At 73.6% G+C, this 101,726-nt stretch carries 110 protein-coding genes, 1 tRNA gene and 1 pseudogene; 53 read left to right on the forward strand and 59 right to left on the reverse strand.

Annotation, left to right across the window (positions count from 1 at the left end; genetic code table 11):
- Positions 1 to 70: 70 nt before the first annotated feature.
- The 3 genes from gtfA to KZX45_RS12905 all read left to right on the forward strand — a co-directional run bounded on the left by gtfA (position 71) and on the right by KZX45_RS12905 (position 2,913).
- Positions 71 to 1,537 carry a sucrose phosphorylase gene (gene gtfA, locus KZX45_RS12895; protein ID WP_248258152.1) on the forward strand — a complete coding sequence of 489 codons (1,467 nt, stop codon included), beginning with the start codon at positions 71 to 73 and terminating at the stop codon, positions 1,535 to 1,537.
- A gap of 240 nt (positions 1,538 to 1,777) precedes the next feature.
- On the forward strand, positions 1,778 to 2,194 hold the full coding sequence (locus KZX45_RS12900) for a VOC family protein (RefSeq protein WP_248258153.1): 417 nt from the start codon (positions 1,778 to 1,780) through the stop codon (positions 2,192 to 2,194).
- Positions 2,195 to 2,208: 14 nt separating this feature from the next.
- Positions 2,209 to 2,913, forward strand: a complete 705-nt coding sequence (locus tag KZX45_RS12905) for a DNA alkylation repair protein (protein ID WP_248258154.1) — start codon at positions 2,209 to 2,211, stop codon at positions 2,911 to 2,913.
- 67 nt (positions 2,914 to 2,980) lie between these two features.
- Here KZX45_RS12905 and KZX45_RS12910 read toward each other — a convergent pair whose 3' ends face one another.
- Positions 2,981 to 3,430, reverse strand: a complete 450-nt coding sequence (locus KZX45_RS12910) for a nitroreductase family deazaflavin-dependent oxidoreductase (RefSeq protein ID WP_248258155.1) — start codon at positions 3,428 to 3,430, stop codon at positions 2,981 to 2,983.
- 145 nt (positions 3,431 to 3,575) lie between these two features.
- On the opposite strand from KZX45_RS12910, the gene KZX45_RS12915 reads away from it, so the two are divergent.
- Positions 3,576 to 5,498: a penicillin-binding transpeptidase domain-containing protein gene (locus KZX45_RS12915; RefSeq protein ID WP_248258156.1), complete on the forward strand. Its 1,923-nt coding sequence runs from the start codon at positions 3,576 to 3,578 to the stop codon at positions 5,496 to 5,498.
- 88 nt (positions 5,499 to 5,586) lie between these two features.
- Here the strand turns inward: KZX45_RS12915 and KZX45_RS12920 are convergent, their stop codons facing one another.
- Positions 5,587 to 6,222 (reverse strand): maleylpyruvate isomerase family mycothiol-dependent enzyme, encoded by a 636-nt coding sequence (locus KZX45_RS12920; protein ID WP_248258157.1) that lies wholly within the window; start codon positions 6,220 to 6,222, stop codon positions 5,587 to 5,589.
- Between the two features lie 101 nt (positions 6,223 to 6,323).
- Here KZX45_RS12920 and KZX45_RS12925 point away from each other — a divergent pair, with 101 nt between their 5' ends.
- Positions 6,324 to 6,773 (forward strand): PPOX class F420-dependent oxidoreductase, encoded by a 450-nt coding sequence (locus KZX45_RS12925; protein ID WP_248258158.1) that lies wholly within the window; start codon positions 6,324 to 6,326, stop codon positions 6,771 to 6,773.
- On the opposite strand, the gene KZX45_RS12930 is transcribed toward KZX45_RS12925, so the two are convergent.
- From KZX45_RS12930 to KZX45_RS12945, 4 genes are all read right to left on the reverse strand, one after another.
- Complete coding sequence (locus KZX45_RS12930) at positions 6,755 to 7,231, reverse strand: hypothetical protein (RefSeq protein WP_248258159.1); 477 nt, start codon at positions 7,229 to 7,231, stop codon at positions 6,755 to 6,757. The two genes, KZX45_RS12925 and KZX45_RS12930, sit on opposite strands and share 19 nt — an antisense overlap.
- Before the next feature lie 148 nt (positions 7,232 to 7,379).
- Positions 7,380 to 8,174, reverse strand: a complete 795-nt coding sequence (locus KZX45_RS12935) for an NAD(P)H-binding protein (protein ID WP_248258160.1) — start codon at positions 8,172 to 8,174, stop codon at positions 7,380 to 7,382.
- On the reverse strand, positions 8,171 to 8,623 hold the full coding sequence (locus KZX45_RS12940) for a hypothetical protein (RefSeq protein WP_248258161.1): 453 nt from the start codon (positions 8,621 to 8,623) through the stop codon (positions 8,171 to 8,173). Before KZX45_RS12940 ends, KZX45_RS12935 begins: the two co-directional genes overlap by 4 nt.
- 83 nt (positions 8,624 to 8,706) lie before the next feature.
- Positions 8,707 to 9,465 carry a hypothetical protein gene (locus tag KZX45_RS12945; RefSeq protein ID WP_248258162.1) on the reverse strand — a complete coding sequence of 253 codons (759 nt, stop codon included), beginning with the start codon at positions 9,463 to 9,465 and terminating at the stop codon, positions 8,707 to 8,709.
- Between the two features lie 143 nt (positions 9,466 to 9,608).
- Here KZX45_RS12945 and KZX45_RS12950 point away from each other — a divergent pair, with 143 nt between their 5' ends.
- Positions 9,609 to 10,064 (forward strand): SgcJ/EcaC family oxidoreductase, encoded by a 456-nt coding sequence (locus KZX45_RS12950; RefSeq protein WP_248258163.1) that lies wholly within the window; start codon positions 9,609 to 9,611, stop codon positions 10,062 to 10,064.
- Between the two features lie 50 nt (positions 10,065 to 10,114).
- Here the strand turns inward: KZX45_RS12950 and KZX45_RS12955 are convergent, their stop codons facing one another.
- On the reverse strand, positions 10,115 to 10,447 hold the full coding sequence (locus KZX45_RS12955) for a TfoX/Sxy family protein (protein WP_248258164.1): 333 nt from the start codon (positions 10,445 to 10,447) through the stop codon (positions 10,115 to 10,117).
- Positions 10,448 to 10,553: 106 nt separating this feature from the next.
- Between KZX45_RS12955 and KZX45_RS12960 the strand changes: the two genes are divergently transcribed.
- The 3 genes and pseudogenes from KZX45_RS12960 (at position 10,554) to KZX45_RS12970 (ending at position 13,588) form a co-directional block, all read left to right on the forward strand.
- Positions 10,554 to 11,630 (forward strand): hypothetical protein, encoded by a 1,077-nt coding sequence (locus KZX45_RS12960; RefSeq protein ID WP_248258165.1) that lies wholly within the window; start codon positions 10,554 to 10,556, stop codon positions 11,628 to 11,630.
- Positions 11,627 to 12,669, forward strand: a pseudogene (locus tag KZX45_RS12965) (ABC transporter ATP-binding protein). Before KZX45_RS12960 ends, KZX45_RS12965 begins: the two are co-directional and overlap by 4 nt.
- 115 nt (positions 12,670 to 12,784) lie before the next feature.
- Positions 12,785 to 13,588, forward strand: coding sequence for an ABC transporter permease (locus KZX45_RS12970; RefSeq protein WP_282453670.1), 804 nt, complete (start codon positions 12,785 to 12,787; stop codon positions 13,586 to 13,588).
- A 112-nt stretch (positions 13,589 to 13,700) separates the two neighbouring features.
- Here KZX45_RS12970 and KZX45_RS12975 read toward each other — a convergent pair whose 3' ends face one another.
- Positions 13,701 to 14,222, reverse strand: a complete 522-nt coding sequence (locus KZX45_RS12975; RefSeq protein ID WP_248258167.1) for a CarD family transcriptional regulator — start codon at positions 14,220 to 14,222, stop codon at positions 13,701 to 13,703.
- A gap of 843 nt (positions 14,223 to 15,065) precedes the next feature.
- Here KZX45_RS12975 and KZX45_RS12980 point away from each other — a divergent pair.
- The 3 genes from KZX45_RS12980 (at position 15,066) to KZX45_RS12990 (ending at position 16,603) form a co-directional block, all read left to right on the forward strand.
- Complete coding sequence (locus KZX45_RS12980; protein ID WP_248258168.1) at positions 15,066 to 15,401, forward strand: helix-turn-helix transcriptional regulator; 336 nt, start codon at positions 15,066 to 15,068, stop codon at positions 15,399 to 15,401.
- Between the two features lie 45 nt (positions 15,402 to 15,446).
- Positions 15,447 to 15,929, forward strand: a complete 483-nt coding sequence (locus tag KZX45_RS12985) for an SRPBCC family protein (RefSeq protein WP_248258256.1) — start codon at positions 15,447 to 15,449, stop codon at positions 15,927 to 15,929.
- 74 nt (positions 15,930 to 16,003) lie between these two features.
- Complete coding sequence (locus tag KZX45_RS12990) at positions 16,004 to 16,603, forward strand: dihydrofolate reductase family protein (protein ID WP_248258169.1); 600 nt, start codon at positions 16,004 to 16,006, stop codon at positions 16,601 to 16,603.
- Between the two features lie 22 nt (positions 16,604 to 16,625).
- Here KZX45_RS12990 and KZX45_RS20320 read toward each other — a convergent pair whose 3' ends face one another.
- Positions 16,626 to 17,132 carry a DUF1918 domain-containing protein gene (locus KZX45_RS20320; protein ID WP_308221741.1) on the reverse strand — a complete coding sequence of 169 codons (507 nt, stop codon included), beginning with the start codon at positions 17,130 to 17,132 and terminating at the stop codon, positions 16,626 to 16,628.
- A 219-nt stretch (positions 17,133 to 17,351) separates the two neighbouring features.
- On the opposite strand from KZX45_RS20320, the gene KZX45_RS13005 reads away from it, so the two are divergent.
- A complete protein-coding gene (locus KZX45_RS13005; RefSeq protein ID WP_248258170.1) occupies positions 17,352 to 17,768 on the forward strand; it encodes a ChaB family protein in 417 nt (138 codons plus the stop codon).
- 39 nt (positions 17,769 to 17,807) lie between these two features.
- Here the strand turns inward: KZX45_RS13005 and KZX45_RS13010 are convergent, their stop codons facing one another.
- The gene (locus tag KZX45_RS13010; RefSeq protein WP_248258171.1) at positions 17,808 to 18,518 is read right to left on the reverse strand and encodes a hypothetical protein; all 711 of its coding nucleotides are present in this window, start codon (positions 18,516 to 18,518) and stop codon (positions 17,808 to 17,810) included.
- A gap of 93 nt (positions 18,519 to 18,611) precedes the next feature.
- Entirely contained in the window at positions 18,612 to 19,280 is a 669-nt protein-coding gene (locus KZX45_RS13015; protein WP_248258172.1) for an SPFH domain-containing protein, read from the reverse strand.
- A 391-nt stretch (positions 19,281 to 19,671) separates the two neighbouring features.
- Here KZX45_RS13015 and KZX45_RS13020 point away from each other — a divergent pair, with 391 nt between their 5' ends.
- A complete protein-coding gene (locus tag KZX45_RS13020; RefSeq protein ID WP_248258173.1) occupies positions 19,672 to 20,229 on the forward strand; it encodes a dihydrofolate reductase family protein in 558 nt (185 codons plus the stop codon).
- A 151-nt stretch (positions 20,230 to 20,380) separates the two neighbouring features.
- Here KZX45_RS13020 and KZX45_RS20000 read toward each other — a convergent pair whose 3' ends face one another.
- The 3 genes from KZX45_RS20000 to KZX45_RS13040 form a co-directional block, all read right to left on the reverse strand.
- Positions 20,381 to 23,248 carry an AAA family ATPase gene (locus KZX45_RS20000; RefSeq protein ID WP_308221742.1) on the reverse strand — a complete coding sequence of 956 codons (2,868 nt, stop codon included), beginning with the start codon at positions 23,246 to 23,248 and terminating at the stop codon, positions 20,381 to 20,383.
- A 5-nt stretch (positions 23,249 to 23,253) separates the two neighbouring features.
- Complete coding sequence (locus KZX45_RS13035; RefSeq protein ID WP_248258174.1) at positions 23,254 to 23,457, reverse strand: hypothetical protein; 204 nt, start codon at positions 23,455 to 23,457, stop codon at positions 23,254 to 23,256.
- 211 nt (positions 23,458 to 23,668) lie between these two features.
- Positions 23,669 to 24,097 carry a hypothetical protein gene (locus KZX45_RS13040; protein ID WP_248258175.1) on the reverse strand — a complete coding sequence of 143 codons (429 nt, stop codon included), beginning with the start codon at positions 24,095 to 24,097 and terminating at the stop codon, positions 23,669 to 23,671.
- 201 nt (positions 24,098 to 24,298) lie between these two features.
- On the opposite strand from KZX45_RS13040, the gene KZX45_RS13045 reads away from it, so the two are divergent.
- The 3 genes from KZX45_RS13045 (at position 24,299) to KZX45_RS13055 (ending at position 27,596) form a co-directional block, all read left to right on the forward strand.
- The gene (locus tag KZX45_RS13045) at positions 24,299 to 25,393 is read left to right on the forward strand and encodes an LOG family protein (RefSeq protein ID WP_248258176.1); all 1,095 of its coding nucleotides are present in this window, start codon (positions 24,299 to 24,301) and stop codon (positions 25,391 to 25,393) included.
- Between the two features lie 73 nt (positions 25,394 to 25,466).
- Entirely contained in the window at positions 25,467 to 26,177 is a 711-nt protein-coding gene (locus KZX45_RS13050) for a hypothetical protein (protein WP_248258177.1), read from the forward strand.
- Positions 26,178 to 26,246: 69 nt separating this feature from the next.
- Positions 26,247 to 27,596: an MFS transporter gene (locus KZX45_RS13055; protein WP_248258178.1), complete on the forward strand. Its 1,350-nt coding sequence runs from the start codon at positions 26,247 to 26,249 to the stop codon at positions 27,594 to 27,596.
- Here KZX45_RS13055 and KZX45_RS13060 read toward each other — a convergent pair.
- On the reverse strand, positions 27,590 to 28,510 hold the full coding sequence (locus KZX45_RS13060) for a pentapeptide repeat-containing protein (RefSeq protein WP_308221743.1): 921 nt from the start codon (positions 28,508 to 28,510) through the stop codon (positions 27,590 to 27,592). The genes KZX45_RS13055 and KZX45_RS13060 overlap by 7 nt on opposite strands.
- A gap of 100 nt (positions 28,511 to 28,610) precedes the next feature.
- Here KZX45_RS13060 and KZX45_RS13065 point away from each other — a divergent pair, with 100 nt between their 5' ends.
- Positions 28,611 to 28,997: a nucleotide pyrophosphohydrolase gene (locus tag KZX45_RS13065; protein ID WP_248258179.1), complete on the forward strand. Its 387-nt coding sequence runs from the start codon at positions 28,611 to 28,613 to the stop codon at positions 28,995 to 28,997.
- 135 nt (positions 28,998 to 29,132) lie between these two features.
- Here the strand turns inward: KZX45_RS13065 and KZX45_RS13070 are convergent, their stop codons facing one another.
- From KZX45_RS13070 to KZX45_RS13120, 11 genes are all read right to left on the reverse strand, one after another.
- A complete protein-coding gene (locus KZX45_RS13070; protein ID WP_248258180.1) occupies positions 29,133 to 29,564 on the reverse strand; it encodes a transposase in 432 nt (143 codons plus the stop codon).
- Positions 29,480 to 29,815, reverse strand: a complete 336-nt coding sequence (locus KZX45_RS13075; protein WP_248258181.1) for a helix-turn-helix domain-containing protein — start codon at positions 29,813 to 29,815, stop codon at positions 29,480 to 29,482. The genes KZX45_RS13070 and KZX45_RS13075 overlap by 85 nt, the downstream gene beginning before the upstream one ends.
- Before the next feature lie 399 nt (positions 29,816 to 30,214).
- Positions 30,215 to 30,799, reverse strand: coding sequence for a MarR family winged helix-turn-helix transcriptional regulator (locus KZX45_RS13080; RefSeq protein ID WP_248258182.1), 585 nt, complete (start codon positions 30,797 to 30,799; stop codon positions 30,215 to 30,217).
- Between the two features lie 48 nt (positions 30,800 to 30,847).
- Positions 30,848 to 32,002 carry a Xaa-Pro peptidase family protein gene (locus KZX45_RS13085; protein ID WP_248258183.1) on the reverse strand — a complete coding sequence of 385 codons (1,155 nt, stop codon included), beginning with the start codon at positions 32,000 to 32,002 and terminating at the stop codon, positions 30,848 to 30,850.
- 56 nt (positions 32,003 to 32,058) lie between these two features.
- Positions 32,059 to 33,996 carry a TRAP transporter large permease subunit gene (locus KZX45_RS13090; protein ID WP_248258184.1) on the reverse strand — a complete coding sequence of 646 codons (1,938 nt, stop codon included), beginning with the start codon at positions 33,994 to 33,996 and terminating at the stop codon, positions 32,059 to 32,061.
- 10 nt (positions 33,997 to 34,006) lie between these two features.
- The gene (locus tag KZX45_RS13095; RefSeq protein WP_248258185.1) at positions 34,007 to 34,909 is read right to left on the reverse strand and encodes a TRAP transporter substrate-binding protein; all 903 of its coding nucleotides are present in this window, start codon (positions 34,907 to 34,909) and stop codon (positions 34,007 to 34,009) included.
- Positions 34,910 to 35,397: 488 nt separating this feature from the next.
- A complete protein-coding gene (thiD, locus tag KZX45_RS13100; RefSeq protein ID WP_248258186.1) occupies positions 35,398 to 36,201 on the reverse strand; it encodes a bifunctional hydroxymethylpyrimidine kinase/phosphomethylpyrimidine kinase in 804 nt (267 codons plus the stop codon).
- A 57-nt stretch (positions 36,202 to 36,258) separates the two neighbouring features.
- On the reverse strand, positions 36,259 to 36,777 hold the full coding sequence (locus tag KZX45_RS13105) for an AAA family ATPase (protein ID WP_248258187.1): 519 nt from the start codon (positions 36,775 to 36,777) through the stop codon (positions 36,259 to 36,261).
- Positions 36,777 to 37,154 (reverse strand): VOC family protein, encoded by a 378-nt coding sequence (locus KZX45_RS13110; protein ID WP_248258188.1) that lies wholly within the window; start codon positions 37,152 to 37,154, stop codon positions 36,777 to 36,779. The genes KZX45_RS13105 and KZX45_RS13110 overlap by 1 nt, the downstream gene beginning before the upstream one ends.
- Positions 37,155 to 37,215: 61 nt before the next feature.
- Positions 37,216 to 38,184 carry an SDR family oxidoreductase gene (locus KZX45_RS13115; protein WP_248258189.1) on the reverse strand — a complete coding sequence of 323 codons (969 nt, stop codon included), beginning with the start codon at positions 38,182 to 38,184 and terminating at the stop codon, positions 37,216 to 37,218.
- A 163-nt stretch (positions 38,185 to 38,347) separates the two neighbouring features.
- Positions 38,348 to 38,420, reverse strand: a tRNA-Ala gene (locus KZX45_RS13120).
- Between the two features lie 113 nt (positions 38,421 to 38,533).
- Between KZX45_RS13120 and KZX45_RS13125 the strand changes: the two genes are divergently transcribed.
- The gene (locus KZX45_RS13125) at positions 38,534 to 39,247 is read left to right on the forward strand and encodes an SOS response-associated peptidase (RefSeq protein WP_248258190.1); all 714 of its coding nucleotides are present in this window, start codon (positions 38,534 to 38,536) and stop codon (positions 39,245 to 39,247) included.
- An 81-nt stretch (positions 39,248 to 39,328) separates the two neighbouring features.
- Here KZX45_RS13125 and KZX45_RS13130 read toward each other — a convergent pair whose 3' ends face one another.
- From KZX45_RS13130 to KZX45_RS13150, 5 genes are all read right to left on the reverse strand, one after another.
- Complete coding sequence (locus KZX45_RS13130; RefSeq protein WP_248258191.1) at positions 39,329 to 39,577, reverse strand: acyl carrier protein; 249 nt, start codon at positions 39,575 to 39,577, stop codon at positions 39,329 to 39,331.
- Positions 39,578 to 39,815: 238 nt separating this feature from the next.
- On the reverse strand, positions 39,816 to 40,820 hold the full coding sequence (locus KZX45_RS13135; RefSeq protein ID WP_248258192.1) for a cation transporter: 1,005 nt from the start codon (positions 40,818 to 40,820) through the stop codon (positions 39,816 to 39,818).
- Positions 40,817 to 41,299, reverse strand: coding sequence for a transporter substrate-binding domain-containing protein (locus tag KZX45_RS13140; protein ID WP_248258193.1), 483 nt, complete (start codon positions 41,297 to 41,299; stop codon positions 40,817 to 40,819). The genes KZX45_RS13135 and KZX45_RS13140 overlap by 4 nt, the downstream gene beginning before the upstream one ends.
- A gap of 79 nt (positions 41,300 to 41,378) precedes the next feature.
- The gene (locus KZX45_RS13145) at positions 41,379 to 42,836 is read right to left on the reverse strand and encodes a PP2C family protein-serine/threonine phosphatase (protein ID WP_248258194.1); all 1,458 of its coding nucleotides are present in this window, start codon (positions 42,834 to 42,836) and stop codon (positions 41,379 to 41,381) included.
- Positions 42,833 to 43,552 carry a GAF and ANTAR domain-containing protein gene (locus KZX45_RS13150; protein WP_248258195.1) on the reverse strand — a complete coding sequence of 240 codons (720 nt, stop codon included), beginning with the start codon at positions 43,550 to 43,552 and terminating at the stop codon, positions 42,833 to 42,835. Before KZX45_RS13150 ends, KZX45_RS13145 begins: the two co-directional genes overlap by 4 nt.
- 149 nt (positions 43,553 to 43,701) lie before the next feature.
- On the opposite strand from KZX45_RS13150, the gene KZX45_RS13155 reads away from it, so the two are divergent.
- Complete coding sequence (locus tag KZX45_RS13155; protein WP_248258196.1) at positions 43,702 to 44,091, forward strand: ankyrin repeat domain-containing protein; 390 nt, start codon at positions 43,702 to 43,704, stop codon at positions 44,089 to 44,091.
- A gap of 9 nt (positions 44,092 to 44,100) precedes the next feature.
- On the opposite strand, the gene KZX45_RS13160 is transcribed toward KZX45_RS13155, so the two are convergent.
- Genes KZX45_RS13160 through KZX45_RS13180 form a run of 5 tightly spaced genes read right to left on the reverse strand, consistent with a single transcriptional unit; the run spans position 44,101 to position 47,462 of the window.
- Complete coding sequence (locus tag KZX45_RS13160) at positions 44,101 to 44,718, reverse strand: histidine phosphatase family protein (RefSeq protein ID WP_248258197.1); 618 nt, start codon at positions 44,716 to 44,718, stop codon at positions 44,101 to 44,103.
- The gene (rsfS, locus tag KZX45_RS13165) at positions 44,715 to 45,107 is read right to left on the reverse strand and encodes a ribosome silencing factor (RefSeq protein WP_248258198.1); all 393 of its coding nucleotides are present in this window, start codon (positions 45,105 to 45,107) and stop codon (positions 44,715 to 44,717) included. Before rsfS ends, KZX45_RS13160 begins: the two co-directional genes overlap by 4 nt.
- Positions 45,108 to 45,143: 36 nt before the next feature.
- Positions 45,144 to 46,577, reverse strand: coding sequence for a hypothetical protein (locus KZX45_RS13170; protein ID WP_248258199.1), 1,434 nt, complete (start codon positions 46,575 to 46,577; stop codon positions 45,144 to 45,146).
- Positions 46,574 to 47,284 (reverse strand): nicotinate-nucleotide adenylyltransferase, encoded by a 711-nt coding sequence (gene nadD, locus KZX45_RS13175; protein WP_282453649.1) that lies wholly within the window; start codon positions 47,282 to 47,284, stop codon positions 46,574 to 46,576. The genes KZX45_RS13170 and nadD overlap by 4 nt, the downstream gene beginning before the upstream one ends.
- Before the next feature lie 16 nt (positions 47,285 to 47,300).
- The gene (locus KZX45_RS13180) at positions 47,301 to 47,462 is read right to left on the reverse strand and encodes a hypothetical protein (protein WP_248258200.1); all 162 of its coding nucleotides are present in this window, start codon (positions 47,460 to 47,462) and stop codon (positions 47,301 to 47,303) included.
- Between the two features lie 217 nt (positions 47,463 to 47,679).
- On the opposite strand from KZX45_RS13180, the gene KZX45_RS13185 reads away from it, so the two are divergent.
- A complete protein-coding gene (locus KZX45_RS13185; RefSeq protein WP_248258201.1) occupies positions 47,680 to 48,498 on the forward strand; it encodes an alpha/beta fold hydrolase in 819 nt (272 codons plus the stop codon).
- Positions 48,499 to 48,515: 17 nt separating this feature from the next.
- On the opposite strand, the gene KZX45_RS13190 is transcribed toward KZX45_RS13185, so the two are convergent.
- From KZX45_RS13190 to KZX45_RS13210, 5 genes are all read right to left on the reverse strand, one after another.
- Complete coding sequence (locus KZX45_RS13190; RefSeq protein ID WP_248258261.1) at positions 48,516 to 49,523, reverse strand: CNNM domain-containing protein; 1,008 nt, start codon at positions 49,521 to 49,523, stop codon at positions 48,516 to 48,518.
- Entirely contained in the window at positions 49,523 to 50,893 is a 1,371-nt protein-coding gene (locus tag KZX45_RS13195) for a hemolysin family protein (RefSeq protein WP_248258202.1), read from the reverse strand. The genes KZX45_RS13190 and KZX45_RS13195 overlap by 1 nt, the downstream gene beginning before the upstream one ends.
- Positions 50,894 to 51,085: 192 nt before the next feature.
- Positions 51,086 to 52,390 (reverse strand): alpha-amylase family glycosyl hydrolase, encoded by a 1,305-nt coding sequence (locus tag KZX45_RS13200; RefSeq protein ID WP_248258203.1) that lies wholly within the window; start codon positions 52,388 to 52,390, stop codon positions 51,086 to 51,088.
- A gap of 94 nt (positions 52,391 to 52,484) precedes the next feature.
- The gene (locus KZX45_RS13205; RefSeq protein WP_248258204.1) at positions 52,485 to 52,919 is read right to left on the reverse strand and encodes an SRPBCC domain-containing protein; all 435 of its coding nucleotides are present in this window, start codon (positions 52,917 to 52,919) and stop codon (positions 52,485 to 52,487) included.
- 149 nt (positions 52,920 to 53,068) lie between these two features.
- The gene (locus KZX45_RS13210; protein WP_248258262.1) at positions 53,069 to 53,272 is read right to left on the reverse strand and encodes an SDR family oxidoreductase; all 204 of its coding nucleotides are present in this window, start codon (positions 53,270 to 53,272) and stop codon (positions 53,069 to 53,071) included.
- Between the two features lie 352 nt (positions 53,273 to 53,624).
- On the opposite strand from KZX45_RS13210, the gene KZX45_RS13215 reads away from it, so the two are divergent.
- The gene (locus tag KZX45_RS13215) at positions 53,625 to 54,044 is read left to right on the forward strand and encodes a pyridoxamine 5'-phosphate oxidase family protein (RefSeq protein ID WP_248258205.1); all 420 of its coding nucleotides are present in this window, start codon (positions 53,625 to 53,627) and stop codon (positions 54,042 to 54,044) included.
- 89 nt (positions 54,045 to 54,133) lie between these two features.
- Here the strand turns inward: KZX45_RS13215 and KZX45_RS13220 are convergent, their stop codons facing one another.
- Together KZX45_RS13220 and KZX45_RS13225 are read right to left on the reverse strand one after the other, a co-directional pair.
- Positions 54,134 to 54,973, reverse strand: a complete 840-nt coding sequence (locus KZX45_RS13220; protein WP_248258206.1) for an SDR family oxidoreductase — start codon at positions 54,971 to 54,973, stop codon at positions 54,134 to 54,136.
- Positions 54,974 to 55,108: 135 nt separating this feature from the next.
- Positions 55,109 to 55,543 carry a VOC family protein gene (locus tag KZX45_RS13225; RefSeq protein WP_248258207.1) on the reverse strand — a complete coding sequence of 145 codons (435 nt, stop codon included), beginning with the start codon at positions 55,541 to 55,543 and terminating at the stop codon, positions 55,109 to 55,111.
- Positions 55,544 to 55,657: 114 nt separating this feature from the next.
- Between KZX45_RS13225 and KZX45_RS13230 the strand changes: the two genes are divergently transcribed.
- On the forward strand, positions 55,658 to 56,059 hold the full coding sequence (locus tag KZX45_RS13230; protein ID WP_248258208.1) for a VOC family protein: 402 nt from the start codon (positions 55,658 to 55,660) through the stop codon (positions 56,057 to 56,059).
- A gap of 104 nt (positions 56,060 to 56,163) precedes the next feature.
- Here the strand turns inward: KZX45_RS13230 and KZX45_RS13235 are convergent, their stop codons facing one another.
- Positions 56,164 to 57,336, reverse strand: coding sequence for an LCP family protein (locus KZX45_RS13235; protein ID WP_248258209.1), 1,173 nt, complete (start codon positions 57,334 to 57,336; stop codon positions 56,164 to 56,166).
- Between the two features lie 377 nt (positions 57,337 to 57,713).
- Positions 57,714 to 58,949 (reverse strand): AGE family epimerase/isomerase, encoded by a 1,236-nt coding sequence (locus tag KZX45_RS13240; RefSeq protein ID WP_248258210.1) that lies wholly within the window; start codon positions 58,947 to 58,949, stop codon positions 57,714 to 57,716.
- Between the two features lie 148 nt (positions 58,950 to 59,097).
- Between KZX45_RS13240 and KZX45_RS13245 the strand changes: the two genes are divergently transcribed.
- Positions 59,098 to 59,766 carry a DsbA family protein gene (locus KZX45_RS13245; protein WP_248258211.1) on the forward strand — a complete coding sequence of 223 codons (669 nt, stop codon included), beginning with the start codon at positions 59,098 to 59,100 and terminating at the stop codon, positions 59,764 to 59,766.
- Complete coding sequence (locus KZX45_RS13250; protein WP_248258212.1) at positions 59,763 to 59,987, forward strand: hypothetical protein; 225 nt, start codon at positions 59,763 to 59,765, stop codon at positions 59,985 to 59,987. The genes KZX45_RS13245 and KZX45_RS13250 overlap by 4 nt, the downstream gene beginning before the upstream one ends.
- Before the next feature lie 87 nt (positions 59,988 to 60,074).
- On the opposite strand, the gene KZX45_RS13255 is transcribed toward KZX45_RS13250, so the two are convergent.
- A complete protein-coding gene (locus KZX45_RS13255; RefSeq protein ID WP_248258213.1) occupies positions 60,075 to 60,371 on the reverse strand; it encodes a UBP-type zinc finger domain-containing protein in 297 nt (98 codons plus the stop codon).
- 211 nt (positions 60,372 to 60,582) lie between these two features.
- Here KZX45_RS13255 and KZX45_RS13260 point away from each other — a divergent pair, with 211 nt between their 5' ends.
- A complete protein-coding gene (locus tag KZX45_RS13260) occupies positions 60,583 to 61,239 on the forward strand; it encodes a pyridoxal 5'-phosphate synthase (RefSeq protein ID WP_248258214.1) in 657 nt (218 codons plus the stop codon).
- Between the two features lie 88 nt (positions 61,240 to 61,327).
- On the forward strand, positions 61,328 to 62,443 hold the full coding sequence (locus KZX45_RS13265; protein ID WP_248258215.1) for an aromatic acid exporter family protein: 1,116 nt from the start codon (positions 61,328 to 61,330) through the stop codon (positions 62,441 to 62,443).
- Between the two features lie 16 nt (positions 62,444 to 62,459).
- On the opposite strand, the gene KZX45_RS13270 is transcribed toward KZX45_RS13265, so the two are convergent.
- Positions 62,460 to 63,809, reverse strand: a complete 1,350-nt coding sequence (locus KZX45_RS13270) for a glutamate-5-semialdehyde dehydrogenase (RefSeq protein WP_248258216.1) — start codon at positions 63,807 to 63,809, stop codon at positions 62,460 to 62,462.
- Between the two features lie 257 nt (positions 63,810 to 64,066).
- Here KZX45_RS13270 and KZX45_RS13275 point away from each other — a divergent pair, with 257 nt between their 5' ends.
- Complete coding sequence (locus KZX45_RS13275; protein WP_248258217.1) at positions 64,067 to 64,207, forward strand: hypothetical protein; 141 nt, start codon at positions 64,067 to 64,069, stop codon at positions 64,205 to 64,207.
- Between the two features lie 174 nt (positions 64,208 to 64,381).
- Complete coding sequence (gene trxA, locus KZX45_RS13280; RefSeq protein WP_248258218.1) at positions 64,382 to 64,756, forward strand: thioredoxin; 375 nt, start codon at positions 64,382 to 64,384, stop codon at positions 64,754 to 64,756.
- Between the two features lie 114 nt (positions 64,757 to 64,870).
- Here trxA and KZX45_RS13285 read toward each other — a convergent pair whose 3' ends face one another.
- Positions 64,871 to 65,230 (reverse strand): cupin domain-containing protein, encoded by a 360-nt coding sequence (locus KZX45_RS13285; protein WP_248258219.1) that lies wholly within the window; start codon positions 65,228 to 65,230, stop codon positions 64,871 to 64,873.
- Between the two features lie 64 nt (positions 65,231 to 65,294).
- Positions 65,295 to 65,828 carry a CGNR zinc finger domain-containing protein gene (locus KZX45_RS13290; protein WP_248258220.1) on the reverse strand — a complete coding sequence of 178 codons (534 nt, stop codon included), beginning with the start codon at positions 65,826 to 65,828 and terminating at the stop codon, positions 65,295 to 65,297.
- A 152-nt stretch (positions 65,829 to 65,980) separates the two neighbouring features.
- On the opposite strand from KZX45_RS13290, the gene KZX45_RS13295 reads away from it, so the two are divergent.
- From KZX45_RS13295 to KZX45_RS13340, 10 genes are all read left to right on the forward strand, one after another.
- Entirely contained in the window at positions 65,981 to 68,752 is a 2,772-nt protein-coding gene (locus KZX45_RS13295; RefSeq protein WP_248258221.1) for a PEP/pyruvate-binding domain-containing protein, read from the forward strand.
- An 11-nt stretch (positions 68,753 to 68,763) separates the two neighbouring features.
- Positions 68,764 to 70,002 (forward strand): MFS transporter, encoded by a 1,239-nt coding sequence (locus tag KZX45_RS13300; RefSeq protein WP_248258222.1) that lies wholly within the window; start codon positions 68,764 to 68,766, stop codon positions 70,000 to 70,002.
- Between the two features lie 302 nt (positions 70,003 to 70,304).
- Positions 70,305 to 70,520, forward strand: a complete 216-nt coding sequence (locus KZX45_RS13305; RefSeq protein ID WP_248258223.1) for a hypothetical protein — start codon at positions 70,305 to 70,307, stop codon at positions 70,518 to 70,520.
- 162 nt (positions 70,521 to 70,682) lie between these two features.
- A complete protein-coding gene (locus KZX45_RS13310) occupies positions 70,683 to 71,405 on the forward strand; it encodes a GIN domain-containing protein (RefSeq protein ID WP_248258224.1) in 723 nt (240 codons plus the stop codon).
- A gap of 39 nt (positions 71,406 to 71,444) precedes the next feature.
- Positions 71,445 to 71,915: an SRPBCC domain-containing protein gene (locus KZX45_RS13315; RefSeq protein ID WP_248258225.1), complete on the forward strand. Its 471-nt coding sequence runs from the start codon at positions 71,445 to 71,447 to the stop codon at positions 71,913 to 71,915.
- 225 nt (positions 71,916 to 72,140) lie between these two features.
- Positions 72,141 to 72,437: a hypothetical protein gene (locus tag KZX45_RS13320; RefSeq protein WP_248258226.1), complete on the forward strand. Its 297-nt coding sequence runs from the start codon at positions 72,141 to 72,143 to the stop codon at positions 72,435 to 72,437.
- On the forward strand, positions 72,434 to 73,813 hold the full coding sequence (locus KZX45_RS13325) for a putative T7SS-secreted protein (protein WP_248258227.1): 1,380 nt from the start codon (positions 72,434 to 72,436) through the stop codon (positions 73,811 to 73,813). The genes KZX45_RS13320 and KZX45_RS13325 overlap by 4 nt, the downstream gene beginning before the upstream one ends.
- Positions 73,810 to 74,487, forward strand: a complete 678-nt coding sequence (locus tag KZX45_RS13330) for a hypothetical protein (protein WP_248258228.1) — start codon at positions 73,810 to 73,812, stop codon at positions 74,485 to 74,487. The genes KZX45_RS13325 and KZX45_RS13330 overlap by 4 nt, the downstream gene beginning before the upstream one ends.
- A complete protein-coding gene (locus KZX45_RS13335) occupies positions 74,484 to 75,161 on the forward strand; it encodes a hypothetical protein (RefSeq protein ID WP_248258229.1) in 678 nt (225 codons plus the stop codon). Before KZX45_RS13330 ends, KZX45_RS13335 begins: the two co-directional genes overlap by 4 nt.
- Positions 75,146 to 75,892, forward strand: coding sequence for a hypothetical protein (locus KZX45_RS13340; protein WP_248258230.1), 747 nt, complete (start codon positions 75,146 to 75,148; stop codon positions 75,890 to 75,892). Before KZX45_RS13335 ends, KZX45_RS13340 begins: the two co-directional genes overlap by 16 nt.
- A gap of 96 nt (positions 75,893 to 75,988) precedes the next feature.
- Here the strand turns inward: KZX45_RS13340 and KZX45_RS13345 are convergent, their stop codons facing one another.
- Positions 75,989 to 76,804: a bifunctional allantoicase/(S)-ureidoglycine aminohydrolase gene (locus KZX45_RS13345; protein WP_248258231.1), complete on the reverse strand. Its 816-nt coding sequence runs from the start codon at positions 76,802 to 76,804 to the stop codon at positions 75,989 to 75,991.
- A gap of 104 nt (positions 76,805 to 76,908) precedes the next feature.
- A complete protein-coding gene (locus KZX45_RS13350; RefSeq protein WP_248258232.1) occupies positions 76,909 to 77,448 on the reverse strand; it encodes a GNAT family N-acetyltransferase in 540 nt (179 codons plus the stop codon).
- A gap of 139 nt (positions 77,449 to 77,587) precedes the next feature.
- On the opposite strand from KZX45_RS13350, the gene KZX45_RS13355 reads away from it, so the two are divergent.
- Positions 77,588 to 77,797 carry a dodecin family protein gene (locus KZX45_RS13355; RefSeq protein ID WP_248258233.1) on the forward strand — a complete coding sequence of 70 codons (210 nt, stop codon included), beginning with the start codon at positions 77,588 to 77,590 and terminating at the stop codon, positions 77,795 to 77,797.
- A gap of 7 nt (positions 77,798 to 77,804) precedes the next feature.
- Here KZX45_RS13355 and ligD read toward each other — a convergent pair whose 3' ends face one another.
- Entirely contained in the window at positions 77,805 to 80,732 is a 2,928-nt protein-coding gene (gene ligD, locus KZX45_RS13360; RefSeq protein ID WP_248258234.1) for a non-homologous end-joining DNA ligase, read from the reverse strand.
- Positions 80,733 to 80,941: 209 nt separating this feature from the next.
- On the opposite strand from ligD, the gene KZX45_RS13365 reads away from it, so the two are divergent.
- From KZX45_RS13365 to KZX45_RS13380, 4 genes are all read left to right on the forward strand, one after another.
- Positions 80,942 to 82,588, forward strand: a complete 1,647-nt coding sequence (locus tag KZX45_RS13365; protein WP_248258235.1) for an ABC transporter substrate-binding protein — start codon at positions 80,942 to 80,944, stop codon at positions 82,586 to 82,588.
- Between the two features lie 118 nt (positions 82,589 to 82,706).
- A complete protein-coding gene (locus KZX45_RS13370) occupies positions 82,707 to 83,783 on the forward strand; it encodes an ABC transporter permease (RefSeq protein ID WP_374112591.1) in 1,077 nt (358 codons plus the stop codon).
- Position 83,784: 1 nt separating this feature from the next.
- Positions 83,785 to 84,765 (forward strand): ABC transporter permease, encoded by a 981-nt coding sequence (locus KZX45_RS13375; RefSeq protein ID WP_248258236.1) that lies wholly within the window; start codon positions 83,785 to 83,787, stop codon positions 84,763 to 84,765.
- Complete coding sequence (locus tag KZX45_RS13380; protein ID WP_248258237.1) at positions 84,762 to 86,486, forward strand: ABC transporter ATP-binding protein; 1,725 nt, start codon at positions 84,762 to 84,764, stop codon at positions 86,484 to 86,486. Before KZX45_RS13375 ends, KZX45_RS13380 begins: the two co-directional genes overlap by 4 nt.
- Before the next feature lie 110 nt (positions 86,487 to 86,596).
- On the opposite strand, the gene KZX45_RS13385 is transcribed toward KZX45_RS13380, so the two are convergent.
- A complete protein-coding gene (locus KZX45_RS13385) occupies positions 86,597 to 87,472 on the reverse strand; it encodes an NAD(P)H-binding protein (RefSeq protein ID WP_248258238.1) in 876 nt (291 codons plus the stop codon).
- A gap of 205 nt (positions 87,473 to 87,677) precedes the next feature.
- Positions 87,678 to 88,310, reverse strand: a complete 633-nt coding sequence (locus tag KZX45_RS13390) for an NADPH-dependent F420 reductase (RefSeq protein ID WP_248258239.1) — start codon at positions 88,308 to 88,310, stop codon at positions 87,678 to 87,680.
- Positions 88,311 to 88,549: 239 nt separating this feature from the next.
- On the opposite strand from KZX45_RS13390, the gene KZX45_RS13395 reads away from it, so the two are divergent.
- The 5 genes from KZX45_RS13395 to KZX45_RS13415 all read left to right on the forward strand — a co-directional run bounded on the left by KZX45_RS13395 (position 88,550) and on the right by KZX45_RS13415 (position 91,938).
- A complete protein-coding gene (locus tag KZX45_RS13395) occupies positions 88,550 to 89,050 on the forward strand; it encodes a MarR family winged helix-turn-helix transcriptional regulator (protein WP_248258240.1) in 501 nt (166 codons plus the stop codon).
- A gap of 220 nt (positions 89,051 to 89,270) precedes the next feature.
- Complete coding sequence (locus KZX45_RS13400) at positions 89,271 to 90,110, forward strand: alpha/beta fold hydrolase (protein ID WP_248258241.1); 840 nt, start codon at positions 89,271 to 89,273, stop codon at positions 90,108 to 90,110.
- A 117-nt stretch (positions 90,111 to 90,227) separates the two neighbouring features.
- A complete protein-coding gene (locus KZX45_RS13405; RefSeq protein ID WP_248258242.1) occupies positions 90,228 to 90,629 on the forward strand; it encodes a VOC family protein in 402 nt (133 codons plus the stop codon).
- Positions 90,626 to 91,156, forward strand: coding sequence for a pyridoxamine 5'-phosphate oxidase family protein (locus tag KZX45_RS13410; protein ID WP_248258243.1), 531 nt, complete (start codon positions 90,626 to 90,628; stop codon positions 91,154 to 91,156). Before KZX45_RS13405 ends, KZX45_RS13410 begins: the two co-directional genes overlap by 4 nt.
- Entirely contained in the window at positions 91,153 to 91,938 is a 786-nt protein-coding gene (locus KZX45_RS13415; RefSeq protein WP_248258244.1) for an alpha/beta fold hydrolase, read from the forward strand. Before KZX45_RS13410 ends, KZX45_RS13415 begins: the two co-directional genes overlap by 4 nt.
- On the opposite strand, the gene KZX45_RS13420 is transcribed toward KZX45_RS13415, so the two are convergent.
- The 4 genes from KZX45_RS13420 to folE are packed head-to-tail and all read right to left on the reverse strand — an operon-like array spanning position 91,911 to position 95,472.
- Positions 91,911 to 92,627 (reverse strand): pyrimidine reductase family protein, encoded by a 717-nt coding sequence (locus tag KZX45_RS13420; protein WP_248258245.1) that lies wholly within the window; start codon positions 92,625 to 92,627, stop codon positions 91,911 to 91,913. The two genes, KZX45_RS13415 and KZX45_RS13420, sit on opposite strands and share 28 nt — an antisense overlap.
- Before the next feature lie 43 nt (positions 92,628 to 92,670).
- Positions 92,671 to 93,477 carry a dihydropteroate synthase gene (gene folP / locus KZX45_RS13425; protein ID WP_248258264.1) on the reverse strand — a complete coding sequence of 269 codons (807 nt, stop codon included), beginning with the start codon at positions 93,475 to 93,477 and terminating at the stop codon, positions 92,671 to 92,673.
- Positions 93,478 to 93,533: 56 nt separating this feature from the next.
- Positions 93,534 to 94,784: an NAD(P)/FAD-dependent oxidoreductase gene (locus tag KZX45_RS13430; protein ID WP_248258246.1), complete on the reverse strand. Its 1,251-nt coding sequence runs from the start codon at positions 94,782 to 94,784 to the stop codon at positions 93,534 to 93,536.
- 40 nt (positions 94,785 to 94,824) lie between these two features.
- Positions 94,825 to 95,472 carry a GTP cyclohydrolase I FolE gene (gene folE, locus KZX45_RS13435; RefSeq protein WP_374112593.1) on the reverse strand — a complete coding sequence of 216 codons (648 nt, stop codon included), beginning with the start codon at positions 95,470 to 95,472 and terminating at the stop codon, positions 94,825 to 94,827.
- A 201-nt stretch (positions 95,473 to 95,673) separates the two neighbouring features.
- Here folE and KZX45_RS13440 point away from each other — a divergent pair, with 201 nt between their 5' ends.
- Complete coding sequence (locus KZX45_RS13440) at positions 95,674 to 96,480, forward strand: metalloregulator ArsR/SmtB family transcription factor (RefSeq protein ID WP_248258248.1); 807 nt, start codon at positions 95,674 to 95,676, stop codon at positions 96,478 to 96,480.
- Positions 96,481 to 96,706: 226 nt separating this feature from the next.
- Positions 96,707 to 97,945 carry a Ku protein gene (locus KZX45_RS13445; RefSeq protein WP_248258249.1) on the forward strand — a complete coding sequence of 413 codons (1,239 nt, stop codon included), beginning with the start codon at positions 96,707 to 96,709 and terminating at the stop codon, positions 97,943 to 97,945.
- Between the two features lie 5 nt (positions 97,946 to 97,950).
- On the opposite strand, the gene KZX45_RS13450 is transcribed toward KZX45_RS13445, so the two are convergent.
- Positions 97,951 to 98,934 carry a TIGR03557 family F420-dependent LLM class oxidoreductase gene (locus tag KZX45_RS13450; RefSeq protein WP_248258250.1) on the reverse strand — a complete coding sequence of 328 codons (984 nt, stop codon included), beginning with the start codon at positions 98,932 to 98,934 and terminating at the stop codon, positions 97,951 to 97,953.
- Between the two features lie 108 nt (positions 98,935 to 99,042).
- Between KZX45_RS13450 and KZX45_RS13455 the strand changes: the two genes are divergently transcribed.
- Both KZX45_RS13455 and KZX45_RS13460 read left to right on the forward strand, forming a co-directional pair.
- Positions 99,043 to 101,022 carry an AarF/ABC1/UbiB kinase family protein gene (locus KZX45_RS13455; RefSeq protein ID WP_248258251.1) on the forward strand — a complete coding sequence of 660 codons (1,980 nt, stop codon included), beginning with the start codon at positions 99,043 to 99,045 and terminating at the stop codon, positions 101,020 to 101,022.
- Between the two features lie 155 nt (positions 101,023 to 101,177).
- On the forward strand, positions 101,178 to 101,726 hold a 549-nt coding region (locus KZX45_RS13460; protein WP_248258252.1), incomplete at its 3' end, for a DUF222 domain-containing protein.

Raw genomic sequence — 101,726 nt, forward strand, 5'->3', positions numbered from 1 at the left:
CGCGACCGAGACGGCAGAGCCCAACCCGACCACCCCCCGACCCGAGGAGCACCGTGAGCCGAGGAGCACCGTGAGCCGACGACGTCACGGCGTGCAGCTCATCGCCTACGCCGACCGCTTCGGCGGCTCCGTCCGCGGGCTGCGCGAGCTGCTCGACGGGCCGCTCGCCGGGACCTTCGACGGCGTGCACCTGCTGCCGTTCTTCACGCCGTTCGACGGCGCCGACGCAGGCTTCGACCCCGTCGACCACACCGCCGTCGACCCCCGCCTGGGCACCTGGGCGGACGTGCGGGAGCTGGCCGGCCGCTACACGCTGATGGCCGACCTGATCGTCAACCACGTCTCCGCCGACTCGGCCGAGTTCCAGGACGTCGTCGCCCGCGGGGACGCCTCGGAGCACGCCGGGATGTTCCTGACCATGTCCGACGTCTACCCGGACGGCGCGGACGAGGCTGAGCTGGCCGGCATCTACCGGCCTCGGCCCGGGCTGCCGTTCACCCCCATGACCCTGGGCGGGCGCCGCCGGCTCGTGTGGACCACGTTCACGCCGCAGCAGATCGACCTCGACCTGGCCGACCCGGCCGGGCAGGCGTACCTCGACCGGGTGCTGACCGCACTGACCGCCGGCGGGGTGTCGATGGTGCGCCTCGACGCCGTCGGGTACGCGGTGAAGACGGCGGGGACATCCTCGTTCATGACGCCGCAGACGTTCGCCTTCATCGACGACCTCACCGCCCGCGCGCGGCACCGGGGCGCCGAGGTGCTGGTGGAGATCCACTCCCACTTCGAGCGTCAGGTGGCCATCGCGGGCCAGGTGGACCGGGTCTACGACTTCGCCCTCCCCCCGCTGCTCCTGCACACGCTCTACACCGGCGACGCCGCGGCGCTGCGGCACTGGCTCGACGTCCGGCCCGCCAACGCCGTCACGGTGCTGGACACCCACGACGGCATCGGCGTCGTCGACGTCGGACCGGACCAGATCGACGTGGGCCGCCCCGGGCTCCTGACCCCGGAGCAGGTCCACGACCTGGTCGAGGGGATCCACACCCGCTCCGGCGGGCAGTCCCGGCAGGCCACCGGGTGGGCCGCCTCGAACGTCGACATCTACCAGGTCAACTGCACGTACTACGACGCCCTCGGCGACGACGACGCCTACCTCCTCGCCCGCGCCGTGCAGCTCTTCGTGCCCGGCGTGCCGCAGATCTACTACGTGGGCCTGCTCGCCGGCCGCAACGACATGGAGCTGCTCGCCCGCACCGGGGTGGGGCGTGACATCAACAGGCACCACTACACCCGCGAGGAGATCGAGACCGATCTCGGGCGCCCGGTGGTGCGCCGGCTGCTGGAGCTGATCCGGCTGCGCAACACCCACCCGGCGTTCGACGGCAGCTTCCGGGTTGCGGGCGAGGGCTCCGCTGTCGAGCTGATCTGGGAGGCGGGCGAGCACCGGGTGAGCCTGGAGGCCGACGTCGCCGCGGTGCGTTTCCGCGTCCGGTCGACGCCGGAAGCGAACGCTCCGTCGCCGTCGAGCAGGTAGCGCACGCTCCTCCGTCGCCGTCGAGCAAGAAGTCTCGTGCCGAGAAAGAACTCCGAAACCTACTTTCTCGGCACAGAGCCTCTTGGTCGGCACGCTGTCGCCACGACGAGGGCCACGAACGAGTGCGGCAGACGGAGCGGCCCGCACTCGGCACCCCGTTCCCGGCCCTCAAAGACCTCGCGCCGGACGCCGCCCGAGCACCAGACTGGGCGCACCATCCGACTGAGCGAGGAGTTCACCGTGACCACCCGACTCAACCCGTACATCTCCTTCCGGGACAACGCCCGCGAGGCGCTCGAGTTCTACCACGGCGTCTTCGGCGGCAACCTCGACCTGAGCACCTTCGCCGAGTTCCACGCCAGCGAGGACCCGGCCGACGCCGACAAGATCATGCACGGGCAGGTCGAGGCCCCCAACGGGATGACGCTCATGGCGTCCGACACCCCGAGCTCCATGGACGTCGCCGACTCGAGCAACATCACCATCTCCCTGAGCGGGGACGACGAGTCCGAGCTGCGCGGGTACTGGGACAAGCTCTCCGACGGCGGCACCGTCACGATGCCGCTGGAGATGGCGCCGTGGGGCGACTACTTCGGCCAGCTCACCGACCGCTTCGGCATCTCCTGGCTGGTCAACATCGCGGGCCAGCGCTCCTGACGCCGGCCTCCCCGGTGCACCGCGACCTCGTCGCGGCGGTCCGCCGCACGCTGGCCGACGGCGGGGACCCCGTCCGCGCCGCCGGCCAGCGGCAGTACCTGCGCTCCGAGCTGCCCCTGCGCGGCTTCCGCCTCGCCGAGCTGCGCGCCGCGCTGCGGCCGGTCCTCGCCGCTCCGGGCCACGCCATCGACGACGCCCGAGCCTGGGACGCGACGGTCCGCGCCCTGTGGGACGGGGCCGGGTACCGCGACGAGCGCCACGCCGCGATCGCGCTCGCCCGCCACCGCCCGTACCGGACGTGGGCGACCGACCCCGCCGCCCTGCCGCTCTACCGGCACCTCGTGGTCACGGGGGCGTGGTGGGACCTCGTCGACGACGTCGCCACCCACCTGCTCGCCCCGCTCGTGCGCGCGCACCCGGACGAGGCCGCCACCGTCCGCGCCTGGTCGTCCGACGCGGACCTGTGGGTGCGACGCGCCGCGATCCTGGCCCAGATCGGTGCCCGCGAGCGCACCGACCCCCGGCTGCTGGCGGACTGCGTCGAGGCGAACCTGCTGGGCAGCCGGCACGGCGACGAGTTCTTCGTCCGCAAGGCCGTCGGGTGGGCGCTGCGCGACTACGCCCGCACCGACCCGGCCTGGGTCGCCCGGTACGTCGAGGCGCTCGGGGACCGGCTGGCCCCGCTGTCCCGGCGGGAGGCGCTCAAGCACCTCGGATGACGGCGCGGCGCGGCACCCGGGCGAGGAGAACGCTCCCACGCCACCGCCGTCGCCGCGCGACCGCGCGCTACTCCCCCGTCGGCTCGAGGAGGAACACCGGGATCTCCCGCTCGGTGCGGTTCTGGTAGTCCGCGTAGTTCGGGAAGGCCGCCACGGACCGCTCCCACCACTGCACGCGCTCGGGGCCCGTCACCACTCGCGCCCGGGCGGCCACGACCTCGGCGCCGTCCTGGACGAGGACCTCCGGGTGGGCGAGGAGGTTGTGGTACCACTGCGGGTGCCTGGGTGCCCCGCCCTGCGAGGCGACCGCCACGTACGTGCCGTCGTGCTCGACGCGCATCAGCGGCACCTTGCGGACCTTGCCGGACCTCGCCCCGCGCATGGTCACGACGACGATCGGAAGGCCCTTCATCGTGTTGGCCCGCGTCCCCCGCGAGGCCTCGTACTCCGCCACCTGGCGTCGCACGTGCTCCTGCGGGCTCGCCTCGTACTCGGTGCCCAGCTCCTGAATCCCCATGCTGCCCTCTTCCGAAATCGACCGTTCCCCACACCCTAGGGCGGCACACCGGTGCACGACGCACCCGGCGACCTCCGACCCCGCTCCGGCGCCGCCGCCTCGATAAGACGTCGACACCGCGCGGGACCGGCGCCATCCTTGTCCGGTGACAATTTCCGGACGACGCCGTCCCATCGTGCTCGCGGCCGTCCTCCTGGTCTCGACCGCGCTGACCTCGTGCAGCACCACCGGCGACCCCGCGACCGACGCGGAGGACCTCGCCGAGGCGCTCGAGACGGGCGAGACGAGCGACGCACGGGGCCTGGTGTCGGACGAGAACCTCGCCACCATGCTCGGGGAGATCTCCGAGCTGCCGCGGACCGTCGAGGTGGCCGGGGTCGGTGAGCCCCGTGAGATCACGGACAGCAGGATCAAGGTCGTCGACGTCGACCTGGACTGGGCGTGGGACCTCGACGCCGACGGCGAGCCCGACTGGAGCTACACGAGCACCGCCCGGCTGGTGGAGGACGACGAGGGCGCCTGGAACGCCGAGGTCCACCCCGACTCGCTCGTGCCGGGCGTCGGCCCACAGGCGGCGGTGGTCCTCGAGCGCGTGCGCGGCGTGCGCGGGGAGGTGCTCGCCGGCGACGGCTCCGCGATCGTCACCGACCGTCCCGTGCTGCGGGTCGGCTTGGACAAGACCCGCCTGGAGGGCGCGCCGGAGGCGGACCTGCGCGCGAGCGCCGAGGCCGTCGCGACGCTCGCGGGCTACGACGACCCGGGGGCGTTCGCGGACCGGGCGGTCGCCGCGGGCCCGCGCGCCTTCGTCGAGGCGATCGTCGTGCGCGACGGGACCTCCGACGTCGACCTCCAGGCCCTGGCCGAGGTGCCCGGCGGCGTGGCCCTGCCCGACGAGATGCCGCTCGCGCCGACGTCGGCGTTCGCCCGGGCGCTGCTCGGCCGGGTCGGCGAGGCCACGCAGGAGATCGTCGAGGCGTCGGAGGGCCGGGTGGCGGCCGGGGACACGGTCGGGCTGTCGGGACTGCAGGAGCAGTACGACGCCACGCTCGCCGGGAAGCCCGGGCTGCGGGTCAGCAAGCAGGTCGGGGCGGAGCTGACCCCCCTGTTCGAGCGGCCCGTCGCCGACGGCGCCGACCTTCACCTCTCCCTCGACACCGGGGTGCAGACCCCCGCCGAGGCGGCGCTGGCGGGCACCACCTCCCCCGCCGGCCTGGTCGCCCTGCGGCCGTCGACCGGCGAGGTGCTCGCCGCCGCGTCCGGCCCGGGCAGCGAGGGCCAGAGCACCGCCATGCTCGCCACGCTCGCGCCAGGCTCGACCTACAAGATCGTCACCGCCCTCGCGCTGCTGCGGGCCGGCGTGGGGCCGCACGACGTCGTCTCCTGCACGCCGGACGCCACGGTCGAGGGCTACACCGTGGGCAACTACCCCGGCTACCCCGCCGCGTACCTGGGCGAGATCACCATGTCCGACGCCGTCGCGCAGTCCTGCAACAGCGCCCTGATCAACGCCCGGGACGCCCTCACACCGGAGGCGATGGCCGACGCCGCAGCCGCCCTGGGACTCGGCCGAGACCTGGCGGGATCCTGGCCGGGCTTCCTCGGCTCGGTCCCGGCGGACGCGTCCGGCACCGGCTTCGCCGCCTCGCTCATCGGCCAGGGCGAGGTCCTCGCCTCCCCGCTGGCGATGGCGACCGTCGCCGCGTCCGTGCAGGCCGGGACCGCCGTCGCCCCGACGCTCGTGCTCGGGCCGGTCGACATCGCCGACGACCCGGCCGGGGTGGCCGCGCCGTCGGCGCCGCTGACCGCGGAGGAGGCGGAGGTGCTGCGCGGGTACATGCGCGGGGTCGTCACCGGTGGGACCGCAACCCTGCTGGCCGGCGTGCCCGGGGAGCCCGTGCACGCCAAGAGCGGCTCCGCCGAGGCCGGCGGGGGCGATGACGCGCGGGTGGACTCGTGGATGATGGCGTACCGCGGCGACCTCGCCGTCGCCGTCATGGTGCAGGGCGGCGGGCACGGCTCCGGCGTCGCGGGCGGCATCGTGCGGGACTTCCTCTCCGCCGTCGCCTAGCCCCTCCCGCGAGACGTCAAGTTCTCGAGGAGACGTCAAGTTCTCGGCGAGCGGTCAAGATCTCGACCAGACGTCAGATTCTCCCGAGCTACGACAGGTGGGCACGAGCCCTCAGGGTCGCGACCCCGTCACCCTCCAGCTCGTCGCAGTACGCCACCCTCCCGGTCATCGCCATGATCAGCGCCAGCGTGGTGCCCCGCACCAGCGGCCCGGCGCCGGTGGTGAAGGGGCCGTCCGTCGCACGCAGGCGGAGCCCGCGCACGCGCCCCTTCGCCAGCACGACCAGGTCCGACCGCCGGTAGTACTCCGCCACCTGGGTGAGCGTCTCGACCGGGTGGTCCCGCCGGATGCCGAGCGGACGCCGGATGTCCTCGGAGTGGACGACCACCTCGCCGAGCCACGCCACGACGGGGCCGGGCGGCGCCGTCGTGCTGTCGCGCACCCGGCGAAAGCGGGTCAGCGTCTCGGCCGGTGTGGCGCCGACGTGCTCGGCCAGGCGCATGGCCACCTGTTCGTCGAAGTCGAACCGGCACCGGACCACGCCCGCCAACCAGGTGATCGGGTTGAGCGTCGCGGCGGCCGTCATGTGGGCCAGCACCTCCCGGACGGACAGGCCGACGCAGAGGGACGGCGTCGCCCACGCCCGCTCGGGCAGGTCGGCAAGGTCCTCCGCCAGCGCGGCCCGCTCGGCGTGCACACGGCCCCAGGTCTCGCCTCGCCCCATGGCAGCAACCTATCGGCCCGGTCGGGTCTCACCGGCAGACAAATGATCCGGTTCGGCCGGCCCGGAGGCGACTAGCCTGGACGCGGCGAGAGGAGACGAGGATGTCCTTCACCGACGATGAGATCGCCTTTCTGAGATCGCAGTCGACCGCCCGGTTCGCGACCGTCGGGCCCGGCGAGCAACCCGACGTCGTCCCGGTCGCCCTCGAGTTCGACGGCACCTACTTCTGGGTCGGCGGCGTCGGCGGCCAGGTGCTCGAGACCCGCAAGTTCCGCAACGTCGAGGCCGGCTTCCACAAGGTGGCACTCGTCGTGGACGACATGCTGTCGTTCAACCCTTTCGTCGTCCGGGGCATCCGCGTGTACGGCCGGGCGGAGGGGCCGATCCAGCGAGTGGGTGTGGTGGGGCCGGGGTACTTCCTCCGGGTCACCCCGACGGTCTCGTGGAGCTGGAACATGGCGGGCCAGCCGGTCGGCGAGACGTGGTACGACACGCCGCGGACCGAGCACGCTCCGCCGTCGGGGAGCGCCGCTCAGGCGGCTGCGCGATAACGACGGGCAAGGCGTCGGTGCCGGTGCCGGAAGACGAGCCCGACCACCGATGCCATCAGCGGCCGCAGCGGCTCCCAACGCGGGGCGAACGAGACGCGGTCGGTCAGCCGAGTGCCGCCGTCGAGCGGCTCGACGGTGCGCTCGTGCTCCCACACCCGCGAGGTCAGCATGCTCGAGCGCTCGAGGAACCGGCGGCCGGGGACGATCTCGTCGAGCACGAGATCGTCGTACTCCACCGGCAGGACGCCGCCGAGCAGCAGCCAGGAGCGGAAGAGCGGACGTCCCGGCTCGATCGTGCCGGGATCCAGGGCGGTGACACCGGGCGGGGCGGTCATCCGCAGCCACGGGTAGAGCTCGCCGTTGATCCCCGCGAACCGCGTGGCGTGCCGCCAGACCAGGTCGGGCGCTGCCGGAAGGGTGGAGACGAAGGTCTGGGTCGTCAGGTGCTCGGTAGTCACCGCGCGAACCTAGCGGCGATCGTCCTGGCAGCGGGCACCGCGCGGATGGCGCCACGAAGTCGCTCGGAACGGGGTCCTCCAGGTGCAGATTAGGCTCCTCGAACGGACTTTGTGGCGCGTTCCTGACGCTCGAAGGGAATCGCCGTCCTCATTCCCGCGACGTCCGGTGGGCGTAGCGGCGCGCCAAGAAGTCCGACCAGGTGCGGGTGCCGACCGGGAGCGCGGGGGTCGTCGCGGCGCCGTCGCGGAACGCGGCCAGCATCCGGCCCGGCCCGCGGACGGGCAGGATGCGGCGACGCCGCCCGGTGGCGGCCATCCACGCGCGGAGCGCGGCGTCGCCGGTGAGCACCTCCGGCCCGCCCAGCTCGACCGTGTCCCGGGCCGGGCCGGCGGCGACCAGCTCGACGAGGAGGTCGGCGACGTCTGCCGTGTCCACCGGTTGCGCGCGGATGCCGCGGTCGACGGGCACGACGGGCAGGCGGGTCAGCGCCGCGAGCGCCGTGTCGAGGAGGTCGAAGAACTGCGTCGCGCGCAGCACCGTCCACGGCGTGCCCCCGCGCGCCACCTCCCGCTCGGCCTCGAGCTTGATCCGGAAGTACCCCCACGGCACCCGGTCGACCCCGACGATCGACATGAGCAGCAGGTGGTCCACGCCCGCCGCGCGCGCCGCGGCGACCAACCGGGCCGTCCCCGCGACGTCGACCTCGCGGGTGTAGGCCCGCTGGTACGGCGCCGACGCCAGGTGCACGACGGCCCCGACGCCCTCGACGGCGTCGGCCAGCCCCTCCCCCGTGGCCAGGTCGGCGCGCACCCAGGTCTCCGCGCCACCGGTGCGGCCGGGCTTGCGGCTCGTCGCGCGCACCTCGTGGCCGGCGGCGACCAGCGCCGGCACGGCGGCGCGCCCCAGCGTGCCGGTCGCTCCGGTGACGAGGACGGTGCTCACGCCGACCTGCCGTCGGGCGTCCTGGGCGAGGGGTCGAGGGCCGTGCGCCGGTGCTCGCGCACCGGCCCCTCCGTCGAGCCGCGGGCGACTCGCCGCAGGCGCAGCACCAAGCCTGCCGCGAGCGCGAGGGCCAGGAGCGAGAGCAGGTACGGGTCCGACGCCCGGCCGCCGAGGTCGCGGTCGATCACGTGGGACGCGGCGTGGACGACGGCGCCGGCCGTGGCACCCGCCAGCGCGACGGCGACGGCGTCCCGCCAGGCCAGCGCCGCCAGCAGCGCGACGCCGATGCCGATCTGGAACGCGCCCAGGTCGTGGAAGAGGTGGAGGTTGAACGGGTCGAACTGCGCCACGGTTTCGTGGAACGACCGCGGCCACCCGAACGACCACACCCCCGGGACCAGGAACGCCACGGCCCCGAGCACCACCAGCGCGCGCACCGATCGTGTCATCGTCCCTCCCCGTTCGACGACGCTACTCACGCCGCCCTGGCGGTCAACGGTTTTCTCGTCCTCGCGCTTCTTCGCCGGCGAGCTCACGTCGTCGTCCGGGCCTGGTCGAGGGCCCGGTGGACGGGCGGCTCAGGCCCGCCTGACGCGCCCGCGCCCGCGCCCGCGCCGTGCGCCGCGACGCGGTCCTGCGCCCGTGCGCTGACGACCGCGAGCCCGAGCGCGGCGAACGCCGCCGCGGTGATCGCCGCGACCAGGTCGGCGTCGTCGACCCCGGCCAGCGCCTGCAGGAGGACCGTGCCGGGCATCAGGGCCAGGTAGCCGAGCACCGCGGCCGCGAGGGCGCCACGCCACAGCGGGGCGAGCGCGCGTGCCACCGAGCCCGGCGGACGCCGTCCGACGCCGAGCGTCGCGAGCCCCAGAACCAGCCCGAGCAGCGGGGGCCCGAACCCGCCCCCGACGAGCAGCAGGACCACCGACAGGGCGATGAGGACCAGGCCGCCGCGGGGTCGTCGGAGGTACAGCGCCGACCACACGGCGACGGCGGCCCCCACCGCCACGCTGACCGTGCCGGAAAGCTGCATCGTGGGCAGGAGCGACATCGCCGGCTCGCCGTCGAGCGGGGCGAACGCCGCGACGCCGGGCCAGGACTCGAAGACGACCGACTGGACCGGGGCCGGTCCCTGCCCGAGCTCACCGACGCCGTGCTCGATCCCGACCAGCCCGGCGAGCACGCCGAGCACGGAGACGACGACGCCGGTCGCGCCGCCGAGCTCGCCCGGGGACGTCGCGGCCGCCGGCCGGTGCCGCCGGGCGGCGACGCGTGGGTCAAGGGTGGACCGCATGGTGGTTCCCTCCTCCGGGTACCTCCGCACTCGACCTCGCTCCCTACCGTCGCCGGGCAGAGACGGGAGCGCCACGGACGAACGTCCTCGCCGAGGAAATATGGGCTGTGCCCGCGCCCAAGATGCGGTTAACGTTCGGCGCCATGACCGTGGAGAGGAACGCAGAGAAGACCGCAGCGCGCACCGGCGAGGACCTCGGCCTCGATGCCGCGAGCCTGGCCGAGATCCACGAACTGGTCCGCCGGGCGCAGGACGCCCAGTTCGAGCCGGGGCCGTTCCTCGACCTGCACACCCCGGACGCCGTCGTCGTCAACATCGCGGGCCGCCGCGTGCTGGGCCGGGACGCCCTGGGTGAGGCCATGCGGGCAGCGCTCACCTCGCCCCTGAGGGATGTGGTGACGACGGCGGAGGTCCACGACGTCCGGCTGGTGGCCCCCGGCGTCGCGCTGGTCAGCTGCACCAAGCGCGTGGAGGACGCCCGGCCGGAGCCGGCGGCCGGGCTGCCCACCGTGGGCGTGCTGACGTACGTGGTGGTGCGCTCGCAGGGCCGCTGGCGCATCGCGTCGGCGCAGACGACGCCGGTCGTCCAGCCCGGCTGAACCGGCGCCTCCAAGCCCGCCAGCACCTCCCGAACGTGCACCGACCGCCGTCAGCGCTTCTTCCGCGCCGGCTTCGGCGGCAGCGTCGCCGTGTGCTCGGCTGCGCGGGCCACGAGCCGGGCCGCGTCGGCGCCGTCGGGCACCGTGACCCAGCCGCCCATCGGGCGCTCGGGTGGCCCGAAGTCGCCCCCGCCCGCCGCGCGGAGCTCCGCCGCCTCTGCCTCGGGCAACTTCACCCCGAGCTGGGAGCCGAACAGGCCGGCGAACATGTGGCCGCCGAGGAACGCGCCGACGTTGCCGAACATCGGCCTCACCTCAACGCGCGGGTCGTCGGGGACGGCGGCACGAAAGCGCGCCACGTCCTCCTCGGTGGGTCTGGGCATCTGCACGGTCGTCCTCCAGCCGCTCGACCATCATCCTCCGGGAGGATGGCGGCGGCCGCGCGCGCGACGTACCGTCGTAGCACGCATCGAGGGAGAGTGTGTGCTCATGTCCCGCTGGTACCGGTGGCTCCCCGCGGCGGCCGTCCCCGCCGTCGTCGCAGCCGCCTCGCTGACGTCCCAGGCCGGCGCGGCCGACCTCCCCGACAAGTCCCCCGAGGACGTCCTGGCCATGCTGGCCGACCACTCCGTGGAGGCGTTCTCCGGGTCCTTCGCGCAGGCCTCCGACCTCGGCCTGCCCGCGCTGCCCGGTGGCCTCGCCGGCCCCGGCGGCCAGGGCGGCGAGGAGATCGCCGAGGCGGTCGAGCTCCTCACCGGCGACCACACCGGCCGCGTCTACGTCGGCGGGGACGCCGCCCGCCTGCAGGTCATGGACTCGTTCTCCGAGCGCGACCTCGTACGCAACGGCGACGAGGTCTGGCTCTACGACTCCCGCGACAACTCCGCCGTGCACCTCACGCTGCCCGACCACGCCGGCTACCCCGGGCACCCGGGCGCCGGCGCTCCGGGCGCGGCCCCGATGCCGGAGGAGATGGCGGCGAAGTTCGTCGAGGTGGCCGGGCCCAGCACCGAGCTCACGGTCGCCGACGACGTGTCCGTGGCCGGCCGCGACGCCTACGAGCTCGTCATGACCCCGCGGACGGACGGCACGCTCGTCGGGTCCGTGGCGATCGCCGTCGACGGCGAGACGGGCTTCCCGCTGCGCGTCACCGTCGAGGCGCGCGGCCAGGAGGACCCCGCCTTCGAGCTCGCCTACACCTCCTTCACCCTCGGCGAGCCCGACGCCGCCCGCTTCGAGTTCACCCCGCCGGCCGGCGCCACCGTCGAGGAGAAGTCGCTTCCCGACGCCGAGGGCCACTGGGCCCCCTACCCCGACGCCACCGCCCCCTCGGCCCCGGCGGGTCCGATGCCGACGGTCGTCGGCGAGGACTGGGAGTCCGTCGTCGTCCTGCCGACCGGCGCGGCCGACCTGGCCGCCGACCCGATGCTCGCCCAGGTGACCCAGCCGGTCGACGGCGGCCGTCTCCTGTCCACCGCTCTCGTCAACGTCCTGATCGCCGACGACGGCCGCGTGCTCGTCGGGTCGGTCCCCGTCGAACGGCTCCAGGCCGTCGCCGGGTCGTGACCGCCGCGACGACGGCGGACCCCGCCGGTCCGGGGCCCGCGGTCGAGCTCGCCGTCGAGACCCACGGCCTGACCAAGCGGTTCGGGCGTCAGAAGGCCGTCGACGGCGTCGACCTGGCCGTCCCGGTGGGCTCCGTCTTCGGCTTTCTCGGGCCCAACGGGTCCGGGAAGACCACGACGATCCGGGTGCTGCTCGGGCTGGCGTCGGCGACCGCCGGGCAGGTCCGCGTGCTGGGTCGCGAGATGCCCCGCCACGGCCGGGAGGTCCTGCCCCGCGTGGGCGCCCTGGTCGAGGGGCCGGCGTTCTACCCGTACCTCTCCGGCGAGGCGAACCTCCACCGGCTGGACACCGCCAACCGCTACGCGCCGGCGGCGACCCGAGCGGCGCGGGTGGGGGCCGCGCTCGAGCGTGTCGGGCTGAGCCACGCCGCGCACAAGAAGGTGCGCGCGTACTCGCTGGGCATGAAGCAGCGCCTGGGCATCGCGAACGCGCTGCTCACCCCGCGCGAGCTCCTTGTGCTCGACGAACCCACCAACGGCCTCGACCCGCAGGGCACCCGCGAGGTGCGCTCGCTCGTGCGCTCGCTCGCCGCGGGCGGCACCACCGTCTTCGTCTCCAGTCATCTGCTCGCCGAGGTCGAGCAGATGTGACGCACGCGGCGGTGATGAGCGTCGGCCGGCTGGTCGCCCACGGCAGCCTGGCGGAGCTGCGCCGCGCCGGCCGCGCCCACGTCCGGGTGCTCACCCCGGACCCCGCGGCAGCCCGCCGCGAGCTCGTCCGCCTCGGCATGACCCCAGACGAGAGCTGGTCCGTGACGCCCGGCTCCGACGGCGGGCGGGACTCCGGCGGCGGACCGGACGTCGAGGGCGTGACGAGCGCCGTCGTCGCCCTCATGCCCGACGGCGCGCCCGCGCCCGAGGCGATCGCCGCGGCACTGGTGGGGGCGGGGGTGCGGCTGCGCGGGTTCGCCGTCGAGCAGGCCAGCCTGGAGGACCGTTTCGTCGCGCTCACCGGGGAGGGGTTCGACGTTGCCCAGTGACCAGGCTCCGCCGACGACGCACGAGCCCGCCCCGCCCGCCTCCGCCGCCGACGCCGGCACGCCCCCCTCCCCCGACCGCGGCGCGACAGCCGCCCGGCCGTCGGCGGGCTGGGCGCTGCTCGGCTCGGAGCTGGCCGTGCTCTTCCGGCGCCGCCGCACCTGGGCGATGCTCCTGGCGCTGGCGGCGATCCCGGTGATCATCGCGGTGGCCGTCCGGCTGTCCTCCAGCCCGCCCGGTCCGGGTGAGGGACCGCCGTTCCTGGACCGTGTCACCCAGAACGGGCTGTTCGTCTCCGTCACCGCCCTGGTGGTCACCGTGCCGCTGTTCCTGCCGCTGACCGTCGCCGTCGTCGCGGGCGACACCATCGCCGGCGAGGCCGGCCACGGGACGTTGCGGTACCTGCTCGTCGCGCCGGCCGGCCGGCTGCGGCTGCTGCTGGTGAAGTACGCGGGCGCCGCGGCCTTCTGCGTGGCAGCGACGCTGATCGTGGTGCTGACCGGCGCGGCGATCGGCGCCGCCCTCTTCCCCGTGGGGCCGGTCCCGCTGCTCTCCGGCGACACGATCGGCGTCGGGGAGTCCGTGGTGCGCTCCCTGCTGGTCGCCGGCTACGTGAGCGTCTCCCTGCTCGGCCTCTCCGCGCTCGGGCTGTTCGTCTCGACGCTCACCGACGTACCCGTGGGCGCCATGGCGACGACCGCGGTGCTCAGCATCGTGGCGCAGGTCCTCGGCTCCCTCGACCAGCTCGCGTGGCTGCACCCGTGGCTGTTCACGAACCACTGGCTCGGGTTCGCCGACCTCCTCCGCGAACCCGTGGTGTGGACGTCGTTCGCGGACAACGCCCTGCTGCAGGCCGGGTACATCGCGATGTTCGGAGCGCTGGCCTACGGCCGGTTCGCCACCAAGGACGTGCTCTCCTGAGCCCACGCCCGCCGCTGCGCGGCTCCTGAGCCTGCCGCACCACCGAGCGTCCTGTCGGAGCGCTGGACCAGATCGGCTCACCGCGGAGGCGATCGGCTGACCGTGGAGACGATCAGCTCGCCGCGGGGGCTGCTTCCAGACGCGGCGACACCCCGTGCAGGATCGCCTCCTCGAGCGCGCTCTCGGCCTCCTCCTCGGTGAGGTGGAGTGCCAGCGCGAGCTCGGTGACGACCGGCTGCCGGGCGTGCTTGAGCAGGTCCTTCTCGCCCCAGGACACGCCCTTCTCCGCCTGGCGGCGGGTGAGGTCCCGGACGACCTTGGCGGTGGAGAGGAGGTCACCGGTGCGCAGGTGGTCCACGTTGTCCTTGAAGCGACGCGACCAGCCGGTCTCCTCGTGCCCGGTGGGCGCGCGCAGGACGTCGAGCAGTCTCTGGAGCCCCTCGGCGTCGAGCACCTGGCGCAGCCCGACCTCCTCGGCGTTGGCGACCGGGACGCAGATGTTCATCTCCTTGGCGTGGACCGCGAGGTCGATGTACCGGGTCTCGACACCCCTGATCGTCCGTGTGGTCGTCCCAGCGACCGTGCACGGTCCGTGGTGAGGGTGGACGACGATCTGGCCTTCGGAGAAGTTCATGCTCTACGACCTTCGTGTGCGCGTGGTCGCCGCACCCGGTCACGAGCCGGGCAACCACCCGGGCAGGCGACCGTCCCACCACCTCGTGCCTCGACCGGGGGCGAGACACCGGGGCGCACGGTGGGAACGCAGGAGCAGACGCCCCAGGGATGGGAGACGCCCGACCCCCGCGAGCCGGCACAACCTATTTTCCCAGATACGCGCGCCATGTCTTGGGTATGAGTTCCGTCACAGCTCAAACTCGCTCCGCTCAGGACAACCTCTCTGCGGCGCCGTGTCCGCAGCCGGACCAACCGGTCGACCCGACCGACCGACCCGCCACCCGCACCGGCCGGCCCGCCGGCCGGCCCACCGGCCGGCCCGGCCGACCGCCACCCTGAACCGCCCCGGGCTGGCCGAGAAGTGTCTCTCTCGGGCGTTACCCGCGACGCCCGACCGGCGCGAGAGGGAGTCCCACCGATCCCGCCCTGCACGGACCCGCGCCACGACCGCGAGCTGCGCCAGCACAACGCGCACCGTTCCCGTCCCACGCGCACCCGCGCGTCGACCGCGAGCCGCGCCAGCACAACGCGCACCGTTCCCGTCCCACGCGCACCCGCGCGTCGACCGCGAGCCGCGCCAGCACAACGCGCACCGTTCCCGTCCCGCACGCAGCCGCGCGTCTGCCGCGAGCCGCGCGAACGCTGCACGCCCCTATCCCGCACGTCGAGATCCCGCCGAAAAAGACATGTCCGCGGCACGGTCCGTGCGCGGGACCGACGATGTGCCAGACACCTGTTGACAGGGCCGACCGGTCGGCGCATGCTTAATCAACCACTCAGTTGAACAACAAGGACGTTGACTATGGCGCCGGACGACGACGCGCTCCTCGACCGGGCCTTCATGGCCCTGGCCGATCCGGTGCGCCGTCGCATCGTCGCCCGGCTCAGCCGGGGGCCCGCCACCGTCAACGAGCTTGCCGAGCCCTTCGAGATCACCAAGCAGGCGATCTCGAGGCACATCCAGGTGCTCGAGCACGCCGGGCTCGTCACGCGCAGCCGCGACGCCCAGCGCCGTCCCGTGCACCTCAACCCCGCCCGGCTCGAGGCCCTCACCGCCTGGATCGACCGCTACCGGCTGGTCAAGGAGGCGCAGTTCCGCGGCCTCGACGCCGTGCTGGAGGAACGCCGCAGCACCTAACCCCAGGCAGCACCGACATCACAGGAGTCAGCCGTGAACAAGGCACTGGGCAACGCCCTGCACATCACCCTCCCCGAGGGGCTTCCGTTCATCGACTACGAGCGGGAGTTCGACTTCCCCGTCGCGGACGTCTTCCGCGCCCACGCCGAACCTGACCTCATCGTCCAGTGGCTCGGCCCGCGCGGCATGAAGATGGAGATCGACCACTACGACTTCCGTACCGGTGGCACCTACCGTTACCTCCACACCGGGCCCGACGGCGTGCCGTACGCCTTCTCCGGCGTGTTCCACACGGTGCGGGAGAACGAGTTCGCGATCCAGACCTTCGAGTTCGGCGGTTACCCCGACGTCGTGAGCATCGAGTTCATGACATTCACCGACCTCGGCGGCGGCCGGTGCAAGATCTCCGGCCACTCGGTCTACCCGAGCATGGAGGCGCGGGACGGCATGGCGTCCTCCGGCATGGAGCAGGGCATGGGCGAGGGGTACGAGCGGCTCGAGGAGCTGCTCGACAAGGAAAAGTCCTGACGACGAGCCACGCCTAACGCGGACGCCGTCGCACCGTGACGACGGCGTCCGCGTCATGAGCCCCAGGAGAAGTGATGAGCACAGTGGTCATGCACAACGTCGTCTCGGTGGACGGTTTCATCGCCGACGCGAACGACGACGTCGGTCCGCTCTTCGAGTGGTACTTCAACGGCGACGTCCCCCTGGTCGCGGGCGAGATGGAGGACCCGGCACCGGGCGGCATGCGGATCTCCCAGGTCTCCCACGACTACATCAGACCGACGTGGGACGCCATCGGGTCGATGGTGATCGGGCGTCACCTGTTCGACATGACCAACGGCTGGGAGGGCAGGCCGCCGACGGGCGAGCACGTGGTCGTCGTGTCCCACCGCCCCGCGCCGGACGGGTGGCACCCCGAGGCGTCCTACTTCTTCGTCGACGACGTGGCGCGGGCGATCGCGAAGGCGAAGGAGCTCGCCGGCGAGCGCACCGTCGCCGTCGCGGCGGGCGACGTCGGCGGGCAGGCGTTCGCGCTGGGGCTGATCGACGAGGTGGCGATGGACGTCGCGCCAGTGGTCCTCGGGTCGGGCAAACGCTACTTCGGGTCGGTCGACACCCAGCATCTGCTCGAGGACCCGCACGTCGTCGTCCAGGGTGACCGGGTGCTGCACCTGCGGTACCGGGTCCGCCGGTAGCGAACCAGGCGCCGCCGGGTGCTCAGCTCGGCCGGATCTCGACGTCGTGCTCCCCCGTCGCGTCCTCCACGTCGTGCCGGGCACGTTCGAGCAAGCGATCGGCGAGGTGCCGCAGCGCACGGGCGACGGCGATCTCGTCGCCGATGCGCGGCGAGGCGGGGTCACGCGGGCTGCGATGCGCCGTCCCGCTCGCGTCCGCCCGTTCCGCCGGCCCGCTGAGCAGCACGGCCTGCGCCGTCGTGTCGTCCTCCTGCTCGAGGAGCGTCACCCGGATCTGCCACTCCTGCACGGTCTTCGGCGTCTGGACGGCCCCGGAATCGGGTGCGCCCTCCGGCTGCCCGTCGGCCTCCTTGGGCTGCACCACGGCGTCCGGCCCCGGGAACAGCGTCGCCTCGTGCCCGTCGCTCCACCTGACGACGTACGGCGGCGCCCCGTCCGCGCCGCGCACCTCGATGATCTCCCCGTCCCGCACGGGGTGGCCGACCTGCTCACCGGCCAGGACGATGCGGTCTCCTCGTCGAGCCCTCATGACGCGCTCCTTTGTGCGTGCCTACCCGTAGGTCCACTGTCCCTCCCACCGCGCCCGAGCGGAAGAGGCCGTTCGGCCCGACTCCGCTCAAGACTCGGGAGGCCGCCCGCGGTGGTCCCGCTCCGGGACACGGTCCCGAGCCACGTTCCGGATGCGAGCACCGGCGCCCGGGTCCAACCTGACGTCGAGGCCCTGGTCCCGCACCCTGTGGAGGTCACGATGCCCAAGACGAACAAGGACGGCTCCGCGAAGAAGAGCGAGCTGCCCAGCACCCTGAGGAAGTCCCCGGCGAAGGCCCAGCGCACCTTCGCCAAGGCCCACGACTCGGCCGCCGAGTCCTACGGCGAGGGTGAGCGCGCCAACCGGACCGCTTATGCCGCGCTCAAGCACTCCTACGAGAGGGTGGGCGACCACTGGGAGGCCAAGGACGAGAAGGGACCGTCGGACAAGAAGGCCGAGGGCACCCGCGGCTCACCCGGGCAGACGGCCGGCGGCGTCGACGCGAACGCCTCGAAGGCGCACCTGTACGACGTCGCCAAGCGGCTCGACGTCCCGGGCCGGTCCAGGATGAGCAAGGACGAGCTGGTCGACGCGATCCAGAAGGCCAACGATCGCGAGACGCGCCGGAACCGCTGACGACCCGCGCACACCGGCCGACGGCGCACCTGGCGCGGGTCAGAGCACCCGCTCGACCAGGTCCATCAGCGTCCCGCCGACGAACGGCACGAGCGTGACGCTGAGCAGGAAGGCCCAGCCGCCGGTGAGGCGGCGAGGCCCGGCTGCTGCGGGCGCGCGGCGCCAGAGGGGCACGGGTTCGAGCACGACGAACGCGAGCCAGAGCAGGGGCGCAGCACCGGCGAGCCAGAACCAGGCCCACTTCGTGGCCAGGCGGGGCTGCGGCCCGAGGACGAGCCACCCGAGGGCTGCCACCAGGGCGAACCCGCCGAGGTGCCAGGTGGTGCCCGCCTGGATGAAGTCGAGGCGGACGCTGACGTCGACGGGCGCGGGCGACCGCTCGGCCGCGTCGAGGATCAACCGGCCCTCGTCGACCGACGCCGGGCCGCCGTCGTCGGAGATCTCGTAGCTGGCCCGGCCCGGCAGACCGTCACCGGTCCACTCCACCGGCCAGGTGCCGAACGCCTCCACCCCGGGCGCGGGCCGCGCGATGGTCACGGTCTCCACGTCCCCGGCCCGGAGCCCGTCGAGGAGGTCCTGCAGCGGGCGCTCGACCGGTTCCGCCAGCATCTGCGCGAGAGCGAGGACGAGCCCGACGGCGAGGATGACACGCAGCACCAGCGTCGGGCGGCCCGACGGCGGCACCAGCGGCTCGGGCAGCGCGACGGCCTCCCCCGGGCCGGTCGGCACCCCCGGAGACAGCTGCGTCATGGCCGGACCTTACCGATGGCGTGCCCTCCCCGGGAGACGAACTGGTGCCCCGGCCGGGAAACCCGGCCGGGGCACCCGGCCGGGGCACCCGCCTCAGCGTTCGGCCTCCGTCCCGCCGACCCGCAGGACCACCTGGGTGCCGGGCGGCGCGGACTGCACCAGACGCAGCTGCGCGAGCGCCGGGTGCGCGTCGAGCAGCCTGGCGCCGTTCGCCATCGACCGCAGGGCCGCCGTCTCGGCCCGCGCCTGCTCGAGGACGGCCTGGCCGCGCTGGCGCGCGGTGGCCAGCTCCGCCGCCGCGGCCCGCAGCTCGGCGGGCAGGATGACGTCCTTGACGACGACCTCCGCGACGGCCACGCCGACGGTCCGCGCGACGGCGTCCGTCGCGGCCGTCACGTCGGCACCCGGCAGGACCGCACGACGACGGACGATGTCGTCGACGGCGAGCCCACCGAGCACCTCGCGCAGCGCCACCTGAGCGGCGAGGTACGTGTGCCCGACGGGGTCGACGGCGTGCTCGACGAACATCACGGCGTCGGCGACCGACCAGCGCACGACGGCGCCCACCTTGACCGTGACGCCGTCCGCGGTGGGCACCTCCTGGGGCGCCAGGGCGAGGAGCTGGTCGCGGAGGTCGACGAGGACGTGCCGCGCGCCCCAGACGCGCGGGTGCCGGCCGCTCCCGAGCACGACGTCGAGACGGCCGTGGCGGTACCGCAGCGCGCAGTGGCGCGCGGGCACCGTGACGGTGAACAGCGACATGTCCTTCCCCTCCTTCTCCAGCTCGTTCCTGAACGGGTGCCGCGGGCGCGGACCCGGGCACGGCGACGCCGCCGGCCGGCACGGTCGGACGCGGGGACCGCGGCTCCGTCCAGGCAGCCGGGGACCGCTGGCGTACCGACCGCGGAACCCGGCAGGCGGCGCCTTCGGGGAGTTGAACCCCAGGTGTTGACAGCACCGTGCCAGATCTGCTCCGCAGGCAGACGACCCCGGTGGGCACACGCGCAGGACCGGGACCCGGCACGCCGGGCCGGCTGCTCGCTCACCGGGAGGGTGATCGTGGCACCGCCGGGGCGGGCGGGGCCACCGAATATCGCTCGCTCCCCGCCGGTACCGCCGCGTAGCGTGACCGGCGGAGGAGAGGAGCGCGACGATGCGCCAGATCTACGCCTTCCTGCTCACGAGTCTGGACGGCTACCACGCCGGCCCGGGCGACGAGCTCGACTGGTTCCGCACCGACGACGAGTTCGAGCGGTACTCCCAGAGCCAGGCGGACGTCATCGACACCATCGTCATGGGTCGCCGCACCTTCGAGATGATGGCCGCCTACTGGCCCACCGACGAGGCCTACCGGGATGACCCGGTGGTGGCGGGCTTCATGAACGACCTGCCCAAGATCGTCGCCTCCCGCACGCTGACGTCCCACCCGTGGGGGCCGACGACGTTCGTGGCCGACGACGTCGCCGGTCACCTCGCCGCGGTGAAGGACCGGCCGGGCAAGGACATCGCGATCTTCGGCAGCTCCACGCTGGTGGGCGAGCTGCTCCCCTCCGGGGTGATCGACGAGCTCCGGGTGATCGTCAACCCGGTGGTCCTCGGAGCCGGGCGGCCGGTCTTCGCGGGCGCCGTCGGACCGGTGGGACTGCACCGCTCGGCCGTCCGCGAGTTCGGCAACGGCAACGTGCTGCTGACCTACCGGGTGGTCAGCTGACGCAACGACCGCATCGGGGAAGATCACTGTCGCTGGGAGACAGTGATCCACCCCGATCCCGGGCTGCCGCATCTCGAACGCGGCCCCGCCCGGACCGGCTGGCCGCACCGCTCGGACGCCCTGCCCCAGCCCTCGGACCGGGCGGTCCCGCTCAGACGCCGCGAGCGCCGAGCAGCTGAGGCCGCGTGTGCGCCAGCGCCGCGGCCTCCCCGCGGCCGCTCACCCCGAGCTTGGCGAGGATGTTCGAGACGTGAACGCTCGCCGTCTTGGTGCTGATGAACAGGGCGGCGGCGATCTCGCCGTTCGTGCGCCCCTCGGCGACCAGGGCGAGCACCTCGCGCTCCCGGTCCGTCAGCTCGGTGGGAGTCGCGGTGCGCCGTCGCGGCCCGGCGATCCCCGCCCGCCGGCGCACGTCGTCGGCCGCCCGGACGAGGGCCTGCGCGCCGAGCTGACGCGCGCGGTCCCGTGCCTCGACCAGCACCGGCTCAGCGGCCGAGCGCTCTCCGTCGGCGACGAGGGCGCGCCCGAGGCCGAGACCGGCGTAGGGGCGCATCACCACCTGCCCGGCGGCCACGCCCGGGTCGGCCAGTGCCGCACGCCAGGTCGCGACGTCGTCCGCGAGCTCGGCGGTGACGAGCGGCTCCCAGGTCCGCCGGACACCGCAGTCCGGGATCCGCTCGAGCTGCCGGCGCAGCACGGCCAGGTCGGGATCGTCCTCGGCGAGGCGCGCGCCGCCGGCCTCGGCACGGGCGCGCAGCGCCGCCGCGGCCAGGAAGGCGAGCTGCCACAAGCGTGCGGGAGCCACCCCCTGGGGCGCGAGGAGGACGCGCTGGACCCGGCGCCAGGCGGACGCCGGGTCGGGCTCGGGGCCGAGGAGCTGCCGCCAGGCGTCGAGGAGGGTGAGGTCGTGGACGAACTGCGCCTGCCCGCGGCCCCCGAGGACGTCGGCGTAGTCGGCGAGCACCTGCTCGACCTCGTCCGTGCGGTCGCGCCACATCGCGATGCAGGCGGTGAGGATGCGCAGGTGCAGCACGTAGTTCGGCGGGGGCGCCTGCTCCAGGGCCCGGCGGACCATCTGTTCAGCCTCGTCGAGCTGGCCCAGCGCGATCATCGGCTCCGCGGCGTTGCCGATGAGCATCACGCCGCCGGAGCGCTCCAGCCCCTCGGCCCGGGTCCGTTCCATCCCCGCGAGCGCGGCGTCGCGCGCCTCCTGGAAGCGGCCGGCGAGGTTGAGCTGGTTGGACCAGTTGATCCAGTACCGCACCGTCGTGCGGGGTCGGGTCTCGGAGTCGGCCCGGGCCGCCTCCATCTCCGCCATGCCGCGCTCCTCCTCCCCCATCGCGCACAGCGCCATCGCGCGAGAGTTCCGCGCGCTGCCCCGGTAAGCGGCCGCCCCGACCGCGTCGGCCGCCGCGAGCGCCTCGTCGGCCACGGCGAGGCCCTCCTCGTGCCGTCCACCGAGGATGAGGTGGGTGCTCAGCAGCTCCAGCGCCATGGCCCGGACCGCCGTGGGACGGTCCGGTGACGTCAGAGCCACCGCCTCGCGCAGCACCTCCACGGTGCCCTCGCGCATGAGGTTCCCCATGGCGCGTGCCTTCAGCGCCAGGCGCTGGGCCCGCACCTCCTGGTCCAGCCCGGGAGGCGCCTCCTGCAGGGAGGCCTCCACGAGCGCGAGCGCCCGCTCGGGCTCCCCGGCCCGGACCGCGGCGCCTGCGGCCTCCTGCAGCACGTGGTCGCGTGGGCCGGCGACCGACGCCGGGGCGGAGACGCGGTCCCACACGTCCAGCGCCTGCTCGTAGAGGGCGAGGGCCTCGTGGTGGGCGAGGGTACGGTCGCTCGCCCGGCTCAGCCCCGCCCGGAAACCCTCCTCGGTCCGGTGCGCGGCGAAGAGGTGGTGGATGAGGTCGTGGCTGTGCGCGACGGAGAGGTCCGGGCGGCGGGCGAGGACGTCGGCGAAGCGGCTGTGCAGCCGGGCGTGCTCGCCGGGGAGCAGGTCGTCGTGGACCACCTGGGACAGCAGCGCGTGCCGGAACCGGTACCCGGTGCCCGCGGGCACGAGGACGACGGCGTCCACCGCCTCCCGCAGCGCAGCGTCGAGCCGCGGGGCGGGCAGGTCGGCCACCTCGGCGAGGAGCTCGTGCTCGACCTGCAGGCCGGCGGCCGAGGCGGCCCGCAGCACCTGGTGCGTCTCCTCCCCCACGGAGCGCACCCGCGCGAGCAGGGCGTCGCGCAGCGTGCCGGGCATGCTGACGCCCTCCGCCGCCGCGCGGGCGAGCTCGTCGACGAAGTACGGCACACCCTCGCTGCGCCGGACGATGGTGGCGGTGGTCGCCGGGGACAGGCCCGGCGCGAGGGCCGTGACCAGGTCGGCGACGGCGTCGGCGTCCAGCGGCCCGAGGTCGAGCCTGGTCGTGCCGCGCTGGCGCAGCAGCTCGGCGAGCACGGGGCGGAGCGGGTGCCGGCCCGGCAGCTCGTCGTCCCGGTACGTGGCCAGCACCAGCAGGGGCGCGTCACCCAGCGCGGCGGCGAGGAAACGCAGCAGGTGCCAGGTGGAGGGGTCGCCCCAGTGCAGGTCCTCCACGACGACGAGGAGCGGGCGCTGCCGGGCGGCGCCCTCGAGGACGCGCGCGACGGCCTCGTAGAGCCGCAGCCGCTCCATGTCCGACCCGGAGCTCGGGGCGGCCAGGCCCGGCAGCACCGCGCCGAGCGAGGCCCAGCCCGCCCCGGCCCACTCCAGGACGGTCTCCTGGCCGTGCCGCTCCACCATCGTCCGCAGGATCTGCACGACGGCCGCGTACGGCATCCCGTCACCGGCGAACGCGACGCACTGCCCGGAGACGACGTCGGCCTCGTCCGCGAGCAGGTCCGCGAACCGGGTGACGAGGGTGGTCTTGCCCATCCCGGCCTCGCCGGCGACGAGGACGGTGCGGGCGCCCTCCTCGCGTGCGGCGTCCCACGTGGCGCGGAGCTGGCCGAGCGGGCCGGCCCGGCCGACTACCAAGGGCGCCAGGGAAGTCACGGCGCTCATCGTGCCACGCGTGCCCCCCGGCGGGTCGAGGCAATTGCGGCCCAGCGGCGCGCGCGGGCGACGCGGGTACGGTCCCCGCGGCGGCTGCGGGCACGGACCCCAAGCGACTCGCGGAGGCGGGCCTCGGCGGCGCGCTCGGCGATCTCCTGCTCGCGGGCCGCGTGAAGGAAGAGGTGGGTGCTGGCGTCGTGGATGCTCATGCCTCGAGCCTGCTCCGGCGCCCGTCGGCGGACATCGGGCAGATGCCCAGTTCTCGCCGAGACCCGGAGCGTCCGGCACCTGGCTGAGGTACCTGAGAGCACTCAGGCTCCTCCGCCGGCCGGGGCGTCTCCCGAGCCGCCGCCGATCGGCCGGAGGCCCTGGCCGTGGAGGGCTGGACGGCTGCAGACCGCGCGCCCGTCGGTCAGGTCGTCAACTTGACGCGCGCAGCTGCCGCACGGCGCCCACGGCCCCGGTCGTGGTGAGCGCCCAGGCCACGAGCACCGGCTGGAAGACGAGCCTGACCGCTCGCTTCGCGTCGGAGTCGAGGCCGAAGGCGTCACGACGCTCGGTGAGCTGGGCGACGTTGCCCGGGAAGACGGCGACGAAGAACGCGGCGACCGCGGCGCCCACCAGCCCCCGCACGGGCTGTCGCCACACGGCGAGGAGCGTGGCGCCGAGTCCCAGCTCCACCACCCCCGAGGCGACCACCACGAGGTCCGGGTCCAGAGGGACCCAGGGCGGCACCTGGGCCTGGAACTCCTCACGCTGCGAGGTCAGGTGGCCCGCCCCCGCGGCGAGCAGGGCGCCTCCCAGCGCCACCTGGCCCAGGGCGCGCAGCGCCCGGCGTGACTGAGCCATCTTGTCCTCCCCTCACCCGCGTCGCAGCGGTCCGCGCACCGTCGGCGACGGCCCAGGTCCGGCGAGCATAGTCCGGGCGCCACTCACGGCGACCGGGCCACCGCGCCACCGGGCACCGGGCACCGGGCACCGAGCACCGGGTCGACGAGCGAGCCCGGAGCGGGCGGACGTCGGTCGTCGTGCGCCGGTAGGTTCGGCGGCGTGAAGCAGCAGCGCGGGAGCACGGTGGAGGTCGAGACCCTCGAGGAGTTCGACGCCCGGGTGGCCGCGGGCGCCCGCAGCCTGTCCGGCTGGCACCTGCAGGGGCTGGACCTGCGCGGGCGCGGGGAGGCGCTGCGGGCGCTGGACGCGGCCGGCGCGTTGTTCCTCGGCTGCGAGCTCGAGCCGGCCGACGAGCAGAGCCTGCGCGCCCGCGGTGCCCTCGTCTTCCCGATCGTGCCCGGCATCCCGTTCGACGCCTACCGCGCGTCGCTCTACACCGCCGAAGAGCTCTACGAGGGGCTGGACACCTCCTACGAGGAGACCCTGGACGCCCGCGTCTACGCCTGGTCCCGGCAGGAACCCACGCTCGACATGTCGCTCACCCAGGCCCTTCACGACCACGCGATCGACGACGCCCTGCACGACGTCGTCCGGGGCCACCGGCTCGTCGGCGTCATGGGCGGGCACGCCGTCACCCGGGGCAGCGCCCCCTACGCCGACGCGGCCAGGCTCGCGGGGGAGCTGACCCGCGCCGGGCTGCTCGTCGCCACGGGCGGCGGGCCCGGAGCCATGGAGGCGGCGAACCTCGGCGCGTACCTCGCCCACCAGCCGCCTGCCGCGCTCGACGAGGCGCTCGACCTGCTGGCGTCCGCGCCGTCGTTCGTCCCGTCCGTCCGGGCCTGGGCGACGGCGGCGCTCGACGTCCTGGAGCGCTGGCCGGACGGCGGCCCCTCGCTCGGCATGCCGACCTGGCACTACGGGCACGAGCCGCCCAACGCCTTCGCGACGGCGATCGCGAAGTACTTCCGCAACGCCATCCGCGAGGCCGTGCTCCTGCAGGTGGCCTCGGCCGGCATCGTGTTCCTGCCGGGCGCCGCCGGCACGGTCCAGGAGGTCTTCCAGGACGCGTGCGAGAACTACTACGCCGACGCCTCGTCGGTCGCCCCCATGGTGCTGGTGGGCCGGGAGCACTGGACCCGCGTGCTGCCGGTGTGGCCGCTGCTGGAGTCGCTCGCGCGGGACCGGCACATGGCGGACCAGGTCCATCTCGTCGACGACGTCTCCGAGGTCGCCGCGCTGCTGACCTCCCGCTGACCCTCCGACCCACGGGTCGTATCGTGGCCGGCAGGGGCACGGTCCTGAGGCGAACCACGGCGAGCGAGGTCGGATGACCGCGACAGGAATGGTCGGGCGGGTCCGCGACGGCGCCGTCGTACTGGTCGAGTACGCGACGGAGACGGCCTTCGCGGCCCTGCACCCGGAGTGGCGACGCTCGGGGGCGACGGCCGAGGAGGAGTCCCGTGAGCTTCCCGGCGACGACCTGGTCCCGGCGCCGAACTGGTCCGCCACCCGTGCGGAGACGATTCCTGTCCAGCCGGACCGGCTGTGGCCCTGGCTCGTCCAGCTCGGGTACGGCCGGGGCGGCTGGTACGGCGACTTCCCGTGGTGGAAGGACCCGGCGGGCCACCGGGGCAGGCGGTCCGCGGCCGACCGCGTGCTGCCGCAGCACCAGCAGCTCGCTCCCGGGCAGGTGCTGCTGGACGGGCCCAACTGCTCCGCCGAGGTCGGGTCGTGGTGGGTGCGCGAGGTCGTCCCCGGCCGCCACCTCGTGCTGTTCAGCTCACGCACGGTCGCCGGCCGGGAGGTCCGGTTCCTCCCGCGGCGTCCCCGGAGCTACTTCGACTGCAGCTGGGCGTTCGTCGTCGTCCCCGCCGCGAGCGGCGCGCGCCTCCTCGTGCGGACGCGGGTGCGCTACCACCCCGCCTGGATGGTGCGCCTGGCGGTGGTGCTGCGGGCCGGCGACACGGTGATGCAGCGTGCCATGCTCCTGGGGATCAGGCGCCGGGCCGAGGCCGCCGGGGGTGCGGCAATTCGGTAGACAGGGAAGACGCTCGCGCGCACCGTGGTTGACCTACCAGTCAGGCACGCGTGCGGAGGCGAGGGCCGGATGTCCGCCGACCAGGAGGAGACGCGCTCCTCCGCGGCGCGCCCCGAACCCGCCGCCCCGACCTCCCGTCGTCTGCCCCGCGCGCTGCGGCCGTTCCTCGTGCCGAGGTACCGGTTCCTGGCCGGTGCGCTCACCCTGTCGCTGCTCGGCACCGGCATGTGGATCGTCGCCCTCGTCTGGCAGGTCATCGAGCTCGACGGCGGACCTGTGCAGCTCTCTCAGGTGGCGACCGCCTCCGCCGTCGGGATGCTGGCCGCCGTGCTCGTCGGCGGTGTCGTCGCCGACCGCGTCCCGCAGCACCAGATCCTCATGACCGTGGAGCTGACCAAGGCCGTGCTCGTCGGCGCCGCCGCCGCGCTGGCGCTCACCGGCCTGCTGGAGCTCTGGCACCTCGTGGTGGTCTCCGCCGTCGTCGGCGCCACCGAGGGATTCTTCTACCCGGCCTACTCCGCCCTCCTGCCCACCGTGCTGCCTCCCGAGCAGCTGCTCGCCGCGAACGGCGTGGAGGGCGTGCTGCGCCCGGCGCTGATGAACGCCGCCGGGCCCGCGGCGGCGAGCGTCGTGGTCGCGCAGTTCTCCCCCGGCCTCGCCTTCGCGTTCGTCTCCGCCTCGCAGGTGCTCGCCGCGACGGGACTGCACCTGATGGGCGGGGCGCCGCTGGACCGCGAGAACGCGGAACCGGGCCACCCGCTCGCCGTCCTCGCGACGGACCTGCGCGAGGGGTTCCGGTACATGACCCGGACGCCCTGGTTCATGGCGACACTGCTGTTCGCCACCGCCTGGGTGCTGCTGCTCATCGGGCCGATCGAGGTGCTCCTCCCCTTCGCCGTGCGTGACCAGGCCGGCGGCGGTCCGCAGGAGTTCGCGCTCGTCCTCGCATCCTTCGGGATCGGCGGCGCGGTGGGCTCCCTCGCGGTGGCCTCGTGGCGCATGCCTCGCCGCTATCTCACCGTCATGGTCCTGGCCTGGAGCGTCGGGGCCATGCCGATCGCGCTCATCGGCAGCACCGACCGGCTCTGGGTGATGGTGGTCGCGGTGTTCGTCACGGGCCTGACCTCCGGCGTCGGCCAGGTCATCTGGGGCACGCTCCTGCAGCGACGGGTGCCCGCGGCGATGCTCGGCCGCGTCTCCAGCCTCGACTTCTTCGTCTCCCTGCTGCTCATGCCGGTCTCGATGGCACTCGCCGGCCCGGTGGGCGAGGCCGTCGGACTCCGCCCCGTCTTCCTGGTCGCCGGCCTCGTGCCCGTGGTGTTCGGGGTGGCGGCGATCGTGCTGGCGCACATGCCGCGGGACGAGATCGAGCACCCGCTGACGGTCACGACCGAGCCGCACGCCGGCGCCGCCTACTGACGACGCCGTGCGCCGCGTCGGGCCGCGGACCCGGGCTCCCAGTGGCCGGGCCGGGTCAGCGACCGCGGGAGCCGCGTGCCGCCGTCGCCTCGGGCAGCGTCGACCTGCTGCTGGGTGAGGAAGAGCGCGCCGTCGAGGTCCGCACCGGCCACGTCTGCGTCGCGCAGGTCCGCCCCCAGGAGGTCGGCGTCGCGGAGGTCCGCCCCGGCCAGGTCGGCCGCGATCAGCTGGGCCCCCCGCAGGTCGGCACCCCGCAGGTCGGCCCCCGTGAGGTTCTTGCCGAAAAGGTCGGCGTGGCGCAGTACACGCCCGCCGCCGCCGCGGACCGCCGCACTGACGCGTGCGAGCAGCGGCCCGACCTCGGCACGGCAGGCGCCGACGTCGATCTCAGCCAGCGTCGCCGCGTCCGAACCCGCGAGGGCGTCGAGGCTGTCGAACAGCTCGACGGCGCGGGCACGGAGCTCGCCGGTCGGCGCGCGGTCGGCCGCCTCGGCGAGGTGGCGGAGCATCTCGTGGAGCTGACGCACCACCGGGAACACCGCGAACATCAGCCGGGCGGTGTCCGGGTCACCCCGCCAGCTGCGGCCCCCGAAGATCTCCCGGGACACCCGCTGGCCGGCGCCGAAGCAGTCGTAGACCGTGCACCCGGGGAACCCCGCCGGCCGCAGCCGGGAGTGGATCCCGCACCGGTCGTCGGTGCGAAGGTTCACGCAGGGCAGGCCGGCGGGCTTGTCGATCGCGAAGTCCGCCGACGCGGCGAAGGGCAGCGCGACGCAGCAGAGGGCGAAGCACCGCGAGCAGTCCGCCCGCAGGCGGTCGGCCGTCGACGCGCCGTCGTTCACATCTCCCGGCCCGGCCGGCATGCCGAGCCAGGCACCGCCGTCGGCCGCGGTGAGCCTCGTCGGCTCCCCCATGGGTCTCCTCCGTCCGCGGTTGTCGTGGTCGGTCACATTGTCCGCTGCCCGTGCCCGCGGCGGGCCGCACGGCGTGGCCCGGTTGCGGTACACCGGTGGCATGGACATCTCCGACGTGCTCGCCCGGCTCCACGACTTCACCGACGAGCGGGACTGGGCCCAGTTCCACACCCCGCGCAACCTCGTGCTCGCCCTCGTCGGTGAGGTGGGCGAGCTCGCCGAGCTCGTCCAGTGGCGCACGGACGAGGAGGTCATCGCCCTGGCTCGCACCGACGACGGCCGGGTGGCCCTGGCCGACGAGCTCGCCGACGTCTTCACCTACCTCGTCGGCATCGCCGACGCCGTCGGCATCGACCTCGACGAGGCGGTGCACGCCAAGATCACCAAGAACGCCGTCAAGTACCCGCCGCACCTGGCCCGCGGCTCGAACGCCAAGTACACCGAGCTGGGAGACGTTGACACCGGGCCGTCGGCGGAGGTGTCCTGATCAATGCCACCTTCTCCGCCCGGCTCGCCAAAGCGCGTGATGGAAGGTCCGACCAGTCGCGGGAGTGCAGCGTCCAGCGGTCGGGGCAGGTGTGGAAGGTCGCGACGATGGTCTCGGCGGTCTTCTTCGCGGCGGTCAGGTCGGCTTGGTGGCAGACCGAGCGCAGACGCTGGTAGCACTGCCAGGCGAGGAAGACCTCGCCGTGGGGGTCCCCGGTCGGGAGGTGTGACGCTCGAGGCGGTCCCACTGCCGCTCGGTGAGGCGGTTGGCGCCGGCACGCAGGACGTTGCGGACCTTGTCCAGCGGGTCGTCCCTGCGGCCGCGGTGACCGGTGGCGTCCTGCTGGACGCGGCGGCGGACCTCGTCGACGACGTCGACGCCGAGCTTGGTGACGTGGAAGGCGTCCAGGACCGCGGCGGCGTCCTCGAGCTCTTCGTCGATCGCGTTCTGGTACCCGCGGAACGGGTCCAGGGTTGCGACCTTCACGCCCGCCTTGAACTCCTCGCCGCGGTTCTGCAGCCAGGTCTCGTAGACCTTCCCGGACCGTCCCGGGACGAGGTCGCGCAACTCGCGCGGGTGCGGCCCTTGTCGTCGCCGGGCAGGTCGACCATGCCGGTCATCTCCTTCGGGCCCTTCTCCCTGGCCCGGTGCGGGGTGTGGTGCCACACGTGCTCGTCGACTCCCAGGACCGTCACGCCGGCGAAGCGGGACTCGTCGGCGGCGAGGTCGTCCAGCACGGGATCGACGGCGTTCCACAGCGTGTGCCAGTCGACCCCGAGCTGGCGGGCGACGCCGGCGACCGAGCGTGCTCGCAGCACAGCTGGTTGATCGCGCCCACCAGATCGCCCGGGTCGTCAACTTCGCCACGCCGACGACCAGGTCGGGGACGTCCTCGGCGAACGTGCCGGCCGGGCAGTCCAGATCGGGGCACCGCCAGCGGCGCCGCCGCCACACCACGACCACGGGCGCCCCGAAGCGGGCGCGTCGGGCAGGCGCCGCACCCGCCGCCCATGCCCGACGGCCACCACCCCGCACCCGCGGCAGCCCTCGATCTGCGGGGCGGTCTCGACGGTGACGACCAGCCGGCCGCCCCCGCGCCGCACGCTCGTGACGTGCAGGCCGACGATCCGAACAGCTCGTCACAGGAAGAGCAGGAGCCAGTGCTGCGCGCGCGGCAGCACGACGTCGGGTGGTCCACCGTCGAGGTCCTCGGTCAATCAGTTTGCTTGGTCACTACTGATCCTGGGGACCTCGACCCCCATCTCACGACGCTCGTTCGCAGCCGCATCATCTGCGGGGTGGTCGAACTCGTTCATGGTGGAGAGGTTGGCGTGCATCCTCCGCAGCATGTCGAGGAGTAGCTTCCGCTCGCGGTCGTCCAGGCCCTCGAGGAGGATCTGCTCGCGGCGGACCGCGATCGGCAGGATGTTGTCGTGCTGGGCGACACCGTCCTCGGTGAGGTAGAGGCGGCGGGCTCCCTCGCGGGTGTCGAGACCGACGAGGCCCTTGTCGATCAGGCTCTTGAGGCTGCGGCTGACGATCGCCTTGTCGATCCGCAGGAACTGGCTCACCTCGGCGGCTGTGCAGCCCGGCTCGTTGGCGACGTGCGCGATCAGTCGCCACTCGTTGACCCCGATCCCGAAGCGCTGGAGGTACTCGCGTGCGCTGCCCCATGAGATGGCATTGCCGATCGTCACGAGGTAGTACGGCGTGGAGGTCCATCCCGCGGCGGTGCGCGGCAGTCGGGTCCGCCGGAGGTTGTTGAGCTTCAAGAGCTTTCCCTGCCCTGCCCTGCGGCTCATGGTTCCTCTTTGGTCGTTGTCATCGCTTCCCATTGTGACCACGGTGCCTCACCAGTGGTTACGCATCGGGAAGCGGTCGAGCGGCGTGCCCCCCGCGTCGGTGAGATGGACGAGGCGCTCGGTTCGCAGGCCACCGACGCCGGGCTTGTTGATCGTCGCCTTGAGGGTGAAGACCATGTTCGGCCTGAGGACCTCCTCGTTGGTCGGGCCGATCCAAGGCATTTCTTCCTCGGGGTCCATGCCGGTGCCGTGGCCGGTGCCGCGTCCGCGTGCCTCGATCGAGTAGTCACCGTAGCCGCGCTCGATCAGGACGCTCTGGATCTGCCGGTTCAGCGCGGAGGCGGTGATGCCCGGGCGGGCGAAGGCCAGGCCCGCCTCGACCGCGGACACGGACGCCTCGACTACGTCCATCACCTCGTCGGAGACCTCGCCCACCGTGAACCCGCGTCCGCCGTCGGCGACGTAGTTGCCGTACCGGGCGCCGATGTCTGTCAGGACGAGGTCGCCCGGCTGGGGGGTTCGGTGCGAGGGCAGTGCGAGGGAGTACGAGGAGCGTGGACCCGACTGGACCATCGAGAGGAAGGCCACCCCGTCCGCGCCGGCGCGGATCATGGCGATGTCGGCCTCGCGGGCGAGGTCACGCTCGGACATCAGCTCTCCGGAGGTGACGATCTCTTCGAGGCGGGACATCGCGACATCGGTAAGCGTCGCGGCGTGCTGCAGCTGGCCGACCTCCCACTCTGACTTCACGGCCTTCGTCCGTGCCAGCACGTCGGTCTCCTTGACGCCGTAGCCGTCCATCACGCCGTCGAGGGCGGTGCGTATCGGTGCTGGCATCTGCCCGGCTCCTGCGACCCCGACCGAGCTCGGCTTCCATGCTCCGAAGGTCTGTGCGTTCGTGCCGGGGAGCTCGTTGAGTGGACGCACGACGAAGGGCGTGACCTCCAGGGCGGCGTCGAGGCAGCCGTCGGCCACGAACAGTTCCGGTTCTCCTGCGAGCGGGAAGAGCAGGACAGCCTGCTCGATGCCGTTGATGCCGTCGACGGGGCGGAAGTCGGTGAAGTATCTGATGTTGGCTGTGCGCCAGGCGTCGCCGTAGCAGACCAGCAGGTCGAGCTGGTCGATTGCCATGAGGGAGCGCAGACGGTACTGGCGGTCTTCGAACTCGATGTCCGGGGTGGGTCCGGGCGGGGGGATGCGCACGGCGGCGTGCTCCTTGGTCGTTGTCGTGGTTGGCGTGGGGCGCGTCGTCCGAGTCATCACTGGAACCCGAGCGCTCGTGGCAGCCACAGGGACAGTGCGGGTACGAGGACCAGCAGGGCCAGGACCACGGCCACGGGAAGGTAGAGCCAGCGGGCCTCCCAGTACACCGAGGAGACTTTGGCTCGGGCGACGCCGGCGGCGATGAAGATCAGTCCTCCCACGGGTGGGGTGATCTGTCCGAGCATGATGGAGAGCACGAGGACCACTCCGAGCCAGATGAGATTGATGTCGGCCATCTCGGCGATGGGGGCCAGGACCGGCACGACGAGGACCATGGCGGGCGGGGGTTCGAGGACCAGTCCGATGACGAGAAGGAAGACGACGATCAGGACCATGAGCAGGGCCTGACTGTCGACGGCTTCCAGGCTCCGGGCCACCGTGGTGGGCACCTGCTCGGCGATGAGGAGCCAGGCCAGGGGCCCGGACGCGGCCAGCAGGAACAGGATGACCGCGGTGTCGCTGGCAGATTCCAGAGCGGCCAGCCAGGTCGACCGCAGCGTGGACCGGCGGTAGACCGTCGCGCCGATGACGAGTGCGAAGAGGCACGCGACCGCGCCCGCCTCGGTGGCCGTGACCGCTCCGCCGCGCAGCAGCATGAGCACGCCCAGGGGTAGCAGGAGCGCGGGGAGTGCGAAGGTCAGCGCGCGGGCCTTGGCGGACCATGGTGTTCGTTTCTCGGCCCGGATGCCCGGGTAGATCCTTCCGGCCAGCAGCCACACGGTCGTCATGAGTGCGCCGGCGAAGATGAGCCCGGGAACGACGCCGGCCATGAACAGCGCCCCCACCGAGACCCCGGCAAGTGAGGCGTAGAGCAGGAAGGAGATCGAGGGCGGGATCATCGTCGTGGTGATCGACCCCATGGCGGTCAGGGCGGCGGCGAAGGCCCGGGGGTATCCGGCGCGCTCCATCGGGGGCACGAGCAGCTTCGCGACCATGGCGGAGTCTGCCGAGCTGGACCCGGACAGGCCGCCGAGGAGCGTCGAGGTGGCGATGTTGACCTGGCCGAGGCCGCCGCGCAGGTGACCGACGAGACTCAGCGCCAGATCGATGATCGCGCGGGTGATCCCACCCGCGTTCATGAGCGCACCCATGAGGATGAAAAACGGGATGGCGAGCATCGTGAAGTTGGTACTCACCTGCGAGGCGAAGTGGTTCGCCACCACGACGTCGGGCAGACCGCCGGCCTCGAAGGCTACGGCGGCGCCGAGCAGCAGGGCGTGGGCGACCGGCGCACCGAGGGCCAGCAGCAGCATCGAGGCCACCAACGACACCGTGGTGGGGTCCAGAACGATGAGGTAGGAGTACTGAATGCCCTCGAGCACCACCAGTGCCAGCGCCGCCCCGACGACGACGGCGGCGTAGACGGCGGGTCGCCGGACCCGTGCCACGTCAGAGCGCAGGAGGTTCAGCAGGGACAGGAACGCCCCCACGGGCAGAGCCAGGTAGAGCCAGCGGTACGAGACGCCACCACTGATGGACAGACCGGTCGTCTCGCCCAGCAGACCGATCCCGAGGTAGCCGATGAGCGCGAGCGACGCGGCGGAGAGGGCGATACCCAGCAGGTCCGTGTACGGCCGCGCGCGTACAGGAAGGAGATGGACGAACATGGACATCCGGATGTGGCTGCCGGTGCGGGTCACGGTGACGCATCCGAGCATCACCAGCCAGAGGAAAGCCCACCTGGACATCTCCTCCGGCCAGGCGAGCGGCGCGCCCAGGACGTAGCGCATGAAGACCTGCACGATCGACAGCGTCACCATCGCGATCAGGAGCAGGGCGGTGACGGAATCGATCACGCGGTCGAACACCTTGAGCGCGCCGAGGCGAGTACTTCGTGCGCCCGGCAACGCCTCGGACTCGTGGAGCTCGTCGAGCTTGGTGGGCTCCGAGGAAGGGACGGTCCCTCCCCGGTGCTCGGTGGGTGCGATGGCCATGGGACGCTCCTCAGTTAGCGGCGAGGGACTTGACGTCGTCGATGAAGTCCTTCGCCTCGGGGTACTTCGCGAAGTACTGCTCGTCGTAGGTGGCGGAGCGCGCCTTCCACTCGTCCAGGTCGGTGGGCTCCTCCATCACGGTCACTCCCTCGGCCTGGAGCTTCTCCAGCGTCTCGGCCTCGACGTCGCGGCTGGTGGTGCGGACCTCGGCGAAGACCTCCTCGGCCGTGGTGCGCAGGCACTCCTGGAGGTCACCCTCGAGGGCGTTGAACCAGTCCGCGTTCGCGCGCACCGGCTTGATGTTGAACCAGTGCTTGGTGTTGTTCAGGTAAGGTGCCGGCTCCCAGAACGCGTTCGCGTCGATCTGGGCGAGGGCGCTCTCGCCGCCCTCGATGACACCGGTCTCCAGGGCGTTGTACATCTCGGTGAACGGCACGGGGGTCGGAGCCGCCCCCAACGCCGACCACAGCCCGAGCGGGATCTCCGCCTCCGGGACGCGGATCTTCAGACCTCTGAGGTCTTCGATGTTCTCCACCGGTCGAGAGGTGAACGTCCAGCGCCAGCCGTCCTCACCCATGCCGAGGATCGTCGCACCCGTGGTGGCCTCGAGCTCCTCGGCCATCTGCGGTGTCATCTCCTCGATGACCCGCTCCACGTGCTCCTCGTCCTCGAAGACGTAACCGAGCGACAGCGCCGAGAGCGCGGGAGCGAGCTCGCCCTCCACGTCGAAACCACCGCTGGTGATCTCATACGTCCCGTTGCGGTTGCCGTCGATGAGGTCGACGAAGCCCCCCAGCTGCCCGGCGGGGTAGTTCGTGCCCACGAGGCGCCCGTCGGAGCACTGCTCCACCTCCTCGACGAACCGCTCGAACCCGTCGTTCATCGGCGTCCCGACGCCTTCGATGGTCGCCACGCGATACTCGATCGTCTCCTGAGCGGTGCCCTCGGCGGCACCGTCGGCACCCTCCGTGCCCGGGGCGCAGGCCGCAAGGAGGGCAGCCCCGGCACCGATCGCAGTCGCGCTAATGAGTGTCTTTCCTGTGCTGCGTGCGGAAAACATCGTCCCGCCTTTCTCTTCATCGAGAGCACCTGTACCGGCGCGGGGATCTCTGAGGGAGTCGGTGATGCACCGACGTGTTGTTGACATTGCAACTCCCTCACTACGGTGGGGCCCGGAGGAGGTGCAGTCAAGTCGGTTGCCATATGTTGCCTCGCCCGCCACTCCCAACCAGCGGCGAGGGGCGCATCCCGGCCGGAATCGCTGCAAGCCAGGGCACGTGGCCCGCCGAAACACTTCAGGCCGGTCAGTGCATCTACGAACCGGTGCGAACGGTGCAGGAGCGATACGGACCGGGCAGAGGTCGCCGCATGCCGTTCGACCTGGAGGTCGAGCAGGTGCGTCTAGGAGGCGGTGTAGGCGCCCTGCCACACCGTGTCGAACGGGGTGTGGGCCGAGACCCGGCCTCGGATCCCGGCCGTGACGAAGTCCTTGGCCAGGGCGACGGCGTCGCGCACGTCCGCGCCCTTCGCCAGCTCGGCGGTCACCGCGGCCGCCAGCGTGCACCCGGCACCGGAGACGCGCGCCTGCCCGACCTTGGGTGCGGAGAAGACGTGCGCCTCCGCGCCGTCGAACAGCACGTCGACGGCGTCCTCGCCGGGCAGCTCCACGCCGCCCTTCGCCAGGACGTACGCGGGCCCGAGGTCGTGAATGCGCCGGGCGGCCTCGGTGAGGTCCTCGACGGACTCGATGGTGTCCATGCCCGAGAGTGTCTTCGCCTCGAACAGGTTCGGGGTGACCACGGTTGCGTGCGGCAGGACCGCCTCGCGCAGGGCGTTGTCGGTGTCCAGGGCCGCACCGGGCTCCTGGCCCTTGCAGATGAGGACCGGGTCGAGCACGACGTGGCGCCACGGCTGACCACGGAGCGCGGCGGCGACGACCTCGATGGTCTCCGTGGTGCCCAGCATGCCGATCTTGACGACGTCGAGGTCGTGCGCGGCGGTGGCGGCCTCGATCTGCTCGGTGATGACGTCCGGGGGGACGGGCACGAAGCGGTGCGCCCAGTCGTTCTGCGGGTCGAACGAGACGATGCACGTGGTGGTGCCGACCCCGTACACGCCGAGCTGCTGGAACGTCTTCAGGTCCACCTGGAGGCCGGCGCCCCCGGTGGCCTCGGACCCTGCGATGACGTAGGCGAGCTTGACCACGGGTTGTCTCCGATCGGACGACGGCGTTCGGGTGTAGAGGGACGTCCCAAAATACCCTCACCGGTGCTGGGGTACCTCCCGGGCGGCCGCCATGCGGTCGAAGGCCCCAGGCTCCCCGCAGCCGAGCACAGCGTCCGCACACAGCTCAGGGGTGAGGACGGATGTGTCGACCTCGACGTCGTACTCCCGGCCGGAGTGCAGGTGTCCGAACTGGGCCGCGGCGAAGCCGCGCCGCTCCTCGGGGCGTCGCGCCTCCCGGCGGAGCAGCTCCTCCAGCGGGCAGTGGACGCCGACGAGCAGCACCCGCAGCCCGCGGTAGAGGTCCAGATCGAGGTCAGGGCGGAAGTGGTCGCTGACGACGTTGTTCCCGGCGCGTGCCGTCGCAGCCACCGCGTGGTGGTAGCCGACCTCCATGGCGGCGAACACGGACTCGTCCCAGCACGGCAGCATGTCGATGAACGAGTCGAGCGGGATGTACTGCAGCGGAGTCTCCGACCGTCGCTGCAGCTCCTCGGCGAGCGTGGTCTTCCCGGACGCCGACGTCCCGCTGAGCACAACGATCTCGGCGGCGGCCATCAGCTGGCTGAGCGCTGGCAGACCATCAGCGGGTTGTTGTCGGGGTCGCGGAACTGGACGAGTCTGACACTGCCGATGTCCTCGATGTCGGAGTCCAGCGTGACGCCGAGGTCCCGCAGAAACGCGACCGTCGCTGCCATGTCGGTGGTCCAGAAGAAGAAGCGCGGGGGTCCCGCGGGGTCGAACTCCGGCCTGTTGGCGTCGAGCGCCAGCCGGGTCTCGCCCGTGGTGGGCAGGTCGTAGATCGTGCCGCCGTGGCTGGGGTCCGACTCCGGCAGTCCCAGCAAGCGGGAGTACCACCGCGCTGAGCGCACTATGTCCCGAACCGGGATGAACACCTGGCCGATGCGGTTCTCGATGGGGCTCGCCGTCACCACGCCCGAGATCCTACGGCACCGTCCGTAACGTCCCCGGCACGGCCTCCCGGCGCACGTGAGCTCACTGCCCCCGACGTCGAATCAGCGCCGCCGCGGCGCCCGCGAGCAACGTGGCTGTCCCGGCCCGGCGCCCGGCCGTCCGCAGCCGACCGTGGTAGCCGCCGCCGACCGTCGCGGGAAGGCCGGGGTCACCGTAGAGGTTCCCCGTGGTGGGCGGAATCTTGCGCCGGGACAGGTGCGCGCGTGCGACGTACGCGCCCATCACCCGCTCCATGAGGCCCGGGAAGGCGCGGTGCTTCATCACCATCACCCGGCCGGCGGGCCCGACGACCGCCTCGGCGCGGGGGCGACGCACGACGGCGGCGATCGTCCGGGCCACCCGTTCGGGCGCGTACAGCGGCGGGATCGGCCTCGCCTCGCGGCCGACGTAGTTGGCGACCTGCCGGTAGTACGGGGTGTCGATGCTCGGCGGCAGCACGGAGCACACGTGGACGTCGGACGCGCCGGCGAGGCGCAGCTCCGCCCGCACGCTCACCCCGAGCGCACGCGTCGCGGACTTCGACATCGAGTACGCCGAGGCGTACGGCACCGGGATCTCGCCGAGGATCGACGAGACGTTGACGATCACGCCCGAGCCCTGCCGCAGCATGTGCTCCAGCGCCGCACGGGTCCCCTGCGCGACGCCCATGACGTTGACGTCGAGCAGGCGGCGCAGGTCCTCGAGCGGCGTGTCCATGAACGGCGCCACGATGCCGACGGCGGCGTTGTTGACCCAGACGTCAATGCGCCCGAACTGCTCCACCGCGCGTCGCGCCAGGTTCTCGACGGCGGCGGCCTCGGCGACGTCGGTCGGCACGGCGAGGGCCTCGGCGCCGGCGCGCCGGCACTCGCGCAGGACCTCGTCCAGGGCGTCCCGGCGGCGTGCGGCCAGGACGACGGCGGCCCCCTTCCTCGCGAGGAGCCGCGCCGTGGCACGCCCGATCCCGTCCGACGCACCGGTGATGACGACGACGGCTCCGTCGATGCGCACGATGACCTCCGTGGTGGCGGTGGAGCATCCGACGCTAGGTGCTGGGCACTGCGGACGCGCGCCGACCGCGTGCGGCCGAGTCGCTCCGGAAGCACTGACGTCCGCCTCGGCCATGAAAAAAACCCTGGGCGCGGGCCCAGGGTCTCTCTGCCTTCTCGACGAGTGGAGCTAGAGGGATTCGAACCCTCGACCTCTTCCATGCCATGGAAGCGCGCTACCAACTGCGCCATAGCCCCGTGCGGGTGCCCCGTGGGGCGTGGACTACTTTAGGGCATCGCCTGCCCGCAGAGCCAATCCGCGCGGCACCGCCGGAGCGTGAGCCTCGCCACTCCCCTGGCACACTGGCGACATGTGCGGACGCTATGCCAACGCCCGGCGGGACGCCGATCTCGTCAACGCCTTCGACATCCAGCAGGTCGTCGGCGAGGAGCTTCCGCCGTCGTGGAACATCGCCCCGACGCAGGACGTCCGGGCGGTGCTCGAGCGCGCGCCGCGCAACGAGCCCGACACTCCCCCGGTCCGCCAGCTGCGCACCGTCCGCTGGGGGCTGGTGCCCTCCTGGTCGAAGGACCCCGGCTCGGGCGCGCGCCTGATCAACGCCCGCTCGGAGAGCGTGACGGAGAAGCCCTCCTTCAGGCGGGCCGCCTCGTTGCGCCGGTGCATCCTGGCGGCGGACGGCTACTACGAGTGGCAGAAGATGCCCGACGGCGGCAAGCAGCCGTACTTCCTGCACGCCGACGGGCCGCTCGCCTTCGCCGGCCTCTACGAGTTCTGGAAGGACCCCCGCCTGCCCGACGACCATCCCGACAAGTGGCTGTGGACCGCCACGATCATGACGACCCGGGCGGCCGACAGCCTGGGGCACATCCACGACCGCACGCCGGTGGTCCTCCCGCCGGACATGGTCGACGACTGGCTGAACCCGCGCACGCAGGAGCTGGAGGACGTGCGCGCCCTGATCGACGCCATCCCCGAGCCGGTCCTCGTGCCGCGCCCGGTGGGGAAGGCGGTCGGCAACGTCACCAACGACGGGCCGGAGCTGATCGAGCCGGTCGAGGTCTAGCGCGCCGCCCGCGCACGCGGGCCTCGCACCCGCCCGCGAGGGTGGGCACGGGACCCGTCTTCTGCGTGCTTCTGCGTGCCGTCAGCCTCCCTGCTGCGGGGCGGTGTTGTCGGTGCCCGGGCCGAGCTGCCGCAGGAACTCGTGGCACTGGCGGGCGCGGTCCGAGTCCTCGGCCATCACCTTCTCGAAGAACGCGGCGATGTCCTCCTTGCCGGCGTTGCGGGCGTCGCGGACGTACTGCCCGTAGTCGTGCCCAGCCTTGAGCGAGTGGTACTGCACCGAGATGAGGTCGTAGGTGACGTCGTCGAAACCGGTCTCTCCGGTGGCCATGCTGCTCACTCCCTAGGTTCTGTCGGGTCTCCTTGTTCGGGCGGGCGCCCGGGGGCGTTCGCCGGTTCTGCTGCGAGGCGGTCGGCAGGGTCGGACCGCCTCGCCTGGCCGGGGGCACGGGCCACGTCTCCACTGTCGGAGGGCGTGGCGTGCGACGCATCCTCAGGGAGCGGCCGCCCTCGGCCGGGCCGCACGGTCGCGGTGCCGGGGGTGTCCCGACCGCACGGCGGCTCCTCCCTCAGGCGTCCGCGTCGTGGCTGCCGGTCCGCTCCCCGCCGCCGGGCAGCATCCGTTCGGGGAGCTCCTCGACCGGGATCACCGCCATGTCGTCGACCTTCCAGTCCAGGTCGATCACCATCTCCCGGGCGAGCCGGAGGTCCTCGAGCGTGGGGTGGTAGCCCGGCCGGGGCACCACGAACGACTCGACGTGGAAGACGTGGCCCTGGTCCCGCACGCGGGACCCGGCCTCCATCACCCAGTCGAGCGACCCGAGCTGCTCGTCGATGGCGAGCACCAGCGGGTGCGGGTCCTTGCCGTCGTAGGTCTCCGCGCGCGCGTCCATCAGCGCCCGCACGGCCACCTTGAGATTGCCGACGCCGTCCTTGAGGATGCTGCCCGAGATGAAGAGGGCCGCGGCGGCGTCGGCCCACCACAGGCCCAGGCCGATGCCCAGGATGCCGACGATGCCACCCACCGCCGTCATCCAGTCCGCCTTGTTCATGTCCGCGTCGGCGTAGAGCACGCGGTCGTGCAGCGCCTCGGCGAGGGGCATCTTGGCCCGCCCCAGCAGCACCGGCGGCACGGCCGTGTAGGCGAGCACGGCGATCATCAGCCACCCCGACCAGAACGTGAGGCCGCCGACCTCCATGAGCCCCACGGGCGGGTGCTCCGCCTTCACCAGGCCCGAGGCCGAGTCGAACACCATGAAGGCCCCCATCGCGCACAGCGCCGTGGCGGCCACCAGGTGTCCCACGCCGACGGACCGGTGGTAGCCGTACGGGTGCTCCGGCGTGGGTGGGCGCCGCGTGCGGCGGACGGCGAGGAGGAATGCGACCGGTGGGATGAAGGAGAGCATGTCCTCCATCCAGGCCGCCTTCATCGCCTGGGAGCTGCCCATCGCCAGGTAGACGCCCGTGACGGCGGTGACCAGGAAGATGATGGTGACCCATGCCAGTCGGACGGCGCGGCGCAGCGCCCGCTCCTGCTCCTCGGGGAGCTCGGTGTGCCCGAACCGCGCGCTCATGCCGGCAGCTCCTGGTCCAGGAGGAACCGTTCGAGCTCGACGAGGAACGCGTTCTCCCCCATCGGCGCGGCCATGACGTGCAGCTCCTTCTCCCCCCGCGGCCCGGTGGTCGCGGTGTATCGGTAGGTCAGGGCCACCTTGCTCGACCACGGCGACTTCGCCGTGAGGCCGCCGATCACCAGGTCCAGCTCGTCGTGCTCGAGCTGTCCGATGAGCTCCTCCTCGCCGCCGGGCACCCACACGATCTCGGCGCCGACGGACTCGGCGAACCGCTCCACGAGCTCCACCTCGGTCCCGGCCGGGTCGGCCTCCGGCCCGCCGGGAAGGTCCGTCCACGGGGGGCTCGGCGAGACGCCGACGCGCAGCGTGCCGCCGCTGACCCTGTCGAGCGTGCCGTCGGGGTCGGTCGGGATGGTGGCGGCGCACCCGCCGGCCGCCAGCAGCAGAGCGAGCGCCGGGAGGATGAACATCCTGGTCATGGGCCTAGTCAACCCGGGATTCCGGTTCCTGCATCTCATGCGGCCCGGCACCGGACGGTGGGGTGCGGAAAGTCTCCGCTCAGAGCGTGAGCCAGCGTCGGTAGTCGCCCCAGCGGGCCACCAGCACCGTGGCGTCGTCCTCCAGGACGCCACGCTGATGCTCCAGCACCTTGCGGACGAGACGGCGCACCAGCTCGGGTGGCGGGTGCTCCGTGGCGGCCTCGCGGGCGAGGAAGTCCTCCAGCCGGTCCAGGCCGAAGAGGCCTCCCGTGGCGTCCCTGGCCCCGGTGATCCCGTCGGTGTGCAGCACCAGCCAGTCGTCCGGCTCCAGCACCTCCTCGGCCACCCGCACGTCCCGGGTCGGCAGACCGAAAGCGGGGCGCTGCCCGCCGGCAAGCACCTTGACCACCTTCCCGCGCCGCAGGACGAGGGGCGCCGGGTTCCCGGCGCTGACCCAGCGCAGCCGACCGTGGTCCAGGTCCAGCTCCGCCAGCACGGCGGACACGGTCCGTCCGGTCCTGGCGAGCTCCTCGCCGATGACGTCGTCCACGGCCATGACCTGGTCGAACAGCGACCCGCCGTTGCGACGGGTGCTGCGGTACGCCGAGAGCGCCATCGCGGTGACGGTGCCGGAGTCCAGCGATGTCCCGTTCGCGTCGAAGATGGCAAGCGAGGCCCTGCGCTCGGAGAGGGCGTAGTCGAAGGCGTCGCCACCGACGGACTCGCTGGGCGCGACGATCCCCGTGACCACCACCTTCTCCGTGCCCGCGGTCAGCGGCGGCAGCAGCTGCCAGACCAGCTCGGCCGAGGCGCTGCGGGGCCGCCGCCGGCGGACGACGTCGAGCGCGTCGCCGTACTTGGTCGTCGTGGTGACGAGGTGGCCGAGGAGGGTGGCGAGCCACGCCAGCTGGCTGTGGAGCAGGGTGTCGTCCAGGTCGGCGATCGCCCCCGGGACCACCTCGAGAACGCCGAGCCGCTCCGCCCCGTCGACGATCGGGACCCAGAGCCGCGCGTCGCCGTCGGTGCGGGTGGACCTGATCTCGAACTCGCGGAAGGCGCGGCCCGGCAGCGAGTCGTCCACCCCGCGCCACCGGCCACCGCGCACCGGGCGCAGCTCCACGTGGTCGTAGTCGACGAGGTAGACGTCGATACCGACCCCGAGCAGCGCGCCGGCGTCGTCGGCCACCGCCGCGATCCGGTCCGGCGGCGCGACGTGCATGCCCTGCAGCAGGGCGAGCATCGCCGCGAGCGGGCCCTCGGACGGGCGCGGGTCGTGCACGCGGCCGCTGTAGGGCACGCTCCGGACCACGGCGCGTGCCTCGAGGAGCTCGTTGACGGCCTGCGCGAGCAGGTCTCGTTCCGCCGGTGGCAGGGGCCCGTTGCGCAGGGCGAAGTCCTCGAGCTCGGCCTGGCCGGCGGTCCCGCCGATCGCGAAGTACCGGCGCCACCACTCCCCCGGCCCGATGCCCGCACGGTCGGCCACCAGCCGGAGCGCAGCACGCTGCTGGTCCTCGCGGCTGACGGCCGGCGCGCTCATCGCTGCCGGCGCGCGGTGGACCGGACCAGACCGAGCGCGACCTCCTGGAGGTCGCGGTGCTCACGCCGCGCCAGCGCCACCAGGAGCGCCAGCGCGTCGGGCTCGTTGAGGTGCTCCCGCTCCATGAGGATCCCTCGGGCCGTGGCCACGAGATCCCGCGAGCGGACGGCCACCCGCAGCTCCTCGCTGAGCCGACGGGCGTCCTCGGCGGTGCGGGCGTGCGCCACGAGGGTGGCCGCCTGGGCGGCGAACATGCGCAGCAGGTGCTCGCTGGAGTCGTCGTAGGCGCCGGCGCGCTGCGAGTAGACCTTGATGGTGCCCAGTGACGTGTCCCCGGCGACCAGCGCGGTGCTCACGGCCGACCGGACGCCCGTCGGATGCACGGCCCGGGACCAGCGGGGCCAGCGGTCCTCGCGCCTCACGTCGGCCACGCGGACCGTGCCGTACCGTTCCCACGCCGTCAGGCAGGGACCCTCGCCGCTCTCGTACTGCGCCGCATCCACCTGCTCCACGAGCGGGTGCGTCGCGGCCACGGTGATCCGCGCCTCGCCGTCGCGCACGGTGACGCCCGCACCGGTCGTACCCGGGATGGCCTCGGCCGCCACGGACGTCACCAGCCGCAGGGCGTTGCGCACGACGCTGTTCGTCAGAAGGAGGCCGGACGCCCCGGCGTAGGCCCGAGCCAGCTCCTCCGCCAGCGGCAGCGACTCAGCCAACAGAGACCTCCGTCCGCCGAGGCCGACGGTGCGGCCGGCCGGCGCCGCCCCGACGCGAGCACCTGCCTCACCATAGCCCTGGGGGCTCCCCCGGTCCTGCGGAGCGGGCGCACCCGCGGGTGCCGCGGGACCACGCCTATCGTGGGCGCATGACCGACGAGGACGCCGTCGCGCTGGCCCACGCGATGTTCGACATGGCCCGGCAGGGGCGGACCGAGGAGCTGTGCGCCCTGCTCGACGCGGGAGCCCCGGTGGACCTGACGAACGCCGGGGGCGACACGCTGCTCATCCTGGCCGCCTACCACGAGCAGCCCGGCACGGTCCGCGCCCTGCTCGATCGCGGCGCCGACGTCGAACGGCTCAACGACAGGTCGCAGAACGCCCTCACGTGCGCCGTGTTCAAGCAGGACGCACGGACCGTGCAGATGCTGCTGGACGCGGGCGCCGACCCGGACGCGGGCAGCCCCAGCTCGCGCGCCACCGCGCAGTACTTCGACCTGCCCGAGATGAGCGCCCTGCTCGACCGGGCCCAGCGGTAGGTCGAGCGGTCAGTCCAGACCCAGGTTGTAGGCGCTGAGGCGCCACCCCGGCGCTCGGCCGGGGTTGGGGTGCATGAGGGTCCACCCGCTGTTCTCGAGCCCGGTCAGGCCGAACCAGCTTCCGGGGTCGAGCCCGAGGAGGACGGTCTGCCCGAGCGTGATCGCAGCGCCGTGGCCGACGACCACGAGGACGTCGTCGCCGGTGAGCTCCGCCGCGGCCTCCTCGATCGCCTCGGCGACGCGCGTCCCGCAGTCCGCGCGGGTCTCCGCCCCCACGCCGTCGGGCTCACGACCGTGCCGCCAGTCCACGAAGGCCTCCGGCCAGGAGGCCTGGATCTCCTCCTGGGTCAGCCCCTCCCAGGCGCCGAAGCTGCGCTCGCGCAGCCGGGCGTCGGTGGTGGGCCGGATCCCCGTGCGGTCGGCGAGGGCCTGGGCGGTGGCGACGGCGCGCTGCAGGTCCGAGGTGATGATGCGGGTCGGCTCCAGCGCGGCCAGCGCCGTGGCGGCGAGGTTGGCCTGGCGGGTGCCGGCGTCGTTGAGCCGGATGTCGGACTGCCCCTGAAGGCGACGTGCGGCGTTGAAGTCGGTCTGACCGTGGCGCCAGAGGATGACGGTTCCTGCGGTCATGCCCGATCGTCGCTGTCCGCAGGGACGTGGAGGTCGACCGGCAGCTCGACGACCGGGCAGTCCTTCCAGAGCCGTTCGAGCGCGTAGTACTCGCGGTCCTCCTCGTGCTGGACGTGGACGACGATGTCCCCGTAGTCCATGAGGACCCAGCGCGCCTCGCTCATGCCCTCCTTGCGCACGGCCTTCGCGCCCTCCTTGTGCAGCGCCTCGTCGACGGCGTCCACGATCGCCTTGACCTGGCGCTCGTTGCTGCCGGAGACGACGAGGAAGACGTCCGTGAGGACGAGCCGCTCGGAGACGTCGAGCGCGATGATCTCCTCGGCCTTCTTGTCGGCCGCCGCGCGCGCGGCGACGACGGCGAGATGGCGGGATCGGTCGTCAGCAGCCACAGGTCTCCTCGGGACGAAAAAGTGTCTCCGGCGATCCTACGGGTTCGGCCCGACCAGGGCCGACGTCGCCTGGGCGAGGGACTGGATCCGCATGGAAGCACCGTCGGCCTCCTGGTTGAACGCCAGCAGCCCGATGAGCAGGCCGATGACGATCGCGACGAGGACCAGGGCGACGATCTTGACGAGCGACGCGGCCGGGTTGCGGGTGTCGGCCTCGTCGTCGTGACCGTCCTCCGCCGCGTCGTCGGCGACGCCGTCGGCGCTACGGGCGCTCCGGGCGCTGCCCGCGCCGGCCATGCGATCGCGCACCGACCGCCGCGCGGGCTCCGGGGCGCCGCGCTCGGTCGGCTCGTCGGGCGACTGTGACGACGCTGCGGAGAACTCGGCGAGGGGCGCCCACTGGGGACGCGCCTCCTCCTCGTCGTAGTCGTCGTCGGGGCCGTCGTCCAACGCGGCCGCCGCGACCGCCTCGGGGCCGCTGGCCGCCGACGGGAAGCGACCGGGCGACGCCGCGGACCGGGCACGCTCCGCGTCGGTGGGCTCGCGGCGCACCGGTGCGAAGGCCGGCCCGGGGGGCGCCGGGGCAGCCGCCGGCGCGGAGCCGGTGACGTCGGCCGGTCGCGCGGGAGCCGGCCGCCCGGGGGTGGGGGCGCTGGGCGGCGACGCGGGCGTCTCCGTGCCCTGGGCGGCAGGCGGCACCGCGTCGATGACGAGCGTGCTGTCGTCGGTGACCGCGGGAAGGCCGACGGCGGACTCCCACCCGGCCGGGTCGGTGGTCACCGGCGGCTCGTCGGCCACCGGGCCGGGGCGCGCGGGCTGTGCGGAGCCGGCAGCGACGGGCCGGACGCCGGTCAGCGTGCCGGTGGAGTCCAGGGTGCGGATGCCCTTGGCGGTGTGAGGGGCGCGGACCACCGGGCGGCGTGCGGTGGCCGTGCGCTCGGCGGGGCCGTCCTCCGGCACGGCGACGTCGGTCCGCACGCGGTCGCGCAACGAGCGGCGGGACAGGGGCGCAGCCTGGACGGCCGGCGACGCGTCGGCCGGGCGCACCTCCTCCGCCGGGGTCGGGGCGGCGTCCGCCACCCGGTCCCGTGCCGAGGGCGCGGGCGGCTGCGCGGTCCGAGGCTTCTCCGAGGCCGCGGTCGGTTCCCCGGTTCCGGGCTGCGACGTCGGCACTGTGCGCGAGGCGGGGCCTTCGGCGCCGGCGGCGCGATCCGTCGCGGCGACCGACCGGGCCAGGGCGGCCTCCGGCGGGAGTGGTCTGCCGTCGTCGTCGACGAGTGGCAGCTCACCCGTGGCGATGGCCTCCAGGCGCGCCTGCTCCTCGAGCTGGCGGATGCGCAGCTCGCGCCGGGTCAGCGGCCGCGCCTGCCCGGCCCGCTCGGCCGCCAGACGTGCGGCGCGCTCGGCCTCTCGGCGTCGCCTGCGCTCTCCCAGACCACCCGTCTCCGTGGAGGGTTCCTGCTGGTTCACTTACCTGCTCCCACGGCCCGGGGCGGCAGACTGACGCTGCGCTCGTCCCGGGCTCTCGTCGTCATGCGCGGCCGGGGCCGCGAGAAGTCGTCGACCTTCGCCGAGCCCTTGCGGTAGAGCCCGTACTTGGCGATGTACTGCACCACGCCGTCCGGCACGAGGTACCAGACCGGCTTGCCCGCGGCGACGCGCCCACGGCAGTCCGTCGACGAGATGGCCATGGCGGGCACCTCCAGCAGCGAGACGCCGGCCTCGGGCAGCCCCGAGGTGTCGAGCTCGTGGCCCGGGCGTGTGACGCCGATGAAGTGGGCGAGCGACCACAGCTCGTCGGCGTCCTTCCAGGTCAGGATCTGCGGCAGGACGTCCGCCCCGGTGATGAAGTACAGGTCGGTGTCGGGCATCTGCGCCTTGAGCTCGCGCAAGGTGTCGATCGTGTAGGTCTTGCCCGGCCGGTCGATCTCCAGGCGCGAGACGGTGAAGCGCGGGTTCGACGCCGTCGCCACGACCGTCATGAGGTATCGGTGCTCGGCCTGCGTGACGTCGCGGTCCGTCTTGAACGGCTGCTCACCGGTCGGGACGAAGATCACCTCGTCGAGCGCGAAGGACTCCAGGACCTCGCTCGCCGCGACGAGGTGCCCGTGGTGCACCGGGTCGAAGGTGCCGCCCATGACACCGACCCGCCGCCTCGGCCGAGGACCCCACGCCATCGCAGCTCCTGCTGGGTCAGTGACGCGTGTGGACGTTGCGGAAGCCGTACGTCACCAGCAGGAGGAGGACGAAGATCGCCAGGGTGAGCCCTCCCAGGACGTACGGGCTCACGGCCGCCCCGCCGGCCTCGGCGTGCTCCACCTGCTCGGCGGCGAACATCACTAGCGAGCTCTTCATTCAAGGTCCCCTTCTACCCGTCCTGCTGATGCTGGGGGACAGTCTTGCATGACTGCCCGACGGCGGTCGCCGCCGACCACGTGGCCCGCGTCGCACTCGCGCCGGGCGACGCTGCGCCCTCCTGCGGCTGGGTAGAACTGCCCATGTCGTTCGCCCCGCCGCCGCGCACCCTGGACCGTGAGCGCACCCGCGTTCCGGGAACAGGGAGAAGAGTCACATGACCACCACGACCGCTCCGACCCTGGTGACGTCCGAGGACGGCACGCAGATCGCCGTCTTCGTCTCGGGCCGGGGCCGCCCGCTCGTCCTCGTCCCGGGAACGACCTCCGACCACACGACCTGGCGGCTGACCGTGCCGCTCCTCGAGCCCCACGTGGAGGTCCGCGCCGTGGACCGCCGCGGCCGCGGGGCCAGCGGGGACGGGCCGCGGTACTCCCTCGCGCGCGAGTTCGCCGACGTGGCGGCCGTGGTCGACGCCGCGGCGGCCGAGCACGGCGGCCCGGTCGACCTCATGGGGCACTCCTTCGGCGGCAACGTCGCGTTCGGCGCGGCGGCGCGGACGCCCAACCTGCGCCGGCTGGTGCTCTACGAGGGCTGGCCCGTGCCGGACCTGGCGGACCGCACGGCCGCGCCCGGCACGCTCGAGCGGCTCGACGAGCTGCTCGCCAGGAACCGGCCGGAGGAGCTCCTAGAGACCATGTACTGCGACCTGGTCCACCTGTCCGACGGCGAGATCGCTCAGCTCCGCTCGGCGCCCACGTGGCCCGCCCGGGTCGCCGCCGCGCCCACCGTGCCCCGCGAGGTGCGCGCGTTCGGTGAACAGGCCTTCGACCCCTCGGAGGCGGCGCGGATCGGCGTCCCGGTGCTGCTGCTGGTCGGCGAGGAGTCCCCCGACGACGTCCGGGCGGACCCGGGGACCGTCGCCGCCGCCCTGCCGGACGCCCGCGTGGAGGTGCTGCCGGGTCAGGCGCACATGGCCCACCTGTCGGCGCCGGAGGTGCTCGCTGCGGCCGTGCTGGACTTCCTCGGGGACTGAGCTTCCGCAAGGACGGGCTACACGCTCGCCCCGACGGCCGGGAACAGGCGTCGCAGCACGTCGGCGAGCGTGACCACGCCGACCACCGTCACGCCGTCGGTGACCACGGCGAGATGGTTGCGCGTGCGGCGCATGGTGGCGAGCGCCGCGTGCACGGTGGTCGCCCGGTCGAGCGTGAACACGTCGCGGACGAACGGCGCGGCGGCGGCCTCGTCCGGCGCGGTGAGGGTGTCGCGCACGTGGACGACGCCGGTGACCTGGTCGCCGTCCCCGACCAGCACCCGCAGGTGGCCGGTGCGGCGGGTGGCCGCACGCACCTCCCCCACCGTGGCGCCGGCGGGCACGATCGTCGCGGGACCGCTCCCGACGAGTTCCCCCACCGTGAGCTTCTGCATCTCCAGGGCACCGGAGATCTGGGCGAAGTAGCGCGCGTCCAGAGCGCCGACGTTCGCGGAGTGCTCCACGAGGTGGCGCAACGTGTCCGGGTCGGTGCCGACCGCGGGCGCGTCCGGGTCTGCGCCCGCCCGGCGGACCAGCCAGTTCGCCGCGGCGTTGAGGGCCTGCAGCAGCGGCCGCGCGGCCCACATGAACGCCCGCATCGGCAGCGCCAGGAGGATCGCGGACCGCTCGGGGTGCGCGATGGCCCAGGACTTCGGCGCCATCTCCCCCACCACGAGGTGGAGGAACGTGACGATGATCAGCGCGAGGACGAACCCGGCGACGTCGGCCGCCACCAGCGGCACGCCCCAGTCCTCGAGGAGCGGGGTCAGCCAGTGGTGGACGGCGGGCTTGGTGATGGCGCCGAGCGCCAGGGTGCACACCGTGATGCCGAGCTGGGAGCCGGCCAGGAGCAGGGTCAGCTCGGAGGAGCTGCGCAGGGCGGCCCGGGCGGCCCGGCTGCCGGACGCCGCGTCCTCGAGCCGGTGCCGGCGGGCGGCCATGAGGGAGAACTCGACGGCCACGAAGAACGCGCTGAGCGCGATGATGGCGACGGTCGCGGCCAGCACCACGAGGGGGTTCTCGATCACCGGGCCACCTCCTCGCCGGCGCCGGGCAGGGTGATGCGCACGGTCGACGGCACGTGCCGCTCGACCTGCAGGACCTCGACCCGGATGTACCTCGGCTCCGGCTCGCCCTCGCGGACCAGGTCGCCCGGGTCCGGCGGCAGCTCGATGTCGAGAGCGGTCCCGACCTCGGCGAGCCCGCCGTGGTGGGCCATCACGAGCCCCGCGACGGTCTCGTAGTCGCCCCGGGGCAGGTCCGCGCCGAGGGCCCGCTCGAGCTCGTCGACGTGGACGTCGCCCGACATCACCCAGACGCCGTCGCCCTCCTCGGGCCGGTAGGTGGGCACCACGGGGTCGTGCTCGTCGGTGATCTCCCCGACGAGCTCCTCGGCCAGGTCCTCGAGGGTGAGAACCCCGGTGAAACCGCCGTACTCGTCGACGACGCAGGCGAGCTGGTTCGTCGACTCGCCGAGCCGGCGCAGCGCGTCCGGCAGCGCGGTCAGGTGCGAGATCACCAGCGGCGGCCGCATGAGGGCGGTGACCGGTGCGTCGTCGGGCTCGGTGGTGCTGAGCACGTCGGCCAGGTGCACGACGCCGACGACGTCCTGGGTGTTCTCCGCGAGGACGGGGTAGCGCGAGTGCCCGCTCGTCATGAGCGTGCGGACGTGGCCGACGGTGTCGACGTCCTCGACGGTGTCGACGCGGGAGCGCGGGATCATGGCGTGCTCGACGGTGCGGCGCGGGAAGTCGAGGATGCGGTCGAGCATCATCGACAGCTCGACCGAGAGGTCGCCGGTCTCACGGGACTCCTCGACGATGTGCTCCAGGTCCCTCGCCGTCGCCGAGTGCTCGACGTCGTGCACGGGCTCCATCCGCAGGGCGCGCAGCAGCAGGTTGGAGGCCTGGTCGAACACCCAGATCAGCCAGCCGAACAGCGTGAGGTAGATGGTCGTCGAGCGTGCGAGCCGAAGGGCCACGGGCCCGGGCCTTGCGATGGCGAAATTCTTGGGGAACAGCTCGCCGAACACCATCTGCACGACGGTGGAGAACAGCAGGGCGAGCACGGCGCCGCCGGCGGCGGACACCCCCGCGGAGACACCGACGCCGCCCAGCATCGTGCCGAGCGCCGTGCCGATGAGCGGCTCCGCGACGTAGCCGACCAGCAGTCCGGTGACGGTGATGCCCAGCTGGGCGCCCGAGAGCATGAACGACGTGCGCCGCGTGATGGACAGCACCCGCTTCGCGCCGTCGTCCCCGGCCTGGGCGCGGGCGCTCGTGCGCGACCGGTCGACGCCCATGTAGGCGAACTCCTGGGCGACGAAGTAGCCGGTGGCGGCGGTGATCAGCATGACCACGAGCACGCCGACGAGGAGGGACAGGACTGGTGTCACCGGCCGCGCACCGCCTCAGGTTCGAGGTACGCGGCCGAGGGTATGTGGTCTGTGTCCATGTCTCTCTTCGTGGGGCGGACGGCCGACGCGGGTGGCGTACAACCGGCGTTCAGCCTATCGGAGCGAACGGCCCGGGCCGCTCCGCGGGCCGGCCCGGGCCGCTCCGCGGGCCGACGGGGCGGCCCCGGCGGCTCAGCCCAGGACGGCCCAGCCGTGCGCAGGGACCCGGGCGTGCCCCTCGGCGAGGTCGGCGCGGCCGGCGAGAACCGTGCCGGCGCGGGCGTCGACCTCCGCCTCGTCGTCGCCGAGGTTGAGCACCACCACGAGCCGCTCCCCCGCCGCCGTCACCTCGTAGGCGAGGAGCTCGTTGGACAGCTCGAGCGGGGCGGTCCGCGCGCGGTGGAGCCACGGGTGGCGCCGGCGCAGCGAGATCAGCTCGCGGTGCAGCCGGAGCACCTCGGGATCGCCCGCCAGCTGGTCGGGCCGGTCCGGGAACGCCGGCCGGACGGCGTCGTCGCCGCCGACCCGGTCCTCCTTGACGCCCTCCAGGCCGAGCTCGTCGCCGGCGTAGACGGACGGCGTGCCACCGACGGTGAGGAGCACGGCCAGGGCGTGCGGCAGGTGGCGCCGGTCGCCCAGCCGCGAGGCGATGCGGGTGACGTCGTGGTTGCCCACGAAGGTCATGGGCGCGAACGTCTCCAGGAGGGCGTTGTGCCTGCCCAGAGCGTGGTCGAGCTCGTAGAGGTTTCGGTCGTTCAGGCTGCTCCAGATCGCCTTCCAGAGCTCGTACTGGGTGACCGCGTCGACCCCCGAGGCCGCCACGAAACCGGGGTAGTCGCCGTGGATCACCTCGCCGACCACGTACGCCTCCGGGAACTCCGCGCGCACCGCGGGCAGAACCTTCGCCCAGAACGACGGCGGCACCGCGTACGCGGCGTCAAGGCGCCAGCCGTCGGCGCCGGCCCGCAGCCAGTACCGCATGACCTCCTCGACGAGCTCGGCCACCGCGGGGGCGTCGTGGTCCAGCGCCACGAGCCCCTCGTGCCCCTCGAAGGTCGCGTACTCCGGGCGGGTCCCCGCGGCCGCGCCCTCCGGCCAGGCCAGCCGGAACAGCCCCGCCTCGGGGTGGTCGGGGCCGCCGTCGAGCGCGCGCAGGAAGGCGGGGTGCCGGGAGCCGACATGGTTGAAGACGCCGTCGAGGACCACCTTGAGGCCACGCTCGTGCGCGGCGGCGACCAGCGCGTCGAAGTCCGCGCGGTCGCCGAGCCGGGGGTCGATCGTGAAGTGGTCGACGGTGTCGTAGCCGTGGCTGTAGGAGGTGAAGACCGGCCCCAGCAGCAGCGCGGAGGCGCCGAGCTCGACGGCGTGGTCGAGCCAGCCGACCAGGCGCGGCAGCCGGTGCCGGACCGGCGCCGCCGGGTCGAGCACCGGTTCGGCGCCGACGAGGCCGAGGGGGTAGACGTGCCAGAAGATCGCGTGCTCGTGCCAGGTGGTCACGATCGACCATCCTGGCGCACGCACGGCCGTGGGGCGAGACCTCGGCCGCCGGCTCGGCGCGCCGGGTCGCGGGAGCGCTCGCCCACGGGCACCGTCAGCCGCTGAAGACCTCGGCCGCCTGCTTCAGCCCCTCCAGGGCCCGCCGCCAGTTCTCCGTGGAGTGCTCGGCGGCCTCCTCGGTCCGGTTGTTGTCCTGCGTCAGGGTCACGCGCGTCCCGTGCGGCGTCTCCTCGAGGGTCCAGGTCAGCGTGTGGTAGTTCTCCGGCACGTCCAGCTCACCGGTGAGCGGGCTGAAGTGGGTGTAGCGCAGCAGCCGAGGCTCCTCGACCTCCACGATCTCGCCGTGGTCCTGGAACGGCTTGCCCTCCCACTCGCCGGTGAAGGTGATCCGGCCCCCGGAGACGTAGTCGCTCTCGACGCTCGCGCCGAACATCACGTGCCGGGAGAGCTCGGGGCTGGTCAGCACGGTCCACACGGTGCGCGGGAGCGCGTCGATGTCGATGCTCGTCGTCGAGACGTGGTCGGCCATGGTGGCACCTCCCGGACCAGCGTCCTCCTCTCGCGGAGGCCGCACAAGGCGCCTCGGGAGCCCGGCAGCCGGCGCCGGCCACGCCGACCGGGCCTGCCTCCGGAGGGACGGGCCCGGGGTCGGGCTCGGCAACGTCAGCTCATCGGCTCTCAGACGCTCAGGTACCCGCCGTCGACCACGATCTGGGACCCGCTGACGAACGACGCCTTGTCGGACAGGAGGAAGCACACGACCTCGGCGACCTCCTTGGCTTCACCGAGCCGGCCGACGGGGTGCAGACCCTCCAGCGCGGTCCTGAGCTCGGTGCCGGTCCACTGCTCGATGAGCGGGGTCAGGATGTACCCGGGGTGCACCAAGTTGATGCGGATGCCCTGCCTGCCGTACTCGACCGACGCGTTTTGGTGAGGCCGGCGACGCCGTGCTTGGAGGCGGCGTCTGCCACCCCTCGAGCGTGAGCTCGCCGACGTGCTGCTCAGGGCGGACGATGCCCGCGTTGTTGAACGCCAGGTGCAGACCGCACGACCGACGTACCCGCGCCGGCGAGGATCTTCGGCCGTGGGACATTCGACCGTGCCGTCCCCCGACGAACTCGTGGGCGCGAGCGCAGGGTCGCCCTCCCGTTCCGGTACGGCGATCGGTGGTCGAGAGACGGCCATCCGAGAATGGGTCTGGTCCGTGCCGGTGGGAGTGGATACCTTCGCGGCCATGGCACTGACGAGGGTCGAGCGCGAGCAGTTCCTGGCCGAGCCGCACGTCGCGGCGCTGTCGGTGGAGTGCGGGGACGGACGAGCGCCGCTGACCGTCCCGATCTGGTACCAGTACTCCCCCGGCGCGCAGCTGTGGGTGCTCACGGGCGCCCGCTCCCGCAAGACGCAGCTCATCGAGGCCGCCGGACGGTTCACCATGATGGTCGACCGGGTCCGGCCCTCCGTCAGGTACGTGTCCGTCGAGGGCCCGGTCAGCGGCGTCGAGCCGGGCACCGAGGGGCACCTGGACGAGATCGCCCACCGGTACCTGCCGGAGCGGGCGGCGGCCCGCTACATCGACTTCGCCCGGGCGGAGCTCGGCGAGCAGGTCGTGATCTCGCTGCGGCCCGAGCGGTGGCTCAGCGCGGACCTCGGGTGACGCGCGGGCCGCGGTGACCCGCGGGCCTCGGGTGACCGACGTCGCCCCGCCGACGACGCGACGCGACCTCCGAGGCCCGGCCGCCGGGGTCAGGGCCGGCGCCAGTCGTCGCTCGTGAGGTGCGACCCGGCCATCGGGCCCATGGTGAGCATGCCGCCGTCCACGGCCCACGAGGCGCCGTTGACGTACCCGGCGTCCGGGCCGCAGAGGAACGCCACGGTGGCGGCGATCTCGCGGGCGTCGCCGGGCCGGGCGACGGGGATCCCGGGCCGGTACTTGTCGACCAGCACCGACTCGTCCTCCTGGCCGGTCATGGGCGTGGCGATCTCACCGGGCGCGACAGCGTTGACGGTGATGCCGTGCTCGGCCAGCTCGAGGGCGGCGACCTTGACCAGAAGGCCGAGACCGCCCTTGGCGGCGCAGTACGGCCCCGCCCCGACCCGCGGGGCGTGCTCGTGGACGGAGGTGATCGCGACGATCCGGCCGCCGTCGCCCGCGCCGACCATGTGGCGCGCCGCGGCCTGCAGGCAGCAGAACGCCCCGTCCAGGTCGACGGCGACGACGTCGCGCCAGCTCGCGTAATCCATCTCGAGCAGCAGCGTGGAGGTGCCCGTGCCGGAAGACATCACCAGGGTGTCGACGCCGCCCATCGTCCCGGCGAGCTCGTCCACGACCGCGGCGCCGTTCTGCGGGTCCGTCAGGTCGAGCCGGCGCACGTGCGCTACGGCACCCGCGGCTCGGACCTCCCGGGCCGTCGCCTCGGCCCCGTCGCTGTCCTCGTGCCAGGTGATGCCCACCTGCCGCCCAGGCGCGGCGAGGGCGACGGCGGTCGCCTTCCCGATCCCGGAGTCGGCCCCGGTGACCACGATCCGGCGCGGCTCGAAGGCGACGGGCTGCTCGGTCGGGCTCGGTCCGGCGCTCGATGCCACGGTTCCTCCTCGTCTCGTTCCCGTGCCGTGGGGGCGGTGCCCGTCACCGGGCGCCTTCGACGGTAGGTCGACACCTCCGTGCGTGCACGCCGGACGACGCCGCCGACCGTCCCCGGCGGAGCCGGACCGTCCGCATCAGTCGAGGCAGAACTCGTTCCCCTCCGGGTCCTGCATGACGATGTGCCCGGCGTCCAAGTTGTCGGGCTCGTACCGGCGCACCCGGCGGGCACCGAGCGCGAGGAGCTGCGCGCAGCGGTCCTCCAGGACCGCCATCCGCTCCTCGCCCTGCAGCCCGCTCGCCGTCCGCACGTCCAAATGCACCCGGTTCTTGGCCGTCTTCCCCTCGGGCACCCGCTGGAAGAACAGCCGTGGGCCGGCACCGTCCGGGTCGCGGATCGCGGACCGGTCGTTGCGTCGCTCGACGGGGACTCCCCACGCCGTCAGCGCCTCGTCCCACGAGGCGAAGCCGGGCGGCGGCGGTTCCAGCTCGTACCCGAGCACCTCGGCCCAGAACCGGGCCAGGGCGCCGGGGTCCCCCGCGTCGAAGGTGATCTGCACGCTTGCCGCCATGACGCCTCCTCAGGTCGTGGCCACGAGAGAACCACGCCGCTCCCGCACGCGCGAGGGCATGACCTCCCGTGCGGCTCCATGGTCACCCCGGACCGGGGTGGGTACGCTCGCGAGATGGGCGTCCATCAGCTGCGCGTCGTCGTCGAGGCCGAGGACTACGAGAAGGCCGTCGCGTTCTTCCGCGACGTGGTCGGGCTGCCGGTCGAGGAGACCTACTCCAGCGACGGCGGCGCGGAGGTGACGATCCTGGGCGCCGGCCGGGCCACCCTCGAGATCGCGAACCCGGCGCAGAAGGACCTCATCGACGACGTCGAGGTCGGGCGGCACGTGGCCCCGAAGATCCGCCTCGCCTTCCAGGTCGACGACACCCCCGGCATGACGGACCGGCTGGTCGAGGCGGGCGCCGAGCTCGTCGCCCCGCCCACCGTCACTCCGTGGCACTCCCTGAACTCGCGCCTCGAGGTGGCGGCGGGGCTGCACGTGACCCTCTTCGCCGAGGGCACGGACGCGTACTGACGCCGCCCACCGCCGACGGCTGACAGATCCCGCTGATCGATCACCACTGGCCGCGACCTTCGGTCGGCCCGTGGCCGCCGGGGCTACGCCGCGGGCGGGCGACGTCAGGGCACGTAGCCGCCGAGGGCGGGCGCTGCGGCCGGGTGCTCGGCGAGGTACTCGCCGATGCGGTCCTCGGCGAACGCGGCGGTGACGTTCCTCAGCGCCGGCTCGTCCAGCAGCACGATCGACTGCTTGCCGTCGGGGCTCCACCCGGTGCCGAGGTAGGGCGCGGTGACGAACCGGACCCCGTCCGGGCGCAGGCCCCGCGCGTCGATGGCCAGGTCGCGCATCCGCGAGATCGTCAGCCCCTCGTCCAGGGCCAGCGACCGGGTCAGCGCCTCGAGCGTGCTCATCAGCCGGGCGGGGTTGGTGAGGACCTCGCGGTCGAAGGCGGCCCGCATCATCGCGCGCATCCAGTTCTGGTGGCGCAGCACCCGCCCGAAGTCGCCGCCGGGCACGTCGTACCGTTCCCGTGCGTACGCGAGAGCCTGCTCGCCGTCGAGCACGTGGTCGCCCGGTTCGAGCGTCGTGCCGCCCGCCGTCAGCGGCTGCTCCAGCGTGATCTCCACCCCGCCCAGCTCGTCGGTCAGCTCGGAGAAGGACTCGAAATCGGCGACGGCGAAGTGGTCGATCCGCACCCCGGTCAGCTGCTCGACGGTCTGGATCATGAGGGTCGGACCGCCCCAGGAGAACGCGGCGTTGATCTTGGCCGTGCCGTGCCCGGGGATGGGCACCCAGGAGTCACGCGGGATGGACATGACCGTCAGGCTCTTCCGGTCCCCCGAGATCTGCACGAGCATGATCGCGTCCGTGCGCTGGGCGCCGGCCGTCCACCGGCTGGGGTCGCCCGCGGAGATCCGGCTGTCCGACCCGAGGACGAGGATGTTGACCGGTGGCGGCAGGACCGCCGCCGGGCCGTCCGCCTCGACCACGGTGCGCGGCTCGTTCACGGGGCGCTCGGGCAGTGCCGCGAACGGGTCCTCGATGCGCTCGATGCCCGCGTTCAGCCGGGCCTGCAGGTAGCTGACCCCGGCGACGCCGGCCCCGGCCACGGCGAGCACGATGGCGAGCGCCACGATCAGGGCGACGCGACCCGCACGCCTCGGGCGACGCCCGGGCGGCCGGTCGGGGCCGTCGAGCAGCGCGGCCGGGTCGTCGGGGACGTCGAGGGGAGGGGCCGGCCTGTGCGGCCGCCGCGGCTCGGCGCGACGCGGGGGTCGGGTCTCCGTCGCCATGTCAGGGTCCTTCCCGCGGCCACGCCGTACCGCCCCTGATCGGGGCGGGGACGACCCCGGCGCGCACCGCCACGGCGGGTCTCGTGACCCTGCCGTTGAGGCGTGCTGCGGGGTCGAGCATCGGCGGTGTCCTCGCTGTCGCTGGTCGTGGCCCAGCGCACCAGCGAGGGGGGAGCGCTCACGGCCCCTCCGGCGTTGATCCGGGGGTGAATCCCCTCTCTCGCCCCCCGGCCCGCAGGGGGGTGAGGCGGGGTGAGGCAGGGGGCGGACGGGCGCGGGAGACCGGGGCCCGAGTCAGGTGACGCGCGGCGCCGAGAGGCGACGGCGCGGCGGTACCGGCCCCCGGCGGAGGCGGGGCAAGGGGCCCGGCGGAAGCGCTAGCCGTCGAGCAGGCCGGCCGCCAGGGCGGGCGCGATCGCCGGAGCCACCGGCAGGCGCGGTAGCAGCGTGGCCTGCAGCGCGTGGTAGACGTCCGGCTTGCCCGGCCACGTCCGCGCGCTCGGCGCGTTCGTCGGGTCGAGCTCGTGCCGCCACGCCCCGGGCGCCTCGATCACATGCTCCGCGGCGTGGTCCCACCACGTGCGGTACCACCGCTGGTACTGCTCCTCGCCCGTGACGCGGTGCAGCGCCGCCGCCGCGCCGATCGCCTCCGCGACCACCCAGTGCATCCGCTCACGCACCACGGGCGCCCCCGCGCGGTCGACCGTGTAGACGAACCCGTCTGCGCCGTCGACCGCCCACCCCTCCGCGGCCCCGGCGGCGAAGAGCGAGCGTGCGGCGTCGAGCATCCAGGCACCCGGCTCACGGCCGCGGACGGCGAGCGCCCCGCGCGCCTGCAGGATCAGCCGCGCCCACTCGAACCAGTGCCCCACGGTGGCGCCGAAGGGGCGGAACGGGTGCGCCGGGTCCTCGCGGTTGTAGTCCGGCAGCGGCCGCCACGCCGGGTCGAAGTGCTCGGGGATGCGCCACGAGGCCGCGCTCGCGAACCCGGCCACACGCTCCACGATGCGCACGGCCCGGTCGAGCCAGGCGTCCTCGCCGGTGACGTCGGCGGTGGCGAGGTACGCCTCGACCGTGTGCATGTTCGCGTTGACGCCGCGGTAGGCCTCCAGCTCGGTGAAGGAGCGGTCCCAGCCCTCGACCACCATGCCCTCGTCCTCGCGCCAGAACCGCTCCAGGGAGATCCGCCGGGCCCGCTCAAGCAGCGCGGCCGCGCCGGGCCGGCCGGCGGCCGTCGCGGAAGAGGCGGCGAGGAGGACGAACGCGTGCGGGTAGGCCTCCTTGCGGTCCGCCGTCGGCCCCACCGGCCCGACGGCGGGGAACCAGCCCCCGTGCTCGGGATCCTCGAACGCCGTGGCCAGGGCCTCCAGGCCGTGGTCGACCAGCGGGGCGCAGCCGGGGCGGCCGAGCAGGGCGCCCAGGGAGAAGGCGTGCACCATGCGGCAGGTGATCCACAGCTCGGCCGGGCGGTCCGGGTCCACCGCACCGGCGGCGTCGAGGTAGCCGAAGCCCTGCGGGGTCCGGGCGCCGCGGGCGAAGCGCAGCAGCGCGTCGGACTCGGCCTCCAGCCAGCGCGCGTGCGCGGGCGATCCCAGCCAGCTGCCTGCGGTCATGGCACCTCTCCCCGCTCGCGTCCGGACCGGTCGACGGCCCCGTCCCGCCGGGCAGCCTATCGACGGCGGTGCGTCCGTCGGCGCAGGCGTGGCCGTCCTCACCGGACCGGCCCGGAATGAAGTCCGGGACGGTCCGGTTGACCCGGTCATGAGCGAACCCATCACCGTGCATGTCTGGTCCGACGTCGCCTGCCCGTGGTGCTTCATCGGCAAGCGCCGCTTCGAGAAGGGCGTCGAGCAGTTCGGCGGCGACGTCACGCTCGAGTACCACTCGTTCGAGCTCGCCCCCGACACCCCGGTGGACTTCGAGGGCTCCGAGGTGGACTTCCTCGCCGGCCACAAGGGCATGCCCAAGGAGCAGGTCGCCCAGATGCTGTCGCAGGTGACCCAGCTCGCCGCCGCGGAGGGGCTGGCCTACGACTTCGACGCCCTGCGGCACACGAAGACCCTCAAGGCGCACGAGGTGCTCCACCTCGCCAAGGCCCGCGGCGTCCAGCTCGACCTCATGGAGAAGCTCTTCTCCGCCTACTTCGAGCAGGGCCGGCACGTCGGCCACGACGAGGACCTCGTGGCGGTCGCCGTCGAGGCCGGCCGCGACGCCGACGAGGGCCGCACCGCCCCCCCGGAGGGGACCAACCGCGAGGCGGGCGAGCAGGACATCGCCCAGGCGCGCGCCTACGGCATCAACGGCGTGCCGTTCTACGTCATCGAGAACAAGTACGGGGTCTCGGGCGCCCAGGCGCCCGAGACCTTCGCGCAGGTGCTGCAGAAGGTCACCGAGGAGAAGGCCGCCGCTGCGGTGGAGCCCGCCCGATGACCGGGCCGACGACCGACCGGGCGGCGCAGGGGCCGCCGGTCGAGGGCACGGCGGTAGGTGCCACGCCGGTGGACGGGACGACGGCGGACGGGACGACGGCGGAGCCGTCGCCGTTCAGTCTCGCCCCGGTCCCGGGGCTGCAGGCGATCGGCGGGGACGCCGTCGGGTTCTGCGGCCCGGACGGGTGCTACCCGGCCCCCGCCGCGGTACCCGCCAGCTAGCTGGCCCGGGGGTCGCAGTACCCGCCACCTGGCCAGGGGCAGCCGTGGTACCTGCCAGCAGGCCGGGGGCGGGACGGGGCGGCCGGCTCAGGCGTGGGAAGGCGCAGGCGGAGCGCCGACGAGCTCGAAGGTCAGGTCGTCCGGGTAGCAGTAGAACCATCCCTCGCCCGGCTCGTAGGACCGGACCACCGGGTGCCCGACCTTGAGGGCGTGCGCCCGGGCGTGCCGGTTCGGCGAGGAGTCGCAGCACGCGATGTGCCCGCACGTCTGGCACGCCCGCAGATGCACCCACCGGCCGCCGGCGGCCAGGCACTCCTCGCACCCCGGCGCGTCCGGGTCGACCGCGTCGTAGTCGATGAGGTCGAGGTGCGAGCACAGACTCATTGCCCCATCCCCTCGCATCGGCGCCACCCCCGTCAAGAGGCACTTCGCCCGAGGTTCGCGGCACGTTCGCCCGCCGGACACGATCACCCGGACGACGGCGGGCCGTTTCCTGCCGCCGGCGTCGGTCCGTGGAATGCTGCCCGGACGAGCGACGTGGAGGAGACATGACGTTTCTGCTGCCCGGCCCGGTCGACGACGCGGACCGACGCCCGTGAGCGACCTGCGCGCGCGCCTGCGCGCCCTGCCCACCTTCCCGGCCGACCTGCCCGCGCTCGACCCGGGAGCCGCCCCGGACGACCCGGTCGTGCTGTTTCTCCGCTGGCTCGCCGACGCGGCCGCCGGCGGTGCGCCGGCCCCGCACGCGATGGTGCTGGCGACGGCGGACGCGGACGGCCACGTCAGCGCCCGCAACGTCCTCCTCACCGACCTCGACGACGACGGCTGGCACTTCTCCACGCACCGCTCCAGCCCGAAGGCGGCCGCGCTGGCGGCCAACCCACGGGCGGCCCTGACGTTCTTCTGGCCGGCGCACGGCCGGCAGGTGCGGGTCGCCGGCGTCGTGCGGGACCTCGGCGCGGAGGACTCGGTGTTCCTCACCCGGTCCGAGGCCTCCCGGGTCGGCACCCTCGTCGGCCACCAGAGCGAGCAGCTTCCCGGCCTGGACGAGTACGCCACCGCGTACGCCCGGACCGAGGAGCGGGTGCACGCCGAGCCCGGGCTGGTCGACCCCGACTGGGCCGACCACGCCCTGCGACCCGAAACCGTGGAGTTCTTCCAGGCGGCACGGCCGGGCAACATCAGGCTGCGCTACCGGGCCGGGCACGACCCGAGACGCCCCGCGTGGCTGACGGAGCTGCTCTGGCCGTAGGCCGTGCCGCCGGTCACGCGGGCAATGTTTCGGACGGACACCGACGGCTGTGAACGTGCTAGGACGGACGCCGACCGAAGGAGGGGTCATGGCCCAGACCGGGACCACGCCCCGGGCCGAGCTCGTCCGCCGCCCCGGGCGGCTGCTGCGCGCCTGGATCCGCCATCCGCAGGTGGCGCTGGCCGTCCGCGGCGCGCTGGCGGCGTCGATCGCCTGGTACGTCGCCGGGCTCCTGCCCGACCCGGCAGGTGACTATCCCTACTACGCGCCGCTCGGTGCCGTCGTGGCGACCACCTTCACCCTCGCCGGCTCGGTGCGGGAGTCGTTCCAGTCTGTGGCGGCCATCGCGCTGGGTGGCGTCATCGCCTACGTCGGTGACCTGGTGGGGGTGGAGCAGAGCCCGGTCACGGTGGCGGTCGTCGTCGCCCTCGGCGTGCTCGTCACCGGGTGGCGCCTGCTCGGCTCGATGTCGAGCTGGGTGCCCACCGCCGCCCTGTTCACGCTCGTCATCGGCGGCGGCGAGGCGTTCTTCATCGGCGTGTACGCCGGCCTGGTGCTCCTCGGCGCCGCGATCGGCATCGCGATCAACGGTATCTTCCCGCCGCTGCTCCTGGCCCCGGCGCAGCGCGCGGTCGAGGTGGTCCGGCTCGAGCTCGCGGACCAGCTCTCCGACGTCGCGGAGGCGCTGGACCGGGACGAGCCGCTCGACGCGGAGGACTGGGACCGCAGGCTGCACGAGATCTCGCCGAAGCGCTGGCGCATGCGCAACGCCGTGCAGGAGGCGGACGACGCCCGGCGGGGCAACCGCCGCGCCCGCCGGTACGCGAACCAGCTTGACGACCTCGACCGCCAGGCGCGAGCCCTCGACCGCGTCGCGATGCTCGTCGTCGACCTCACCGACGTGCTCTCCGCCGAGGAGCGGGCGGACCGGGACGAGGTCCCGCTCGGTCCCACCCTGCGGCGGCCGGCCGCCGAGGCGCTGCGCCGCCTCGAGGACGTGGTCCGCCACGTGGACCGGGCGAGCATCGGCGACGACACGGTCCTCGCCACCCGCGAGGCGCTCGCCGACTACGCGACGGCCGTCGACCGGGCCCGGACGGACGCGCCCGGCGGCGGCACGATGGTGGCCGGCTCGCTCGCCGTGACGATCCGGCGCTGCCTCGACGAGCTCCTCGCCATGCGCGCCCCCGTCGACGCAGCCTGACCGGCCAGCGCGGGCGTCACTCCCGGATCTGTCCGTCGCCCTCCACGATCCACGTGGTGGTGGTGAGCTCGGCCAGCCCCATCGGGCCGCGGGCGTGCAGCTTCTGGGTGGAGATGCCGATCTCCGCGCCGAGCCCGAACTGGCCGCCGTCGGTGAAGCGGGAGGAGGCGTTGACGATCAGCGCCGCGGAGTCGAGCTCCGTGGTGAAGCGCTGCACGGACCGGGTGTCCGTGGTGCAGATGACCTCCGTGTGGCCGGACGAGTACCGCCGGATGTGCTCGAGGGCCTCGTCCAGGGAGTCGACGACCCGCACGGCCAGGTCGAGCGAGAGGTACTCGGTCTCCCAGTCCGTCTCCGTGGCCGGCTCGAAGCGCAGGCCCTCCGGGACCGTGGCCGCGACGGCGTCGTCGCCGTGGACGGTGACGTCCTTCGCCCGCAGCGCCTCGAGCACCGCCGGCAGGAACGTGGGCGCGACCTCCCGGTGGACCAGCAGGGTCTCGGCGGCGTTGCAGACCCCGGTGCGCTGGGTCTTGGAGTTGAGCACGATCGGCACGGCCTGCGCGACGTCGGCCGACGCGTCGACGAACACGTGGCAGTTGCCCACGCCGGTCTCGATGACCGGCACGACCGACTCGGTCACCACGGTCCGGATGAGGTCCGCGCCCCCGCGCGGGACCAGGACGTCGACGAGCCCCCGGGCGCGCATGAGCTCGACGGCGCCGGCCCGTCCGTAGGCGTCGATGGACTGCACGAGCTCGCGCGGGAGGCCCTGCCCCTCGAGTGCCTCGCCGAGCACGGCGACGATCACCTCGTTCGAGCTCGCCGCCGCCGAGCCGCCGCGGAGCACGACGGCGTTGCCGGACTTCAGCGCGAGCCCCGCCGCGTCGACGGTCACGTTGGGGCGGGCCTCGTAGATCATCCCGACCACGCCCATCGGCACGCGCACCTGCCGCAGCCGCAGCCCGTTGGGCAGGGTCGAGCCGCGCACGATCTCGCCCACCGGGTCGGGCAGCGCCGCGAGCTCGCGCAGCGCGTCCGCGATGCCGCCGATCCGGCCCTCGTCGAGCGCCAGGCGGTCCAGCAGGGACTCCTTCATGCCGTTCTCGCGCCCGCGGGCCAGGTCCGCGGCGTTGGCCGCGACGATCCGGCCGGCGTGCGCGACGAGCGCGTCCGCCATGGCGTGCAGCGCGGCGTCCTTGGTCGCCCGGGTCGCCGTCGCGAGGGCCCTCGAGGCGGTCTTGGCCGCCCGGGCGATCGCCAGCACGCCCTCGCGCGCGTCGTCGGTCCCGGCGGTTCCCTGCTGCTTCCCGACGGCGCCGGCGTCCTCGCCGGGCCGCGCGTGCGTGGGGTACGTGATCTCCGTCATGCGCCACAGGGTAGGCCGTGGCGACCGCGCCCGGGAGCCCCGTCCGCGACCGCGGCGCCCGAGAACCCCGTCCGCGACCGCGGCGCCCGGGACCCCCTTCCGCGACCGCGCGCCCGGGAGCCCCTTCAGCGACCCGCCGCTCGCGCCGGCCCTACGGGGCGGGGCGTGCGGTGGCGGCGCGGCCCGGGCGGCCGTAGCGTCGAAGGTCCCCAGTTTTCGCGCGGTGGGTCCGCGCACCTCAGAAGAAGGAGCAACCGATGCGACTGATCCGTGGAGCCCTCAAGGGCGCGCTCGCGGCCAAGGCGATCCAGGTCGTGCGCCGGGAGGCCGCCAAGCCGGAGAACCAGCGCAAGGCGAGGGCCTTCGTCCAGAGGCTGCGCACCAAGGGCGCCCGCTGACCCGGCCATCGTGCGGCCTCCGGGTCACCTGACCGGCGCGACGCACCCCGTCGAGCCGGACGAAGCCGGACGAGGCCGGCGCCCCGGGCGGCCGGGGCGCGTCGCCGTCGGGGAATGAATCGGTACGCCGGGCGTTGTATCACCAGAGCAGCCACCAGACAGGAGAGACGACACATGGCGACCAAGAACATCACCACCGCAGAGTTCGAGCAGACGATCAGCGGCGAGGGCATCACGCTCGTCGACTTCTGGGCCGACTGGTGCGGCCCGTGCAAGCAGTTCGCGCCGATCTACGAGCGGGTCTCCGAGGCGAACCCGGACATCACCTTCGCCAAGGTGGACACCGAGGCCGAGCAGCAGCTCGCGGCCGAGCTCCAGATCACGGCGATCCCGACTCTCATGGCCTTCCGCGACGGCATCCTGGTCTTCTCCCAGGCGGGCGCGCTGCCGGCGAAGAGCCTCGAGCAGCTCGTCGACGGCGTCAAGGGCCTTGACATGGACGACGTCCGCCGCCAGGTGGCCGAGCACGAGGCCAGCCACCAGCACTGAGTGCCCGGCGCGAGGCCGGCCGGGCGTCGTGCCCGCGCCGCCCCTCCGCCCACCCGGGTGATCCAGGGCCCGCCCCGAACGGGGCGGGCCCTGCGCCGTCGCAGCACCCTGCCGCTACAGCAGCATCGCCTCGGGTCCCTCCAGCCACTCGGTCACGAACGTGTCGTTGGCGTGGACGTTCGTGGACCAGAAGGTCTCCGGGCCGATGACCGCGAACTTGTGGGGGGTGAAGCCGGGCACCACGAGCACCTGGCCGGCCGAGCCGACCAGCTCCTCCTCCCCCACGGTGAACAGCGCGCGGCCGGAGTGGATGACGAACGTCTCCGCATAAGGGTGCTTGTGCAGGTACGGCCCGGCACCGGGTTCCGCGGTGCTGGTGAAGATGAGCGAGACGCCCGCCTCGCAGCCGCGCCCCTCGAGCTGCTGGAGGCGCCCGCCGCCTGGACCGTCCCTGCTCAGGTCGATCACGCGCATGGTGAACCTCCTCGTCGGGCCGTCCGCCCAAGCATGCCGGGTCCACGGCCGCCCGGCGAGGCCGTCAGGGCGCCTCGAGCGCCGCGGCACGACGCCGGTGCTCGGCCACCTTGTGCCGGTTGAGGCACGTGGCGGAGCAGAACTTCCTCCGTCCGGCCGGCGAGGAGTCCGCGAAGGCGTCCGCGCACCGGCGTCCGCCGCACACCCCGAGCCGCTCCGCACCGCGCGTGTGCACCCAGTCCAGCAGCGTCACCCCCAGCGCACCGCGCAGGGGGCTACGCCCCTCCGGGACCTCCCAGACGACGTCGCCGCCCGGGGCGAGCACCGGCGTCGGGCCCGCCGGCGCCAGCAGCGCGTTGACCACGGGCGCGACGTCGCGCCCGTCGCCGGCCGCGACGAAGACCTCGTAAGCCGCGTCCGCCAGCACCTGCAGCTCCTCCGTCGCGCCGTCCCCCACCTGCTCGGCGAGGGGCGCGAGCACCTCGCGGAGCGGGCGATAGCCCTCGGCCTCGTCACCCGCGGCGGCTCGCGCACGCACCGCGTAGTGGTTCACGAGATCCACCACGTCGGCGATGTCGAGCCGAGGTACTGCGACCATCCCCAAATGGTAACCCCGTACCTAACTTCATGGGGTTACCTGGCGCGGCGCGGCCACCACCGTCTCGGCCCGCCAGACTTCCGCGGGGTTGATTCCACCGCGCGGCGGTCTATCGTCGATCCCGTCAGCGTGCCGACGATGTGGTGGCAGCTATGGACGGTGCACCGGGTTTCACGGTCTCCCAGACCCCGCCTGTCCTGGACCTCGCCGACGTCGGGCCAGCCATGGGCGCCGCGGTCGGCGGCAAGGCGGCCAACCTGGGGGCGCTTCTCGCGGCCGGCCTGCCGGTGCCGCCGGGCTTCTGCCTCACGACCGCCTGCTACGACCGGGCCGCCGAGGCCGCGGACCTCGGGCCGGTGCTGGAGGCGATGGCGGCCCGGGCCCGCCCCGGTCCGGGCCCGGAGCGGGAGTCGGCGGGACGAGATCCCGCCGGACCGGAGCCGGGAGGACAGGAGCCGGAGGGACAGGAGCCGGAGCGGTCGGGCGCGGCGCTCGCCCGGGAGGCCCGCACGCGGCTCACGGACGCCCCGGTCCCGCCGGGCCTTCGCGACGCCGTCCGCGCCGCGTACGCGCGGATGGGCGAGGACGTGCCGGTCGCGGTGCGCTCCTCGGCCACGGCGGAGGACCTGCCCGACGTCAGCTTCGCCGGGCAGCAGGACACCCACCTCGACGTGGTCGGCGCCGACGCGCTGTGGGACGCGGTCCGCCGCTGCTGGGCCTCCTTGTGGACGGACCGGGCGGTGGCCTACCGCGAGGCGCACGGGATCGACCACCGGACGGTCAGCATGGCCGTGGTCGTCCAGGAGATGGTGGACGCGGCGGTCTCGGGGGTCGTGTTCACGGCCAACCCGGTGACGGGGCGACGCGGCGAGGCGGTCGTCGACGCGGCCCCGGGCCTCGGCGCGGCGCTGGTGGGCGGCACCGTCAACCCCGACCAGTGGGTGGTGGACGTCGCCGCGGGCGTGATCCTGCGACGCTCGCCCGCCGCCGTCCCGGCGGTCGCCGACGGCACGGAGCCGTCCGGCGCCGGACCGGGGCCGTGCCTCACCGACCCCCAGGTGCTCGCGGTCGCTGCCCTGGGTGCACGGGCGGAGAGCCGTGACGGCCAGCCTCAGGACGTGGAGTGGTCCATGGACCAGCACGGGCGGATCCTGCTGGTGCAGTCCCGCCCGATCACCACGCTCTACCCGCTCCCGGACCCCGAGGACTCCCGCGACGGCGTCCGCGCGTACCTGTGCGCCAGCCTCCTGCAGGGCATCACCCGGCCGCTGACCCCCATGGGCCTGTCCCTCTTCGACGTCGTGCTCACCCGGTACCAGCCGCCGGGCGGCGGCCCCGCACCGTTCCGCTACACCCACCCGGGCCTTCGGCTGTACCTGGACCTCACCGGGGCACTGACCAGCAAGGGCGGCCGTGCCCTCTACACGGGCGCCATGCGGGTCGTGGACGCCCGCTCGGTCGTGCTCCTCGAGCGCCTCATGGCCGACCCGCGCTTCCCCGAGGCCGAGGGCTGGAGCCCCCGGTCACTCCTCGGGATCTACCGGTCCCTCCCGCAGCTGCAGGCGGTGCCCCACATCGTCGCCGCCCTCCTCAGGCCGGCCGCCGCGCGGGAGCGCAGCCGGCGCGCCGAGCTCGCCGTCCGACGGACCGTCGAGTCGCTGCCGACGCGGGCCACCGCCCGGGAGCGGCTGGACCTGGTCGAGCGCGTGCTCGACCGGCAGCTCATGACCGCCGTGCTCGACCAGCTGCCACCGGCGGTGGCCGGGTACGTCTGGTTCGGCGTCGCCCGAGGCCTGCTGGGGCCGCTCGCCCGGCGCGGGGAGCTGCCCGCCGTGCTCCGCGGGCTGCCGAACAACGTGACCACCGACATGGACCTGGAGCTGTGGCGGACGGCAACGATCCTGCGTGACGACGCGGAGTCCGCGTCCCTCTTCCGCGGGACGGCCCCGCAGGAGATCGCCCGTCGCTACGCCGAGGGCTCCCTGCCGGGCACCGCCCAGCGCGCCCTGCGGAAGTTCCTGGACTCGTACGGCCACCGGGCCGTGGCGGAGATCGACCTCGGTGCCCCGCGCTGGTCCGAGGACCCCACCCACATCGTCAACGTGCTCGCCAACTACCTGCGGCTCGGCGATCCCGAGCTGGCCCCGGACCGCCAGTTCGCCCGCGCCGCCGGCGAGGCCGAGGCGATGGCCGCGGAGCTCGCCAGGCGGGCGGGCGCCCCGCGGCGCCTCCGCGGCCGTGCGGTGGCGTACGGGCTGCGCCGCGCGCGGGAGGCGGCCGGCATGCGCGAGCAGCCCAAGTTCGCCTTCATCCTCGTGCTCGCCGGGCTCCGCGCCCAGGTGCGCCGGGTGGGCGAGGAGCTCGCCGCCGCCGGGCGGATCGACGAGCCGGACGACGTGTTCTTCCTCGACCTCACGGAGGCGCGGGTGGGCGTGCGCGGCGCCGACCTGCACGAGATCGTCACGGGACGGCGCCGGACCTACGAGCACGAGATGCGCCGTCGGCACGTCCCGCGCCTCCTGCTCTCCGACGGGACCGACGTCGAGGCCGCCGTCGCCGCCGAGGCCGCGGCCTCGCCGGGCGCGGCGCAGCTGCCGCCCGGCACGCTCGCCGGCGCCCCGGCCTCCGCGGGCTCGGTGACCGCCCGGGCGCGGGTGGTCCTCGACCCCTCCAGCGCTTACCTGGAGCCGGGCGAGATCCTCGTCGCCCCCTCCACCGACCCGGGGTGGACGCCGCTCTTCCTCACGGCCGGCGGGCTCGTGATGGAGATGGGTGGTGCCATGTCGCACGGTGCGGTGGTCGCCCGCGAGTACGGCCTGCCGGCCGTCGTCGGCGTGCCCGACGCCACCACGAAGATCCGCACGGGCCAGACGATCAGCGTCGACGGCGCGGCCGGGACGGTCACGACGGGATCGGAGCCATAGGCTCGGCAGCCATGACGTCCCCCGAGCCGAGCACCCGCGGCGCGACCCTTCCCGACGAGGCCCGGCGGGCCCGCTCCGCCGTCGCCGCCGTCTTCTTCACCAACGGCGCGCTCTTCGCCAACCTCGTGCCGCGGTACCCGGAGATCAAGGAGTCGCTCGAGCTCAGCAACGCCGTCTACGGCTCGGCGATCGCGGCCTTCCCGCTGGGTGCCCTGCTCGCCGGCCTGCTCGCACCGGCGCTGATCGCCCGGTTCCGCTCCTCCCGGGTGGCCACGGTGGGGATCGTCCTGCTCGCCGTCGTCATGCTGTCCGTCTCGTTCGCCCCCTCCGTCGCGGTGCTGGCGGCGGTCTTCCTCGTCGGCGGGGCGGTCGACGCCCTCGTCGACGTGGCCCAGAACGCCCACGGCCTGCGGGTCCAGCGGATCTACCGGCGCTCCATCGTGAACTCGTTCCACGGCCTCTGGAGCGTCGGCGCCGTGACCGGCGGCCTCATGGGCGCCGCGGCGGCCGGGCTGGAGGTTCCCCTGCCGATCCACCTGGGCATCTCGGCCGTGATCTTCTCGGCGGTCGCGCTCGTCGCGCTGCGCTCCATGCTGCCGGGGCCGGAGGACTCCGAGCGCGTGCCGGCGGCCGGCCCCGACGCCTCCACCGTCCCGGTGCGCACGGGACTGCGCGGGGTGCCGCGCGCGAGCCTCACCGCCCTGGCCGCGCTCGGCGTCCTGGCCGTGTGCGGCGCGCTGGTGGAGGACGCGGGCAGCTCGTGGGGCGCCCTGTGGCTGTCCGGCTACCTCGGCACGGACGGCGCGACGGCGGGGCTCGCGTTCGTGTCGCTGTCCCTCGCTATGACCCTGGGCCGCCTGACCGGCGACCGCGTGGTCGACCGGCTGGGGCAGCGGGCCGTCGTCCGGGGCGGCGGCATCCTGACGGCTGCCGGGATGGGTCTGGCGCTGGGGTTCCCGAGCGTCCCGACCACCCTCGTCGGGTTCGCGGCCGCCGGCCTCGGGGTCGCCACGCTGGTCCCCGCGGCCATGCACGCGGCCGACGAGCTGCCCGGGCTCCCCGTCGGCGTCGGGCTGACCGTGGTGAGCTGGGTGCTGCGGGTCGGCTTCCTGCTCTCGCCGCCGGTCGTGGGTCTGGTCGCCGACGCGACCAGCCTCCGGCTGGGGCTGCTCGTCGTCGTCGTCGCCGGGCTCGCGACGGCGCTGTGCGCAGGCGTCCTGGGCGGGCGTCGACCGCTGCCGCGCCTCTGAGCAGCTGCCGGTTGAGCGGGCGCCCCCGCGCCACGAACGCCTCCGCACAACGAACGCCCCCGCACACCGAGAGAGGCGCGGCCGACCAACCCGGAGCCTGTCACGCTGTAACCATCAGACCATTGACAGCAGGTTACGGAATAGGTAACCTTCATCACACGTTCAAGTGGTTACTCATAGCGAGCAGGCCGTCACGGCCTGGTTCCGGCGACGCGGACGTCGCCGCAGGAGGGCACCGCGAGGTGCCGGACGGCAGCCGTCCTGGCGAGGCCAGGCCGGCCGGAGTGTCGAAGGATCTGACCGTGAACCCCTACCTCGGCGAGACTCACGAGGTGCTCGCCCGCATCCACCACGACGAGCTGATCGCCCAGGCCGAGCGGGCGCATCTCCTGCGCGAGCTGCGCCGGCAGACCTGGGCCGACGGCGGGAGCCCCGCCGTCAGGGTGCTGCGCCGCGCCCGTGCCCTGCTGGCCAAGCACACCTACGAGCGTTCGCACGCCCCGCACCTGGCCCGCTGAGCGCGGAACGCCGCTGCCCCTCCCCGAGGGCTGCTCAGGGGAATCTCAGGGTCCGGATCAGGTGCGTCTCCGATACCCGCGCAGTCTCGCCGTCGCGAGACTGGGAACGCCGGGACACCGACGCGCCCGGCCGCGCCGAACGAGCAGGAGAGCCGACGAACCATGACCACCCGAACCCTCCCCGCCGCACTGGGCCTCCTCTCCGCCGTCGCCCTGGTCACCGCGGGGTGCGGCGTCGCTGGCCCGACGGGCCCGGTGACCACCGAGGAGCACGACGTCGACGCCGCCGTCACCGCCGTGCGCCTGGACGGCACCGGCGACCTCCGCGTGAGCACCGGCGGCCCCGCGGCGTCGCTCAGCGTCACCGCGCACGAGAGCACGCTGGACGAGCTGACCGCGGAGGTGCGCGACGGGGTGCTCGTGCTCGGCGTCCGGCCCGGGATGCGCCTGCGCGACCTCGGTCCGATCACCTACGACCTCGTGCTGACCGAGCTCCACGCCGTCGGCGTCCGGGGAACGGGTGACGTCGCCGCGAGCCTCACGCCGGTCGACACCCTCGAGATCACGGTCGACGGCACGGGGGACGTGCGGGCGACCGACGTCGACGTCGACGAGCTGCGGGTCGAGATCGACGGCACCGGCTCGGTCGGGCTCACCGGCACCGCACGTTCGCAGGAGGTGCGCATCGGCGGCACGGGCAGCTACGAGGGTGCGGAGCTGAGCTCCGAGGACGCCGTGGTGACCCTCGACGGCACCGGCAACGCGGACGTCGAGGCCTCACGGACCCTCTCGGCCACGGTGGACGGCACCGGATCGGTGACCTACGGCGGCGGGGCCGAGGTCACCTCCCGCGTGGACGGCCTCGGCTCGGTCCGCGAACGCTGAACGGGCGGTAGCCTTCGGCCACCGACCAAGGAGGCAGCCATGGACGTCGTCACCGATCCGTACGCACCGGTCGTCAAGGTCGTGACCGTGCCCGTGCCTGCCGCGGCGGCGTTTGAGGCCTTCACCCAGGGCCTGGACACCTGGTGGCCCTTCGCGACGCACTCGACGGCGGGAGGCCGGCGCGGCACGGTCGCGTTCGGTTCCGACGCCGGGGAGCCCGTGGTGGAGATCCACCCCGACGGCCGCCGCGAGATCTGGGGCACGCTCACGCGGTGGGCGCCGCCCGAGCTGCTGACCATGTCCTGGCACCCCGGTGGCGACCCGGCCCGCGCCACGGAGCTCGAGGTCCGGTTCGCCGAGACCTCCGACGGCACGCGCGTCCACCTGCGGCACACCGGATGGGAGGCGAGGGACGACGGCGCGGCCGCCCGGGCCGACTACGACACCGGCTGGGACACGGTGCTGGGGCACTTCGTGGACTCCCAGAGCTCGCCGGGCGTCCAGAGCTAGCCTCCGGAGGGCTCGGCGCGGCCCCGCCGGTACGTGACGCCTTCGCCACGTGACGCCTTCGCCACGTGGCGCCGTCGCCGCGGCCGAGCTCCGCAGACGCACCCCGGCATGCGGACGGACATGGGGAGAAGTCCCCGTGCGGGTGGCTGGCCCTCCCGTGCACGACTGCGCGAGAGTTGGCCCAGCAGCGTGCCGCCCCGGCGGCGCCACGAGCCTGGGGGAGACATGGCGGACGATCTGAGACTCGACACCGAGCTGCTCCTCACGACCGCCGACTCGTTGTCCGCGGTCCGCGACGAGTTCTCGACCGGCACCATGGGGAGCGACCCGGGGCTGGCCGAGGCGATCGGCCACGCCGCCCTCTACGGCCGCCTCGACTCCTTCCAGTCCAGCTGGTCCGTGCAGCGCGGCCGCATGGTCGAGAGCATCGACGTGCTGGGACGCACCATGGTCACCGTGACCGAGGCGTTCGCCGAGCTCGACGCCCAGCTGGCCGACGGCCTGGGCGGGGGGACCAGGTGAGCACCCCGCGCCCGTCCGGCTGGGAGGTCACCCGCGAGTTCTGGTCCGACCCCGTGCCCGGCGACCCGGGCGAGCTGCACGCCGTCGCCGGCCGGTACCGCGACGTCGCCGGGCACATCTCCGCGGCGGCGCAGGGGCTGCGGGACCTCGGGGACCTGGACCTGAGGTCCAAGGCGGTCGAGAAGTTCCGTCAGCGGGCGGCGGAGGTCGCGGACGAGATCGCCAGGGCGGAGCCGCTCTACTCCGGCGCGGCCGACGCCGTGGACGCGTACGCGACCGGGCTCGACGACGCGCAGGACAAGGCGGACCTCGCCCTCTCCGCCGTCGTGGAGACCGCCGGGCAGCTCGAGGCCGCGCGCGTCGCCGAGTCGGACGCCGCGCACGCCGCGCTCACCCAGACGCACCGGGAGCTCGCGGGAACCGTCCCCCTGCCCGGCGCCCCCGCGGACCCGGCGGCGGACCTGGCGGTCGCTCGCGCCCGGGTCGACGGGCTCCAGGGCGAGTTCGACGCCGCCGTCCAGCGCATCCGCGACGCCGTGGCGGACCGCGACGCGGCCGCCACGGCGGCCATCGGCGCGATCGGCGAGCTCGCCGAGACCAACGCGCTCAAGGACAGCTTCTGGGACAAGGCCGGCGACTTCCTCGGCGACGTCGTCGACTTCCTCGACAAGGCCCTCAAGGTCATCTCCGACATCCTCGACAAGTTCGAGATCGTGCTCCTCGTCGCCTCGATCGTGCTGCTGTTCATCCCCGGCGGCGGGCTCCTCGTGATGGCCCTGCGGGTCCTGAGCGCGCTCGCCAAGATCCAGCGGGTCGTCAAGGTGGCGCGGACGACGGTCGACGTCATCCAGGTGGTGCGCGGCAAGAAGTCCGCGATCGAGTTCCTCACCGGCCTCGCCAAGGGCCAGGTGTCGAAGCTCGCCGGCAAGGGCGTCCAGAAGGTCGCCGGCAACGTCCTGGGCCGGGTGCTCAGCCGCACGGGCCAGGGCACGCTCTTCGCCGCCTCCAACCTCGTCCCGGTCACCGCCGAGATCGACGCCGTGCCGGCGACGTTCGCCTCCGGCAACCGCAACTACGTGCAGATGGCGATGCTGAACGACTCCTTCCGCGGCGCCTACAGCAACAGCGAGCTCGCCGGCCTCGCCACCCGGGCGGCGCTCGTCGAGGGCGGTGCGCACGCGACCAAGGAGTATGCCGTCAAGCCGGCCGTCGACGCCGGCAACGACTGGGTGAACAACCAGCTGACCCGGCACAGCCTCGCGAACGGCGGCAACCCGTACCTGTTCGACTGGAACGACCCGCTCGGCGAGCCCCAGCCGTTCTCCGACTACCGTCAGCAGATGGACAAGACCCTGGTCGACGGCGGTGCGAGGTGAGCCGGCTGTACTCCGTCACCGTCCCGCCCGGCTGGGTCCGGCTCGAGCTCGACGGCGACGACAGGGCCGAGAAGCAGGTGCGCGCCCTCGTCGACCACCTGACCGCGTCGGTGCCGCGCGACAGCGCCCCCGCCCTGCGGCGCCCGATCGAGAATCAGCTGCGCGACCTCGTCGCCGACGCCCGGGCTCGTGGCGCCGTCGATCTCCTGGTGCCCGTCGACCGGGTGGCGGGACTGACGCTTCCCGCGTCGGTGATGGCCACGGTGGTCACGGTCCCCGAGGCCGGCGCGGCATCCCACGAGGACGTCCTCGTGGCGATGGTCGCCCGCGGTTCCGGCGAGCCGGTGGCCGTCGGCGACGCCGTCGCGGTCCGCTCGCTCACGCGGCGCGACGTCACGGCCCAGCTCGAGGCGGAGGTGACCGCCGCCGAGCGCGCGCTCCAGGCCGCCGGCGCCCCGGCCGGCCCGCTGGCCGGCACGCTCGACGACGTCGAGCCCGCCGAGGGCGCGACGAGCCGACACGTGCGCTACCTCCTCGGCATCCCCGGCCGTCCGGCGGAGTTCCTCGCCCTGACGCTCGCCGTGCTCGAGCCCGCCGACGACCCGGAGGCCGAGCTGGGCGACGCGCTGACGGAGCTCTTCGACGCCGTCGTCTCCACCCTGCGGTGGTCATGAGCGCACGGGTCCACCTCTCCCCCGACCCGCGGGTCTGGGTCCCCGTCCCGATGACCTGGCCGACGGCGCGGCACCCCTCCGCCGAGGCGTGGGCGCGGGAGGCAGGCCCCGCCCTCGTCGTCGACCAGGGGATCGACGACCCCGAGCTCGGCGAGCGGCTGAGCATCGTGCTGACCGCTGTCGCAGCGACGACCCACCCCGAGCACGTGCAGGCCCGGTTCCTCCACCTGCCCGACGTGCGGGCCGGGTTCATGCTGCTCGAGGTCTCCGCCGTCGAGACCGACCCCTCGGCCAACCGGCACCTCGTGCACCGGGGCCTGACCGAGGCCGACCGCGAGCCGGACGTGGGGGCCGTGCAGGTGCACGACGTCGCCCTCCCCGACGGGCACCCGCTGCTGCGGGTGCTGCGCTTCGACCGTCCCCCGCCGACCGGTCCGCTCATCGGGATCCTCCGCCACGCCGTCCGGCTGCCCGCCGCCCCGGGCGTGCGGGGCGCCGTCGACGTGGCCACGACCATCACCGGCACGGACATCGACGCCCTGCTCGGCACCCTCGGCGACGTCGAGGCGCTGCTGGAGGACGTCCACTGGGTCGTGGACGACGCCGACCAGGGGCATGAGCGACGTCCCGCCGGGACGGCCGAGACGAAGGAGAAGTCGTGGACGGCGAGCTGAGCACGGGAACCGTCGTGATCCTCGTGGTGGTCGTGGCGGTCGTCATCGCCGTGACGGTGGTCGTGCAGGGCCGCCGTGAGTCCGCGTACCGGGAGTCGAAGCGGTCCTTCTCCCGCGGCGGCGGATGGCGCCGGTTCCCCGCGGACATCCTGGCGGACGAGTGGGCGGGCGGGCCGTTCCGTCCCGGCCGCGACGGCTACGCGGCGGACGTCAACGTGACGGAGCGCGAGGGCCTGCGCACGTTCTTCCTCAAGTACGTCTACCTGACCACCGACCAGATCATGGCCGACGGGCGCAGCACGAAGAAGGAGCACCTGGTGATCGGCGTCGACCTGCCGGCGTCCCTGCCCGCGATCACCCTCGAGCGCGGCGCGCGGGCCGGGATCGGGGCGGCCGTGGGAGGCCAGGACATCTCCGTCGGGCACCCGCAGATCGACGGTGCCTGGCGGATCACCTCGGGCGACGAGGAGTACGCCCGCGCGCTCGTGCAGGGGGCGTTCGCGCACGCCCTGTCCGTCCCCGAGCTGCGTGGCGGCAACCTCCGGCTGAGCGGGGCCACGCTGATGTGGTGGGAGAAGGGGTTCGATCTCACCGAGGTGCTGGGGACGGTCCAGCGGGTCGAGCCGGCGCTCGTCGCGCTCGCCCGCGCCGTGCCTGCCGAGCTGGTACGGCGCTACGGCACCGAGCCGCGGCCGCTGCTGCCGGCCGCGCCGGTGCCGCCCGCCTCCTGAGGGCCGCGCCGCACATCCCCTTCGGGCCAGGGTGGCCCTCCTGAGGGCCGGGCGCCCGGGCGACGTCGCCCGGGCGAGCAGCTGCCTGCACGTCCCTCAGAGGACGATCTGGCGGTTGACGTCCTTGTAGAGCAGGTAACGGAAGTTCGACGGCCCCCCGGCGTAGCAGGCCTGCGGGCAGAACGCGCGCAGCGACATGTAGTCGCCCTCCTGGACCTCGACCCAGTCGCCGTTGAGGCGGTAGACGGCCTTCCCCTCGAGCACGTACAGGCCGTGCTCCATGACGTGCGTCTCCGCGAACGGGATCGAGGCCCCCGGCTCGAACGTCACGATGTTGACGTGCATGTCGTAGGCGAGGTCGTCCACCGGCAGCATGCGCGTGGTGCGCCACTTGCCGTCCGTGTCCGGCATCGGCGTGGGCTCGATGTCCTGCTCGTTGCCGAAGACCGGTCGGGCCACGTAGCCCTCGAGCGGCTCGTAGGCCTTGCGGATCCAGTGGAACTGGACCGGCACCGTGCCGGCGTTGCGCACGTGCCAGCTCACCCCCGCGGGCGCGTAGGCGAAGCCGCCTGGCGCGAGGACGTGGGTCTCGCCCTCGATCGTCACGGTCAGCTCGCCGTCGACGACGAGGACGAACCCCTCCACCGTGGTCTGCGGCTCGGGACGGCCGGACCCGCCGCCCGGCTCGACCTCCATGAGGTACTGGGCGAACGTGGTGGCGCCGCCGGCGACCGGGCGGTTCAGGATCCACGCTCGGGTGTCCGCCCAGTCGGGGATGACGCTGGTGACGATGTCGCGCAGCACGCCGCGCGGGATGACGGTGTAGGCCTCCGTCACGATGGCCCGGTCCGTGAGGAGGTCCGTCTGCGGGGGCAGCCCGCCCGGGTTGGCGTAGTAGTGCGTCTGCGACATCCGAGAGCCTCCGCTGGGTCGGGACGGGTGACGCGCCCATCATGGCGTCTTCCGTGTCGTGGACCAACCCTTCCGTCTGCGCGCCGGTCCCTACGGCGGGTCGCTCAGCTCGCGGGCGCGGCCGCTCGTGCTGCGGCGGGACGGTAGGTGGACGTCCCGAAGCACACACTGAGGTCGGCGATCTCGGCGTAGGGCTCGAACGCCGGGATCCGGCGCCAGCCGCGCGCCTCGTAGAGAGCGAGCGCCTCGGGCTGCAGCGTGCCGGTGTGGAGCACTACCGCGTCGTCGCCGGAACGACCGGCGGCGGCCCGCAGCTCCTCCAGCAGCAGCGTGGCCAGGCCGCGCCGGCGGTGGCCGGGGGCGACGTAGAGCTTCTTCACCTCCTGCCGGGCCGGGGCGCCGTCGACGTCGACCGGCCGAGGGAGGGTGTGCAGCGACCCGCAGGCGACGGTCTCGTCGCCGTCCTCGACGACGAGCGTCAGGGCGATCTGCTCGGGCCGGGGCGACAGGAGCGGGCCGAGACGGTCCCCCTGGTCGGCGTAGCGCGGGTCGAGCTCGGCGCTCATGGCCGCGCGGAGGCCGGCGGCGGCCGGGTCCTCCCACGCGACCTCACGGACCTGGAGGGTGCTGGCGTGCCTGGGCATGGTGACGATGTCTACCATCGCGGCCCGGCGACGGCGCGGCCCGGTCCAGCCGGTGGGCCGCCGCGGGCCCGTCGGCGTTGCACGCCGCCCTGCCGCGCTGGACGATGGCCTCTCCGGATGGTTCTACGAAGGAGTAGCCATGACCGCTTCGGTCGCACGTGTCACCACGATCAGCGTCCGCTCCGACACCAGCTTCGACGACGCCGTGAAGGCTGGCGTGGAGCGCGCGTCCCAGACGTTGCGTCATGTGTCGGGCGCCTGGGTGAAGGAGCAGAAGGTCGAGCTGACCGACGGCAAGGTCAGCAGCTACCACGTGGTGCTGGAGGTCACCTTCGTCCTCGACGACTGACCGCCCGTCAGGGCCGCTCGACCACCACGTCGCCGGGAGTCTTGTCCGGGCGCCACCCGCGCCAGCGCGGGTGGCGCATCCGGCCGTCCGTCGTCCACTCCGACAGCGCCACCTCCGCCACGCGGGTGGGGCTGACCCAGTGGGCGTCGCGCGCGTCGAGCCGCGGCACGTTCGGGACCGGCGGCGTGCTCCGGGAGATCCGCCGGAGCTGGCCGACCCAGTCGCGGGTCTCCCGCTCGGTGAAACCCGAGCCGACCCGGCCGGCGTAGCGAAGCTCGCCGTCGTCCCCGGGCACAGCGAGCAGCAGCGACCCGACCGCACCGTCCCGCGACCCCTGCCCGGGCCGCCACCCGATGACGACGGCCTCCTGGGTGAGCAGGTGCTTGATCTTCACCCACGCCCGCGAGCGCCTCCCGGGCGTGTAGCCGGAGTCGCGCCGCTTCGCCATCACCCCCTCCAGCCCCCACCGACGTGACGCGTCCATCGCCGCCGCGACGTCGCCCTCGAACGCCTCCGGGATCTCCACCCGGGGATGGCGACCCGGGTCGACCACCTCGCGCAGCCGCGCGCGCCGCGCGTCGTAGGTCTCGCGCAGGAACGATGTCCCGTCCGCCTGCAGGATGTCGAAGAGCATGAGATGCACGGGCGCGCTCTGGGCGAGCCGGGCGATCTCCCGCCCGCGCGTGAGGTTGAAGCGCTGCTGCAGCCGCGAGAAGCTCGGCCTGCCGCGCTCGTCGAGGGCGACGATCTCGCCGTCGAGCACCGCGCGGTCCGCGCCCGTCACCGCCACCGCGACGTCCCCGAGCTCGGGGTAGAGGGCCGTGACGTCGTTGCCGTTGCGGCTGACCAGCCGAACCTCCCCGCCCTCGACCTCCACGATCGCCCGGACTCCGTCCCACTTCATCTCCAACGCCCAGTCGACGTCCGCGGTGAGGTCCCGCTCGTCCCCGAGCGTCGCCATCATCGGCGACGGCGGGGCCCCGCGCCGGCTCGGGCCCCCGGCCGAGGTGCCGCCCACGCCCGAGCGCTCGCCCGAGCCCCCGCCCGAGCGCCCATGCTCGCCACGCTCACCCGAGCCACCACGCTCGCCCGAGCCACCACGCTCGCCCGAGCCACCACGCTCGCCCGAGCCACCACGTTCACCCGAGCCACCACGCTCGCCGAGTGCGACATTGTCCGCCTTATGAGCGCCGCTTCGGACGGATTTCGTCGCACTCGGCGTTGGGCGGGAGCGATCGCGCGCACCGCCGCCGCCGGCACCGTCGTCCGCACCGCCGCCGGCAGCAGCGTCGTCCGCACTCCCGTCGCGGGCTCCTCCGACGCGGGCACCGTTCCGCGCCGGGCGCTTGCGACTCCCCTCCCGCGCGAGACCCTTGCGCGCGCCCTCCCGCTTCGCGACGCGCGCGACCCGGCTGGACTCCATCAGGTGGATGAGCCAGTGGTTCTCCTCCCCCGCGCCGCCGCGCCCGCCGGTGCGGATCAGCGCGACCCGGGCGCGGTCGCCCGGTCCGTCCGGGCCTGCGAGGCCGCCGTCCGGCCGTCCGGAGAGGGTGACGATGACCTCCTTGCCCTCGTGCCACTTCTCCAGCACGTAGGTGCCCTCGTCCCAGATGCGCACCTCGCCGCCGCCGTACTCCCCCTTGGGGATCGTGCCCTCGAACGAGCCGTACTCCATCGGGTGGTCCTCGGTCTGCACGGCGAGGTGGTTCTCCGTCGGGGCGACGGGCACGCCCTTGGGCAGCGCCCAGCTGACCAGCACCCCGGCGTGCGCCAGGCGGAAGTCGAGGTGCCACCGGCTGGCGTGGTGCTCCTGGATCACGAAGGACAGCTCCGTCCAGCTGCCGGTGACGGACGCCGGCACGGGCTCGGGGGTGAGCGAGGGGTCGCGCATCGCGCGGTAGCGGGCCAGCCGGTCCCCCACCGCGAGCGCCGAGCGACCCGGCGCCCCGGCTCCACCCCCGGCGACGACCTCGCGCTCGGCGTCCGCCCGTCGCGCCGAGTCCTCGGTGCGCTCGCCGGGGTCCGCGTAGGGCACGTCGCCGCCGCCGTACAGCTCGGCCATGGGGTCCCCGCGCCGGCGCACCCGCTCCAGCACCTCCTCGTACTCGAGATGAGTCAGGTCGGGCCGTTCGAGCTCGTCCCACGTGCGCGGGGCGGCGACGGTGGGCCGGTGGCGGCCGCGGAGCGAGTACGGGGCGATGGTCGTCTTGGCGGCGTTGTTCTGCGACCAGTCGACGAGGACCTTCCCGCCGCGCAGCGACTTCTTCATGTCCGAGACGACGAGGCCCTTGTGGTCCGCCTCCAGCGCCCGCGCGAGCTCGTGCGCGACGGCGTTGACCTCGTCGGAGGTGTGCGAGCCGTCCAGCGCCGCGTAGAGATGGATGCCCTTCGAGCCCGAGGTGACGGGCACCGGGGTCATCCCCATCCCCTCGAGGAGCGGCCGGGCGATCAGCGCGACCTCGGCGCACTGCGCCAGGTCCGCGCCGGGGCCTGGGTCCAGGTCCAGGACGAACCGGTCCGGGTTGCGCGGGCGCCCGTCGGAGCCGAAGCGCCACTGCGGGACGTGGATCTCGAGGGCGGCCACCTGGCCGAGCCATGCCAGCGTGGCGGCGTCGTCGACGAGGGGGTACGTCTTGGGACCCGAGGAGTGCTCGATGTCGGCCCGAACCACCCACGACGGCGCGGAGGACTCGAGGTCCTTGACGAAGAAGAACTCCCCGGGCCGCTCGGCGGTGCCGACGCCGTCCGGCCACCGCTTGCGGGTGGCGGGCCGGCCCGTGCAGTGCGGGACCATCACCGGGGCGATCCTGGCCAGGTAGCCGAGGACGTCGGCCTTGGTCGTCCCGGTCTCCGGGTAGAGCACCTTGGTCAGGTTGGTCAGCCGCAGGAGCCGCCCCTCGATCTGCACGGTCTCGGGCTGATCGCGGGTGGGCATGGGCTCATCGTGGCGCGGCCCGCAACGGCCCGCACGCCACGTGGCTGTTGGTTGCAGTTCCGCATCGTGGGACAGATCCGGTCATTGCCTGTCACAACGATGTGCTAGACAAGGCCCTCCGAGACGTGGGTCACACCGCGTGCGGGACAGCGCGCAACGTCGCGCGGGGACGGGCGCACGAGGCGCCCGCCGGAGCAGAAGAGGATGACATGGCAACAGCTGGAACCCGGCGTCGCGCGCTGTGCGCGGTCGGCGCCTCCGCGGCCCTCGCTCTCGTGCTGGCCGCCTGCGCGGAGACCGACGACCCCGGCACCACCGAGGGCACCGACGGCGCGACCGGCGGGGGCGGCGGCTCCCTCGTCGTCGGCACCACCGACGTCATCACCAACCTCGACCCGGCCGGCTCGTACGACAACGGGTCCTTCGCCGTGCAGAACCAGGTGTTCCCGTTCCTGATGAACACCCCGTACGGCAGCCCGGACGTCGAGCCCGACATCGCCGAGTCGGCCGAGTTCACGGCGCCCACGGAGTACACCGTGACGCTCAAGGAGGGCCTGACGTTCGCGAACGGCAACGAGCTCACGGCCTCGGACGTGAAGTTCTCCTTCGACCGCCAGCTCGCCATCGCCGACCCGAACGGCCCCTCCTCGCTGCTGTACAACCTGGACAGCGTGGAGGTCGCCGACGACCTGACCGCCGTGTTCAACCTGAAGAACCCCGACGACCAGATCTTCCCGCAGATCCTGTCCTCGCCCGCGGGCCCGATCGTGGACGAGGACGTCTTCAGCGCCGACGCGATCACCCCGGCCGACGACATCGTGTCCGGCAGGGCGTTCGCCGGCCAGTACGAGATCACCGACTACACCGAGAACGAGCTCATCCAGTACAAGGCCTTCGACGGCTACGACGGCCTGCTGGGCGCCCCCGAGACGGCCACGGTCACGGCGCAGTACTTCACGGAGGAGACCTCCCTGAAGCTGGCCGTCCAGGAGGGCGACGTCGACGTCGCGTTCCGCTCGCTCAGCCCCACGGACCTCGAGGACCTCCGCGGCGACGACAACGTCACCGTCCACGACGGGCCGGGCGGGGAGATCCGCTACATCGTCTTCAACTTCAACACCCAGCCCTTCGGGGCCGAGACCGCCGAGGCCGACGAGGCCAAGGCGCTCGCCGTCCGTCAGGCCGTGGCGCACCTCCTCGACCGGCAGGCCCTCTCCGAGGAGGTCTACGCCGGGACGTACACGCCGCTGTACTCCTTCGTGCCCGAGGGTCTGACCGGCGCGATCGAGCCGCTCAAGGACCTGTACGGCGACGGCGACGGCGGGCCCGACGGCGACGCCGCGGCCCAGGCGCTCGAGGACGCCGGCGTGGAGGTCCCGGTCGAGCTGAACCTGCAGTACAGCCCCGACCACTACGGCAACTCCTCCGACGAGGAGTACGCCCTCATCGAGAGCCAGCTCGAGGCCGACGGCCTCTTCGAGGTCAACCTGGCCTCGACGCTGTGGGACGCCTACTCGACGGAGCGCCGCGAGGACCTCTACCCCGCCTACCAGCTCGGCTGGTTCCCGGACTACTCCGACGCGGACAACTACCTCACGCCGTTCTTCCTCACCGAGAACTTCCTGGGCAACCACTACGAGGACCAGGAGGTCAACGACCTCATCATCCAGCAGGCCACCACCGCCGACGAGGCGGAGCGCACCGCGCTCCTCGAGGAGATCCAGACCAAGGTCGCCGAGGACCTCTCCACGGTGCCGTACCTGCAGGGCGCCCAGGTCGCGGTGGCGCAGCAGGACGTCCAGGGCGTCACGCTCGACGCGTCGTTCAAGTTCCGCTACGCCACGCTGACGCGCTGACGGCGGGGGTGCGGCCGCCACGAGCGGCCGCGCCACGCCCCGCGCACCGGACGAGGGTGCCGCCGCGGCGGCACCCTCGTTCACGTGGTCGAGTTCCCCAGCGAAGGAGTCATCACCGGTGACGATCGTCGACGACCGGACCGTCGAGGCGGCCCCCACGGTCAAGACGCAGGGGTCAGGGCTGGGACGCTACGTCCTCGTCCGTCTCCTGCTGATCTTTCCCACCGTCCTCATCCTCGTCACGCTGGTCTTCTTCCTCATGCGGGTGGTGGGCGACCCGATCACCGCCTCCGTGGGCGGCCGCCTGACCGAGGCCCAGCTGGCCGAACGGATAGCCGCCGCCGGGTACGACCGGCCGATCCTCGTCCAGTACGTGGAGTACCTCGGTCAGATCTTCACGGGCGACTTCGGCCGGACGCTCACGGACAACCGCGAGATCAGCGACATCCTCCTCACCTACGGCACCGCCACCCTCGAGCTGGTGCTCTACGCGCTCGTGGTGGCGTTCGTCGTCGGTGTCCCGCTGGGCATGCTTGCCGCCTACCTGCGCGACCGCTGGCCCGACGCCGTGCTGCGGGTGTTCGCGATCCTCTGCTACGCCACGCCGGTGTTCTTCGCCGGTCTCCTGCTCAAGCTCGTGTTCTCCGTCTGGCTCGGCTGGTTCCCGTTGTCGGGCCGGGCCAGTCCGAACGTGCAGCTCGTCCTCGGGCGGATCTCCGGCTCCACCGGGATCAACATCGTCGACGCACTGCGCACCGGCCGCTGGGACCTCATCAGCGACGTCCTGCTGCACGCGGCCCTGCCGGCGATCGCCCTGGGCCTCCTGACCGCGGGCGTGTTCCTGCGCCTGGTCCGGACCAACCTCATCGGCACCCTCGGACGCGACTACGTCACCGCGGCCCGGTCGCGGGGGGTGAGCGAGCTCCGCCTGGTGCGCAAGCACGCGTACAAGCCGGCCCTCATCCCGATCATCACGGTGATGGGGATGCAGATCGCCCTGCTGCTGGCGGGCGCGGTGCTCACCGAGACCACGTTCGAGTGGCGCGGCCTGGGGTTCCAGCTCGTGCAGTACCTCGGCGCCCGCGACTTCGTGGCCGTCCAGGGCATCGTCGCGCTGCTCGCCGTGATCGTGGCCGTGACGAACTTCGTCGTCGACGTCCTCGCGGCGCTGATCGACCCGAGGGTGAGGTACTGAGATGGCCGAGACCGTCGTCCACGGCACGTCCGCCGAGAGCCGCTGGAAGAAGTTGCCCCTGGTCTGGCAGCTGCGCCAGAGCGTGGGGCTCCAGCGGGGCATGCTCGTCGCGGGCCTGGTGCTCTGCGTGATGTTCGTCGTCATGGCGGTGCTGGCCCCCGTGATCGCGCCGTACTCCTACAACCAGCTCTCCGACGAGTCGGGCAGCTTCAGCCGGCAGGCCCCCCCGGGCGACGGGCACCTGTGGGGCACCACCGTGGGCGGCTACGACGTGTTCTCGCGCGTCGTCTGGGGCGCGCAGACCGCGCTGACGACCGTGGTCATCGGCATCGTCGCCTCGATCTTCCTCGGAATCCTCCTCGGCCTGGTCTCCGGCTACCTGGGTGGCTGGCTCGACCGCGTGCTCGTGACGATCGCGGACGCGATCTACGCCTTCCCCACGCTGCTGCTCGCGATCGTCATCTCGATCATCATCTCGGGTGGGCAGTCTTCGCGACTGGGCGGGATCATGTCCGCCGCGCTGTCCATCACGGTCGTCTTCGTCCCGCAGTACTTCCGGGTGGTGCGCGCGGAGACGGTGCGCCTCAAGGCCGAGCCGTTCGTGGAGAGCGCGCAGGTGATCGGCGCCTCGACCGTGCGCATCCTCTCCCGGCACGTCCTGCGCAACGCCACGCGCTCGCTCCCGCTCATCGTGACCCTGAACGCCTCCGAGGCGATCCTCACCCTTGCCGGTCTCGGTTTCCTCGGCTTCGGCATCGTCCCGACGGCGGCCGCCGAGTGGGGCTACGACCTCAACCGGGCCATCGCCGACGTCGCCTCGGGCATCTGGTGGACCGGGGTCTTCCCCGGCATCGCCATCGTGCTGCTCGTCCTCGGCATCACCCTGGTCGGCGAGAGCCTCAACGACCTGTCCGACCCGCGGCTGCGCATCCGCCGCCGTGTGACGGCACCGGCCGCCGCGGCCGTGGAGGTGCGTCCATGAGCGACGTCGTCGACATCCAGGACCTGCACGTCACCTTCGCCACCGACGCCGAGCCCGTCAAGGCGGTCGACGGCGTGAGCCTGCACGTCGAGCCCGGTCAGGTCCTGGCGATCGTCGGCGAGTCCGGCTCCGGCAAGACCGTGACCGCCAAGTCGATCCTCGGGCTGCTGCCCGAGACGGCCACCGTCTCCGGCGCCGTCGTGCTGGCGGGCAACGACGTGGTCCAGCTGGACGGCAGGCAGCTGCGCGAGGTGCGCGGGCGCGACGTCGCCATGGTCTTCCAGGAGCCCTCCTCCGCGCTCAACCCGGTGCACACGGTGGGGTGGCAGATCGCCGAGGGCGTGCGCGCGCACGGGCAGATCTCGAAGAAGGAGGCCCGCGCGAGGGCGATCGAGATCCTCGGCCGCGTCGGCATCCCCGACCCCGAGAAGCGCGTCGACCACTACCCGCACCAGTTCTCGGGCGGGCAGAAGCAGCGCATCGTCATCGCGATGGCGCTGGTGCTCGGCCCGAAGGTGATCGTCGCCGACGAGCCCACCACCGCGCTCGACGTCACCGTGCAGGCCGAGATCCTCGACCTGCTGCGACGCGTGCGGCGCGAGTTCGGCACGGCCATCGTGCTCATCACCCACAACATGGGCGTCGTGGCCGACCTCGCGGACCGCGTGGCCGTGATGTACCGCGGCAGGGTGGTCGAGGAGGCCGACGCCCGCACGCTGTTCGCGGACCCGCAGCACGAGTACACCCGGGCCCTGCTGGCGGCCGTGCCCAAGCTGCACGAGCAGGCGCCGACGGTCGGCGACGGCCCTGCGGGGGTGCCCGCGCGGCCAGCGGCCGCCGGGACGGAGGAAGCCACCACGCCGGCGGGGCGGGCCGCGTCTGCGGAGCCGGACGAGACCGGCGCGGTGGTCGCCGCCCGCGACCTCGAGATCGTCTACCCGGGCCGGATCGGCCGCAGCGGGTTCCGCGCGGTCGACGGCGTCTCCTTCTCCATCGCCCCGGGCGAGGTCCTCGGCCTGGTCGGCGAGTCCGGGTCCGGCAAGACGACGATCGGCCGGGCAATCGCGGGCCTGACCCGCGCGACGAGCGGTTCCCTGCGCGTGCTCGGGCACGAGATGCTCGGCTTCCGCGAGAGGTCGTTCCGGCCCGTGCGCGCGCGCATCGGGTTCGTCTTCCAGGACCCGGCCACCAGCTTCAACCCGTTGCTGACCATCGCCGAGTGCGTGGCCGAGCCGCTCATCGTGCACGGCCACGCCAAGGACGTGCGCGGTGCCCGGCGCCGCGTGGACGAGTTGCTCGACGCGGTGCACCTGCCCACCTCCTACGGCGCGCGCTACCCGCACGAGCTCTCCGGGGGGCAGCGGCAGCGGGCCAGCCTCGCCCGCGCGCTCGCGCTCGACCCGGAGCTGCTGATCGCGGACGAGCCGACCTCCGCCCTGGACGTCTCCGTGCAGGCGAAGGTCCTCGAGGTCTTCACGGAGCTGCAGCAGCGCCTCGGCTTCGCCACGCTGTTCATCAGCCACGACCTCGCGGTGGTCGGCATGCTGGCCGACCGCATCGCGGTGCTCTACCGCGGCCGGCTGGTGGAGATGGGTGAGAGCGCCCAGGTCCTGCAGGACCCTCGGGACCCCTACACCCGGCGGCTGCTGGCCTCGGTGCCGGTGCCCGACCCGGTGGAGCAGGAACGTCGGCGGGAGGCGCTCCGGGCGCTGCAGCGCTGACCTCCGGCGGAGCCCGCCCGTGTCCGGTTACGGCCCGCCCAGTCCCTGGCACGACGACGGCGGCGCAGGTGCGCCGCCGTCGTCGTCCTGGCCGCTCCGTCCTGCGGAGGTCAGACCGCCTGGGGCGCCTCGACCCGCGCCGCGCGGAGGGCGTCGACCAGCGTGGTGGCGGGGCGTCCGAGCAGACGCTCGAGGTCGGCCGGGTCGCCGTCGAGGTCACCGCGCGCGATGTCGCCGTCGACCGTGACGAGGAAGCCGACCGTGCCCTCGTCCAGCCCGGCGGCGCCCAGCGCGGCGGCGAGCCCGTCCGGCGTCAGCCCGCGCTCCCCGATCTCGGTGCCGCTGACCTCGGTGAGGGCGGCGGCCAGGTCGGCGTAGGTGAAGGCCGGACCGGCGAGCTCGTGGACCCGGTTCCCGGCGGAGTCGTCCAGCAGGGCGACGGCCGCCGCCTCGGCGAGGTCGGCACGGGTGGCGGCGGCGATCCGTCCGTCACCGGCCGCGTGCGCGACGACGCCCTGGGCCAGGTACTGGGCGGCGGCACCGGTGTAGTTCTCGGTGTACCAGCCGTTGCGCAGGAACGTGTACGCCAGCCCCGAGGCCGCGATCAGCTGCTCGGTGGCCTTGTGCTCGGGCGCCAGGACGAGCCCGGTCGTGTCCCCGCGCAGCACGGAGGTGTACGCGATGCGCTCCACCCCGGCGGCGACGGCGGCGTCGACCACGTGGCCGTGCTGCTGCACGCGCCGGCCGACCTCGGAGCCGGAGACCAGCAGGAGGCGGTCCACGCCGGTCAGGGCGGTCGCGAGCGTCTCGGGACGGTCGTAGTCGCCCTCCCGGACCTGGACGCCGCGCGCCGCGAGGTCGGCGGCCTTCTCGGGGGTACGGGCGAGGGCGACGACGTCGGACGGGGCGACGCCGCGCTCCAGCAGCTGGTCAATGACGAGGGGGGCGAGGTGCCCGGTGGCTCCGGTGACGGCAAAGGTGGTCATGCTGCTCCTTCGAGAGGTGGACCGAGGGGTGGACGTCGGTGCCCGGTGGACATCGGTGCCCGGTGGACGCCGGTGCCCGGTGGGGCCGGCGTCCGGTGGACGGCCCGTGGGCCACGAGCTTCGTGGGCACGGCGGGGCGCCGAAAGGCCGCGCCCCGCGGGGCGCGGCCTTCGTGGGGCCGCCGGCTGGGCCGGCCCCGGGCGGGTCAGGCGCCGATGACCTTGACGCCGGTGCTCCAGGTGTTGCCGAGCTGGCCCTGCAGGGCCATGTGGACGAAGCCGATGCCCTCGAGCTGGTGGGCCCGCTTGAGCGGCCCGGCGTCGAGCGCACGCATGCCGGAGGACTCGACGAGCTCGACGACGGCGGCCTTTGCCTCGGCGTCGTCGGCCGCGATCAGGACGTCCAGCTTCTCGCCGGCGATCTCGCCGCCGACGAGCGTGCCGGCGAAGGTGGTGTTGAAGGCCTTGACGACCTTGGCGGCGGGGACGACCTGGGCGATCTCCTCGGCGGCCGAGGAGTCGGCCGGGGTGACGAGCCGGTCGAAGGTGGCGAAGTCGACCGGGTTGGTGATGTCGACGACCACCTTGCCGGCGAGGGTGTCGCGCAGCTCCTCGGCAACGGCGAGGGCGGCGTCGTAGGGGAGCGCGAGGACGACGATCTCGCCGGTGACGGCGTCGCCGATGCGACCGGTGGTGGCGTCGCCGCCGAGCTCGCCGGCGAGGGTCGCCGCCGCCTCGGTGTCGCGGGCCAGGATCTGGACGCCGTGGCCGCCGGCCAGGGCGCGGGCCGCGATGCCGCGGGCCATGTTGCCGGCGCCGATGATGGTGATGCTGGTCATGTGGGTGCTCCTCGTGGTTGCGACGGGCGCCGGGACCGGCGCGGGGGTGGTGCTGGTCACGGGGGCTGACGCGTCCTGCGACGATGCCGCGGACGTCGTCGCCTTGCGGCGGAACAGGTCGAACAGGCCCATGCGGGCTTCCTCTCGTCGACGACCGTTTGGCCGATGATGATTGAACTTACAACCATCACGGTACGGGTGAATACTTGATACGTCAACCACTTGATAGAGTGCGGTCCATGGACGACACGCGGTGGCTCACCGCCGAGCAGGAGGACGCCTGGCGCTCCGTGATGGCCGTCATCATGCTGCTGCCCGGCGCCCTCGACGCCCAGCTCCAGCGCGACGCGCGACTCACCCACGCGGGCTACGTCGTCCTCTCGGCCCTCTCGGAGGCGCCCGAGCGCACCATCCGGATGAGCCGCCTCGCCATGATGGCGAACATGAGCATGTCGCGGCTCTCGCACCTCGTCGACAGGCTCAGCGCCCAGGGCTGGGTGGAGAGGCGGCCCGACCCGAAGGACGGACGCAGCACGATGGCCGTGCTCACCGACGCGGGCTGGGAGAAGGTGGTCGACACGGCCCCGGGGCACGTGGAGAACGTGCGGACCCTCATCTTCGACGCCCTCACGCCCGAGCAGGTCGCCGCGCTCAAGGGCATCTCCGCCTCGATCGCGGGCCGGCTCGACCCGGAGAACAAGCTCGGCGGCTGCAGCGGCGGCGTCCGCCGCACCGGCTGACCCGCGACCCCACCCCGTCACCTGGGGCACTCCCGCCAGCACGAAGGCACTCTCCCCGGCGCGAAGGCACTGCCGTCGTGCCCGACCGCACTCCCGCTCGGCGCGCGAGACGGCGCCCGACCCTGGGAGCGCCGTCGAGGAAAACAGGGAGATCTCTCCTCGGGGTCGGCCGTACGGTGGCCCCTGGGCACCGACGCCCCGACCCGCGCGGGAGGGAACCATGAACGGCTCCACGCAGCACGTCACCTCGGCCGACGGGACGACGATCGCCTACGAGTCGTACGGCTCCGGGCCCGCGGTGATCCTGGTGGCCGCGGCGATGAACGACGCCTCGGGCCTGCGGCCGCTGGCCCAGGCGCTCGCGGAGGCGGGGGTCCGCGGCGTCACGTACGACCGCCGCGGCCGTGGCGGGAGCGACGACGCCTCCGCCGTCGGCGATCTCACGCCCGTGGCCGGTGCTGTCGAGCGCGAGCTCGACGACCTCGACGCCCTGCTCGCCGCCGTCGGCGGGCGGGCCGCCGTCCTCGGCTACTCCTCGGGCGGGCACCTCGCGCTGCTCGCCACGATCCGCAAGCCCGGGTTCGTCGCGCTCGCGATGTTCGAGCCGCCGTTCGCCTTCGAGGGCGAGTCGACCGAGCCGACGACGGCGGAGGCCGAGGCGCTCTCCGCGCTCGTCGCCGCAGGGCGGCGGGCGGACGCGGTCGTGAGCTTCCAGCGCGGCATCGGCCTCGGCGAGGAGATGCTCGAGCAGATCCGCCACGCCCCGTTCTTCCCGGCGCTGGAGGCCCTGGCGAACAGCCTCGTCTACGACGCCGCGGTCACGGGCCTCCACCCTGACCCCGCTCCCCTCGGCCGACAGGTACGCGTCCCGACGACCGTCATGCACGGGCGCGACACCTGGCCGGAGCTGGCCGGGGCCGCGCGGCGGGCGGCCGAGGCGATCCCCGGCGCCGAGCTGCGGGTCGTGGAGGGCGCGAACCACGCCGTCGTCCCCGGCGCCGTCGCGGCCGCGGTGCTGGCGCTGCTCGCCCGGGTGCCGGCGGCCCCGGGCCCTGCGTGAGCCCGCCGTGCGGCTCGACCACGACCGCCACCTCCACCGGCGACGCGGACCCGTCCCTCGCGGGTCGCGTCGCCCCACCGACCGAGCACGCCCGGCACTGCTGACGACAGGAGCACCATGTACACCCACGCGTTCAGCGGGTTCTCGGTGGACGACACTGAGCGCGCCCGCGACTTCTACACCCGCGTTCTCGGTTTGGAGGTCACCGACGGCGGCATGCAGGGGATCCTCACCCTGCACCTGCCCGGCGGCTCGGAGGTGATCGTCTACCCCAAGGGCGAGGCGCACACCCCGGCGTCGTTCACCGTGCTCAACCTCGTGGTGCCCGACATCGACGCCGGCGTCGCCGAGCTCGCCGGCCGCGGCGTCACGTTCGAGCGGTACGAGGGCACGGAGATGGAGACGGACACCACCGGCGTGTTCCGGCGCGGCGGCCCGCCGATCGCCTGGTTCACCGACCCGGCCGGCAACGTCTTCTCGCTGATCCAGGACGAGGACGCGAAGGCGGCGACCCGGTGACCGACACACTCCGCGCCGAGCCGACCCACGCGGAGGCGCTGCTGGACGGCGAGCCGCTCGTCTGGAAGGACGTCTGCGCCGCGGTGCGGGCGGCCGGGCCGCTCTGGCTGACCACGTCGGACCGGGACGGCGCCCCGCACAGCCGGCCGGTGCTGGCCGTCTGGCTCGACGACGTGCCACACCTTGCCGCGTCGCCGTCGTCCCGGAAGGCCGCCCACCTCGGGGCCGACCCGCGGTGCGCGCTGGCGGTGAGCGTTCCCGGCCTGGACGTCGTGGTGGAGGGCCGGGCCGCCGTCGTCCGCGACCGGGCCCTGCTGGACCGGGTCGCCGAGGCGTACGCCCAGGACTACGGCTGGATCGTGGCGGTCCGCGACGGCGCCCTGTGGGCGGACGGCGCACCGACGGCGGGACCTCCGCCGTACGAGGTCCACCGGATCCGCCCAACGGTGGCCCACGCCTTCGGGACCGACGAGGCGACCGCCGCCCGCTCCACGCGCTGGACCTGGCCGCCCCCGGGGCTGCGATGACGACCTTCGTGATCGTGCACGGCGCCGGCGGGTCGGCGTGGGAGTGGCACCTGGTGCGCGAGGAGCTGCTCGCCCGCGGGCACGACGTGGTCGCCGTGGACCTGCCGAGCGAGGACGAGTCCGCCGGCCTCGAGCAGTACGCCGACACGGTGGTGGCGGCCGTCAGAGCCGCGACCGGCGGACGGTCCCGCAGGGCGGCCGAGGACGTCGTCCTGGTGGCGCACTCGCTGGGCGGGTTCGTGGCGCCCCTCGTGGCCGCCCGCATCCCGGTCCGGCGCCTGGTGCTCGTGGCCGCCATGGTGCCGGCGCCGGGAGAGACGGGCGACGGGTGGTGGGAGTCGAGCGGCTACCTGGCGGCGGTCCGCGAGCGCGGCGCCCCTCGCGACGACGGTGCCGGTCACGACGACGAAGCTGACCGCGACGACGCCGGGCGGGAGGACGGAGCCGTGGCTGACGAGGGTCCGGGCGCGGCGGAGATCGCGACCTTCATGCACGATCTCGACCCCGCCCTCGCGGCCGAGGCGCTGCGGCGCGGTCGCGACCAGGCGGGCCGGATCATGTCCGAGCCGTGGCCGCTGACCGCGTGGCCGGACGTGCCGACGTCCTACCTGGTGCTGCGGGACGACCGCTTCTTCCCGGCCTCGTTCCTGCACCGGCTGGCGCGCGAGCGGCTCGGCGTCGAGGCCGACGAGATGCCGGGCAGCCATGCCGCCTACCTCTCCCGGCCGGCCGAGCTCGCCGAGCGCCTGGTGGCCTACTCGGAGCTGCCGTCGCGCAGGTAGCGAAGCATCAGCATGTCCCCGGCGGTGAGGACGTGCGCCAGCCGCAACCGCCGGGTGGCCTGCGCGCCGCCGGCCGCGATGCGCCCGGCCGCGCCGCCCTCGAGGACGGGGCTGATCGTCAGGCACAGCTCGTCGACGGCGTCGGCCTCGATGAGCGCGCCCAGCAGGTGCGGGCCGCCCTCGCACAGCACCTGGGACAGGCCGCGCCGCTCCAGCGCCGCGCGGAGCAGGCCGACGTCCACGGAGTCCACCCCGCACGGGACGACGTCGGCCACCTCCGACAGCGCCAGGCGCGCGGCGGCCGGGGAGGCCTCGTGGGTGAGGACCAGGGGCCGCACCGGCGCGTCCGTGAACGCCGCGTGGTCCGGCCCGACCGCCAGGCGGGAGGAGACGACGGCGAGGACCGGGTGGGCGGGCAGGCCGTGCGCCACCCGCCAGGCGGCGGCGTCGTCGTCCAGGCGCATCGCGCCGTAGCCCTCGGCCCGCAACGTTCCCGCACCGACCAGGACGACGTCGGCGAGCATGCGCAGGGTGTCGAAGACCTGCTTGTCGTCGGCGTTGTTGAGGCCGCCGGACAGGCCGTCGTGGGTGGCGGCGCCGTCGAGGCTCGCGATGAAGTTCACGCGCAGGTGCCACCCGGCCCGGTCGGCGACGGCGTAGCGGCGAAGGAGCTCCGCAGGATCGAACACTCTTCCTCCTCGAGTGGTGTGCCGGTCGTCGCGGCCGTGTCCCTCAGCGGTTGTGCCGGCGCTCGACGGGCGCGCGGCGCCCGAGCACGGCCTCGGTGAGCCGGACGGCGTCGACGGTCGCGGCGACGTCGTGGGTGCGGACCACGCGCGCCCCGGCCGCCACGCAGAGCGTGGCGGCCGCGAGGGACCCGGCCAGGCGGTCCTCCTTGGGGCGCCCCAGCGTCTCCCCCACGAAGTCCTTGCGGGAGAGCGCCACGAGGGTCGGCCACCCGATCGCGGCGATCTCGGCGAGCCGCCGGGTGAGCTCGAGCGAGTGGTCGGTGTTCTTGTTGAGGTCGTGCCCCGGGTCGATCACGATCCGGCCCCCGGCGACGCCGGCGGCGATCGCCCGCTCGACCCGGCCGCGGAGGAACTGCGCGACCTCGGTGACCACGTCGCCGTAGGCGGGCCGCGGGTGGTGGGTGTGCGGGGCGGCGAGGGAGTGCACGACGACGACGTTCGCGCCGGTGGCGGCGAGGACCTCGACCATCGCCTCGTCCCGCAGACCGGAGGTGTCGTTGACGACGTCGGCGCCGGCGGCGATGCATGCGGCGGCAACCTCGGGCCGGGCGGTGTCGACGGAGATGACGACGTCGGAGGCGGCGCGCACGGCCGCGACGACCGGGAGCACCCGGTCCAGCTCCTCGGCGAGGGGCACCGCCGGCGTGTCCGGGGAGAAGGGCACGCCCCCGACGTCGACCCAGTCGGCGCCCTCCCCCGCCGCGCGCAACGCCGCGGCCACGGCGGCGTCGAGGGCGAACGTGCGGCCGCCGTCGTAGAAGGAGTCCGGCGTGCGGTTGACGACCGCCATCACCGCGACGTGGTCGTCGAGGTGGAGGTCACGGGGACGGTGCACGTCGCCCTCCGTCAGGCAGCGGGCTGCGGGGCGAGCTCGTCCAGCGGGACGGCCGCGTCCGCGAGCATCCTGCGGTCGACCGGGGCGCCGGACCGGACGAGCCGCTCGACCGCCGGGCTGACGTCCCAGACGTTGACGTTCATGCCGGCGACCACCGTCTCCCCCACCAGCCAGAACGCGACGAACTCCCCGCCGCCGGGGTCGCCGCGGTAGACCACCTCGGCGTGACGGGCCAGGTCGAAGTACCCCGAGTACTCCATCGACAGGTCGAACTGGTCGGTGTAGAAGTACGGCACTAGATCGTCGACCACGTCCTGGCCGAGCATCGCGCGGGCGGCGATCGGCGCGGCGTTGAGGGCGTTGGCCCAGTGCTCCACGCGCAGGTGCCGGCCGAGCGCGGGGTGGAACGCCCGGGCGACGTCGCCCACGGCGTACACGTCAGGGTGGGAGGAGCGCAGGTGCTCGTCGACGACGACCCCGCCGTCGACCTGCAGACCCGCCTCCGTCGCCAGCTCGTCGTTCGGCACGGCCCCGATCCCGACCACGACGACGTCGGCCGGGACGATCTCGCCGCCCTCGAGCTCGACGCCGGTCACCCGGCCGGACTCGCCGGCGATTCCCCCGACTGCGGTGCGCATCCGCAGGTCCACGCCGTGGCGGCGGTGAAGGTGGCCGAAGACGGCGCCCAGCTCGTCGCCGAGCGCGACGTTCAGCGGCACGGTCTCCCGGCCGAGGACGGTGACGTCGTTGCCGTAGGTGCGGGCCGCGGCGGCCACCTCGAGCCCGATCCAGCCGGCGCCGACGACCACGACCCGGCGGCCGCCGTCGGCGAGGTCCGCCCGGAGCGCGTCCGACTCGGCGCGGGTGCGCAGATAGTGGACCCCGGCGAGGCCCTCGCCCGACCCGGGCCCGCTCAGGCGCCGCGAGCGTGCGCCGGTGGCGAGAAGCACCCTGTCGAACGGCAGGCGGGAGCCGCCGTCGAGGGCCACGGCGCGGCCGGCGAGGTCGAGGGCGGTCGCGCGGCGGGCGAGGTGCAGCTCGACGTCGTGCTCGGCGTACCAGCCCTCGGGGTGGACGAACCCGGCCTCCCGCTCGGCGGTGCCGCCCAGGTACTCCTTGGACAGCGGCGGCCGCTCGTAAGGTCGCTCGGGCTCCTCGCCCACCAGGTGCACGGGCCCGTCGTAGCCCTCCTCGCGCAGGGTCTGCGCGGCGCGGGCGCCGGCGAGCCCGGCCCCCACGATGACGATCGCTCGGTGCGACATGACGACTTCCTCTCGACTCACCCGGCCGGAGGGCCGGAGCTCAGCTGGGGTAGGACCGGCCGGTGCTGCCCACGCCCACCAGGGCGAGGAACTCCGCGCGCGAGCGCGGGTCCTCCCGGAGGGTGCCGCGCAGCGCGGAGGTGACGGTGCGCGAGCCGGTGACGGCGACGCCGCGCAGGGACATGCACAGGTGCTCGGCCTCGAGGACGACGCCGACGCCGCGTGGCCGGAGGCGCTGCTGGAGGAGGTCGGCCACCTGCTGGGTGAGACGCTCCTGGACCTGCAGGTCGCGGGAGAGGTGCTCGAGGGCGCGCGCGAGCTTGGACAGCCCGACGATCCGCTCGCCCGGCAGGTACGCCAGGTGCGCGACGCCGTGGAACGGGAGCAGGTGGTGCTCGCACAGCGAGTGGAACGGGACGTCCCGGACGAGGACCAGCTCGTCGTAGCCCTCGTCGTTGGGGAAGGTGGTCAGCTCGAACGGGCGAGGCGTCAACATCTCGGCCAGGGCGCCGGCCACTCGCCGCGGCGTCTCCGCGAGGTGCTCGGAGGTGGTGTCGCGGCCCAGTGCCTCGAGGAGATCGGCGACGGCGGCGCGCGCCCGGACGAGGTCGATACCCCGGGGCCGAGCCGGAGCGCCCGGGGTCGTCGTCACCGGCGCGGCGGTCGTCGTCACTGGCGCAATCGTCATCGGCGCGGCCGGCGCCATCCTGGTCAAGCCCCTCAGGCCGGGCGCCTCGGTCGCGAGCGTGGTCGCAGCCATCAGAGCTCACCGTCCGCATCGGCGCTGCGTGTCGTCATCGTCAGCCACCTCCTTGGTCCTTGTTCGACCGTAGGAGCGTCCCGACTCTTACGTCAAGCAATCTTGTTTTTAGAGGCGTATGCTGGTGTCGTGCCACAGAAGCCACGCACCGACCGTGCCGCCGCCGTCTCCGCCGTCGCGGATGCGACCCCGCGCGCGCTCTACGCCCTCGTCGGCAGCCGGGACGCCCCGACCAGCAGGGACGACGCCGCCGCAGCGCTCGGCCTCAGCCGCAGCACCGCCGCGTTCCACCTCGACCGGCTCGCCGAGGCCGGTCTGCTCGCGGTCGAGTTCCGCCGGCCCGCCGGCCGCTCGGGCCCCGGGGCGGGACGGCCGACGAAGTACTACGTCCGCTCCGCCGACGAGGTGACGGTCTCGGTGCCGGAGCGGCACTACGAGCTAGCCGCGGACATCTTCGCGCGGGCCATCGCGGAGGCCGCCGAGACCCGGCGTCCCGTGCGCGACGTGCTGCGGCGGGTCGCCGCCGAGACCGGGCGCGAGGCGGGGCAACGCACGGGCGACTTCGACGCCGCGCTCGTCGCTGGCGGCTACGAGCCGCGGCCGGACGCCGCGGGCGGCGTCGTCATGGGCAACTGCCCGTTCCACCGCCTCGCCCAGAAGCACACCGAGCTGGTCTGCGAGCTCAACTACCAGCTGCTCGACGGCGTCATCCAGGGGGTTCCGGGCTGCGGACGGCGGATCGTCGCGGACCCCGGGGCGGGGCGCTGCTGCATCCGGGTGTTCGCGGACCGTCGGGATTCGGTAGACCCGCCGGGCCCGGCGAACCCGCCCGACCCGGCGAACCCGCCCGACCCGGCGAAACTGCCGGACTCGGAGGACCGCCCGGACCCGGCGAACCGGCCGACAGACGACGCCGGAAAGACCGCGGGCCCCTGACCCACGCTCGTCACTGCAGCGACGTTCGCGGCCCACGCGGCGGGTTGAACCGAGTCGCGCCGACCCGCGGACCGGGCGCGGCCTTCCTCTGACCGCGGCGGGCAGCCGCCGACGTAGCGTCCTGGTCCGCCGTCGCCACGCTCTGGCAACGATTCCGGTAGCCAGAACGTCACGCCACGGGTTGACTGTCACCAGTGGTCAGGGCCGGTCGTCGGAAGGAGCTGTCGTGCGCGCGATCTGGAAGGGTGCCATCACCTTCGGACTCGTCAACGTGCCCGTGAAGCTCTACAGCGCCACCGAGAGCCACGACGTCCCGTTGCACCAGGTGCACGACGCCGACGGCGGCCGGATCCGCTACCAGCGCCGGTGCGAGATCTGCGGCAACGTCGTCGACTACGAGAACATCGACAAGGCCTACGACGACGGGCAGCAGACCGTCGTGCTCACCAAGGAGGACTTCGAGTCGCTGCCGGTCGAGCGCAACCGCGAGATCGACGTCCAGGAGTTCGTCCCCTCCGACCAGGTCGACCCGATCATGATGGGCAGCGCCTACTACCTGGCCCCGGACTCGAAGTCGACGAAGTCCTACGCGCTCCTCCGCCAGACCCTCGAGCAGACCGACCGCACCGCGATCGTGACGTTCACCCTGCGGCAGAAGACACGGCTGGCCGCCCTGCGGGTGCGCGACGACGTCCTTGTCCTCCAGACCCTGCTCTGGGAGGACGAGGTCCGCGAGGCGGAGTTCCCGGGCCTGGACGAGAAGGTGAACATCTCGCAGAAGGAGCTGGAGATGTCCTCGGCGCTCGTGAAGAGCTTCGAGTCGGACTTCACGCCCGAGCGGTTCACCGACGAGTACCAGGAGCAGCTCCGCCAGCTCGTCACCGCCAAGCTCGAGCAGGGCGAGGCGCTCGACACCGAGGCCACCTTCGGCGAGGCGGTGGAGGCCGAGGAGGGCGGGCAGGTCCTCGACCTCATGGAGGCGCTGCGCAGGTCCGTCGAGCAGTCGAGGAAGAAGGACGACAGGTCGGCCGAGGAGCCCGCCGAGGAGGAGGGCGAGGAGGAGGAGCCGGCGGCCGCGGAGGCGGCCGGGAAGAAGCCGGCGCGCCGCTCGGGCGGGTCCCGTGCAGGCTCGGGCGCCTCGGAGAAGAAGTCCGAGGAGAAGGAGACCCAGAAGGAGAAGCCAGCCGCACGATCGACGGCGAAGAAGGCACCGGCGAAGAAGCCGGCCGCGCGGGCGACGGCGGAGAAGAAGCCGGCCGCGCGGACGGCGCCGGAGAAGAAGCCGGCCGCGCGGGCGACGGCGGAGAAGAAGCCAGCCGCACGGGCGACGGCGGAGAAGAAGCCAGCCGCACGGGCGACGGCGGAGAAGAAGCCAGCCGCACGGACTGCTGCCGCGGAGACTGCCGAGAAGCCCGCGGCGAAGAAGACGACGACGCGCAGGACGCCCGCGAAGAAGACCGCCTGACCGGTTCAGCGAGCTGCGGCGCGCAGCTTCTCGAGCAGCGGCTCGGCCGCCGTCGCCAGGAAGTCGTCCTGACTGTCCCCGCCCACCTGGACGAGCGCGACGTCGGTGAACCCCGCCTCCCAGAACGGGGCGACGGCCTCCACCATCGCGTCCAGGTCCGGGCCGCACACGATGTCCTCCGCCACGTCCTCCGGCCGGACCGCCGCCGTCGCCGCCTCGAACGCCGCGGTGGTGGGCAGGTCCGCGTTCACGGCCCACCCGAGCCCCGACCACCGGAACAGCTCGTGCGCTCGCGCGACGGCGGCGTCCACGTCGGGGTCCCAGCACACGGGCACCTGGCCGATGGCACGCCCCTCCGGCAGCCCCTCCTCCCGGCGCTGCTCACGCCAGGCCGTGACGACGTCGGCGTCCGGGGTGGTCGTGACGAGGTGGTCGGCCATCCCGGAGAAGCGGGAGACCGACTGGGCGCCCGACACGGCGACGGCGATCTCGACGGGTTCGTCGGGCAGGTCCCACAGCTGCGCCTGATCCACCCGGAAGTGCTCGCCGGCCCAGGTCACGCGCTCACCGTCGAGCAGGTCGCGGATGATGAGGAGCGCCTCCTCCAGCATGTCGTGCCGCTCCCCCACGGCAGGCCATCGCTCGCCGACGACGTGCTCGTTCAGGCTCTCGCCCGCCCCCAGCCCGAGGGTGAAGCGACCGTCGGACAGCACCGCGAGGGTGGCCGCCTTCTGGGCGACGACGGCGGGGTGGTACCGCAGGATCGGGCACGTCACGTACGTCATCAGGTCCACGCGCTCCGTCACCTGGGCGACGGCACCGAGAACCGTCCACGCGTACGGCGAGTGCCCCATGGAGTCCAGCCACGGGAAGTAGTGGTCGGAGCAGACCTCGAAGTCGAACCCACGACGCTCTGCCTCCCGGGCGTGGCGCACGAGCTCCTTCGGGCCGGCCTGCTCGGTCATGAGGGTGTAGCCGAATCGGGTCATGCGATCCAGGCTGGCACCGGCCGGGGCCGCGGGCATCCCGGAGACGTACCGTCCGGCGTCGTCGGAAATCGCGCGCGCCCGTGGGCGGCCGCTGCAAGACTGCGGCGCGTGCACCCAATACTGGTCATCACCGCCGCGATCCTCTACGTCCTCACGGTCGCGCTGTTCACGCTCGTGGTCCGGCGCCTCCTCGGTGTTCGCGTGTCGCTGCTGCGCGCCGTCGTCGCCACCCTGGTCGCGCTGGCCGTGACCCGTCCGGTCCTGGACGCTCTCGTGGCCGAGCCGGCCGTGGGCACCACCGTGACCACCGAGGCGCTGCTGTACGTAGCCCTCCTCGGGGCGACGACGTTCGTCGTCGCGATGGTCCTCGTCGTCGTCGCCGAGGTGCTCGTGCCCGACGGCTCGATCCCCGGCCCGATCGATCTGTGGCGGGGCTGGCGCTCACGCCTGAGCCGGTCGGGACGCTACCTGGAGATCCTGCGTATCGCGTGGCGGCACGGGCTGAGCCGGTTCCTCCGGGGTCGCCGCCATCTCGCGCTGGGTACCGTGGCGGAGCGCCGCGACCTGGCCCGCTCGCTGCGAAGGGCTCTCGAGGACGGCGGCGTCACCTTCGTCAAGCTCGGGCAGCAGCTCTCGACGCGGCAGGACCTGCTGCCTCGGGAGTTCGTCGAGGAGCTGGCACTGCTGCAGGACCAGGCGGCTCCGGTGTCGTGGGAGCTCGCCGCGGAGCGCATCCGCACGGAGATCGGGCACGACCTCGGCCAGACCTTCGTCGAGATCGACGAGCAACCACTGGCGTCCGCCTCGGTCGCCCAGGTGCATGCGGCGCGACTGACGACCGGCGAGCGCGTCGTCGTCAAGGTTCAGCGGCCGGAGATCGAGCACGACGTCGAGCGAGACCTGGACATCCTCGTCCGGCTCGCCTCCCTGCTGGACGCACGCACGGACTGGGGCCGCAGCATCGGCGTGCGTGACCTGGCGGACGGGTTCGCCGCGGCACTGACCGAGGAGCTCGACTTCACGGTAGAGCGCGACAACATGCGTGGGGTCGCGGCCGCCCTCGAGCGCGGCGGCAGTGACGGGATCCGCGTGCCGACGCCGGTGCCCGCGCTGTGCACGCCGCGCGTGCTGGTCATGGAGCGGCTCGACGGCGTCCCCCTCACCGGGGCGGAGAAGTCCCTCGAGCGTCTGGGTCCTCAGATGCGCGCGCAGCTCGCGAGCACCCTGCTGGAGACCGTCATGGACCAGCTGCTCGAGAGCGGGATCTTCCACGTCGACCTGCACCCGGGCAACGTCCTCGTGGCCGACGACGGCACGCTCGGCATGCTCGACCTCGGCTCGGTCGGCCGGCTCGGCGCCCAGACCCGGCGCTCCATGGGGCAGTTCCTCGCGGGCGTCGGGACCGGGGACTCGATGGCCGCCGCCGAGGCGCTGCTCGAGCTGGTCGAGCGGCCCGAGGAGATCGACGAGCGGGCCCTCGAGCAGGCCATCGGCGTGCTCATCCTGCGCTACACCGGCGGGGGTCCGACCGACGGGACCGCCGCGTTCGCGTCCCTGTTCACGCTCATCAACGCCTTCCGGCTCGGCGTGCCGCCGGAGGTCGCGGCGGTGTTCCGGGCGATGGCGACGCTCGACGGGACGCTGCGGGCGCTCGACCCCGGCTACGACCTCGTGTCCGAGGCGAAGGCGATGAGCCGCTCGCGGATGACCGGGCTCTCCGACCCCGGCAGGCTGAAGGAGACGGTCGAGCAGGAGCTGAGCTCCCTGCTGCCCATCGTGAGGCGGCTCCCCCACCGCATCGACCGCCTGGCCGACGCCGCGGAGCACGGGCGGCTGACCGCGAACGTGCGGCTGTTCGCGGACCAGCGCGACCGGCGCATCGTGACCAACCTCGTGCACCGCACGCTGCTCACCGTGCTCGCCGCGACGACGGGCCTGATGTCGGTGGTGCTCTTCACGGTGCGCGGCGGCCCACTGGTCACGGCGGAGGCGAGCGTCTACACGGTCCTGGCGACCGGGCTCTTCGTGGTCTCCGTGGTGCTGGGGCTGCGGGTGCTGATCATCGTCTTCCGGCGGGAAGAACCGTAGACCGGCTTCCACAGGTTGCTGGGGTGCCACGTCGTCCACAGATTTGGCGGAATACCGCCGATCCTCTTGCCTGCTCGAACGCCCGTTCGATACGCTGGGTGCAGGTCCGGAACACACGCCCGGCACGGCCACGACGAGGAGGAAGGGGCGCCGCGATGACCACCGCACCACCGTCCGAACCCGCCCCGCCGGCCGACGCGCCGGACCCTGCGGCGATCCCGGCGCCGGGCCCGACGACCGACACGCCGGAACCGGTGCCGGACCCTGCGGCGATCCCGGCGCCGTGGCCGCGGACGCCGGTGCCCGTCCCGGGCGCGGGCGAGGTCCCCGTCCTGAGCGCGCTCGCCGCGGCCACCGCCCACCTCGACGCCCTGACCGGCACCGACCTGGCCGCCCTGCCCCCGGCCGACCTGCTCGCCGCCGTCGACGCCACCGAGGCCCTGCACCGCCGGATCGAGGCCATCACCGCCCGCGTCCTGGCCGCCGCCGAGACCGACGGGATGTGGGCCACCACCGGCGCCCGCTCCTTCGCCGCCTGGTACCGCGCCCGGACCGGCCGCCACCACACGCGCGCCGACAAGGCGGTCACCACCGCCCGCCGGCTGCGCGACCACCTCCCCGCCACCGCCGCCGCCCTGGCCGCCGGGCACATCAGCGCCGACCACGCCGCCGCGATGACCACACACGCCGCCGCCACCCCCGCC

It is taken from the genome of Georgenia sp. EYE_87, from assembly GCF_023148685.1.
GTDB lineage: Bacteria > Actinomycetota > Actinomycetes > Actinomycetales > Actinomycetaceae > Georgenia.

Excerpts from the sequence above, each read along its gene's own strand:
- KZX45_RS13395 (WP_248258240.1), top strand. The coding sequence starts at position 88,550 with ATGGACGACACGCGGTGGCTCACCGCCGAGCAGGAGGACGCCTGGCGC.
- KZX45_RS20320 (WP_308221741.1), bottom strand. The coding sequence starts at position 17,132 with ATGAGGGCTCGACGAGGAGACCGCATCGTCCTGGCCGGTGAGCAGGTC.
- KZX45_RS13020 (WP_248258173.1), top strand. The coding sequence starts at position 19,672 with ATGCGCCAGATCTACGCCTTCCTGCTCACGAGTCTGGACGGCTACCAC.
- KZX45_RS13055 (WP_248258178.1), top strand. The coding sequence starts at position 26,247 with ATGTCCGCCGACCAGGAGGAGACGCGCTCCTCCGCGGCGCGCCCCGAA.
- KZX45_RS12945 (WP_248258162.1), bottom strand. The coding sequence starts at position 9,465 with ATGCGGTCCACCCTTGACCCACGCGTCGCCGCCCGGCGGCACCGGCCG.
- KZX45_RS13155 (WP_248258196.1), top strand. The coding sequence starts at position 43,702 with ATGACCGACGAGGACGCCGTCGCGCTGGCCCACGCGATGTTCGACATG.
- KZX45_RS12955 (WP_248258164.1), bottom strand. The coding sequence starts at position 10,447 with ATGCCCAGACCCACCGAGGAGGACGTGGCGCGCTTTCGTGCCGCCGTC.
- KZX45_RS13430 (WP_248258246.1), bottom strand. The coding sequence starts at position 94,784 with ATGTCGCACCGAGCGATCGTCATCGTGGGGGCCGGGCTCGCCGGCGCC.
- KZX45_RS13335 (WP_248258229.1), top strand. The coding sequence starts at position 74,484 with ATGAGCGCACGGGTCCACCTCTCCCCCGACCCGCGGGTCTGGGTCCCC.
- folP (WP_248258264.1), bottom strand. The coding sequence starts at position 93,477 with ATGGCGGTCGTCAACCGCACGCCGGACTCCTTCTACGACGGCGGCCGC.
- KZX45_RS13285 (WP_248258219.1), bottom strand. The coding sequence starts at position 65,230 with ATGCGCGTGATCGACCTGAGCAGGGACGGTCCAGGCGGCGGGCGCCTC.
- ligD (WP_248258234.1), bottom strand. The coding sequence starts at position 80,732 with ATGCCCACCCGCGATCAGCCCGAGACCGTGCAGATCGAGGGGCGGCTC.
- KZX45_RS13255 (WP_248258213.1), bottom strand. The coding sequence starts at position 60,371 with ATGAGTCTGTGCTCGCACCTCGACCTCATCGACTACGACGCGGTCGAC.
- KZX45_RS13090 (WP_248258184.1), bottom strand. The coding sequence starts at position 33,996 with ATGGCCATCGCACCCACCGAGCACCGGGGAGGGACCGTCCCTTCCTCG.
- KZX45_RS12940 (WP_248258161.1), bottom strand. The coding sequence starts at position 8,623 with ATGACACGATCGGTGCGCGCGCTGGTGGTGCTCGGGGCCGTGGCGTTC.
- KZX45_RS13040 (WP_248258175.1), bottom strand. The coding sequence starts at position 24,097 with ATGGCTCAGTCACGCCGGGCGCTGCGCGCCCTGGGCCAGGTGGCGCTG.
- KZX45_RS12925 (WP_248258158.1), top strand. The coding sequence starts at position 6,324 with ATGTCCTTCACCGACGATGAGATCGCCTTTCTGAGATCGCAGTCGACC.
- KZX45_RS13140 (WP_248258193.1), bottom strand. The coding sequence starts at position 41,299 with ATGACCAGGATGTTCATCCTCCCGGCGCTCGCTCTGCTGCTGGCGGCC.
- KZX45_RS13005 (WP_248258170.1), top strand. The coding sequence starts at position 17,352 with ATGCCCAAGACGAACAAGGACGGCTCCGCGAAGAAGAGCGAGCTGCCC.
- KZX45_RS12910 (WP_248258155.1), bottom strand. The coding sequence starts at position 3,430 with ATGGGGATTCAGGAGCTGGGCACCGAGTACGAGGCGAGCCCGCAGGAG.
- KZX45_RS13135 (WP_248258192.1), bottom strand. The coding sequence starts at position 40,820 with ATGAGCGCGCGGTTCGGGCACACCGAGCTCCCCGAGGAGCAGGAGCGG.
- KZX45_RS13010 (WP_248258171.1), bottom strand. The coding sequence starts at position 18,518 with ATGACGCAGCTGTCTCCGGGGGTGCCGACCGGCCCGGGGGAGGCCGTC.
- trxA (WP_248258218.1), top strand. The coding sequence starts at position 64,382 with ATGGCGACCAAGAACATCACCACCGCAGAGTTCGAGCAGACGATCAGC.
- KZX45_RS13035 (WP_248258174.1), bottom strand. The coding sequence starts at position 23,457 with ATGAGCATCCACGACGCCAGCACCCACCTCTTCCTTCACGCGGCCCGC.
- KZX45_RS13080 (WP_248258182.1), bottom strand. The coding sequence starts at position 30,799 with ATGAGCCGCAGGGCAGGGCAGGGAAAGCTCTTGAAGCTCAACAACCTC.
- KZX45_RS12950 (WP_248258163.1), top strand. The coding sequence starts at position 9,609 with ATGACCGTGGAGAGGAACGCAGAGAAGACCGCAGCGCGCACCGGCGAG.
- KZX45_RS13350 (WP_248258232.1), bottom strand. The coding sequence starts at position 77,448 with ATGCCCAGGCACGCCAGCACCCTCCAGGTCCGTGAGGTCGCGTGGGAG.
- KZX45_RS13230 (WP_248258208.1), top strand. The coding sequence starts at position 55,658 with ATGGGCGTCCATCAGCTGCGCGTCGTCGTCGAGGCCGAGGACTACGAG.
- KZX45_RS13250 (WP_248258212.1), top strand. The coding sequence starts at position 59,763 with ATGACCGGGCCGACGACCGACCGGGCGGCGCAGGGGCCGCCGGTCGAG.
- KZX45_RS13180 (WP_248258200.1), bottom strand. The coding sequence starts at position 47,462 with ATGAAGAGCTCGCTAGTGATGTTCGCCGCCGAGCAGGTGGAGCACGCC.
- KZX45_RS13345 (WP_248258231.1), bottom strand. The coding sequence starts at position 76,804 with ATGTCGCAGACGCACTACTACGCCAACCCGGGCGGGCTGCCCCCGCAG.
- KZX45_RS13270 (WP_248258216.1), bottom strand. The coding sequence starts at position 63,809 with ATGACGGAGATCACGTACCCCACGCACGCGCGGCCCGGCGAGGACGCC.
- KZX45_RS12975 (WP_248258167.1), bottom strand. The coding sequence starts at position 14,222 with ATGAACTTCTCCGAAGGCCAGATCGTCGTCCACCCTCACCACGGACCG.
- KZX45_RS13295 (WP_248258221.1), top strand. The coding sequence starts at position 65,981 with ATGGACGGTGCACCGGGTTTCACGGTCTCCCAGACCCCGCCTGTCCTG.
- KZX45_RS13065 (WP_248258179.1), top strand. The coding sequence starts at position 28,611 with ATGGACATCTCCGACGTGCTCGCCCGGCTCCACGACTTCACCGACGAG.
- KZX45_RS13375 (WP_248258236.1), top strand. The coding sequence starts at position 83,785 with ATGGCCGAGACCGTCGTCCACGGCACGTCCGCCGAGAGCCGCTGGAAG.
- KZX45_RS13235 (WP_248258209.1), bottom strand. The coding sequence starts at position 57,336 with ATGGCGACGGAGACCCGACCCCCGCGTCGCGCCGAGCCGCGGCGGCCG.
- KZX45_RS13105 (WP_248258187.1), bottom strand. The coding sequence starts at position 36,777 with ATGGCCGCCGCCGAGATCGTTGTGCTCAGCGGGACGTCGGCGTCCGGG.
- KZX45_RS13160 (WP_248258197.1), bottom strand. The coding sequence starts at position 44,718 with ATGACCGCAGGAACCGTCATCCTCTGGCGCCACGGTCAGACCGACTTC.
- KZX45_RS12980 (WP_248258168.1), top strand. The coding sequence starts at position 15,066 with ATGGCGCCGGACGACGACGCGCTCCTCGACCGGGCCTTCATGGCCCTG.
- KZX45_RS13310 (WP_248258224.1), top strand. The coding sequence starts at position 70,683 with ATGACCACCCGAACCCTCCCCGCCGCACTGGGCCTCCTCTCCGCCGTC.
- folE (WP_374112593.1), bottom strand. The coding sequence starts at position 95,472 with ATGACGATTGCGCCAGTGACGACGACCGCCGCGCCGGTGACGACGACC.
- KZX45_RS13275 (WP_248258217.1), top strand. The coding sequence starts at position 64,067 with ATGCGACTGATCCGTGGAGCCCTCAAGGGCGCGCTCGCGGCCAAGGCG.
- KZX45_RS13060 (WP_308221743.1), bottom strand. The coding sequence starts at position 28,510 with ATGGGGGAGCCGACGAGGCTCACCGCGGCCGACGGCGGTGCCTGGCTC.
- KZX45_RS13125 (WP_248258190.1), top strand. The coding sequence starts at position 38,534 with ATGTGCGGACGCTATGCCAACGCCCGGCGGGACGCCGATCTCGTCAAC.
- KZX45_RS13050 (WP_248258177.1), top strand. The coding sequence starts at position 25,467 with ATGACCGCGACAGGAATGGTCGGGCGGGTCCGCGACGGCGCCGTCGTA.
- KZX45_RS13390 (WP_248258239.1), bottom strand. The coding sequence starts at position 88,310 with ATGACCAGCATCACCATCATCGGCGCCGGCAACATGGCCCGCGGCATC.
- KZX45_RS13400 (WP_248258241.1), top strand. The coding sequence starts at position 89,271 with ATGAACGGCTCCACGCAGCACGTCACCTCGGCCGACGGGACGACGATC.
- KZX45_RS12920 (WP_248258157.1), bottom strand. The coding sequence starts at position 6,222 with ATGGGGCGAGGCGAGACCTGGGGCCGTGTGCACGCCGAGCGGGCCGCG.
- KZX45_RS12990 (WP_248258169.1), top strand. The coding sequence starts at position 16,004 with ATGAGCACAGTGGTCATGCACAACGTCGTCTCGGTGGACGGTTTCATC.
- KZX45_RS13205 (WP_248258204.1), bottom strand. The coding sequence starts at position 52,919 with ATGGCCGACCACGTCTCGACGACGAGCATCGACATCGACGCGCTCCCG.
- KZX45_RS13185 (WP_248258201.1), top strand. The coding sequence starts at position 47,680 with ATGACCACCACGACCGCTCCGACCCTGGTGACGTCCGAGGACGGCACG.
- KZX45_RS13355 (WP_248258233.1), top strand. The coding sequence starts at position 77,588 with ATGACCGCTTCGGTCGCACGTGTCACCACGATCAGCGTCCGCTCCGAC.
- KZX45_RS13315 (WP_248258225.1), top strand. The coding sequence starts at position 71,445 with ATGGACGTCGTCACCGATCCGTACGCACCGGTCGTCAAGGTCGTGACC.
- KZX45_RS13130 (WP_248258191.1), bottom strand. The coding sequence starts at position 39,577 with ATGGCCACCGGAGAGACCGGTTTCGACGACGTCACCTACGACCTCATC.
- nadD (WP_282453649.1), bottom strand. The coding sequence starts at position 47,284 with ATGGCGTGGGGTCCTCGGCCGAGGCGGCGGGTCGGTGTCATGGGCGGC.
- KZX45_RS13215 (WP_248258205.1), top strand. The coding sequence starts at position 53,625 with ATGGCACTGACGAGGGTCGAGCGCGAGCAGTTCCTGGCCGAGCCGCAC.
- KZX45_RS13145 (WP_248258194.1), bottom strand. The coding sequence starts at position 42,836 with ATGAGCGCGCCGGCCGTCAGCCGCGAGGACCAGCAGCGTGCTGCGCTC.
- KZX45_RS13240 (WP_248258210.1), bottom strand. The coding sequence starts at position 58,949 with ATGACCGCAGGCAGCTGGCTGGGATCGCCCGCGCACGCGCGCTGGCTG.
- KZX45_RS13290 (WP_248258220.1), bottom strand. The coding sequence starts at position 65,828 with ATGGTCGCAGTACCTCGGCTCGACATCGCCGACGTGGTGGATCTCGTG.
- KZX45_RS13265 (WP_248258215.1), top strand. The coding sequence starts at position 61,328 with ATGGCCCAGACCGGGACCACGCCCCGGGCCGAGCTCGTCCGCCGCCCC.
- KZX45_RS13015 (WP_248258172.1), bottom strand. The coding sequence starts at position 19,280 with ATGTCGCTGTTCACCGTCACGGTGCCCGCGCGCCACTGCGCGCTGCGG.
- KZX45_RS13225 (WP_248258207.1), bottom strand. The coding sequence starts at position 55,543 with ATGGCGGCAAGCGTGCAGATCACCTTCGACGCGGGGGACCCCGGCGCC.
- KZX45_RS13365 (WP_248258235.1), top strand. The coding sequence starts at position 80,942 with ATGGCAACAGCTGGAACCCGGCGTCGCGCGCTGTGCGCGGTCGGCGCC.
- KZX45_RS13415 (WP_248258244.1), top strand. The coding sequence starts at position 91,153 with ATGACGACCTTCGTGATCGTGCACGGCGCCGGCGGGTCGGCGTGGGAG.
- KZX45_RS13385 (WP_248258238.1), bottom strand. The coding sequence starts at position 87,472 with ATGACCACCTTTGCCGTCACCGGAGCCACCGGGCACCTCGCCCCCCTC.
- KZX45_RS13450 (WP_248258250.1), bottom strand. The coding sequence starts at position 98,934 with ATGACCCGATTCGGCTACACCCTCATGACCGAGCAGGCCGGCCCGAAG.
- KZX45_RS13320 (WP_248258226.1), top strand. The coding sequence starts at position 72,141 with ATGGCGGACGATCTGAGACTCGACACCGAGCTGCTCCTCACGACCGCC.
- KZX45_RS13300 (WP_248258222.1), top strand. The coding sequence starts at position 68,764 with ATGACGTCCCCCGAGCCGAGCACCCGCGGCGCGACCCTTCCCGACGAG.
- KZX45_RS13245 (WP_248258211.1), top strand. The coding sequence starts at position 59,098 with ATGAGCGAACCCATCACCGTGCATGTCTGGTCCGACGTCGCCTGCCCG.
- KZX45_RS13405 (WP_248258242.1), top strand. The coding sequence starts at position 90,228 with ATGTACACCCACGCGTTCAGCGGGTTCTCGGTGGACGACACTGAGCGC.
- KZX45_RS13380 (WP_248258237.1), top strand. The coding sequence starts at position 84,762 with ATGAGCGACGTCGTCGACATCCAGGACCTGCACGTCACCTTCGCCACC.
- KZX45_RS12960 (WP_248258165.1), top strand. The coding sequence starts at position 10,554 with ATGTCCCGCTGGTACCGGTGGCTCCCCGCGGCGGCCGTCCCCGCCGTC.